This is a genomic window from Acinetobacter sp. CIP 102529, from assembly GCF_000368325.1.
GTDB lineage: Bacteria > Pseudomonadota > Gammaproteobacteria > Pseudomonadales > Moraxellaceae > Acinetobacter > Acinetobacter parvus.
Genome location: NZ_KB849355.1, coordinates 873,912 through 989,254 on the forward strand (window position 1 = coordinate 873,912; position 115,343 = coordinate 989,254).

The 115,343-nt window shown below is 40.9% G+C and carries 92 protein-coding genes, 1 tRNA gene, 1 other RNA gene and 19 pseudogenes (1 of these 113 only partly in view); 48 read left to right on the forward strand and 65 right to left on the reverse strand.

The features are described 5' to 3' along the window. The 3 genes and pseudogenes from F972_RS15885 to F972_RS09425 all read right to left on the reverse strand — a co-directional run. Positions 1-173 (reverse strand): annotated as a pseudogene (locus tag F972_RS15885) (IS4 family transposase); the annotation flags it as partial. A gap of 264 nt (positions 174-437) precedes the next feature. Beyond that, complete coding sequence (locus F972_RS09420; protein ID WP_004682721.1) at positions 438-929, reverse strand: DUF2505 family protein; 492 nt, start codon at positions 927-929, stop codon at positions 438-440. 109 nt (positions 930-1,038) lie between these two features. Next, complete coding sequence (locus F972_RS09425; protein WP_026040014.1) at positions 1,039-1,329, reverse strand: hypothetical protein; 291 nt, start codon at positions 1,327-1,329, stop codon at positions 1,039-1,041. A gap of 180 nt (positions 1,330-1,509) precedes the next feature. Between F972_RS09425 and F972_RS09430 the strand changes: the two genes are divergently transcribed. Then, positions 1,510-1,950: a universal stress protein gene (locus F972_RS09430; protein WP_004676742.1), complete on the forward strand. Its 441-nt coding sequence runs from the start codon at positions 1,510-1,512 to the stop codon at positions 1,948-1,950. Positions 1,951-1,997: 47 nt separating this feature from the next. Here the strand turns inward: F972_RS09430 and F972_RS09435 are convergent, their stop codons facing one another. From F972_RS09435 to F972_RS09445, 3 genes are read right to left on the reverse strand one after another with little or no spacing between them, the layout of a single operon-like run. Continuing rightward, a complete protein-coding gene (locus tag F972_RS09435; RefSeq protein ID WP_004682723.1) occupies positions 1,998-3,161 on the reverse strand; it encodes an alanine racemase in 1,164 nt (387 codons plus the stop codon). 18 nt (positions 3,162-3,179) lie between these two features. After that, a complete protein-coding gene (locus tag F972_RS09440) occupies positions 3,180-4,472 on the reverse strand; it encodes a D-arabinono-1,4-lactone oxidase (RefSeq protein ID WP_004757606.1) in 1,293 nt (430 codons plus the stop codon). Further along, a complete protein-coding gene (locus F972_RS09445) occupies positions 4,469-6,205 on the reverse strand; it encodes a neutral/alkaline non-lysosomal ceramidase N-terminal domain-containing protein (RefSeq protein ID WP_004682725.1) in 1,737 nt (578 codons plus the stop codon). The genes F972_RS09440 and F972_RS09445 overlap by 4 nt, the downstream gene beginning before the upstream one ends. A gap of 68 nt (positions 6,206-6,273) precedes the next feature. Here F972_RS09445 and F972_RS09450 point away from each other — a divergent pair. From F972_RS09450 to F972_RS09500, 11 genes and pseudogenes are all read left to right on the forward strand, one after another. Further along, positions 6,274-6,507: pseudogene (locus F972_RS09450) on the forward strand (AraC family transcriptional regulator); the annotation flags it as partial. Between the two features lie 91 nt (positions 6,508-6,598). Continuing rightward, positions 6,599-7,381: an IS3 family transposase gene (locus F972_RS14775; RefSeq protein ID WP_004769619.1), complete on the forward strand. Its 783-nt coding sequence runs from the start codon at positions 6,599-6,601 to the stop codon at positions 7,379-7,381. A gap of 333 nt (positions 7,382-7,714) precedes the next feature. Next, positions 7,715-8,224: a rhodanese-like domain-containing protein gene (locus F972_RS09460; protein WP_010589149.1), complete on the forward strand. Its 510-nt coding sequence runs from the start codon at positions 7,715-7,717 to the stop codon at positions 8,222-8,224. Positions 8,225-8,265: 41 nt separating this feature from the next. After that, positions 8,266-9,180: pseudogene (gene epsC / locus F972_RS09465) on the forward strand (serine O-acetyltransferase EpsC); the annotation flags it as partial. Continuing rightward, positions 9,164-10,060 (forward strand): family 2A encapsulin nanocompartment shell protein, encoded by an 897-nt coding sequence (locus tag F972_RS09470; RefSeq protein ID WP_034428160.1) that lies wholly within the window; start codon positions 9,164-9,166, stop codon positions 10,058-10,060. The pseudogene epsC and the gene F972_RS09470, both read left to right, overlap by 17 nt. Further along, on the forward strand, positions 10,035-11,978 hold the full coding sequence (locus tag F972_RS09475; RefSeq protein WP_004682732.1) for a family 2A encapsulin nanocompartment cargo protein cysteine desulfurase: 1,944 nt from the start codon (positions 10,035-10,037) through the stop codon (positions 11,976-11,978). Before F972_RS09470 ends, F972_RS09475 begins: the two co-directional genes overlap by 26 nt. 118 nt (positions 11,979-12,096) lie before the next feature. Then, positions 12,097-12,546: pseudogene (locus F972_RS09480) on the forward strand (ABC transporter ATP-binding protein); the annotation flags it as partial. 11 nt (positions 12,547-12,557) lie between these two features. After that, positions 12,558-13,550: a HEAT repeat domain-containing protein gene (locus tag F972_RS09485; RefSeq protein WP_004682733.1), complete on the forward strand. Its 993-nt coding sequence runs from the start codon at positions 12,558-12,560 to the stop codon at positions 13,548-13,550. Further along, entirely contained in the window at positions 13,540-13,824 is a 285-nt protein-coding gene (locus F972_RS09490) for a gamma-butyrobetaine hydroxylase-like domain-containing protein (protein ID WP_004682734.1), read from the forward strand. Before F972_RS09485 ends, F972_RS09490 begins: the two co-directional genes overlap by 11 nt. A 141-nt stretch (positions 13,825-13,965) precedes the next feature. After that, positions 13,966-15,309: a chromate efflux transporter gene (gene chrA, locus F972_RS09495; protein WP_004682735.1), complete on the forward strand. Its 1,344-nt coding sequence runs from the start codon at positions 13,966-13,968 to the stop codon at positions 15,307-15,309. Between the two features lie 73 nt (positions 15,310-15,382). After that, positions 15,383-15,631 (forward strand): annotated as a pseudogene (locus tag F972_RS09500) (transposase domain-containing protein); the annotation flags it as partial. A 31-nt stretch (positions 15,632-15,662) separates the two neighbouring features. On the opposite strand, the pseudogene F972_RS09505 reads toward F972_RS09500, so the two are convergent. From F972_RS09505 to F972_RS09535, 6 genes and pseudogenes are all read right to left on the reverse strand, one after another. Next, positions 15,663-16,094 (reverse strand): annotated as a pseudogene (locus F972_RS09505) (type I restriction endonuclease subunit R, EcoR124 family); the annotation flags it as partial. A 62-nt stretch (positions 16,095-16,156) separates the two neighbouring features. Continuing rightward, a protein-coding gene (locus F972_RS15410) for an IS3-like element ISAba14 family transposase (RefSeq protein WP_100834114.1) occupies positions 16,157-17,301 on the reverse strand; the annotation gives its coding sequence in 2 pieces (ribosomal slippage) (positions 16,157-17,037 and positions 17,037-17,301; 1,146 coding nt in all). Between the two features lie 78 nt (positions 17,302-17,379). After that, positions 17,380-19,986: pseudogene (locus F972_RS09520) on the reverse strand (type I restriction endonuclease subunit R); the annotation flags it as partial. Between the two features lie 137 nt (positions 19,987-20,123). Continuing rightward, positions 20,124-20,498: an endonuclease domain-containing protein gene (locus F972_RS09525; protein WP_004682738.1), complete on the reverse strand. Its 375-nt coding sequence runs from the start codon at positions 20,496-20,498 to the stop codon at positions 20,124-20,126. 216 nt (positions 20,499-20,714) lie between these two features. Then, the gene (locus F972_RS09530; protein ID WP_004682739.1) at positions 20,715-21,923 is read right to left on the reverse strand and encodes a restriction endonuclease subunit S; all 1,209 of its coding nucleotides are present in this window, start codon (positions 21,921-21,923) and stop codon (positions 20,715-20,717) included. Further along, positions 21,923-23,491 carry a type I restriction-modification system subunit M gene (locus F972_RS09535; protein ID WP_004757592.1) on the reverse strand — a complete coding sequence of 523 codons (1,569 nt, stop codon included), beginning with the start codon at positions 23,489-23,491 and terminating at the stop codon, positions 21,923-21,925. Before F972_RS09535 ends, F972_RS09530 begins: the two co-directional genes overlap by 1 nt. 242 nt (positions 23,492-23,733) lie before the next feature. Here F972_RS09535 and F972_RS09540 point away from each other — a divergent pair, with 242 nt between their 5' ends. From F972_RS09540 to F972_RS09550, 3 genes and pseudogenes are all read left to right on the forward strand, one after another. Continuing rightward, the gene (locus F972_RS09540; RefSeq protein ID WP_004682741.1) at positions 23,734-24,117 is read left to right on the forward strand and encodes a hypothetical protein; all 384 of its coding nucleotides are present in this window, start codon (positions 23,734-23,736) and stop codon (positions 24,115-24,117) included. 54 nt (positions 24,118-24,171) lie between these two features. Beyond that, positions 24,172-24,669, forward strand: a pseudogene (locus F972_RS09545) (DUF421 domain-containing protein); the annotation flags it as partial. 803 nt (positions 24,670-25,472) lie between these two features. Further along, entirely contained in the window at positions 25,473-27,551 is a 2,079-nt protein-coding gene (locus F972_RS09550) for a catalase (RefSeq protein WP_004769630.1), read from the forward strand. A gap of 67 nt (positions 27,552-27,618) precedes the next feature. On the opposite strand, the gene F972_RS16035 is transcribed toward F972_RS09550, so the two are convergent. From F972_RS16035 to F972_RS09560, 4 genes and pseudogenes are all read right to left on the reverse strand, one after another. After that, positions 27,619-27,759 carry a hypothetical protein gene (locus F972_RS16035; RefSeq protein WP_004676713.1) on the reverse strand — a complete coding sequence of 47 codons (141 nt, stop codon included), beginning with the start codon at positions 27,757-27,759 and terminating at the stop codon, positions 27,619-27,621. A gap of 141 nt (positions 27,760-27,900) precedes the next feature. Continuing rightward, positions 27,901-28,110: a hypothetical protein gene (locus F972_RS09555; RefSeq protein ID WP_004682744.1), complete on the reverse strand. Its 210-nt coding sequence runs from the start codon at positions 28,108-28,110 to the stop codon at positions 27,901-27,903. A gap of 500 nt (positions 28,111-28,610) precedes the next feature. Further along, entirely contained in the window at positions 28,611-28,844 is a 234-nt protein-coding gene (locus F972_RS16485) for a hypothetical protein (RefSeq protein WP_314371664.1), read from the reverse strand. A gap of 7 nt (positions 28,845-28,851) precedes the next feature. Then, a pseudogene (locus F972_RS09560) lies at positions 28,852-29,049 on the reverse strand (transposase); the annotation flags it as partial. A gap of 96 nt (positions 29,050-29,145) precedes the next feature. Here F972_RS09560 and F972_RS09565 point away from each other — a divergent pair. After that, entirely contained in the window at positions 29,146-30,354 is a 1,209-nt protein-coding gene (locus F972_RS09565) for a site-specific integrase (protein ID WP_004682746.1), read from the forward strand. Between the two features lie 16 nt (positions 30,355-30,370). On the opposite strand, the gene F972_RS09570 is transcribed toward F972_RS09565, so the two are convergent. Continuing rightward, a tRNA-Ser gene (locus F972_RS09570) sits at positions 30,371-30,460 on the reverse strand. 96 nt (positions 30,461-30,556) lie between these two features. After that, a complete protein-coding gene (gene greB / locus F972_RS09575; RefSeq protein WP_004682747.1) occupies positions 30,557-31,045 on the reverse strand; it encodes a transcription elongation factor GreB in 489 nt (162 codons plus the stop codon). A 371-nt stretch (positions 31,046-31,416) separates the two neighbouring features. On the opposite strand from greB, the gene F972_RS09580 reads away from it, so the two are divergent. Further along, positions 31,417-32,526: a transglycosylase SLT domain-containing protein gene (locus F972_RS09580; RefSeq protein ID WP_004757584.1), complete on the forward strand. Its 1,110-nt coding sequence runs from the start codon at positions 31,417-31,419 to the stop codon at positions 32,524-32,526. Positions 32,527-32,583: 57 nt separating this feature from the next. Here F972_RS09580 and F972_RS09585 read toward each other — a convergent pair whose 3' ends face one another. Continuing rightward, entirely contained in the window at positions 32,584-32,967 is a 384-nt protein-coding gene (locus tag F972_RS09585) for an SCP2 sterol-binding domain-containing protein (protein ID WP_004682749.1), read from the reverse strand. 289 nt (positions 32,968-33,256) lie between these two features. Further along, complete coding sequence (ttcA, locus tag F972_RS09590; RefSeq protein WP_004676692.1) at positions 33,257-34,162, reverse strand: tRNA 2-thiocytidine(32) synthetase TtcA; 906 nt, start codon at positions 34,160-34,162, stop codon at positions 33,257-33,259. Between the two features lie 496 nt (positions 34,163-34,658). On the opposite strand from ttcA, the gene F972_RS09595 reads away from it, so the two are divergent. Together F972_RS09595 and htpX are read left to right on the forward strand one after the other, a co-directional pair. Next, entirely contained in the window at positions 34,659-35,540 is an 882-nt protein-coding gene (locus F972_RS09595; protein ID WP_004682750.1) for a lytic transglycosylase domain-containing protein, read from the forward strand. Positions 35,541-35,755: 215 nt separating this feature from the next. Next, positions 35,756-36,661, forward strand: a complete 906-nt coding sequence (htpX, locus tag F972_RS09600; protein WP_004682751.1) for a protease HtpX — start codon at positions 35,756-35,758, stop codon at positions 36,659-36,661. A gap of 59 nt (positions 36,662-36,720) precedes the next feature. Here htpX and F972_RS09605 read toward each other — a convergent pair whose 3' ends face one another. Beyond that, positions 36,721-37,311, reverse strand: a complete 591-nt coding sequence (locus tag F972_RS09605; RefSeq protein ID WP_004682752.1) for a DUF4112 domain-containing protein — start codon at positions 37,309-37,311, stop codon at positions 36,721-36,723. A gap of 155 nt (positions 37,312-37,466) precedes the next feature. Further along, on the reverse strand, positions 37,467-40,574 hold the full coding sequence (locus F972_RS09610) for a multidrug efflux RND transporter permease subunit (protein WP_004682753.1): 3,108 nt from the start codon (positions 40,572-40,574) through the stop codon (positions 37,467-37,469). Positions 40,575-40,899: 325 nt separating this feature from the next. Between F972_RS09610 and F972_RS09620 the strand changes: the two genes are divergently transcribed. After that, positions 40,900-42,513 carry a phosphoethanolamine transferase gene (locus tag F972_RS09620; protein ID WP_004682754.1) on the forward strand — a complete coding sequence of 538 codons (1,614 nt, stop codon included), beginning with the start codon at positions 40,900-40,902 and terminating at the stop codon, positions 42,511-42,513. A 44-nt stretch (positions 42,514-42,557) separates the two neighbouring features. Here F972_RS09620 and F972_RS15420 read toward each other — a convergent pair. Further along, a pseudogene (locus F972_RS15420) lies at positions 42,558-42,750 on the reverse strand (nicotinamide mononucleotide transporter); the annotation flags it as partial. A 120-nt stretch (positions 42,751-42,870) separates the two neighbouring features. Here F972_RS15420 and F972_RS16300 point away from each other — a divergent pair. Together F972_RS16300 and F972_RS09630 are read left to right on the forward strand one after the other, a co-directional pair. Then, positions 42,871-43,026: pseudogene (locus F972_RS16300) on the forward strand (EamA/RhaT family transporter); the annotation flags it as partial. A gap of 125 nt (positions 43,027-43,151) precedes the next feature. Then, positions 43,152-44,747: a CocE/NonD family hydrolase gene (locus F972_RS09630; RefSeq protein ID WP_004769633.1), complete on the forward strand. Its 1,596-nt coding sequence runs from the start codon at positions 43,152-43,154 to the stop codon at positions 44,745-44,747. Positions 44,748-44,785: 38 nt separating this feature from the next. Here the strand turns inward: F972_RS09630 and F972_RS09635 are convergent, their stop codons facing one another. The 6 genes from F972_RS09635 to rlmE all read right to left on the reverse strand — a co-directional run bounded on the left by F972_RS09635 (position 44,786) and on the right by rlmE (position 51,482). Then, complete coding sequence (locus tag F972_RS09635; protein WP_004682756.1) at positions 44,786-45,100, reverse strand: DUF5713 family protein; 315 nt, start codon at positions 45,098-45,100, stop codon at positions 44,786-44,788. Between the two features lie 111 nt (positions 45,101-45,211). Next, positions 45,212-46,834: a vWA domain-containing protein gene (locus tag F972_RS09640; protein ID WP_004769635.1), complete on the reverse strand. Its 1,623-nt coding sequence runs from the start codon at positions 46,832-46,834 to the stop codon at positions 45,212-45,214. A gap of 138 nt (positions 46,835-46,972) precedes the next feature. After that, complete coding sequence (locus tag F972_RS09645) at positions 46,973-47,731, reverse strand: SIMPL domain-containing protein (RefSeq protein ID WP_004682758.1); 759 nt, start codon at positions 47,729-47,731, stop codon at positions 46,973-46,975. Between the two features lie 76 nt (positions 47,732-47,807). Continuing rightward, positions 47,808-48,659 carry a dihydropteroate synthase gene (gene folP / locus F972_RS09650; protein ID WP_004682759.1) on the reverse strand — a complete coding sequence of 284 codons (852 nt, stop codon included), beginning with the start codon at positions 48,657-48,659 and terminating at the stop codon, positions 47,808-47,810. Positions 48,660-48,798: 139 nt separating this feature from the next. Further along, entirely contained in the window at positions 48,799-50,694 is a 1,896-nt protein-coding gene (gene ftsH / locus F972_RS09655) for an ATP-dependent zinc metalloprotease FtsH (protein WP_004682760.1), read from the reverse strand. A 137-nt stretch (positions 50,695-50,831) separates the two neighbouring features. Further along, positions 50,832-51,482: a 23S rRNA (uridine(2552)-2'-O)-methyltransferase RlmE gene (gene rlmE, locus F972_RS09660; protein ID WP_004676658.1), complete on the reverse strand. Its 651-nt coding sequence runs from the start codon at positions 51,480-51,482 to the stop codon at positions 50,832-50,834. A 227-nt stretch (positions 51,483-51,709) separates the two neighbouring features. Here rlmE and yhbY point away from each other — a divergent pair, with 227 nt between their 5' ends. Continuing rightward, positions 51,710-52,036, forward strand: coding sequence for a ribosome assembly RNA-binding protein YhbY (gene yhbY, locus F972_RS09665; RefSeq protein WP_010589156.1), 327 nt, complete (start codon positions 51,710-51,712; stop codon positions 52,034-52,036). Positions 52,037-52,039: 3 nt separating this feature from the next. After that, on the forward strand, positions 52,040-52,576 hold the full coding sequence (locus F972_RS09670; protein ID WP_004682761.1) for a DOMON-like domain-containing protein: 537 nt from the start codon (positions 52,040-52,042) through the stop codon (positions 52,574-52,576). Between the two features lie 71 nt (positions 52,577-52,647). Here F972_RS09670 and F972_RS09675 read toward each other — a convergent pair whose 3' ends face one another. Then, the gene (locus F972_RS09675) at positions 52,648-53,190 is read right to left on the reverse strand and encodes a hypothetical protein (RefSeq protein WP_004682762.1); all 543 of its coding nucleotides are present in this window, start codon (positions 53,188-53,190) and stop codon (positions 52,648-52,650) included. Between the two features lie 360 nt (positions 53,191-53,550). On the opposite strand from F972_RS09675, the gene carA reads away from it, so the two are divergent. The 7 genes and pseudogenes from carA to F972_RS16305 form a co-directional block, all read left to right on the forward strand. Then, positions 53,551-54,705, forward strand: coding sequence for a glutamine-hydrolyzing carbamoyl-phosphate synthase small subunit (gene carA / locus F972_RS09680; protein ID WP_004682763.1), 1,155 nt, complete (start codon positions 53,551-53,553; stop codon positions 54,703-54,705). Between the two features lie 96 nt (positions 54,706-54,801). Next, entirely contained in the window at positions 54,802-58,035 is a 3,234-nt protein-coding gene (gene carB, locus F972_RS09685; RefSeq protein ID WP_004682764.1) for a carbamoyl-phosphate synthase large subunit, read from the forward strand. Positions 58,036-58,126: 91 nt separating this feature from the next. Then, a complete protein-coding gene (gene greA, locus F972_RS09690; RefSeq protein WP_004660795.1) occupies positions 58,127-58,603 on the forward strand; it encodes a transcription elongation factor GreA in 477 nt (158 codons plus the stop codon). Positions 58,604-58,703: 100 nt separating this feature from the next. Further along, positions 58,704-58,919 (forward strand): hypothetical protein, encoded by a 216-nt coding sequence (locus F972_RS09695; RefSeq protein WP_004676644.1) that lies wholly within the window; start codon positions 58,704-58,706, stop codon positions 58,917-58,919. Positions 58,920-58,979: 60 nt separating this feature from the next. Then, positions 58,980-59,603, forward strand: coding sequence for a CatB-related O-acetyltransferase (locus tag F972_RS09700; protein WP_004682765.1), 624 nt, complete (start codon positions 58,980-58,982; stop codon positions 59,601-59,603). Positions 59,604-59,833: 230 nt separating this feature from the next. Beyond that, entirely contained in the window at positions 59,834-60,271 is a 438-nt protein-coding gene (locus F972_RS09705) for a universal stress protein (RefSeq protein WP_004682766.1), read from the forward strand. A 90-nt stretch (positions 60,272-60,361) separates the two neighbouring features. Then, positions 60,362-60,466, forward strand: a pseudogene (locus F972_RS16305) (metalloprotease); the annotation flags it as partial. 132 nt (positions 60,467-60,598) lie between these two features. Here F972_RS16305 and F972_RS16040 read toward each other — a convergent pair. The 6 genes and pseudogenes from F972_RS16040 to F972_RS09725 all read right to left on the reverse strand — a co-directional run bounded on the left by F972_RS16040 (position 60,599) and on the right by F972_RS09725 (position 63,793). Further along, positions 60,599-60,709, reverse strand: coding sequence for a hypothetical protein (locus F972_RS16040; RefSeq protein WP_004799650.1), 111 nt, complete (start codon positions 60,707-60,709; stop codon positions 60,599-60,601). 180 nt (positions 60,710-60,889) lie between these two features. Further along, positions 60,890-61,087: pseudogene (locus F972_RS16310) on the reverse strand (arsenic resistance protein); the annotation flags it as partial. Beyond that, positions 61,084-61,293 (reverse strand): annotated as a pseudogene (locus F972_RS09710) (hypothetical protein); the annotation flags it as partial. The pseudogenes F972_RS09710 and F972_RS16310, both read right to left, overlap by 4 nt. A 6-nt stretch (positions 61,294-61,299) precedes the next feature. After that, complete coding sequence (locus F972_RS09715; protein WP_004682768.1) at positions 61,300-61,620, reverse strand: metalloregulator ArsR/SmtB family transcription factor; 321 nt, start codon at positions 61,618-61,620, stop codon at positions 61,300-61,302. 322 nt (positions 61,621-61,942) lie between these two features. Beyond that, positions 61,943-63,406 (reverse strand): NAD-dependent succinate-semialdehyde dehydrogenase, encoded by a 1,464-nt coding sequence (locus tag F972_RS09720; protein WP_004769640.1) that lies wholly within the window; start codon positions 63,404-63,406, stop codon positions 61,943-61,945. A gap of 63 nt (positions 63,407-63,469) precedes the next feature. Then, the gene (locus F972_RS09725) at positions 63,470-63,793 is read right to left on the reverse strand and encodes a hypothetical protein (RefSeq protein ID WP_004676637.1); all 324 of its coding nucleotides are present in this window, start codon (positions 63,791-63,793) and stop codon (positions 63,470-63,472) included. Here F972_RS09725 and F972_RS15440 point away from each other — a divergent pair. From F972_RS15440 to F972_RS09745, 5 genes and pseudogenes are all read left to right on the forward strand, one after another. After that, positions 63,779-64,095: pseudogene (locus F972_RS15440) on the forward strand (integrase core domain-containing protein); the annotation flags it as partial. The gene F972_RS09725 and the pseudogene F972_RS15440 sit on opposite strands and share 15 nt — an antisense overlap. A gap of 172 nt (positions 64,096-64,267) precedes the next feature. Continuing rightward, positions 64,268-64,627: a transfer-messenger RNA gene (gene ssrA / locus F972_RS15445) on the forward strand. Positions 64,628-64,897: 270 nt separating this feature from the next. Beyond that, complete coding sequence (locus F972_RS09735) at positions 64,898-65,140, forward strand: hypothetical protein (protein WP_004757485.1); 243 nt, start codon at positions 64,898-64,900, stop codon at positions 65,138-65,140. A gap of 366 nt (positions 65,141-65,506) precedes the next feature. Then, the gene (locus F972_RS09740; RefSeq protein WP_004757483.1) at positions 65,507-66,640 is read left to right on the forward strand and encodes a tyrosine-type recombinase/integrase; all 1,134 of its coding nucleotides are present in this window, start codon (positions 65,507-65,509) and stop codon (positions 66,638-66,640) included. 18 nt (positions 66,641-66,658) lie between these two features. After that, positions 66,659-66,928 (forward strand): annotated as a pseudogene (locus tag F972_RS09745) (integrase core domain-containing protein); the annotation flags it as partial. A 79-nt stretch (positions 66,929-67,007) separates the two neighbouring features. Here F972_RS09745 and F972_RS09750 read toward each other — a convergent pair. From F972_RS09750 to phnC, 12 genes and pseudogenes are all read right to left on the reverse strand, one after another. Continuing rightward, entirely contained in the window at positions 67,008-67,514 is a 507-nt protein-coding gene (locus F972_RS09750) for a DUF4411 family protein (protein ID WP_004757481.1), read from the reverse strand. After that, entirely contained in the window at positions 67,507-68,613 is a 1,107-nt protein-coding gene (locus tag F972_RS09755; protein ID WP_004757479.1) for an ImmA/IrrE family metallo-endopeptidase, read from the reverse strand. Before F972_RS09755 ends, F972_RS09750 begins: the two co-directional genes overlap by 8 nt. 147 nt (positions 68,614-68,760) lie before the next feature. Beyond that, on the reverse strand, positions 68,761-71,814 hold the full coding sequence (locus F972_RS09760; protein WP_004757478.1) for a type I restriction endonuclease subunit R: 3,054 nt from the start codon (positions 71,812-71,814) through the stop codon (positions 68,761-68,763). A gap of 33 nt (positions 71,815-71,847) precedes the next feature. Beyond that, positions 71,848-73,155 (reverse strand): restriction endonuclease subunit S, encoded by a 1,308-nt coding sequence (locus tag F972_RS09765; RefSeq protein WP_004757475.1) that lies wholly within the window; start codon positions 73,153-73,155, stop codon positions 71,848-71,850. Further along, positions 73,152-75,389 carry a type I restriction-modification system subunit M gene (locus F972_RS09770; protein ID WP_004757473.1) on the reverse strand — a complete coding sequence of 746 codons (2,238 nt, stop codon included), beginning with the start codon at positions 75,387-75,389 and terminating at the stop codon, positions 73,152-73,154. The genes F972_RS09765 and F972_RS09770 overlap by 4 nt, the downstream gene beginning before the upstream one ends. 27 nt (positions 75,390-75,416) lie before the next feature. Then, positions 75,417-76,010 (reverse strand): restriction endonuclease subunit S, encoded by a 594-nt coding sequence (locus F972_RS09775; protein WP_004769641.1) that lies wholly within the window; start codon positions 76,008-76,010, stop codon positions 75,417-75,419. A 284-nt stretch (positions 76,011-76,294) separates the two neighbouring features. Next, positions 76,295-77,047, reverse strand: a pseudogene (locus F972_RS09780) (HNH endonuclease domain-containing protein); the annotation flags it as partial. 424 nt (positions 77,048-77,471) lie between these two features. Further along, entirely contained in the window at positions 77,472-78,329 is an 858-nt protein-coding gene (locus F972_RS09785; protein WP_004757468.1) for a LysR family transcriptional regulator, read from the reverse strand. Further along, entirely contained in the window at positions 78,326-79,333 is a 1,008-nt protein-coding gene (locus tag F972_RS09790; protein WP_004757466.1) for a phosphonate dehydrogenase, read from the reverse strand. Before F972_RS09790 ends, F972_RS09785 begins: the two co-directional genes overlap by 4 nt. Positions 79,334-79,362: 29 nt before the next feature. Beyond that, positions 79,363-80,160 (reverse strand): phosphonate ABC transporter, permease protein PhnE, encoded by a 798-nt coding sequence (gene phnE, locus F972_RS09795; RefSeq protein ID WP_004757464.1) that lies wholly within the window; start codon positions 80,158-80,160, stop codon positions 79,363-79,365. 18 nt (positions 80,161-80,178) lie between these two features. After that, the gene (gene phnD, locus F972_RS09800; protein WP_004757462.1) at positions 80,179-81,051 is read right to left on the reverse strand and encodes a phosphate/phosphite/phosphonate ABC transporter substrate-binding protein; all 873 of its coding nucleotides are present in this window, start codon (positions 81,049-81,051) and stop codon (positions 80,179-80,181) included. Positions 81,052-81,118: 67 nt separating this feature from the next. Beyond that, a complete protein-coding gene (gene phnC / locus F972_RS09805) occupies positions 81,119-81,850 on the reverse strand; it encodes a phosphonate ABC transporter ATP-binding protein (protein WP_004757460.1) in 732 nt (243 codons plus the stop codon). Between the two features lie 201 nt (positions 81,851-82,051). Between phnC and F972_RS09815 the strand changes: the two genes are divergently transcribed. Then, positions 82,052-83,217 (forward strand): IS3-like element ISAba21 family transposase gene (locus tag F972_RS09815; RefSeq protein WP_089024808.1). Its coding sequence is split into 2 segments (ribosomal slippage): positions 82,052-82,310 and positions 82,310-83,217, totalling 1,167 coding nucleotides; the frame shifts between segments, so codons are not numbered across the junction. 443 nt (positions 83,218-83,660) lie between these two features. On the opposite strand, the gene F972_RS09820 is transcribed toward F972_RS09815, so the two are convergent. Together F972_RS09820 and F972_RS09825 are read right to left on the reverse strand one after the other, a co-directional pair. After that, entirely contained in the window at positions 83,661-84,530 is an 870-nt protein-coding gene (locus tag F972_RS09820; RefSeq protein ID WP_228127556.1) for a hypothetical protein, read from the reverse strand. Between the two features lie 139 nt (positions 84,531-84,669). After that, positions 84,670-85,674 (reverse strand): YagK/YfjJ domain-containing protein, encoded by a 1,005-nt coding sequence (locus F972_RS09825; RefSeq protein WP_004757421.1) that lies wholly within the window; start codon positions 85,672-85,674, stop codon positions 84,670-84,672. 764 nt (positions 85,675-86,438) lie between these two features. Here F972_RS09825 and F972_RS09830 point away from each other — a divergent pair. Then, positions 86,439-87,503, forward strand: a complete 1,065-nt coding sequence (locus tag F972_RS09830; RefSeq protein ID WP_004757419.1) for a hypothetical protein — start codon at positions 86,439-86,441, stop codon at positions 87,501-87,503. A gap of 558 nt (positions 87,504-88,061) precedes the next feature. Here the strand turns inward: F972_RS09830 and F972_RS16045 are convergent. After that, a complete protein-coding gene (locus tag F972_RS16045) occupies positions 88,062-88,574 on the reverse strand; it encodes a hypothetical protein (protein ID WP_004757416.1) in 513 nt (170 codons plus the stop codon). A gap of 492 nt (positions 88,575-89,066) precedes the next feature. On the opposite strand from F972_RS16045, the pseudogene F972_RS09845 reads away from it, so the two are divergent. Next, positions 89,067-89,222 (forward strand): annotated as a pseudogene (locus F972_RS09845) (Arm DNA-binding domain-containing protein); the annotation flags it as partial. Between the two features lie 35 nt (positions 89,223-89,257). On the opposite strand, the gene F972_RS09850 reads toward F972_RS09845, so the two are convergent. Further along, positions 89,258-89,755, reverse strand: a complete 498-nt coding sequence (locus F972_RS09850; protein WP_004676633.1) for a thioesterase family protein — start codon at positions 89,753-89,755, stop codon at positions 89,258-89,260. 171 nt (positions 89,756-89,926) lie between these two features. Between F972_RS09850 and hemB the strand changes: the two genes are divergently transcribed. Together hemB and thiO are read left to right on the forward strand one after the other, a co-directional pair. Beyond that, positions 89,927-90,940 carry a porphobilinogen synthase gene (hemB, locus tag F972_RS09855; protein ID WP_004682770.1) on the forward strand — a complete coding sequence of 338 codons (1,014 nt, stop codon included), beginning with the start codon at positions 89,927-89,929 and terminating at the stop codon, positions 90,938-90,940. Positions 90,941-91,331: 391 nt separating this feature from the next. Beyond that, complete coding sequence (thiO, locus tag F972_RS09860) at positions 91,332-92,453, forward strand: glycine oxidase ThiO (RefSeq protein ID WP_004769642.1); 1,122 nt, start codon at positions 91,332-91,334, stop codon at positions 92,451-92,453. Here the strand turns inward: thiO and F972_RS09865 are convergent. Both F972_RS09865 and F972_RS09870 read right to left on the reverse strand, forming a co-directional pair. Beyond that, on the reverse strand, positions 92,439-93,344 hold the full coding sequence (locus tag F972_RS09865; protein ID WP_004757410.1) for a TIGR01777 family oxidoreductase: 906 nt from the start codon (positions 93,342-93,344) through the stop codon (positions 92,439-92,441). The two genes, thiO and F972_RS09865, sit on opposite strands and share 15 nt — an antisense overlap. 75 nt (positions 93,345-93,419) lie before the next feature. Then, positions 93,420-93,866, reverse strand: coding sequence for an ABZJ_00895 family protein (locus F972_RS09870; RefSeq protein WP_004769643.1), 447 nt, complete (start codon positions 93,864-93,866; stop codon positions 93,420-93,422). A gap of 390 nt (positions 93,867-94,256) precedes the next feature. Here F972_RS09870 and F972_RS09875 point away from each other — a divergent pair, with 390 nt between their 5' ends. Beyond that, positions 94,257-94,910, forward strand: a complete 654-nt coding sequence (locus tag F972_RS09875; protein ID WP_004761774.1) for a hypothetical protein — start codon at positions 94,257-94,259, stop codon at positions 94,908-94,910. 58 nt (positions 94,911-94,968) lie between these two features. Here the strand turns inward: F972_RS09875 and F972_RS09880 are convergent, their stop codons facing one another. The 5 genes from F972_RS09880 to F972_RS09900 are packed head-to-tail and all read right to left on the reverse strand — an operon-like array spanning position 94,969 to position 102,618. After that, entirely contained in the window at positions 94,969-95,751 is a 783-nt protein-coding gene (locus tag F972_RS09880) for a crotonase/enoyl-CoA hydratase family protein (RefSeq protein ID WP_004682775.1), read from the reverse strand. A 12-nt stretch (positions 95,752-95,763) separates the two neighbouring features. After that, a complete protein-coding gene (locus tag F972_RS09885) occupies positions 95,764-96,978 on the reverse strand; it encodes a Wadjet anti-phage system protein JetD domain-containing protein (protein WP_004757407.1) in 1,215 nt (404 codons plus the stop codon). Then, positions 96,971-100,348: an ATP-binding protein gene (locus F972_RS09890; RefSeq protein ID WP_004769645.1), complete on the reverse strand. Its 3,378-nt coding sequence runs from the start codon at positions 100,346-100,348 to the stop codon at positions 96,971-96,973. Before F972_RS09890 ends, F972_RS09885 begins: the two co-directional genes overlap by 8 nt. After that, the gene (locus tag F972_RS09895) at positions 100,348-101,139 is read right to left on the reverse strand and encodes a DUF4194 domain-containing protein (RefSeq protein WP_004769647.1); all 792 of its coding nucleotides are present in this window, start codon (positions 101,137-101,139) and stop codon (positions 100,348-100,350) included. Before F972_RS09895 ends, F972_RS09890 begins: the two co-directional genes overlap by 1 nt. A 12-nt stretch (positions 101,140-101,151) precedes the next feature. Further along, entirely contained in the window at positions 101,152-102,618 is a 1,467-nt protein-coding gene (locus F972_RS09900) for a DUF3375 domain-containing protein (RefSeq protein WP_004769649.1), read from the reverse strand. A gap of 211 nt (positions 102,619-102,829) precedes the next feature. Between F972_RS09900 and F972_RS09905 the strand changes: the two genes are divergently transcribed. The 3 genes from F972_RS09905 (at position 102,830) to F972_RS09915 (ending at position 108,023) form a co-directional block, all read left to right on the forward strand. Further along, positions 102,830-104,080: an exonuclease SbcCD subunit D C-terminal domain-containing protein gene (locus F972_RS09905; RefSeq protein ID WP_004682780.1), complete on the forward strand. Its 1,251-nt coding sequence runs from the start codon at positions 102,830-102,832 to the stop codon at positions 104,078-104,080. A 9-nt stretch (positions 104,081-104,089) separates the two neighbouring features. Continuing rightward, positions 104,090-107,686, forward strand: a complete 3,597-nt coding sequence (locus F972_RS09910) for an SbcC/MukB-like Walker B domain-containing protein (protein ID WP_004769651.1) — start codon at positions 104,090-104,092, stop codon at positions 107,684-107,686. A 127-nt stretch (positions 107,687-107,813) separates the two neighbouring features. Continuing rightward, entirely contained in the window at positions 107,814-108,023 is a 210-nt protein-coding gene (locus F972_RS09915; protein ID WP_004757400.1) for a hypothetical protein, read from the forward strand. On the opposite strand, the gene F972_RS09920 is transcribed toward F972_RS09915, so the two are convergent. Continuing rightward, entirely contained in the window at positions 108,020-108,706 is a 687-nt protein-coding gene (locus F972_RS09920) for a YggS family pyridoxal phosphate-dependent enzyme (protein ID WP_004769652.1), read from the reverse strand. The two genes, F972_RS09915 and F972_RS09920, sit on opposite strands and share 4 nt — an antisense overlap. Positions 108,707-108,832: 126 nt before the next feature. Between F972_RS09920 and F972_RS09925 the strand changes: the two genes are divergently transcribed. Together F972_RS09925 and F972_RS09930 are read left to right on the forward strand one after the other, a co-directional pair. Next, positions 108,833-109,870 carry a type IV pilus twitching motility protein PilT gene (locus F972_RS09925; RefSeq protein WP_004682784.1) on the forward strand — a complete coding sequence of 346 codons (1,038 nt, stop codon included), beginning with the start codon at positions 108,833-108,835 and terminating at the stop codon, positions 109,868-109,870. Between the two features lie 24 nt (positions 109,871-109,894). Next, positions 109,895-111,013, forward strand: coding sequence for a PilT/PilU family type 4a pilus ATPase (locus tag F972_RS09930; protein ID WP_004676610.1), 1,119 nt, complete (start codon positions 109,895-109,897; stop codon positions 111,011-111,013). A 103-nt stretch (positions 111,014-111,116) separates the two neighbouring features. On the opposite strand, the gene fur is transcribed toward F972_RS09930, so the two are convergent. Next, positions 111,117-111,554 carry a ferric iron uptake transcriptional regulator gene (gene fur / locus F972_RS09935; protein ID WP_004682786.1) on the reverse strand — a complete coding sequence of 146 codons (438 nt, stop codon included), beginning with the start codon at positions 111,552-111,554 and terminating at the stop codon, positions 111,117-111,119. Positions 111,555-111,949: 395 nt separating this feature from the next. Here fur and F972_RS09940 point away from each other — a divergent pair, with 395 nt between their 5' ends. Then, positions 111,950-112,348: an outer membrane protein assembly factor BamE gene (locus F972_RS09940; protein WP_004676608.1), complete on the forward strand. Its 399-nt coding sequence runs from the start codon at positions 111,950-111,952 to the stop codon at positions 112,346-112,348. A gap of 325 nt (positions 112,349-112,673) precedes the next feature. Here the strand turns inward: F972_RS09940 and F972_RS09945 are convergent, their stop codons facing one another. The 4 genes and pseudogenes from F972_RS09945 to F972_RS09960 form a co-directional block, all read right to left on the reverse strand. Further along, the gene (locus tag F972_RS09945; protein ID WP_004682787.1) at positions 112,674-112,994 is read right to left on the reverse strand and encodes an RnfH family protein; all 321 of its coding nucleotides are present in this window, start codon (positions 112,992-112,994) and stop codon (positions 112,674-112,676) included. Further along, positions 112,994-114,076 (reverse strand): SLC5/6 family protein, encoded by a 1,083-nt coding sequence (locus F972_RS09950; RefSeq protein WP_004769653.1) that lies wholly within the window; start codon positions 114,074-114,076, stop codon positions 112,994-112,996. The genes F972_RS09945 and F972_RS09950 overlap by 1 nt, the downstream gene beginning before the upstream one ends. 193 nt (positions 114,077-114,269) lie before the next feature. Beyond that, positions 114,270-114,554 (reverse strand): annotated as a pseudogene (locus F972_RS09955) (bacteriohemerythrin); the annotation flags it as partial. Positions 114,555-114,977: 423 nt separating this feature from the next. After that, positions 114,978-115,343, reverse strand: partial view of a class II glutamine amidotransferase gene (locus F972_RS09960; RefSeq protein WP_004682790.1) — the 3' end only. Its footprint extends 483 nt past the window's final position; only the last 366 of its 849 coding nucleotides appear in the window; its start codon lies beyond the right edge, outside the window; it ends in the stop codon at positions 114,978-114,980.

Here is a 115,343-nt window from a genome sequence, read left to right on the forward strand (position 1 = left end):
CGATAAAATGATTGTGGTAAGCACTTGATGGGCAAGGCTTTAGATGCAGAAGAAAGATTGCACGTTTGCTTTAAAATGATCGCAAGCATGATGAGCGAAAAGCACTTTAAATGTGACTTGTTCCATTTTAGAGATTTGTTTAAGATAAGATATAACTCATTGAGATGTGTCATAGTATTCGTCGTTAGAAAACAATTATTGTGACATTATTTCAATGAGTTATCTATTTTTGTCGTGTACAGAGAATTGTTTTGATCAAATCGTAAATAATAGCGTATTGGATATTGAATCGGGTTGCCATAATTTTCATTTAAGAATCTTGTCAAAGTACCGCTTTACTCAGTGTGGTTGGTGTCATTCTTGCGCTTCTGCCCTATTTTCTACGCTTCTAAAAACAAAAAACTCCCCTGACGGAGAGTTCTTTTATCGCATCTAAATTAAAGGTTTTTCTTTAATTCATCTTCAACAATTTCAATCTCAAGTTGGCTAAACTTGCGAATTTCGCCCTCTGCATGCTTTTCAAGCATTCCACCGATCAAAGGTACTTTCACCTTTACCGTCCAGGTCAGAGTAATGTCTACTTGGTTACCGTTACCTGTTACCTTACGCTCAGCTTTCGCTTCCAGTGGCAGGTTTGCGCCCAGCTCAACCGTTGAAGTCAGGTTTTTCAAATTGGTGATGTCTGAACGTTTTAAACGGAACGCATTTTTTAATAATTTTTTCGCAACTTCTGGAATATTTACATCAAGGTTATATTCACGGCGTAGGGTATAAATGTCGCCATTGATGTTGGATTCAATAATTTCCAGATTCTCACCTGGAATACGTTTACACACTGCTTCATGCAATGAGGTGTCGGCAACCAGTCTTGAAAAATCTTCAATTGAAACACCGTGAATTGTTTCGTTAACTGTAAATTGATGTGCCATCTTTAAACTTCCGTTTCATTGTATTTAGGATTTCGGGATTGTACAAAATTATAGCACTGTCTCTTGTAGAACAAAGAATTTTCTTGAAAAAAATGGGTGACTGCACGGATTAGTTATTTTTATTGTAATGATACCGCATACATAGTTTTACCGTTACGTGCTCAATATGGCTGATGTATAGGTAATGGTTGCCGTATTCAATGATGGCATAGAAGTGTTCAGCACCATCATCCAGTCCTGTCGCTGACCATGTGGTGCCCTGTGGAAATTCATCCAGCCATGTGGCTTTATAAAAATCCGAAACGGAGTCAAAAGCCAGATAGCTATCAGGGTCATCCATAATTTTGGCGGCCATCTGATCAAATTTTTGCTGTTTAAATGCTTCCAGACTCAGTAGCACAAATGTTCCCATGATTTTAAATAGTGTTAAATTCAGCATCGTGTCTAAAGTTAATATTTAGCCGAATTACAAAAATACCATGATATTCCTAGCGTTATATTTTGCTAGACCACGTTCAATATGGTATCAACCTATATCGTACTTTTATCTTTTTACAACGATAAATAATAAGGAATAAATATGTCTTATCAAAATATTTTAGTCGCTGTGGATGATTCCCCTATTTCCTATGCAGCAGTTGAACATACACTGTCTTTAGCAAAATTATCAGGGGCAAAAGTAACTGTACTCAGCGTGGTGGCCGTTGATCCATATGTCGGTGTTGATTTTTATCAAGTGGTACCAGCCATTACCGATCATTTTATGCAGGCTGAAGCGCATGCTAAAACCCAACTACAAGATATTTCTCAATCTTTCATTCGCGATGGAATTGAGGTTCAAACCAAAATTCATCATGGCCCAGCCAGTGAGGGTATTATCTTTGTCGCCGATGAAGTGGGAGCCGATCTTATCATTATGGGTTCGCATGGACGTACAGGGGTAAAACGTCTGCTATTGGGTAGCGTTGCGCGTGCCGTTTTAACTGAATCACATATTCCTGTGCTGATTGTAAAGCAATAAGCGCTTATGTGAATGTCTAAAGCCTTGTTATTGTGCAAGGCTTTTTTCTATTCTCGAAAGCTTTGCCATGTTTTAAAGGTATTTCGCTGATATAAATTTAAAGTTGAAAATTGCGGAATAATCGCTTCACTTTGCGTTGGTCTTAAAAATACAAAATCATCGACCTGAATATCACAATCTCTTGGCACATTGACTAACTCCTGATTGCTACTCCGTCCATATAGAAAATGCGGATGTGCTTGTTTCGGATAGACGTAATTGGCCAGCCAATAGCCGCCATAAATAAATAGGGCTTTAGATTTGTGTGGCAGTTTATCCAGTACAGACATGGCGGGAAGTTGGGTATAAGACAATACTTTTAATACTGGCGTAGCAATCCATAAAGCTGGCCGTAAAGCGGCTAAAAACTGACTGTCAAAATCGCTTGGTTTTAATAACATCGAACCAAAAGACAGATCATTGCAAACACTTTCTGTGGTATGAAAACTAAAAGTAGGACTGCCCCCGCCATTGAAACAAAGATTATCATTCCACAACGTAGGAAACTGTTTTTGAATCAGTTTTTGATATTCGGAATAAACCTGTTGTGATTGCTGATACGCCTGTCCTGGCTTTTTAATTAAGGCTGGAATCTTGGTGACATGCGCATCGTAGCCCATTAAACCCGACAGTTTTAAATACTGTGGATATTGCTGAATCAGCTTTAATATTTCAGTGAGTTGCTGGGTTGACTGCACCCCACCACGATGCAAGCCGACATCAATTTCAATATTCATTTGCAAGCAGATTGAATACGCCTGTGCAATCTCTAAATATTGTTTTAAACGCTGCGTGGTATCCACCAGCCATTGAATCTTTGCATCAGACCATTGCGAGTGCTGTTCATAGAAATGATGTACCGCTTGGGCTGGCATCGGCTTGCCCAGCAAAATATCCGCTTCGGCAAAGTTTTCTAATATTGCAATGATATGCGGTTGATGGAATAGCATAAATCGCTGGGTATTGATCTGTTCAGACAGCATTTTTAATAAGTCTAAGCACGCCAGAGATTTTACCACCAGACGTGGTTTTAAGTGTTGGGCATGGGTAAGTCTTACTTGAACATGCTGGATATTTTGTTTTAAGGCAGCCTCGTCCACGATGAGTTGCGGTGTCGCCATCCCCTGCTTTTTTAGATCAAGATTGAGTTGTTTAAAAAAATAATCCAGCATACTGATGTCCTTGTTGTTTTAATCTTTTGCTAAAAATAACTTTTCCAGATATGGATTTAAAAACTTGGCCTGTGGGTCAAGCTGCTGACGCAAGGCCATAAAATCATCCCACTTTGGGTATAATGCCCGAAGCTGTACGGTGCTCATCGTATGCATTTTACCCCAATGTGGGCGTCCCTGATATTTCTGCAAAATTGGCTCAACCACATCAAAGATTAAACGTGGGTCCTGTTTATGATATTGATGTACTGAAATCGAAATTGAATCCTGCTGATAAAACGGACTGAGCCAAATATCATCAGCTTTGACAAAGCGAAATTCCAGTGGAAAAAAGGTGGCAACCTGATGCTTTCTTAAGGCACGCAACACCTCATCCAGACATGCAATGCCCTGATCAACGAGAACATGGTATTCCATTTCATTAAACTTGGTATTACGCGGCGTTGGAAATATCTTACTCGACCAGTCAATATAGGTGGTTGGTTTGACAAAAATACCCAACAATTTCTGTAAATACGGATTCAGTGAGGGAAAGCTTTTGGTCAATTCAGAACACATGGTCAGCAAGGTATCATCCGAGGGGAAATTTTCCTTGCGTGGCAAAATCTCCTCATCGGTTTCATCCAGCGTTTTCAGCATCAGCTGTTTTTCATAGGAAAATACAAAACACTCAATATGCCGATGCTGATGTTTCCATTGCTGGATGTGTTGCATCATGTCCTCAACAGGACACAGCTCAATGTGTTCCCTGAGTTTATAGCGTGGACGATTTTGCATGGTGATCTTGGTCAATATTCCCAGACTTCCTAGGGAAACACGCCCAGCGGCAAAGATTTCAGGGTTTTCAGTTCGACTACATTTTAAAATTTCACCCGAAGCGGTAAGTAATTCAAAGGCTTCCACATAAGCCGAAATACAGTGCAAATCGGCTCCTGTCCCATGTGTTCCCGTTGACACCGCACCTGCCAGACTTTGCTGATCAATATCACCCTGATTCATCAAAGCCTGATTAATGGATTGCTGCTGTAAATACTGATCTAAATCGTATAACCGTGTGCCCGCATAAATATTGCTTTGACAACGTTCTAGATCGAAAGATGCAACACCTGAAATTCGATCTAAAAATACTAAGGTTGCATCGGTACACACTAACGGGGTAAAGGAATGCCCTGCCCCGACCACCCGTATTTTTGCATGATCCCGAACAATAGACTGCAATTCCTGAATATTGGTGGGTTGTAGAATCTGTTGCGGCTTGGCTTTTTGGAAGCCCGACCAGTTCGACCAGATGCCTTGTTTTAAATCACTCATACTGCCTCTCCCTGGCTTGTCGCAGTTTTTAAATTACCATAATTGCTTCGTTTTGCGAGTTCCTGTTCTGGAATCGGTTTTGGTCGTGTGACTTGATCATAATTACGCTGATTTTTATCCAGCAATAATTGTTCAGCCAATAACTTGAATTTGCTTTGGCAAGCTGCCAGTGTCCATTGCCCAAACAGGGTATGTCCACCCTCATAGGCCTGTTCCTGATATTCTTCATAGGTGGTGACATAGCCCATATAATCATTGCAGTAGGAGGCCAACCAAACGCGCTCTATATCAGACTGATCAGCAAATACCTGTTTTACCGTATCCACAACCCGTTGTCCTGCAATGGTGGTGAACTCGCCTGGACAACAGACTATTGCCAAATTCCCCAATCGAATCATCTGTAATGGCACAACGTTTGGCACCAATGGACTCTGCTGAATCGCGCCCGCCTTGACCTGTCGGTTCATCTCTGCAATGAGAGGATCAAGAATACTGGGCGGAAAACCAATCGGCTGACCCAAAATCTTTTTAGAGCCTGCCTCTAATACAATCTGTTTCGGCCCCTGTGAAGCATAGAGTTGTTGATAGTTGACAAAATCTGCTGCCTTGGGATTTTTGCTCTTTTGTTTACGCAATTGGTCTGCCAAAAACTGCATAACTTTAATTAATGGCTTTGGTGCGCCTAATCCATCGACAGGCGTACCAGCAAAAAAAGCGGTGCCATGACAGGGTTGACTGGTTTTTGCGCCAATCTGCCCTTGTGCAAATTCAGGTGGAATCTCAATATTGCTTAAATCCACATAGGAACATATCGCATCAATTTTTCCTTGTATTGGCTTTAAAGATTGCTGGAATGCAGCCAAAGCCAGTTCACTTTGATAGCGTCCATTTTGCTGTGCATATTGGTATTCCTGTTCGCCTTTAATCTTGTTACGAATTTTAAGCTGATCTTTTCCATGAAAATGCGGAGAGACATCGCCTGCAGTGGCTTGAGCAAAAATCGTGACTGGATTTTGAATACCTTGCTCAATTAAAGCCTGCTCAGAAAATGCAGCGGCATAACCTTTATTGTCCCCATCATAAGCCTTTAATTTATTACCAAGACAAGTAGCATGGACACCAAACAATGAAATAAAGGATTGTAACTTTTGTTCCCGATAAAAACCGATCAGTTGCATTTCACGGTTTAAAGCCAAATGTGTTTCACGCTCTGAATATGGCTTCACCTCTGGATTACGGTTATAAGCCTTAATCGAGCGATTCCATGCCACAGGTGTATCTGCGGCAAAATGCTGGGTGCTAAGACAAATCTCAGTGTCTTGTTCAGTATTAATGCAAGTTTGAATACTCAGTACAATGGCATCCACAATTGCATTTAAATGTTCGGGCACAAAACCTGGGGTTGGCATGTTATATAAGGCTTCATGTGCGCAACCACCTGGCCCAGAATGGGTATGGGTTGCCATCAGTACCAATTGATTTTCATCAAACTGGGAACCCAATATTTGCTGTAATCGCTGCATAGATTGACTGCGCATGGCATGGGTAATACAACCTAAATCCAGACAGCAGATAATGAGCCGATGCTGTTGCTGATCAATAATACTAAAGCTACGTGCATATAACGCCGTACGTTTTTCATAGGCACGATGTGACCATTGTCCATAGCCAAACATGGCATAGCCTTTTGGTGTAATTTTAATTTCCTGTTTATCCCAACCAACCTGATACATTGGTATTTTCCTTTTAAGTTCTTTTTCTAGCTGTCTGTTATAAAGCATGTTGAAAGTTAAACAAAATTATACGATATCCAAAAGGGTTAAAAAGAGTTTATTTTGGAGGGCAAAACGGACTTATGCCTAAACGAATCATTCATACAACTGGTGCGCAACAATTTACACCACCGACCATTCTGGCCAGCCTGATCCACTATGCGGAACAACAGCATTGGGATTATCTAACATGGTTTAAAGATTCAGGTCTGGATATAGGGCAAATCCAGCAAACAAATGGTGTCGTTCGTTTTACCCAAATGTATGAAGAGAACCGTACCGAGTCTGTCGGAGAGTCAATATTCTGAGATGAGAAGCATTGCTTCGCAAGACGTAGCGAAGCGTAGGGTCCCGATGACAAAATTAAAATATACCCCTGAAATCAGAGAAAGAGCGGTTCAATTATTGATTGAATCTAAAAAAGATTATCCATCGAACTGGGCAGCAGTTTCTGCAATTGCGCCTAAAATTGGCTGTACTCCTGAAACTCTACATGTTTGGTATCAAAAGCATTTAGATCAGCAAAATCCCATTAAAGTACAACAGATATCTGACCAAGAAAAAATGAAGCAAATGGAACGTGAAATTAAAGAATTAAAGCGTGCCAATGAAATTCTACGTAAAGCAGCCGCTTTTTTCATCCAGGCGGAGCTCGACCGCCCACACAAATGCTGGGTCTATACCGCCTTTATTATTGATGTGTTCTCACGAGCAATTGTTGGATGGAAAGTATCGACACGCATGAATACAGATATGGTGCTCGATGCACTGGAGCAAGCATTGCACGATCGAGGCATGCCAAAGAATGTGATTCATCATTCCGATAGAGGTGTTCAATATCTTTCTATTCGCTATACCCATCGTTTAGAAGCAGCAAATTTACGAGCATCAGTCGGTACAACGGGTGATTCATACGATAATGCTTTGGCTAAAACGGTGAATGGCTTATACAAAACAGAGGTGATTGAATATTTAAAAGCAGATTGGCAAGGTTTAGCAGATGTACAACTTGCGACATTAAATTGGGTAGATTGGTTCAACAAAAAGCGTGTACACAGTGCACTGGGTTATGTATCGCCTTTTGAGTTTGAAGAAATCTACTATGATAAGATTAATCCGTTAGGTCAGTTGGCCTAACTTAAATAAAAAAGTCTCCGACAAACCCGATACGGTTCAGGTTTTACTTGATCCACCTTATATACATTAACCTTGAATTCGATTTAAGGTTAACTTATATAGGTGTGGGTTTGATGTAAATTTAAAATATTTAATTGTGATAAATAAATCTCTAATCATACAATCCACTTAAAATAAGATTTTTAGTTTTAAAATCCATATCCACACTCATTTAATAAAATCCTTCTATTTATCAAAAATAGATATATAAATAAATTTTGATTATTTTCCTGAATATAAAAACAGTCCTAAGATAAAAACATCATCCAGCTGATGTATAAAGGTTATAAAAAAATGAATGCTCAATTTGATTCTACCCAAGCCGTAGAATCCACAACTACAATTCACGGTTTATCTGCAAACCCACAAGAAATATTACAGCGTGCCCACCACTATGCTGATGAAAATGAACTCGATTTTACGGGCAGTGTGCCGCCTGTCGAAGCATGGTGTCTGGTTGAACAGGGTCATGCTGTTTTAGTTGATGTGCGTACCAGTGAGGAACGCAAATTTGTCGGTTATGTACCTGAAAGTATCCATGTTGCATGGGCAACTGGCACCTCATTCAACCGCAATCCGCGCTTCCTGAAAGAACTTGAAAGCAAGGTCGGCAAGGATAAAACCATTCTGTTGCTCTGCCGAAGTGGCAAACGTTCGGCTCTGGCCGCAACTGCTGCATTTAGCGTGGGTTTTGCCCAGGTCTACAATGTGCTTGAGGGTTTTGAGGGTGACCTGAATGAATTGCAGCAACGCAACCAAAGCAATGGCTGGCGTACCCACCAGTTACCGTGGTTACAAGATTGATGCTGTTTTTTCACCCAGCGATTTTCAGATTAATTTAATACTTGGTTTTGCAAGGAATCAGCGTGAGCAAATGGAAAATCCAGCCTGTTGTTGAGGGCTTACAACAAGCACGTCATGAATGGCGTGAACGTCAACATCGCATCAAGGAGTTTGGCGGACGTGAACTGCCTTCCAGGGAATCTCTTAAATCCATACTGGATGACTTGTGTGGCATTTTATTTCCAATGCGACTAGGACCAAGTGACCTGCGTCAGGAAACGGAGGACTATTACATTGCCTATACGCTTGATCGTGTGCTGAATGAGCTGTTCTCACAGGTTAAGCTGGCCTTGAATTACGAGGCCAAAAGTCGGGTAAAGCAAGTTCCTGTCTCCAGTAATGACCATTTGCTCTACGAGCAGCAAATTGCTTTGGCCAAGACCATTGTGCAGGATTTTGCCAATACCCTGCCTGAGATTCGCCGTTTGCTGGATGCTGATGTCTGTGCCGCCTATGAGGGTGATCCAGCAGCACATAGCGTGGATGAGGTGCTGCTATGCTATCCAGGTATTTTTGCCATTATTTATCATCGGGTTGCACACCAGCTTTATCATAGTGTTCCCCTGCTCTCACGCATTATTTCCGAACTGGCCCATTCTGCCACAGGCATTGATATTCATCCTGGCGCACAAATTGGCAAGGGCTTCTTTATCGACCACGGCACAGGTGTGGTGATTGGGGAAACCTCTGTAATTGGGGAATATGTCCGCATTTATCAGGCGGTTACTCTCGGTGCCAAGCGTTTTGAGCTGAATGATGATGGTGCATTGAAAAAAGATTATGCCCGTCACCCAATTGTGGAAGATCATGTGGTGATTTATGCAGGAGCAACCATTCTAGGTCGCATCACTATTGGCCGAGGTTCAATTATTGGCGGAAATGTCTGGTTGACCCACAGCGTTGCGGCAGGCAGCCAGACAGCTTGCGAATGCCACCAAGACTGTTCCACAACTTTCGACCATTACACCACGCTGGCTGACCCATTTACTACAATGGTTACCTGTAGAAGCGGGTATTTATCGCGTTAACCGTGTCAGCAACACTGATGACATTCAAGTTGCTTGCACACAACGTGACGAGGCTACTTTACCCCAAACCTTTGTGGATTATGATGCACAACCGCGCGAATATTTCCTAAATGGAGTATCTACCGTTTTAGATATCCATACCCGTGTTGCCGATCTTTACAGCAGCCCACACGATCAAATTAAAGAACAATTACGCTTAACCATTGAAACCATTAAAGAACGCCAAGAAAGCGAGCTGATCAATAACCCAGAATATGGTTTATTGGCCAGTGTGGCAGACGAGCAGCGTCTCTCAACCCTGAGTGGCCCACCAACTCCAGATGATTTTGACGACCTGTTGCGCAAGGTCTGGAAAGAGCCAGGGTTTTTCCTTGCCCATCCAGATGCGATTGCCGCATTTGGCCGTGAATGTACTCGCCTTGGCGTTCCACCACCAACGGTCAGCCTGTTTGGTTCTCAGTTCATCACATGGCGTGGTGTACCTTTGATTCCATCCAATAAAATCCCTGTGGAAGATGGCAAAACCAAGATCCTGTTACTGCGTGTTGGGGAAAAACGTCAGGGCGTGGTCGGCTTGTTCCAGCCAGGTCTGGCAGGTGAACAATCTCCTGGGCTTTCGGTACGTTTTATGGGCATTAACCGCAATGCCATTGCGTCTTACCTGATCTCACTGTATTGCTCACTCGCGGTTTTAACTGATGATGCCCTTGCGGTACTCGAAGATGTGGAGGTGGACAAGTATCATGACTACCCAGTTAACTACAAATAATCCAAACAGTAGTCCAACGGGTTCTGAAGTGGTCGGTGTTCAGCCACCGTCCAGCTTCCCAGATGAAGCAACACTTTCACGGCTTGCCTCAGAGTTTTTTGCGGCATTGCCCAGTTCTGGGAGTGGTCATCCATCTGGACTGAATCTGGATTTACCCGTTGCTACGCCACCACATCCGCCACAGCCTGCTGAACCATTGGCAGCCCTGAGTGGTCGTGCGCCCAATATTGCCTATGAAAAAAGTTTAAACCCTGAGTATCCTGAGCATATTCCGAACTATCCTGATTATCCTGAACGCCGTGCGGTGGCTTCTGCGCCAGTGGTCGGTGGTGCAAACCTGCCTAAGCCACCCTTTGAGCCGACTTTTCCACAAGCGGTTCATAGTGCGCCCAATGTGGCATTGGTTGAGCCATCACGCCCTTCATCCAGTGATGCTTCACCATTTTATTTTTTAAATGATTTAGCCGCACCCAAAACGTCAAGTGCTGAATTTGACGCTACTCGTTTTGCCACAGCACAATCATTCCAGTTACCTCAAGGTGATGGATTAAAAAGTTTATTGCAGGATGAGCAAAAGCCACAGTCACCAAGTCAGTCATCTTCGGGGTTTTACTTTCTGGATATTCCATCAAGCCATCAGGCCTATGGCAATTATCAACCGTCACAACCGCAGTTTCTTGCCAGCTCGGCACAGCCACTGGATGTACATGCCATACGCCGTGACTTTCCCATCTTGCAAGAACGGGTCAATGGCCGTCCTCTGGTCTGGTTTGACAATGCAGCGACCACACAAAAACCGCAAAGCGTGATTGATCGGATTTCCTATTTCTACCAGCATGAAAATTCCAATATTCATCGTGCAGCGCATGAACTGGCAGCCCGTGCCACCGATGCCTATGAACATGCCCGTAATGTGGTGGCTCGTTTTATTGGAGCAAAATCATCCAAAGAAATCATTTTTGTCCGTGGCACAACTGAGGGTATCAACCTGATTGCCAAGACATGGGGCGAGCAGAATATTGGTGAGGGTGATGAAATCATTGTCTCTCATCTGGAGCATCACGCCAATATTGTGCCGTGGTTCCAGTTGACTAAAAAAGTCGGGGCAAAACTGCGTGTCATTCCTGTGGATGATACGGGACAGATTATCTTGGCTGAATTACCCAAGTTAATTAATGAGCGTACCAAGCTGATTTCCATCACTCAGGTATCCAATGCTTTGGGTACAGTGACACCTGTTCCTGAAGTGATTCAGATTGCCCATGCCAAAGGTATACGAGTACTGGTCGATGGTGCCCAGTCGGTGTCGCATATGCCCACCGATGTACAGGCACTGGATGCTGACTTTTTCGTGTTTTCTGGCCATAAGGTGTTTGGCCCCACAGGCATTGGTGCGGTTTATGCCAAGCCTGAGCTGCTCGAAACCATGCCTGTCTGGGAAGGCGGTGGCAACATGATTGAGGATGTCACCTTTGAGCAGGTGGTTTACCAGCCTGCCCCAAATAAGTTTGAAGCAGGTACAGGCAATATTGCCGATGCGGTGGGTTTAGGGGCTGCACTGGAATATGTGGAACGCATTGGGATTCACAATATTGCCCGTTATGAGCATGACTTGCTGGAATATGGTCAACACGCGCTAAGCAGTGTCAAGGGTTTACGCCCGATTGGCACGGCCAAAAACAAAGCCAGCGTGATGTCCTTTGTGCTTGATGGTTATTCGACTGAGCAAGTCGGTAAGACGCTGAATCAGCATGGCATTGCGGTTCGATCAGGCCATCACTGTGCCCAGCCGATTTTAAGACGTTTCGGTGTGGAACAAACTGTCCGCCCCTCTCTGGCGTTCTATAATACCACTGAGGAAATTGATTTACTGGTATCGGTGTTGCATCAGCTCTCCAGAAATAAACGCACAGTTTAATGTTTCACTATTACAAGGAAGCTGCCAATGGCGGCTTTTTTGTGTTGACAAGAACAATCTATACAAATGCTCTCTTTTAAGGAGATTTTATTTGGTCGAAATTTGAGCTAAGTTTGCGGTCGGGCTGAAAGGCTTTGAACATAAATATCCTGCTGAACTTTCAGGTGGCATGCAGCAACGGGTCGAGATTGCGCGTGTGCTGATTAATCAGCCTCGCGTGTTGCTGATGGATGAACCCTTTGGCGCACTGGATGCCCAGACCCGTTTAAAGATGCAGGAACTATTACTGGAGATTTGGCAGAACATTCAAACCTCAGTGCTATTTATCACCCATGATATTGATGAAGCCTTATTTCTTGCAGATCGAGTACTGATCATGAGCCATCGGCCTGGACGGATCATTGAGGAAATCAAGCTGGATTTTGCCCGTCCTCGTCATGTCGACCTGGTCACCTCACCTGAATTTACCCAGATTAAAAAACATTGCATTCAAGTATTAAAACACGCCACACAAGCTGAACTCAGCCGACTGAATCCGTTGGGTCTGAATCAGAGAATCGCTGTTTAGGAAGATTAAAAATGAGTATAGATTACCCAACACTGCCTGATCTTGATGAAGATTATGCTGATTATATATTGCAGCTTAATCAGGACGATGAAAATATCCGTTTCGTGGCGATTATGAATATTGCCGATGAAGAACAGCCTGAATTATTGGCTTGGCTGCATCATGCGGCAATACATGACCCAGCGTCCAAAGTACGTGAACTGGCAGCCACCCGTTTAGAGGGCTGGGAAGATACCACCTCGCTGCACACCTTAGCCCAAGCCCTCACCGATTCGCATCACAATGTACGCTTGGCTGCGGCACAAAGCCTGAGTGAAATTAAAATAGCTGAATCTGCTGAGCATTTAGCGACTTATTTACAACATCAGGATGATTTTGTGATTGCTTCAATCTTGCGAGCCATCAGGGAATTACGTGCTGAACAGTTATTTACTGATATTTTACAGCATGTTCAGCATGCCAACCCTTTAGTGCGTAAGGAAGCTGTCAGTACCTTAAGCTGGCTGCAAAAACAACAAGGTTTGGTGGCTTTGGCTGAAATTGCTAAAAATGATCATGATGCCGAAATTCGGCGCATTGCCACAGGTGGCTTGGGTGCAAGCCAAAGTTTAAGCCCTGAAATATTAGCCGCTTTAGAAAGTTCATTGACTGCGAAAGAATGGCAATTGCGTGTAGAAGCCGCCTTGACCATTGGCAAGCTGAAAGCGATCGAACTGGAAAATATCCTGTTGCAACAACTGGATGACAGCTATTGGCAAGTGCGAATTGCAGTGACGCGTAGTCTGGGCTTACTGAAAGCCAAATCTGCGATTACAAAATTACAGGAAAATTTCCAGCATGACATCAGCAACTTGCGTAAGGAAGTGGCAATTGCATTAGGTGAAATTGGCGGCGAACAAGCACAGAATATTTTATTACAACACGCCGAAGACCCCGATCCAGAAGTACGTAAATCGATTCGTATTGGACTGGCCTTGATTCAGGAGAAACTTAATGCAGCTTGAACCAACTGAAATCAAGGTCAATGTTGAACAACAACTTTTATTGCTGAGTTGGGCAGATGGTCAGCATAAGAATTTTAGCCATGAGCAATTGAGAGCCAATTGCCCCTGCGGATTTTGCCGTGCCAGTCGTTTACGACAGAAAGAGATTCAGTATCCTGAAAATGTTGCCATTTCAGCGATTTACTCACAAGGCTACGGCATTCAAATCTGCTTTGATGATGGACATGATAAAGGCATATTTCCGTGGGCATTTTTGAAAGAACTTATGGTTTAATAAAAACATTCAAAGTGATGAAAATATCTTTAACAACTCTGCCATTTCATCATTTTGAATGATTCACTCCTTAAAATATCGAGGTTAAATCAGTCCAGCTATTCATCATTCGCCATAAAAACAAATTCTTTGGAAATTTCCATGCAACCATCAGATACCCTACCTCCGATTCAATCTGTCTCCTTCTGGGATGCTTTTCGCTTCTGGCTTAAATTGGGGTTTATCAGCTTTGGCGGGCCTGCTGGCCAAATAGCGGTAATGCATCAGGAACTTGTGGAAAATAAACGCTGGATTTCTGAAAAAAGATTTTTGCACGCACTCAACTATTGCATGTTACTCCCTGGCCCAGAAGCACAACAACTTGCCATTTATATTGGCTGGCTCATGCACCGAACCGCAGGTGGCTTAGTTGCTGGCATTTTGTTTGTTCTGCCATCATTATTTATCCTGATTGCCCTATCATGGATTTATGTTCAGTTTGGTGATGTACCGATTATTGCAGGCCTGTTTTACGGGATTAAACCTGCCGTAACCGCAATTGTATTCCATGCAACTTACCGCATTGGCAGCCGCTCACTAAAAAATGCTTATCTTTGGTTGATTGCGGTGGCTGCGTTTATTGCCATCTTTGTGTTCAACACCCCTTTTCCCTTAATCATTTTAGCGGCTGCGATTGCTGGCTATGTGCTGAGTAAGCAAAAACCAGATTTATTTAACGCTCAGGCTTCCCATCAAAATGATCATAAAAGTTATGGGGCAGCCCTGATAGATGATGATACCCCGACGCCTGCACATGCAGTTTTCCATTGGGCCAGACTCGCCAAAATCCTGAGCATTGCAGCATTACTCTGGTTTGTTCCAATGCTGGTTTTGACTCTGGGACTGGGATGGCAACATGCCTATACCCAAATGGCATGGTTCTTTACCAAAGCTGCCTTGCTGACTTTTGGCGGTGCGTATGCGGTTTTACCCTATGTCTATCAAGGTGCGGTCAATCATTATGCATGGCTGGATCCAACCCAGATGATTGATGGTCTGGCACTGGGTGAAAGTACCCCAGGCCCACTAATCATGGTGGTGGCTTTTGTTGGCTTTCTAGGCGCATATAACCATGCATTATTGGGTGCTGATCATTTATTTTTAGCTGGGACAATTGGAGCAGTTATTGTCACATGGTTTACATTCCTGTTTTCCTTTGTGTTCATTCTCGCAGGTGCTCCGATGATTGAATCCACGCATAATGAACTTAAATTTACTGCGCCACTCACGGCGATTACTGCTGCTGTGGTCGGTGTCATTCTCAATCTTGCCTTGTTCTTTAGTTATCATGTGCTCTGGCCAAACGGCTTTCATCACCCTTTTAATTATGAAGCGGCATTTATTACTTTGGCTGCATGTATTGCACTATTCAAATTTCAGCTCAATGTGGTGTATGTGATTTTTGCTTCGGCCTTTTGTGGTTTAATCCTCTATATGGGTGTTTAAACATGCATACACAACTTAAGCAATTATAAGAGAGGTGGATCAGGAAAAAGACTGACGGTATAGCAGAACAGCGCCGCTTTGTAACAATTGGATAGAGAATCAGATGCGTCCCTGGGGGTTGGGACGCAAGAACTGGTTATTTGCAGGTTCGCTGCGTAGTGGTCAACGAGCGGCCAATATCATGACTTTAATCCAGTCAGCAAAGCTGAATGGGCTGGATCCGTATGCCTATCTCAGTGATGAGCTGAAAAAACTGCCGACGCATAAAGTGACCCAAATAGAAGAATTGCTACCACACCGCTGGAAATCCGACCAAAATTAAAAAATACCATGGGGTTCAGCGGACGCTTACACTACAACCCCACATAAAACTTCTCAATCAATTGACGTGTTTTCACCAATAAATTGGTCAACACGTTATCCCGTTCAAATAACTTGACTTTATAGTTTGGCAGTTCTTTCATCTCCTCTTTGCGTGGAAGACGTTTATTAAACTCATAATTATCTAAAACCTGTTTCATCACATCAGGTTTTAAATTTTCTTGCTCACAGAAATGCTGATAGGCTTGCTCTTTTTCCGCATCCCAGAACTGAGCAAAAGCCACTTGGACGCTTTGCCCGTTGATCATCTTAGGCATATTTTCTTCGATGAACTTTTGAATCAAATCTTGCTTGTCATGCAAGCTAATATCACTACCAATCAGATCATGTACTTGAGCTTCGTATTTCTTACGCTGCTCATCAGTTTCAGCATTCACTGCCATCTGTAGCAGTGTCAGGATATACAGAGGTGGTCCCACTTGTTTGAACAACTAAAAGCGTATTTATAAGTGATATTCCGCTCTAGTTAAGCCACCTTGTTTTGTTGGGGTAGCTGATCATAGTAAAACTCATTTGGTGTCATTTTGTCTAGACTCGAATGAGGTCGTTTCAAATTATAAAACTCAAAATATGCACTTAATTGCTTTTTCGCATCTGTGACACTGCTATAAGCTTTGAGATACACCTCTTCATATTTAACGCTCCGCCATAATCGTTCAACCATCACATTATCTACCCATCGACCTTTACCATCCATACTGATTTGAATGCCATTTGATTTCAATACATCAATAAATGCATCACTGGTGAACTGACTGCCTTGGTCTGTATTCAATATTTCAGGTGATCCATATTTTTCAATCGCTTCATTTAAAACCGAAATACAAAAATCCACCTCCATACTAATCGATACCCTATGCGCAAGTACCTTGCGGCTATGCCAATCAATCACAGCACATAAATAAACAAAGCCTTTTGCCATAGGGATATACGTTATATCCGTAGACCACACTTGATTACTGCGCTGAATAGCCAACCCTTTGAGCAGATATGGATATTTACGGTGAGCTTGATTAGCCTGGCTTAAATTTGGTTTGCAATATAACGCCTGAATACCCATTTTCTTCATTAAAGTACGTGTATGACGTCGTCCTATATGATGCCCTTGACGATTCAACAAATCACGCATCATACGACTGCCTGCAAAAGGATATTGCATATGTAATTCATCAATACATCGCATCAGCTTCAGATCTGATGAGCTAACAGGTTTTGGGCGATAATAATAACAACCACGGGAGACTTTCAGCAGCTTAGCTTGTTTAGATACTGAAATCTGAAGTGAGTCGTCGATTAACTTTTGTGGTTGAAGCGGCCCAGTTTCTTCAACACACCTTCTAAAAAATCAATTTCTAATGCCTGCTCACCGATTTTTGCATGTAACTTTTTAAGATCAATGGGGGGTTCTGATGGAGCTTTTGATTGATCGAAAGCTTGCGAGGAAGCTGAGATCAATTGATTTTTCCAGTCAATAATTTGGTTTTGATGAACATCAAATTCAGCACTCAATTCAGCAAGTGTTTTTTCTGCTTTAATCGCAGCAAGTGCTACCTTAGCTTTAAAATCATTTGAATGATTTCTTCTTGGTCTACGTGCCATAAAATACTCCATATATTGATGTTTATAACATCATTTGAGGAGCAGAATATCACTTATAGGAGTTGTTCAAATTTACGGATCCATCTCTTACCCCACATTAATGCGGTCACTGTGCAGTAGGTCCAATTGGAAATCGACATCATCCAACACAGAGACTTTTTCTTTCTTGGTGGTCTTACGAATTGCTCGACAGAGATCGGCATATTTGGATGCAAAATTCGCAAAGTGCTGCTTATCAAGCTTAGTGTCGTCTTGATCATACTCAATGAAAGTTTGTAGCTGGGCGTTGTAGCGCATCACTTCACGGAATGCCTTGATGAACTCTAGTTGTTGATCTTCTGTGACTAAATCATCTACTGTTTGATAATCAGGCGTAATACTGAGTAGCTTTTCAACCGCTTGCTCATAATCTTGTTTGATTTCATCAAAACTTGGGACAAGTACAGTCTTGCGTGCTTCTTTATTTGAAAATAATGCCAATGCTTGATCGGTGGCACGTTTTAGGTTACGGAAGCTAATAATATTCCCGAATGGTTTTTTATCATTGTAGACACGGTTAGTCCGTGAAAAAGCCTGAATTAGACCATGATATTTAAGGTTCTTATCGACATACAAGGTATTTAACGGCTTTGAGTCAAAGCCCGTGAGGAACATATTTACGACCAGTAAAATATCAATCTGCTTTTTCTTTACCCGATCTGCAATATCACGGTAATAGGCATAGAATCCATCACCAGAGTTATAATTCGTGCCGAACTGAGCATTATAATTGGCAATATAGCGATCCAATTTATCACGACTAGACTGATTTATTTGGTTCGGAGTATCCGTTGATTCTTCTTGAATCAATCCATTTTGGTCGTTGTTCTCAACAGCTTCATTCGCACCGTAGGAGAAAATGGTCGCAATGGTGAGAGGTTTAAATAATCGCCCCTCCGCTTCGTCTTGTTGTTGCTTTTCCGCTTGGACTTTCTCAAATAGGTCGTAATATTGGGTCAAGGTATCAACTGAACTCACACAAAACATTGCGGTAAATTCACGATTCTTGGTTTTGGTGTCATGTGTCTCAACGATATAACGTGCGATCATTTCTAATCGCTGCGGATTGTCATATAGCTCTTGGGTATCAATCCCCTCGACATCTTCGTCAAATTGCTCATGATTTTCTATTAACCCCATCCCGACCTTCCCCTTTAAAAGGGGAAGGGGTAAAGCCTCTCCTTCCTTTGCAGGGAGGGAATTAAGTGTTGGCAAGTTCCCCTGATAAGGGGAATTTAGGGGGTCAAAAACCCCACCCGACCTCGCCTCATCAAACTGGTCATTGCTTGCCATACCCTTAGCAGTATATTTGCCACGGTAATCAATCTGGAACTGCAATACATTGCGGTCTCGAATCGCATCTACAATGACATATTGATGCAAACATTGATTGAATAAATAATCTGTGGTGAGTTTCAAACCTGCTTTAGATTGACTATTTTCCTCAAAGATCGGTGTTCCCGTGAATCCAAACATTTGCGCATTGCTAAAGAATTTTTTGATGTTTTGATGGGTATCACCAAATTGGCTACGATGACATTCATCAAAAATGAATACGACTTTCTTGTCTTTTAGATAATTGATGTGTTCTAAATAGCGGTCTGTGCTAATCGCACGATTTAACTTTTGGATGGTGGTCACAATCAGTTTGTCGTGGCGTTGATCGAGTTGTTTTACCAAAGTATGCGTGCTGTCTGTGCTATCCACACTCTCCGCTTTAAAAGCATTAAACTCACGTGAGGTTTGTGTGTCGAGGTCGTTACGATCCACCACAAACAAGACCTTTTCTACATCAGGCATATTCATGATGATCTGACTGGCTTTAAATGAAGTCAGGGTTTTACCTGAACCTGTAGTGTGCCAGATATAGCCGTTCTGATCGGAGTTTTGCACATGCTCCACAATTTTCTGCACCGCATAAATCTGATAGGGACGCAGCACCATCAGGCTTTTGGTGGTTTCCAGCATTACCATGTATTGAGTCAGCATGTCTGTAAGATGCTGATGATTTAAAAATACTTCGGCAAAGTCGACAATTTCATTGATGTGTTTATTGGCAACATCTGCCCATGGAAAGGCAAACTCAATCCCAGTCGTACCATTTGAGTAATAGCGAGTATTTGCACCATTACTAATGACAAAAAGCTGAATAAAACCAAATAGCCCTTGCCCTGCCCAATATGCTTCACGAATATAGCGTTGCGTTTGATTAAAGGCTTCGGCAATTTCCATGCCTCGTTTTTTCAATTCAATTTGAACTAAAGGCAAACCATTGACCAGTAAAGTCACATCAAAACGGCTGGTTCTGCCATTATAGTCGCGGTGGTCGATGGTGATTTGATTGGTGACTTGGTATACGTTTTTACTTGGATCATCTGATAAAAAGAAGATGTGCTTGCTTGAACCATCATCAAATTTAACAGGAAACTGGTCACGTAAATTTTTAGCCCGTTCAAATACCGTGCCTGTATTTAGAAAGCTAATGACCTGCTTCCATTCAGTTTCTGACAGTGGCGCAAGTCCATTGGCACGTTCAATTTGTGTTTTCAGGTTAGACAGTAGTTGGCGTTCATCCTTGATGGTCACCGCAGCATATCCCAATTGCTTGAGCTGGCTAATCAGTTTATTTTCAAGTTGGTATTCGCTTTGTACTGTCATTTAAAACTCAATTTATCCATGATTAATCGCCCTAATTTTAACCTGCTAAATCTAAACCCCTCTAAATCTCCCCTTATTAAGGGGAGACTTACCACGAATCTTATAAGTCATGGGATTCGTGCTGTTCTCCCCCTATTTTAGGGGGAGTTAGAGGGGGTTTTTACAACCTGCTGTATTAATTGACATATACCATCAATATTCGTCATAACTTCATGGTTGCTAAATCGAATGGTCGTTAAACCCAACTCTAGCATAAATTTATCTCTAATTTTATCATAAGCTTGGGCATCTTCGAAAAAATGGCTTTCACCATCGACCTCAATAATCAATTTTAATTCTGGACAATAAAAATCGACAATATAATGCCCAATACCATGTTGCCTACGGAATTTCACTCCAAACTGGCTATTTCTTAAAATCCCCCATAACCGTTTTTCAGGTTCGGTCATGTTATTGCGTAATGTTTGACGGCGTTGCTTATATTCTATTTTGTTAAATATTTTTTGTGTCATGGTTTTTCTCAATTTATTCTCAACCTAACTTCCCCTTTTGATGGTGAGGGCTGAAAAATTTACCCCCTCCCCACCTACCCCCCTTGTCAGGACATGGTCGTCAAGTGCAACCCCACCTAACTTCCCCTTAATATGGGGAGGAACTCCACGAATCATATTCAGCCTTTAATTTCGTGGAAAGTCCTCCCTTGCAAAGGGGGGATTTAGGGGGGTAAATCAGACAAACATCTGCTGCAACAAGCCTTTTTTCCAAGTTTTTGCTTGTTCTATTTGCTCTGCCACAACTTCAATTTTTTGATCAATGGCAGATAAGAAGTTGGCGATTTTGGTTTGTTCTTCTAGGCAAGGAAATTCAATCTCTGAATCTGCTATTACATTCCAATCAGCTCTTGGCATTTTAGAACCAGATTGAATATTCGTTAGTTCGGTAAATTGCTCACTTTGAACAAACTGGAATAAGTAATCATTCGATATTTTCAAACCTGTTAGTACCCAAATTTCACTAGAGCAAACGCCTTTAAATTTAGGTTTAGCAAATTTTCTTAAATATGGTCGTAGCTTCCCAAACAAAACACTGTTCTTTTCAAACAAATTTTTTGTACTTTGCTGTTCACAACTTTCAATAGTGCCTAATATTTTCCCAGTATTTTGAGATAAATGCTCTAATTCAATACAGGGTAAATTCCCCTCGTTCTGAGGATTAAAATTTTTAGATTTATTTGTGAAAACATCACGAATTATATTTATTTCCCACTCCCCAAATTCACTGCCATCATCCGCTTTAAAACGAATCTGCTGGCTAAACAACTTCTGCATCATGCCTTGTTTATATTGGCTAAGTAGCTCATGTTTTTGAGTCAGTTGGCTAATCTTTTCATCGACTGCGGAAAGGAAAGAGGCAATTTTGGTTTGTTCTGCTTTGGATGGATAAAAAACTTCATATTTAGACAAAATCTTATGAGATGAATGTCGTACTGTTGTTCCAGTTGAAGTCTCTTTAATATGCTTTAAATAGTTTTCAGTTAAAAAGAAATTCAATAAGAATACCTTACCGATTACATCTTGGTTTGGTTCAACTTTTAAAATTCGCTGATTTAATAAAATTTCTTCATTCAGATGCGGCAATAAAATAGGTTTACCTAATAATTCACATGATTGTGTCAAATCAGTAAGTAATATTAATAGATCATTTCCTCGACATACAAATTTCTCATCACAAGATTCAATTGTGAATTTGGTATTTTGTTCAGTAAATAATGCACGCCCATATGTCGTGAAGTTTCTAGGTGTTATAAGTTTTCTACCATTTTCATCAAATTTTTCACTATCAAAAGCATACCCTGAAATAAATTTAGCTATGTTTCCTAATGTCTGAGAACTCCAATCCCCATCAAACTCTTTAAATCTTAACTTTGGCGTAGCCATTACTTCACCTCCGCAAAAGGTGAAACAATACCTAGCTCTTTGCAGAAATCTGCAATGATGGCATCGGTTTTTTGGCTGTCGTGTTCCAAAGCTTGAAGCTGTTTTGCAATCGCATCTAAATCAATCTCGGCTTCCGCTTCAAAGGTATCGACATAACGCGGAATATTCAGGTTGTAATCGTTATCTTTGACTTCTTGCAAGGTCGCGACATGCGCATATTTTTCAATATTTTCACGCTTTTCAAATGCCGCAACAATCTTATCCAAATGCTCAGGCAATAACTTGTTTTGATTCTTCTGCTTTTCAAAATCATTGCTGGCATCAATAAACAGAATATTGCCGCTCTGCTCACGGTTTTTCTTCAACACCAAAATACAGGTTGGAATAGACGTGCCATAGAAAATATTGGCGGGTAGACCAATAATGACATCCACCACGTTCATCTGTTCAATCAAATACTGACGAATCACGCCTTCACTGGAACCACGGAACAAGACGCCATGCGGTAACACCACCGCCATGGTGCCGTTGTCATCCAGTTGATACAGCATGTGCTGTACAAAAGCCATATCGGCTTTGGAGCTTGGCGCCAGTTTGCCATAAGAAGCAAAACGCTCATCTTGTAAAAATAACGGATCGGCAGACCATTTTGCAGAAAATGGCGGATTCGCCACCACCGCATCAAACTTTTTATCTAAATGCTGCGGACGGGTTAAAGTATTTTCCTGCTTGATGTCGAACTTGGCAAAATGCACGTCATGCAGAATCATGTTCATGCGCGCCAAGTTGTAGGTGGTACGGTTCATTTCCTGACCGTAAATCATATCGACATCTTTTACTTCACGTTTTACCCGTAGCAATAACGAACCTGAACCACAAGTCGGGTCATAGACTGAACGTAAACGCTCTTTGCCTTGGGTGACAATCTTCGCCAGTAAAGTCGATACCGTTTGCGGGGTATAGAATTCCCCCGCTTTTTTGCCCGCACCTGAGGCAAATTCGCCAATCAGGTATTCATAGGCATCCCCCAGTACATCGGCTTCGGTATTGGAAATATCAAAATCAATATCATCTAAATGACTCAGGACTTTCGCCACCAGTGCATTACGGTCACTGGCATTATTGCCGAGCTTGGTCGAGTTTAAATCCAAATCTTCAAACAGGTTGGCAAAGTCATCGGCAGAGTCGGTGCCTAACGTGCTTTGTTCAATCGATTTTAAGGTCGCAGTTAAATCATCCAGAATGAATTCGCCCTGACGACCACGCTCGGCTAAGGTATGGAATAGCTGTTTGGGTGTGAGCGCATAACCGACTTCGGCAATGGCATTCTTTTTAATTTCTTCGATGTAGGGCACATGCTCAGCATTATTTTCATCTAATTCTAAAAAGCTGAGGTCTTCGCCATCGAGCAATTCATTGGCAAAGTTCACCGCTTTTTCTGATAAATATTTAAAGAAAATAAAACCCAGAATGTAATCACGGAATTCATCGGCGCCCATAGTGCCACGCAAAGTATTGGCAATATTCCAAAGTTGTTTTTGTAATTGTTGCAGTTGTACGTGGGTCATTGTTATAGAAGTCCGATGAAATGAATAAAACATGACTAGTGTACCGAAAATTAAAGTTTTTTCAGCAGCCTTTGAACAGAAATATATTAAAAGTTTAGAGGGGCTGGTTGTCCACGATACTGTCTAGGATCAGAAATCATTTCTGCATGGTTGAGTAAAGTATCAATAAAATCAGAGTGATCAAGTATTCCATGTTTTCTGTAGTAGAGGTAGGATATTCCGAAGAGGTTTGGAGAATCTAAATGAATGTAGAGCGTGTATATACAGATGAAGAAGCTGTAGAGCTCCGTACAGCCCATATGTTAGCAAAAAGTATCATGGGTCACTCTTACCCTCAAAATGTCATAGAGGCTGCAGAAAAGCGATCTGAGGAAGACTTTGAGAGAATCGTTAGTGGAGAGGTCACACGAGCAGAAGTGGAAGCTGAGTTATTACTTCAATGGAACAAAAAAATGGCACTTCAACAGAGAATTAGTGAACTAGAAAAAGAACTCAAAGTTGGTCAAGAAATTCTTAATAACTGGAAAAATACAGAAGATCCATTGTTTGAGCGGCATAAAAGCTGTGTAGAGGGAATATTATCTAGACTTGTAAATATTAAGTGTCAATTAATAGAGGAAAGGTAATCTTACTGAAAATACTTTGAAGTTTTACTAAAAAGAAAATTAAATAGGTGTAAAATGGACTTTATAAAAATACTATTAGCTGATACTACATTTACTTTTGCAGCAGAAATTGTACTTCGTAGTGTCTTGATGTACTTCCTGATTATCTTAGTTTTAAGATTTTCTGGTAAACGTGGTGTTAGGCAACTTTCCATCTTTGAAATCGCAATTATTCTTAGTTTAGGATCTGCTGCTGGCGATTCTATGTTCTATGAAGAAGTTCCGATCATTCATGCTGTCATCGTTTTTGCAGTAATTATGGCTTTATATCGCTTAACAACTTATTTAATGATGAAATCCGATGCTATTGAGACCGTATTGGAAGGTCGACCAATATACATCGTCAAAAATGGTTTACTGATTGTTGAGGATATTAACCGAGAAAAGTATTCATATGATGAGTTCTTTGCTGAAATGCGCCAAAAGAAAATAGAGCACCTTGGACAAGTTAAAATGGCACTGCTTGAGACTGATGGCTGCCTAAGCGTGATCCCATATTCTAAAGAAAATTTGACATCCTCCCCGACCTAAAGGACGGGGATTCCTACTGCTAGATGGCAATGTCCTGCCACGAAACAGATACTATAGTTCTCTGCTTCTTATTCCAATGTAGTCCTACCTTTCGGATTGCAAAGAGTGCACGGATTACAATGGGGAAAACTGTTTTTTTCGTGTTGTATCAGTCTGCTGACTAAAAATATACAACGTAATTATCATAGCACATGGATTACTAGATTCAAATGTTTTTAGCAATCCTAGCTAATCCCCACAAGGGGGACTAGCGGATTGCAGCCTTATATCCTCGGGCTAAACCCCGAGGTTTTACGGCTATTCGGATAAAATGGGGTCTTCCTTTGTTTCCCGATGAATACCAAATCGCAAATCATCACAATGTAGATCACTTTTATTCTTGTATGTTATGTGGCCAAACCCAACTTTTAAATCATTTAAAAGAAGAATGCCCTCGCTGTCAAAATACAAAATGGGCTAAATCCTGTTTGTATTGCGAGGAATATCAAAATTAATAAGCTTTTGTTTTGACTTAGATTAATTCAATATTATTTAAAATGAATAGTTTAAGCGAACAAAAAATACACATTTCTTTACCTTACTCAAAGCATAAATACTTAAAGTTTATATGGGTATCTTTGATCCAAAAAAGAGTTTTCTTGCAAGTAACTCATATTCGATTGTAGATAACCTAATTAAATTGTATAAGCACACAATATCCGTCAACAAACAAGCCATTAACTTAAGTGAAAACAAATACTTAATTTCACAAAACGTTATAAAGCAAATGTATAAGAGAATGTGATATGAAAGAACCAAATACACCAAAAATCGACCAACTTTCTGAGGAAGCATACGTGGATCCTATAGGTAAAACCCTTACCTCTTCTTTAGGTGTTCCCGTAGCTGATAATCAAAATAGTCTAAAAATTAATGAGAAAGGCCCTACTCTTCTCGAGGACTTTCTTCTAAGGGATAAACTTATTCATTTTGATCGTGAGCGTATTCCAGAACGTGTTGTACATGCTCGAGGGGTCGGTGCTCATGGTTACTTTCAAGCTTATGCAGGTAATGAAAAATGGACTAAAGCTAAGTTCCTAACGGACACAAATAATCGAACTCCTATCTTTGTCCGTATTTCTACAGTTCAAGGTGGGCGAGGTTCGGCTGATGTCGTTCGAGATGTACGAGGTTTTTCTATAAAATTTTATACTGAAGAAGGAAATTATGATTTGGTGGGGAATAATATCCCTGTCTTCTTCATTCAGGATGCTATTAAATTTCCGGACTTTGTTCATGCAGTAAAACCAGAAGATGCCAATGAAGTTCCAACTGGTCAATCTGCCCATGATACTTTCTGGGATTTTATTTCTTTAAACACCGAAGCATCACATATGACTACTTGGATAATGTCTGATAGAGCAATTCCAAGAAATCTACGCTCTATACAAGGTTTTGGTGTTCATACATTTAGATTGATTAATAAGAATAATGAAGCATTCTTAGTGAAATTCCATTGGACTCCAAAGCAAGGGGTAGCTCAAGTCGTCTGGGATGAAGCTCTAAAAATTAATGGCAAAGATCCCGATTTTCACAGACGTGATCTGTGGGATGCTATTGAGCGTGGCAATTACCCGGAATGGGAATTAGGCGCACAAATTTTCTCTGAAGAAGATGCAAAACAATGGGACTTTGATGTCTTAGATGCTACAAAATTAATCCCAGAAGAACTTGTACCAGTTACTCCACTAGGTAAATTTGTTTTAAACAAAAATACAGATGATTTTTTCGCAGAAACAGAACAAGTTGCTTTTAGTCCTGCAAATATTGTCTCAGGTATAGATTTTAGTAACGATCCCCTTTTACAAGGACGGCTATTTAGCTATACGGATACTCACTTACACAGACTAGGTACGGTAAATTTTAATCAAATTCCAATTAACAAACCCGTTTGTCCTTTTCATACGAATAGACGAGGTGGTTATGCTAATCACGAAGTTTATAAAGGAAAGGCAAATTATGAACCTAATTCTGTTGATGAAAATTGGCCAAGAGAATCACCTAATGACAGTGGTGCTTTCAAGACACATCCTGAAGAAGTACAAGGCAGCAAACTAAGAGTTCGACCAGAAAGTTTCGCTGATCATTTCTCGCAAGCCACAATGCACTACCATAGTTTGGAAAAATATGAACAACAGCATATTAAGGATGCATATTCTTTTGAATTATCTAAGGTTAAATCGGAAGATATCCGCAGACGCGTAGTTTACGCTGTCTTAGCTAATATTGACTTGGACTTAGCTGAATATGTTGCGAAAGAGTTAGGTATTAAAACTCCCCCTAAACAGCAAGATAGTCTGCACCAACCCGTAATTGCATCTTCGAAAAGATTAAGTACCTCATCTTTTCCTGCATCTGATATTAAACAGCGAAAAATTGCCTTGCTCGTTCATGACGGTGTAAATGCGTCATCAATAGATGATATTAAAATATGGGCTGACGCAGAAAAAGCTATTGTGGAAACTTTAGCACCGAACGCAGCCCCTGTTAAATCTAGTGATGGCAATGAAATACCAGTAGATGGAAGACAAAATGGCGAGCCTTCAGTGACTTATGATGCCGTAATCGTGATTGATGGGAATAATTTAGAAGTATTTAAGGCTGATGGAGTTTCTAAACATTATGTATTAGAGACATATAAACATCTCAAGCCCATTGTTTTCCTGGGTGATAAATGCGCTTTAATAGATGAGTTTCAGCTCACTAAGGATGCAGCTCTATTCTCTACTCAAAATTTTAAAGAGATCCAAGATCAATTCAAACAAGCTATTCAAAATCACCGTTTGTGGGATAGAGAAAAAGTTGTCGCAGCTATTCCAGCATGACTTTATTTGAGCTTAAAAGTAGTGTAAGCATATGATTTCAAAAAGCCCTCATCGAGGGCTTTTTGATCTACTTTTGCTCTTTAAGTGGATTCTCAGGTTCTTGATTTGGTTTTTTTTGGGGATCTGGATTCTGATAGGTTTTCTGATCACCCTTGTCATCGTTTGATTCTTTTTGAGGTTTTGATTCTGGATTTTGCTTATTGATCATGTCGGTTCCATCACGTGAAATACTATAATAATAGATATGACATCAGGCTCTATCTATCAATAATAGATATGTTACGCAATACTACCCTGTAAAATAATTAGCACTGATCCGTTTTAAAAAAAATAGAGGCTTAGAACTCTCTTAAGATGGATTGCTTAAAAATTTACGCATCTGTCTATGTCTTCTAGTGAGACCTAGTACATCTTTACGCTTAATAATTTCATCTTCAGTAAAAGGCAGATGATTGATAAGCTGCTCAATCACCATAAAACTATTTTCAATTAAGAAACTATCTTGCTCGGTTGTCCAATTTGAGGTTATATGCTCAGATTTTTTAGACTGTCTTTTCATAAAAAGAAATTATACCTAATCATGAGGACTCTTGATTTTCTTCAAGCACTCGCGGCATACACAAATTTCTTTTGGGCATTGGTGTAATCAATCTCTCTAGCACCATGAAGGCCATATATACACATTAATAATCTGATCATCTTATTCCTTCTTTAAGTACTTAAAAGCTATATATCTTAGGCATCTATATTTATATGAATCCCTGTAAGACAGCATTTCGAACAACTTTATCGAAGTTTGAATGAAATAAATTTTCAGTAGTGTGACGCTTTGACAATAAACAGAAACTTGCTACCGTACCTATGCTCACCAATGTTAATAATTTCATCTTTAATTCCATCCATGTATAACTTATGATTCAAACATATCACTGTGATTTGTATTTATCTAACCGCCTTCTGATGAATTACTGTTCATAATGTAATCACATTATTACTTATGTAATTGAATTTGTTAAATAATGAAACAATTCCTATCAAACTACACTGAGTTATTACAACTTATAAATTTAAAGCTTTATGTGCCCATTTCAGAAATTTATCTTTATCGTTGAAATTAGGGACCTTCAATAAATTTATATAGGAAACTTCACCAAAGTTTCCTGAGATTTTATTTGATACAAGAATTGTAAAATCTTCTTCTTGCCCTACATGTACTTCCCGAAAAAATTCCATAACTTTCCGATCAAGGTTTAGTGAGGTAAACGCCTCTCTTTGAACTAAAAAGTCATAGATCTGGCTAACGTTTTAAACGGGCATTTTCAGCATCAAGTTCTTTAAGCCGCGTCATCATTGAAAGATCCATGTCGCCATATTTGGACTTCCATTTGTAGGCAGAGCTCATACCATGTTCGCTGCACAAGTTCGGTATGGGTGTTCCTGCTTCAACTTGCTTCAAAATACTCATGATTAGGCTGTCTGAATACTTAGATGTTTTCATAGAAAATCTCCTTAAATCAAGGTTATTCCATTTTCTACTTTTAAACTCAATTATTTTTTGGGGGGATTACCTATATAGTTTGAAAGGTTATAACGCATGGGTCGAACAAGCAGCTCAGGTCTACCAAAAGGCACAAGAGCAAGATCGGGAAAAATACAGATTAACTTTAAATGGAACGACAAGCGCGAGTGGTTCACCCTCGACCTCATCGATACCCCAGCCAACTTCATTAAGGCGGCTAAGATTAGAGAAGATTTTGTAAACAAGGCTAAATACGGGATATTAAAAATCGAGGATATCGAAGCTGTCACCGCCAAACCCATCAAAAAAGCTGACGCTGCGCAAAAAACATTGCCAGCGTCAAATGCTCCGACATTTGCTCACTATGCCCAAGAATACCTTTATAACCTTTCAGATCATAAGCAAGGCACCAAGAAAAAATATCTATCAATTTTGGAAAGGCTCTGGATGCCATTATTCGAAGATATGCCGATTAATACGATCACCAGTCAAATGTTGCGTACAGCCGTCAATGGACGTGAATGGTCATCGGCTAAAACTCGAAATGATGCTTTGATTCCATTACGTGGCGTATTCGAATTAGCTTGTGATGATGAGGTGATTGATAAGAATCCATGTGACCGATTGAAAAATCAGAAAACTCAGGAGGATGAACCTGATCCATTCAATGAAATGGAAAAGGAAATAATACTGAACTGGTTAAAAGAGAAATATATTGCAGACTACCCAACTGTGTATTGGTATTTTGTGGTGGCATTCTGGACAGGTTGCCGTCCATCAGAAATTATCGCACTCACTTGGCAGGATGTAGATTTTTTAAATAAGCAGATTTACATCAATAAAGGTCGTGTGAACGGCGTTCAGCAAGAAACCACTAAAACAAATAAAGCTAGATTTGTAGATTTAAATGATTTTGCTTTCGAGGCATTTCAACAACTCAGATTACTAACCTACCTCAAATATGAGCACGTATTTATCTGTGATGAGACAGGTAAAGAATTTACTACGCAAAAATCATTGAGCGAAAAGTTTGTAGCCTCACTGAAAGCGAATGGCATACGTTATCGTCCTGCCTATAACACTCGTCATACATATGCGACTGTATGCTTAATGAATGGACTTAATCCAGTTTATGTGGCTTCACAGCTAGGGCATAGTTTAGTGATGCTAACGATGCGTTATGCCAAGTGGATTAATTCAGATAAGAACAAAGAAGAGATTGCTAAAATTTCCAATAGTGCCAAAATTGTGCCAAATAAAAAGGGAATCAAACTATGTGTTTGATTCCCTTTAAGATATTTGGCGGAAGCGGTGAGATTCGAACTCACGGAGGACTCACACCCTCGTCGGTTTTCAAGACCGGTGCATTAAACCGCTCTGCCACGCTTCCAATGGCGGCTATCATATAAATAAAAGCTCAACTTGGCAAATATTTTATTTAAAAGCCCACACTAAATGTTCAAAATAAAAGCAAAATCCTATTATTTTAAGTATTTCCAAGTTTTTCATATCGAATTGAGTTGATATACCAGATTTTTTTACCTAATGGGGTATGCACCTCAACCTCATCATCCACCTGTTTGCTCAACAGTGCCCGTGCCATCGGAGATTCAATTGAGATATGCTGAGGATGATGGTCATAGATTTCATCCACCCCCACAATACGCAAGATTTTCTGTTCACCATCATCATTCTCTATTTCAACCCAGGCCCCAAAATAGACTTTTCCCTCCTGCTCAGGCACAAAGTCAACAATTTTCAACTCCTCTAAACGCTTACCCAAGTAGCGAACACGGCGGTCTATCTTTCTAAGTAATTGTTTATTATATAAATAATCTGCATTTTCTGAACGGTCTCCCAAACTTGCGGCCCAGTTTACCTTTTTGGTAATTTCTGGACGTTCGTCATGCCACAGTTTTTTTAATTCGGCAACCAGCAAGTCATGTCCAGTACGTGTGATCAAGTTCGATTTCATATTTAAAAACGCTACAACAACAATCTATTTACAAGTTTTTGCATTGTATTCCTTATTTCAACACGACTAAAGTGTATAAATTTTATTCTTTTTCAAATCATGTGTTTGTGATGTATTTATCATATTTTTACTGATCAAAATTTGACAAGCTCCTTTTTGACGCTTAATATGCGCCCCTAAGTTGGTTTTTGTTTACTTTTTATACACTTTGTAAATGATGTGAAACATTTTCATCATTTTTCCATTAACCCAATGTCATTTTGAATGACGTTCATGAATTGCCCACCCCGATTTAATTTATCAACTTTTAGAAGTTGTGGTGAAGTTTTGCCTCAATTTTTAGGGCATAAATTACCTGTAGCGGAGACAACATGCACAGTAATTCAAGTTCTGGGTCTAGGCCTGGCCTTAACTCTTTATCTTCCAAGTTACCATTTCAGGCCCTTGCTTTAGGCATCGTCATTATGCCATTCAATAGCTTGAATGCAGAAAAATCACATCAATACAACACGGTTGTCACAACCAATGTTTTAACAGTGGTTGCAGTTGAAAACCCAACTACTGTTTTTAAAGACGGTCAGTTTCTGCATGGTTTCGGCTATGATTTAGCCCGCAACTATGCACAAAGCCTCAACGTAAAACTCGATTTTAAAACGGTTCCAGACAATGCAACTGCATTGAAATGGGTTAGCCAAGGCAAGGCCAACCTAGCCATGACCACAGCAGCGCTTGCCACAATTGAGAGCAAACAACTGGTTTCTTTCTCGGCAAGCTGTGGTGATCAGGCAAGCCTGAGTAAGAACGGGCTAAATCCCCAGCTTAACTGGGTGTTTAAACAAGCTGACGATCCACTGACTTTAACTGCGAGTGGTTTTGTTTGTCAAAGCAAACAGCTTGGTACAACCCAACAACTTGCTTCCTTTTATAATCGCAATGTGGTTAAACCTGAAGCATGGTCTACGATTCAAAAAGACCTGAATCAACGCTTACCGATTTATAAGGCGAGCTTTAAGCAAAGTGCCGCAAAATACAATCTGGATTGGCACCTGTTGGCAGCAATTGGCTATCAGGAGTCTTACCTAAAGCCTAGCTCGGTGTCTCCCACGGGTGTCCGCGGCTTAATGATGCTGACCAACAGCACAGCACAGGCAATGGGTGTCAGTAACCGATCTGATCCAATACAGAGTATTCAGGGTGGCGCGAAATATTATGATCTAATGCTGGATCAATTTGCCAATGTACCCTACCCAGACCGTAACTGGTATGCACTGGTGGCATACAACATGGGACCTGGTGCAGTGAACCAGATTCAGAAACGGATCAAGGCTCAAGGCAAGGACCCAAATCAGTGGGTGAACCTATATGACTATTTACAGCGCAATCAGGCACGCAATGGTCGATATAAGCAAGCGGTTCAATACGTTACCCGTATCCGCACCTATCTAGAACACCTCAAAACCAGCAACCGCATCGATGTCTGAATCCAGACAGGCAAAAAAAAGCTTACCATTGGGTAAGCTTTTTTGTTCAGAAAACAATTAAGTAGTTTGCTCAAGTACTTTCTTGAATAGGTCTTTTTGTTCTTGGCTTGGTTTAGCCGTCTGTAAAGCCATAAGCTGGGACATATCGCCTTGAACCTTGATTTTACCTGTCATGAATGCCTGCATCGCAGCAGCCATGTCAAACTCAAGGAATACTTTACGTAAAGTTTCCGCATCCATGTTCAAAGTGGTTTTAGCGTTTGGAGATAAACCCTTTTGGATTTTACCCGCATCTAAAGCCAACTCTGTATTACCAGCCGCATCTGTAACAACCAAGTTAATCGCTAAATTCGCAAGTGCTGGTGGTAAGTTTAAATCACCTGCTTCCGCAGTAAGTTTTTCAACAGTTGCAAACCAATCATCAGTTAAAAATGCAGCCATGATTCTTCCTCAAATGTATTTGTTCAATTTCTTGTGCCATCTATCCAGACGACATCAAATGAAGCAATTTGCTTGTGCCCTGTTATAGCATGTAATTTTTAGTTTAGGCTATGCTTTTTTGTACATCGAACCGAATTTTTTAGATGCTTATTGCTAGCTTTATCGCTTATTGGTCAAAATTTGAATTGTTTGAGTGCAAATCCATTTCCAATAAAAACATAAAAACCGCAATACAGATATTCATCATATATTGCGGCGGCATTATTTGTCTTAGTTATGAATGGAGGAATTATTCCGCAGCAAAGCTGAGGTTCACCACATCAAGACGCTTCTTCATTTCTTCAGGATCTTTCATGTCAAACTCACGTTGCCCATCCAACGCTTCAAAGTCGAATAGCTCACGGTCAGCCAACTGTGATGGAGAAACGTTCTGTAATGCGCCAAAGATGCTGTGCAGGCGTTTCGGATATTGTCTATCCCACTCACGCAGCATGTCATTGATGATGGCTCGCTGTAAGTTTTCCTGTGAACCACACAGGTTACACGGAATGATGGGAAACTTACGCAATTCTGCATACTTGATAATGTCTTTTTCCTCAACATAGGCCAAAGGACGAATCAGGATATTCTTTTTATCTGAAGACAGTAATTTCGGTGGCATCGCTTTCAAACTACCACCATGAAACAGGTTCAGGAAGAACGTGGCCATGATGTCATCACGATGGTGTCCCAACGCGACCTTGGTCGCACCAATCTCCTGCGCAAAGCCATACAGCGAACCACGGCGCAGGCGTGAACACACGGCACAATAGGTCTTGCCCTCAGGCGTTAAACGCTTGGTGATGGTATAGGTGTCTTTTTCAAGAATGTAGTAGGGAATGTTGTTCTCTTCCATATAACGTGGCAAAACGTCTTCTGGGAAGCCAGGTTGTTTCTGGTCCAGGTTGACCGCAACAATATCAAAATTGATGGGTGCAATACGCTTGAACTGCAACAGGATATCCAGCAAGGTGTAGCTGTCCTTACCGCCCGAAACACAGACCATGACCTTGTCGCCATCCTCGATCATGTTGTAATCACGAATCGCATGTCCAACTTGACGACGCAGCTTTTTCAACAGGCGATAATATGCCGAACTGGTCGGAAGTTCAGGCTTGAAATTAAATCCTTGGTTGGACTCGACTGGCGCGTACATAGACGTGATTTACCCATAAACAAAAATACCGCAAGATTTTATCTGATTCCGAAAAAATCCGCACCTAAAGAATTTTCCAATTTCCCTGAATCGTCATATTAGAGTTTCATACTGATAAAATTCTGGCCCAGATAAGTAAAAATGGGCTGGATTGCTTATATTTCAAACTTCTCCACAGTTTTCCACAAAACCTGTGGATAAAATTGTGGATTTCTACGCTATTGACAAACTGTTTTTATCTTAAAATAAGGCGTTCGATTAGATTGATCATTTTTTAACCAATGTTTTTATTAAAATAAAATCAACATGTTACATAAGTCAATACTTCGATTTTAAAAAAAATATTTTAATTTTTTTTGCTGAACATTCGCACAAAATGACTTGATTTTTGTCAGACACTGAAAAATAAAAAAATTGTAGCCAAAGTATTTTTTATGCTTTTTTTTGTTAAACTACTGTGAAGAACTTAAGCTCATCTTTTGTGAATATTATAACGATGGACAAAACAACTTATTTTTTTGCTCTTTGTTTGGGGTCAATTGGTTTTTTTCATAGCACAGTATCGACCTCGTATGCTGGGCAGACCATTTATCAATTTAAAGATACCAATGGCACCACTCTGCTGACCAACCGCAAGAAAGCAGAATATAATCATTTAAAAGTGGTGAAAGCCACCTATTATCCTGATAGTAACATTCACAGTTATAGTAACTGGGGCGCGAGCGAAGCTTCTGTTCTGCCAAGTTACAGCCGTAATAAAAACGCATTTGACCAACTGATTCGGCAGGCCGCCCAGCATCATGGCGTTTCAGAGGGTTTGGTTAAGGCCATCATGCATACCGAATCTGGCTTTAACATTCATGCACGCTCACCTGTCGGGGCACAGGGCCTGATGCAACTCATGCCTGCAACAGCCCGTCGCTTTAATGTCAGTAATGCCTACGATCCACAGCAGAATATTTTTGGTGGGGTTAAATATCTAAGCTGGCTATTAAAACGTTTTAACGGCGACACCCGTCTTGCGATTGCCGCCTATAATGCGGGTGAAGGCAATGTGGATAAATATGGCGATGTACCACCTTTCCGAGAAACTCGTGATTATGTAAAACGAGTGACCAGTCGCTATCAAAATCTCTATGCATCAGGTCTGGGCACCCCGCTTTCTGAATCAAAAAGCAATACTCCAAGCGGACAAGTGCTGGCGCAATCCACCAATTACTCCCCGAATATCAGCAATAGTACTGAATCCGTACCAACGGCCAAACAGTACAGCCGTCAAATTATCACCTTGTCGGATGGTACTTTCACCGATGCACCAATGGGAACCTATACCACCAGCAATGCCACTGCATCTGCCCGAATCCGCTTGAGTGACTAGCAATTTACTCATCTATTCTCATTTTATGATTTTAGCTGTTTTTTTATAAAAAATTTTCTTTTAAGTCTCTGTTTAAGCGTCAGTTCATCCTTTTATTGATTAAATGTATCCATCCCCATTTTTTTCTTGAATTTTTGGGGTTCACCCTGCATATTAGCATTATGATTTATAATTTATAAATCAGATCACTTTTTCTTTATAAGAGGGTTTTCTCAATGATGCGGATTGGTTTGTTCTTGCTAACCAACCTCGCGGTACTGGTTGTAGCTGGCATTATCCTGTCACTCTTCGGTGTCGGTAGTTACCATGGCGCGGGTGGCTTGAATCTAGGCAACCTGATGGTCATCTGTTTTGTCTTTGGTATGGTGGGTTCTATTATTTCCCTTTTCATGTCGAAGTGGATGGCTAAAAAAACCACTGGGACTGAATTAATCGACCCAAATGCACCTCGTAATCAGGCGGAAGCATGGTTATTGCAGGAAGTCGCGCAATTATCGCAACGTGTAGGCATTAAAATGCCTGAAGTTGGTATTTTCCCATCGTACCAATCCAATGCATTTGCAACAGGTTGGAATAAAAACGATGCGCTGGTTGCCGTTTCCACGGGCTTACTTGAGCGCATGAATAAAGATGAACTTCGTGCCGTACTTGCCCACGAAATCGGACACGTTGCCAATGGTGACATGGTGACACTAGCTTTGATTCAAGGTGTGGTCAACGCTTTCGTGATGTTCTTTGCACGTGTTGCAGGTGACTTTATCGACCGTAACGTGTTTGGTCGTGAAGATGGTGAAGCCCCAGGCCTGGCCTATTTTGCCATTACCATTGTGCTTGACATTCTATTCGGTATTTTGGCCTCTGCCATTGTGATGTGGTTCTCCCGTCAACGTGAATACCGTGCAGATGAGGCTGGTGCACGTTTGGCAGGTAAACAGGCGATGATCTCTGCCCTGCTTCGTTTACAGGCGGAATCTGAAATGCCAGACCAGATGCCGAAAGAAATGAAAGCTTTTGCGATTGCGGAAGGTAAGGAACAAGGCTTTAGCTTGGCGGCTTTATTTCACACTCACCCAACCATTGAACAACGTGTTGCTGCGTTACAGCAATTAAATGTTCAATAATCTAAACCAGATAAACGATAAAGCCTCCAAAATGGAGGCTTTGTTTTTACCTGCTTCATCTAACCAGCCTTGAAAGACTGATACAGTTGCCATAGATAGCTAAAGCCCGCCCACACGGCAATCACCAATAGAATAAGTACCGCAATACCCAGCAGATCAGGAATCCTTAACCAAATCCAGCTGACGATTGGATTACGCCAAAATGCCGAGGTTTTCTGCTTTTGCTCAAGTGATTCATGCAGGAATGGATGCACCACATGGATGTCATTGTATACTTGATATTCCTCACGGATATGCTCATGCACAATGTCCAGTGTCTTGCGGCTCGGACGAATAAACACATCAAACAGGGTACCAACAATCGGCACAAAACCCACCAGCATATCCATAATCGCCAGTCTGACCACACCTTTCAGTTTATATTGTGGAACACCCACTTCCCTTGCCTTTTTAAAGGCGTAGAGCGTCAGGACAAAACCTGCAACATCGCCCGCAAAGGGAATGGTACTGAGCGCAGCATCGGCTCCCAAGCCCTGCTTGGTAAATGGAATTCTGACCAGACTATCCATGGTATTGGCAAATTTTGCCAGATCACGTTCCACCGCAATCGCCTGCTGCTGGGTTAATTTTTTTTGTGTTGGACCAGTCATTCACTCAACCTAAAAACCTTGTTTATGCTTGAGAATAAAGTAGTTTTTAAGCTTTGTCGGTACAATTATTATTACAGTTCAGAATAAAATCGTTGAAGCAATTAATAATTCAGGTCTATGAGCTTAACTCATAGACCTGAATTTTAAAGACTGTCTTATTCAATGGTTTCCAGTTTGTGTTTAGGTTTAAACATATTGGCAACCAGTACAAACATAAATGGAATAAAGATCAGCACCAAGACCGTTCCAAAGACCACTCCACCCAAAACACTGATCCCGATTTCCTGACGGCTGACCGCACCCGCACCAAAAGCAAAAACCAAGGGAATCACCCCCACGCCAAAAGCAAAGGATGTCATCAGAATCGGGCGTAAACGCAAGCCTGCACCCTGTAATGCGGCCTGAATGGCATTTTTCCCTTGTGCCTGTGCCATTGCCGCAAACTCAACAATCAGAATCGCATTTTTACAGGACAGGCCAATGGTGGTCAGCAAGGCTATCTGGAAATACACATCATTCGGCAAACCAAAACTATGCGCAAAGATAATACTGCCTCCAACCCCCAAGGGAATTGCAGTCATCACCGCCATTGGGATACGCAAGCTCTCATATAGGGCGGCCAAGCATAGGAAAATAAATGCAATGGAGATTAAATATAACCAGATGGCCTGATTGGTTGACTGCTTTTCCTGATAGGAAAGTCCTGTCCACAATAATCCCAGTCCCTGTTGCTGGCCCACCAACTGCTCAATATCTTTCATGGCCTGTCCAGACGATTGGCCACTGCCCACATTGGCCTGTAGTTGCAAGGCGCTATAGCCCATATAACGCTGCACAATACTTGGATTCCCTGCCCAGGCAGTATTTGAGAATGAACTGAATGGTACCATCTGGTTTTGACTGTTGCGGACTGACCATTGATATAAATCTTCTGGTTTGGAACGGAATGGCGCATCACCCTGTAGAATCACCTGCTTAATCCGCCCCCGATCAATAAAGTCATTTACATAGGTTCCACCCCATGCCGTTGACAAGGTGCTATTGATATCATTCAGGTTCAGGCCATTTGCCAACGCCTGTTTATGGTCAATCTTCACATTCAGGGTGGCTTTACTGTCGGTTGACTGCTTGTCCAGATTTTCAAAGCTGGAAAATTTCTGACCGAGCAGCTGTAGTTGCTTAAAGCTTTGATCAAGGAATTGGTCGCCCTGACCATTCAGGTCCTGAATCCAGAAATCAAGTCCATCAGTTGAACCCAGACCATTTACCGAAGCAGGTAAGCTCACATTAATCTGGGCATTCGGAAATTGGCTAAAATATTTAAGTGCCCGTTTACGAATGGCTTCGGCAGAGTTTTTCTGTCCCGTGCGTTCATCCCAATGTTTCAGTGCAATAAAACCCTGTCCTAAGTTTTGCCCTGTACCTGAGTTATTGCGTCCATAACGAATCAGTACTAGCTTGACGTTGTGTTGTTCATTCTGGAGAAAATATTGTCGAATCAACTCACCCACTTCCTGACTTTTGGACAACGGTGCGCTATCCACCAGCCTAAATTGCACACTTAAGATTCCCTGATCCTCTTTCGGCAGGAAACTGCTTTGCAAGCCTTTATAAAACAGGGCAAATACCGCAATCAATGCAATAAATATCACCAAAACAGGGGCTTTATAGCGCAATGTGGTCTGGACTAAATTCAGGTATTTGGTTTTTAAGCGTTCAATTCCGTTATTGAAGTGAACTGCCCATTTTTTAGGTTGATGGTTCGGTTTTAGAATCAAGGCACACAATGCAGGCGTCAATACCAATGCCACCAGCAGTGACAATATCATGGCAGCAACCAGAGTAATGGAGAACTGGCGATAGATCACGCCAATTGAACCTGCAAAGAAAGACATTGGAATAAAGACCGCAGTCAGCACCAACGTAATCCCGATCAGTGCCCCGCTGATTTCCTGCATCGACTCAGTGGCGGCCTGCTTGGGAGAGAGATGCTGCTCATGCATTAATCTTTCCACGTTTTCCACCACCACAATGGCATCATCCACCAACAGACCAATGGCAAGGACCAAAGCAAATAAGGTTAAGGTATTGATACTAAACCCAAGCAGCTCCAGCACAGCAAAAGTACCGAGAATCACAATCGGTACAGTAATACTGGGAATCAGCGTGGCACGCCAGCTTTGCAGGAACAGGAACATCACCAGAATCACCAGAGCAATGGCCTCAACCAGTGTCTTGACCACTTCCTTGATGGATTCCTGAACAAAAGGTGTGTTGTCCCGTGGATAAACGATTTTATAGCCAGCAGGCAGTTGGCTGGATAACTCATCCAGCGTCTGGTGAATCAGTTTAGAGGTCTGGATGGCATTGGCGCCCGAAGAAAGCGAAATTCCCAAACCTGCCGCTGGATAGCCATTGATGGTGTTAAAAGACTGGTAGTTTTCCGCACCCAACTCAATACGCGCAATATCCTTGAGTAAAACAAAGCTGCCCGAGACATTGGATTTAACCACGATTTGCTCGAAGTCCTGAATGGTTTTTAATCGGGAACCTGAAGTCACCTTTGCATTGAGATATTGTCCATCCACCACAGGCAAGTCACCAATTGCACCCGCGGCAACCTGCGTATTTTGGGTGCTAATCGCTGCAACAATGTCATTGGGGATGAGGTGGTACTGGATCAGTTTATTGGGATCCAGCCAAATTCGCATGGCATACTGTGAACCAAACACATCGGTTTCACCCACCCCATCAATACGATTTAAATTATCCAGTACATGGGTTGAAAGATAATCAGATAAGGTGATGTTGGTTGATTTTCCTGTACTGTCATATAACCCCACCACCATGAAAGTATCGCCAAGTGATTTGCTGACATTGACACCCTGACGCTGTACGGCATCGGGTAAACGTCGAATCACACCACTGATTTTATTTTGTACCTGAACCTGTGCGGTATCTGGATTGGTGCCATTTTCAAAACTGATGGTAATACGGCTACGGCCTGAGGCATCACTGGTTGAACTAAAATACAGTAAATGGTCAAGCCCCTGGATTTGCTGTTCCAACACCTGAGTGACGCTCTGCTCAACAGTTTTGGCATCTGCGCCACTATAGTTTGTTGAGACGGTAATTTTGGGAGGTGCAATATCAGGATAACGTTCCACAGGTAAGTTGAGAATCGCGAGTATCCCTAAAGCCATGACGATAATGGCAAGTACACCTGCAAAAATGGGTCGCTCAATAAAAAACTTAGATAGCACGGCTGTTCATTCCATGGTTGAAACAGTCAATTTTTCAAAAACATAAACAAATATGGTGACTTTCAGCCTATGATCGTTACCGAGCTTTCCAGCAAACACCATCTCTATTAACATATCATTGCAAAAAAAAGGAAATTGCGGAGAAATAATGGATTTTGGAGACTTAAGGGAAATAATTTTAATGTTCATTCCCATTAGAAATTAAGCTGGGCTAATCAATTTAATTTGCTGTGCAATCAAACACTTCCCAATTTTGAATTGACACATCCTCCACTTAAACCGATATTAGCACGCTTGTTACTCTCTCCCACTGCATTAGAACCATATGAAAGCCAGCTTAAAAAATTTTAAGATTTTGCTGCTTATTGTGCTGCCTGCATTAATCACGGGTGGCCTGTTGAGTTTTGCTGGAAATTTAACCGATGGTTTACGACTGGGCTTCCTATCCTTGCTTGGTGTTGTTTTCACGTATCTTGCGATTACGCGTCATAAAAATTACTGGTATATCCTGTCTATCCTCTGGTGGCTGGTTTCCTGGCTAGACGCCTTGCTACGCTCAAGTACATGGTTTTTATTCAACAGTGATAATGAAGCCTATTTTATTATCGAGGCAGTTGCCAACACCAACAAACATGAAATTCTGGAGTTTTTCCAGCTTCATCTCGCCTTGCTGGCTGCTGTACTGTTCAGTCTTGTGGTGTTGCTTGGCATTTATAGCTATGCTGTTTTTAAATTAGTTAAACCTGTACATTTTAGCCAGCTCTGGAATAGTCGCATCTATCGGATTTGCATCATTTTTCTGATGCTGTTAACTGTAACCAGTTATTTAATGAAGCCCTCGCGCAAAGTTCATCCTGTGGTATTTTGGCAAGACCATCATGCCAAAATCCAGAACTTTAAAAACAGGATCAAGCAACATAAAGCTGTACATCAGCAATGGGATCTCAGCGCAAAACAAAATCTGGTCTTAACTGATCAGGCAAAGGGCAAACAAACCCATGTGCTGGTACTTTCAGAAAGTATCACCAGCCTAAATTATGGTGTATGTGGGTATCCAAGAGATACCACACCAGAACTCAGTAAACGACTGGATCAGCTTAAGGTTTTTTGCAACGCCTTTTCACCTGTTCCTTCCACCATCAATGCCTTACGGGTTTTATTGACGAAAAGTCCCGCATCGGAACATGATAAATATTCCCCTGAAAGTGTGTTGGCCTATGCCCGAGCGGCAGGCTATAAAATTTACTGGATCAGCAATCAGGACGATGTTTATCTCTCCTCCCTTTTTGGTTCCTATACAGATAAAGCCATTTATAAAAACAGGCGTTCAGGGCGTAGCAGCAGTTCTCTTGATGAAAACCTGTTCCCTGATTATCAGCAGGCACTGGCTGATCCTGAACCGAAAAAATTGATTATCCTGCATTTGATTGGTGCCCACCCCAACTATCAGGAACGTTACCCAGCAGTCTTTAACCGCTTTACCAGCGCCAGTAATGATGCGGTGGAAAATGACCTTAAAAACAGGGATATTGACCCGTGGATTCGTTCGCTACGCAACGATTATGACAACGCCGTGTTATATGAAGATTCCTTATTGGCCAAATTTCTGGATGAGTTACAGGCCGATCATGTGCCAGACTTCAGGTCATTCATGGTGGTATCGGATCATGGCAATGAAGTTGGGCATGAAATCGACTATGCAGGCCACAGCCCAAATACCAAGGCAGGTTATCAGGTTCCCGTGATCATGTGGTATGACCATATCCCCTCAACTGGGGTGGATAAAACCAGGACACTGAACACGGCAGAACTGGATAATAACCTGATGCATATCATGGGACTTAAGGAAAAGTCAGCACCCAAACGGACGTACTGGCTGGATGACAATTATCAGTTTAGCCCTGAAGAAAATTGGCCTTATTGGAAACATAAGTCATAACACACTGAATATCCAGTTTGACCATAGGGTAAAACTGGATTTTTTTATAGTGATCCTACCAATTGCTTGCGTTTAACCTGTTGCCATTGCCACCAGTAACACAAAGGCAGCATATAAACCTGCGGTCAGGAACAGTTCCTTGTAGATAAACATACCCACATAGACAATATCCACAAACACCCACAACACCCAAGTCGCAATATGCTTACGGCTGGTCCAGTAGGTTGCCAGCAGGCTAACTGGATGACATCATTATGGAAAGATTCTCATGTTAAGCAATCACAAATTCTTTACGGACCACGCAGGTACAACCGACTGTCGTCCCTGCCCACCCTCGGCTTGCTACAGTCGGTCAATTCGATGCTGATCACGATCCTTACACCTGTATTGGCCACCTTTTGGGGTGTATTTTTTAACCATGAATCTCTTAGCTCACACTTGATTATAGGTTTAATTTTTTTATGCCTAGGCCTGTCTCTATATGCCTATCGCAACAAAGCCCGTGTGTTGTAACGATTAAAACTGATAGGTCAGCCAAAATGATCTATCAGTGGATGGTATCCATTGATGAGCCACGTTAAACTATAGCCACTCACATTGTGAACTCCCAAAGATTTGCTCAAGGATGAAAAAAATCGATGCGTACCTACCTTTTATGGCTATGGTTTGGCTTAGTTCTGGCATTACAAGGTTGTATGCATGCCGCTGTTCAACCTATCCCTACTCAAGTCAAGGCCAGTGAATTAAAACAGCGTTATTATCAGGCAAAAACCATCGCTCCTGATGGCACGGTACTGGCGTTTACTGTTTATCAGCCACATTTAAAGATCGGCCAAACTGCGCCTTTGTTATTGCATACGCATGGTTTTGGCTTGTCCCGTATGAAACGCCCTAGCCTGAGCCTGTATGGTTTTCTGCTACCGACTGGACAAGTGGCAAAAAAAGCCTGGCAAAATGGTTATTGGGTGATTAGTTATGACCAGCGTGGGCATGGCAATAGTCAGGGTAAAATTCGCCTTGCCGATCCTGAAAAGGAAGCTCAGGACGTGATCAGCATTATGAACTGGGCTGAACAGAATCTTCCTCAATTGGCAAAAAATCAGAACGGTGTCCGTGCAGGTATGATTGGTGAGTCCTATGCGGGTGGCATACAGTATTTGGTTTCCGCTTTAGATCCCCGTCTACAGGCGATTGTACCGATCACAACATGGTATGACATTATGAATAGCCTTGCCCCAAATGGCATTCCCAAAACTAACTGGATTACATTCCTGAACCTGATTGGTGACTGGTGGAACTGGAACAAGTTTCATCCTGAACTCAAGCAGGCCTATGTCGATACCCAGCAAGGTCAATTAAAGGATTCTACCTATAACTTCCTTAAAACCCATCAGGCCAGCTGGTTTTGTGAACATGCCCAGGCACCAAAAGCAGATGCCCTGATTATTCAGGGATTTGGGGATGTATTGTTTCCATTTAATGAGGGAGTCAAAGCTGCACAATGTATTCAGCATGCCCAGCATGAGGTACATTTAATCGGTGTTCAAGGTGGTCATTTACAGCCTTTTGCCCAACATTCACCATTGGGCAACACACCATTTTGGTATATTGGCAAGTCAGTCAGTTGTGGCAATAAACAACACTATAATTTACAAGATACGATTATGGCGTGGTTTAACCAGAAGCTTAAAGATCAGACACCCATAACATTGCCTGAATTATGTATTGATCATAGCCCTGTAAATCATCTGAGTGATTTAACGCCTAGCACACACTACAGCATTGCCAAAACGTGGATTGCAGCAACACCAAAACAGGCGGTGTTTATTCCCATTCATAGCGCAACCCAAACCACTTATATGACGGGTTCACCACAGTTGACACTCAACATTGAGTCAAAGTCTGGGCAAATCGCCCCAACCCTGTTTATTTCCGTTGCAGTAAAATCAGCCAGGACGGGCAAATACCAGATTCTAAATGAACAGACTACACCCTTGAATCCAGCAAAAAAACGTCTTTATGATCAGGTGATACAGGGTTCATCACAGCAAGATGGTGAGGGTCAAAATATTGAACTTTCAAGTGTCAATGCAAAATTGCATAAAAATGATACTTTGGGTTTATTGATCAATAGTGAAAGTATCTATTATCAAAAAATCAGACAGCCTAAAATTGAGGCAGAGATTTCAGGGCAAATTGTTTTACCCAAACTTTGGAGTGAAACAGCGCAATAATCACTTTTTAAAGAGAAACTTTAGCTCGGGAGTGTAGCTTACCACTCCCGATTGGCAATCAACTCTTCCATTTCAATCTCCAAATATCCCGCCTCCTGCACAATCATCATCATGGCTTCAGCAATATAATCGGCAGCCGTATCATCCAGGCTTGAATCCAGATCATCAAACTGCGGTTTCATTTCGTTAATTTCAATCAGGGTTTGATGGGCGAAACGATAAATATCCGACTCAGATACGCCTGAACCAGTTACTTTTTTTGAGAATTGCTGAATATGCTGTTTGACTTCGGCCACCAGAATATCGGGATAATATTCATCATCAAACATGGGGAGGAGTAAATCTTCAAACATACACAATAAGATGTCAATAAAACGCCATGCTTATAGCATAATCTGCTGCAAATCACGAGATTTAGGCAATAAAAAAGCGGTTTTTCCGACCGCTTTTCATCAATTTAATCTCTAGTCCTTTTTAGCACTGAGATTTTTTGCGATTTTTGCCAATTCAACAAATTCCTCTCGCATTAAATAAGGATCGGGTTTGGCTGACTGCTGCGCCAGTTGAATAATCTGATCCCAGCCCATTGCACCATTATATTCTCCACCTTTTAACTGCTGGGCATAGGAAGCCACTGCAATCGCAAAACGGGTATCATTACTGGCTTGGGATAAAGATTTACGACCTACTGGCACAGAATGATTCAATAAAATACTTTTATCCTGATTCGGTAATTTATAACGCACATTGACAAAAGCATATTCCGAGGTATTTCCTGCACTGGTTTTTGTCGGGGTTTGGTAGCGTGAATCATTGAGCCAGCCTTGCTGCCCGACTGGAATGATCTCATAAATGGCAGTGACATTATGCCCCGCCCCAATATCACCTGCATCAACCTTGTCGTTATTAAAATCTTCCTGTTTCAGCATCCGATTTTCATAGCCGACCAAACGGTATTCTTTTACAGTCGCTGGATTAAACTCGACCTGAATCTTGACATCCTGCGCTACTGTCGCAAGTGTGGATGAAAGCTGACGCTGCACCACTTTCTTGGCTTCATTCTTATTGTCGATATAACTGTAATTACCATCACCCGCATCGGCAAGCTGCTCCATCAACTGTTCATTATAGTTGCCTGTGCCGAAACCCAACGTGGTGAGTGAAATACCACTTTTGCGCTTTTCCGCCACCATGCCTTTTAGGGTACTAAAATCGGTGATCCCGACATTAAAGTCACCATCCGTTGCCAGCAAAATCCGATTGATGCCATTTTTCAGCATGGCTTTTTCTGCCTGCTGATAAGCCAGTTGAATCGCCTGCTCGCCTGCGGTTGCACCACTCGCCTGCAAAGCATCAATCACACGCAAAATCTTGTCTTTTTGATCGCCCGAAGTAGGTTCCAAAACCAGTTTTTCACCACTGGCATAGGTAATAATCGTGACCTTATCTTGCGGACGTAGTTGCTCAGTCAATAAACGTAGAGTTTGCTTAACCAAGGGCAATTTATCTGGTGCATCCATACTGCCTGAGACATCGACAAGGAAAACCAGATTGGCTGGTGCTAACTGTTTGGTTGCCAAGTCTTTGGCTTGAATCCCGATCTTGATCAGTTTGGCATGTTGTTTCCAGGGTGAATCAACAGTTTCAGTCGTGACCGAGAATGGGTGAATACTATTTGGCTGTGGATATTGATAATCAAAATAATTGATCATTTCCTCAGCACGAACCGCATCGATTGGCGGTAAACGCCCATCATTCAGGAAACGGCGAGTATTGCTATAACTGCCTGTATCAACATCAATGCTAAAGGTTGAAACTGCCTGATCTGCAACCCGATGCACAGGATTCACATCATTTTTCTGATATTTTTCGGTGTTTTGTTGCAAACGCTGGCGTTCCATTGCAGGTGCGGGCATGGCTGCAATTGCCAATACAGGACGTGGTGCAACCATACGTTTCATATTTGCGGCCATCGCGCGATCATGGGCTTCTATTGCAACTTCACGATGCTGTGATTCAACTGATTGACAAGCGGCAATCATGCTGCCAAGTACGGTTAAAGCAAATATTTTTGCAAGATGATGCATTTTTCATTTCCCCAATTTTATTTATCTTTTCAAATGTATGGCTAGATCAAAATCATTGTATGCAAGAAAAGAAAGATACACCGTATTTGAATGTATCCTGATCTTCATAATCGCACTTTGCTGTCTTATTTTGATTGATTATTCAATCGCATAATTAATGGTCACCACCACACGGGCAATTTTATTAATGGTAGCTTTATCATAGGCTCCACCATAATCACTATCTTCATCCGAACCACTTTCAGGCAAAATATAAAATGCACCCTGACTGGCTGAACGCATGCTACCCACTTTCGCACCACCGACCTTGGCAAATTCATTGGCACGGCTATAGGCATTTTTGGTGGCATTGGCAATCAATGACATTTTAATTTCTTCTAAATTAGACACCAGATAATCAGGTTTTTGGGCAATTGCAATGCCTTTTTCATCCAGCAAATACGCATCTTTGGCTGCCTTTTCAATCTTTTGAATATCACGACTGTTGATCACCAAAGACTGCATTGCAATATAGCCTTTAAACTCACGTCGGGTTCGTCCCTCATCCGTCTCCACCTCTTCATAATAAGACTGGGAACTCTTATTACCCAATTGCATATCAGCGGCTTTAAACCCATGCTCAACAAAGAAACCCTGCAAGGTTTTCATTTGCTGATCAAGTAACTGATAGGCCTGTGGAATACTTTCTGAAGTGTGGCTGGTTTGCAGGTTAATTTCCCAACGGGCCGAATCTGCCTGAATCGGTTTTTCTGCCAGTCCCTTGACGGTAATTGAATTACTGCTGTTATTAAACTGCTTCACGGCATAGCCAATCACCGCAGCCGAAACAATAAATCCTAGACTGAGAATGAGTGCAAACACCCACAAGCTTTTATATGTAATTGTTTTATTTTCCATTTTTAAAAATTACTCATCTGATATATTTATGGAGCAAGCCAATAGAATCTTACGGTTGTATCAATACCCTAAACTATTATTGATTGAACATCATTTTCCAGACGTTAATGGCATCACTGGTCGCTTTGACATCGTGCGCACGGACAATACTGGCACCCTGCTGAATACTCATTAGATGTCCTGCAACACTGCCCACTGCACGTTCTTGTGCAGGTATACCATTTAAGGCTTCACCAATAAAACGCTTACGGGACAAACCTGACAAGATCGGATAGCCCATCTGGTTCAGCTTCCAGAATTCATTTAATAATTGAAAATTCTGTTGAGCATTTTTAGCAAAACCAAAACCAGGATCAAGGATGATATTGTATTTTTTGATTCCCATTTCGAGTGCCTGATCCAAGCGTTGCTCTAACTCATACATCACATCTTCTGTGACATTTGTATATTGATCAAGCTGGTTCATATTGGTTGGTTCACCACGCATATGCATCAATATCACAGGAATATTCAACTCAGCAGCCGTTTCCAATGCTTGCGGACGGGTTAAGGCACGAACATCATTCCAGATATGTGCGCCCGCTTTTACAGCAGCACGAATTACTTCTGGCTGGCTGGTATCTATTGAAATAACAACATCATATTTTGCCAATGCTTCCACCACAGGAATCACACGCTGAATTTCTTCCTCAAGCTCAACAGGTGACGCATTGGGGCGCGTGGATTCTCCACCAATATCAATAATGCTTGCACCCTCTTCTATCATCTGTAAAGCACGTTGAACGGCCTGTTCCTTATGATGATGCTGTCCACCATCACTGAAAGAATCAGGGGTGACATTGAGAATACCCATAATCTGTGGCTGGGATAAATCCAGTATAAAACGACCACAGTGTAACTGGCACTGTGGTAATGGCATCAACTGCATTATCAAAAAACTCTTAACACTTTACGAATCACTTTATTTTAACAAGACTGTCCTAAGAACATTGTTGATTTATTTTCAGCTTGGCTAAAATAAGGACAAAAAAAGAGCCGCTTTTAGCGACTCTTCTTGATTTCAACCATTAGCCCATTGCTGGTAATGGTGGTGGTGTAGATGGACCATCTTTCGGTGGTTCAAATGCAGCCACTGGATTTTCAGGAATATAGACCTTAGGTGGTTGTGGTTCACGACCTTCCATAATGTCACGGATTTGATCACGATCAATCGTTTCCCAATCCATCAGTGCTTTCACCATTGCATGCGCGATATCTTTATTATTTTCCAAGATATTACGTGCAACGGTATATTGCTCATCCAAAATACGACGTACTTCTTCATCTACTTTTTGTTGAGTCGCTTCTGAAATGGTACGACTACCAACATTGCCGAAGAAACCACTCTGGTTTTCGTCCTCATACACCATGACACCAAGCGCATCTGACATACCATATTTGGTGACCATTGCACGTGCCATCTTAGTTGCACGTTCAAAGTCATTGGATGCACCCGTTGACATGCGGTTGATGAAGATTTCTTCCGCAATACGACCACCAAACAGGATTGAAAGTTCATTCAACATCTTGTCTTTATAATGGCTGGTCTGGTCTTGTTCGGGAAGCTGCCAAGTCACGCCCAATGCCCAACCACGCGGCATGATCGTGACTTTATGCACAGGATCTGTACCTGGTAGGATTTCAGCAACAATCGCATGTCCAGCTTCATGGTAGGCCGTTGCGCGACGCTCTTCTTCACGGATCACCATCGACTTACGCTCAGGACCCATGTAGATCTTGTCTTTTGCATCTTCAAAGTCATGCATGTCAACCGTATTTTTATTACGGCGGGCAGCAAACAATGCAGCTTCATTCACCAAATTCGCAAGTTGCGCACCAGAGAAACCAGGCGTACCACGGGCAAGAATCTTAACATCCACACCAGTCACTGAAGGAAGTTTCTTCAAGTGAACATTCAGGATTTGCTCACGACCACGGATGTCTGGCAAGCCAACCATCACCTGACGGTCAAAACGACCTGGACGAAGCAAGGCTTTATCAAGCACATCGACACGGTTGGTTGCGGCAATGACGATCACGCCTTCATTACCCTCAAAACCATCCATCTCAACAAGCATCTGGTTCAGGGTTTGTTCACGCTCATCATGACCACCCCCTGTACCTGAACCACGGTGACGACCCACCGCATCAATCTCATCAATAAAGATGATACATGGTGCATGGCGTTTTGCCTGTTCAAACATATCACGGACACGTGATGCACCCACACCAACAAACATCTCAACAAAGTCAGAACCAGAGATACTGAAGAAAGGAACCTTGGCTTCACCAGCAATGGCTTTTGCCAATAATGTTTTACCTGTACCTGGAGGACCCACCATCAATACACCACGAGGAATGGTTGCACCAAGACGCTTAAATTTAGCAGGGTCTTTCAGGAAATCTACAATTTCAACCACTTCCTGTTTTGCTTCGTCACAGCCTGCAACATCACTAAATGTGACCTTGATCTGGTCTTCAGACAGCATTTTTGCCTTTGACTTACCAAAGCTCATCGGACCGTTTTTACCACCAGCACCACCGCCCATATTACGCATGAAGAACATGAACAACAGGATGATCAGCAATACAGGGAAACTCGCAATAAGAAGTTGCATCAAAATGCCCTGGCGTTGTGGTGCTGTGCCCTCAACCACTACATTTTGTTTGTTCAAGCTTGGTAGCAACTCAGTGTCTTCTACTTGTGGGCGAACCGTCTCAAATGAAGAACCATTGGTTTTCTCACCACTGATATTCAATCCATCAATGGTGACCTGTTTAATTTGCCCAGCATTTACCGCTGCAACGAAATCTGAATATTTCATCGCTGCAGGCTTATTGCGGTCACTGACGTTGCTAAAAATCAAAATCAGAACACCGAGTATGATGAGCCACAATACGGCATTCTTGAAGTAATCGCTCAAGGCTTTATTCCCATATCAATCTAATTTGATCATACCTAATCTTGGCTGACCTTCACAAAAACAGCAATGAATTTGCGTTGCAAAAAACTTAAAAGGTACAAAATGCACAATTTTTAACATCTTGGCAAGTACACTTTTTATTGCAATGCCTTTTTACGACCCTGTCCAATCAAAAAAACCTCTTTTGACCGAGCGCGTGACGCCGCAGGTTTGGCTGTTTTTAATACATCAAAACCATCAACCACCTGTTTTCTAAACTCATCAAATCCTGAACCCTGGAACACCTTAACCACAAACTGTCCATTTGGTCCTAAAACTTTCTGAGCAAAATCCAGTGCCAACTCACACAAATAAATTTGGCGTGGCTGGTCGACAGCCCTATTACCTGATGTATTGGGGGCCATATCAGAAATTACAATATCTACCTGACGACCATTTAAAATATTTAACAATTTTTCGAAGACTTCCTCTTCCCTAAAGTCACCCTGTAAAAAGGTCACATCTGGAAGCGCATCCATTGGCAGGATATCCGATGCAATCACCAAACCATTGGCACCGACCAGCTTACCTGCGATCTGTGACCAGCTACCAGGTGCCGCGCCCAGATCGACAACCGTCATACCAGGTTTAATCAGTTTATATTTTTCTTGGATTTCGAGTAACTTATATGCTGCGCGTGCGCGATACCCCTCTTTCTGCGCCTTTTTAACAAAAGGATCATCCAGATGCTCTCTCATCCACGCACGACTGCTTTTCGACAATTTTTGATTGGTAATGCGTGTCGCCATAACTCACTAAATTTCAAAACACTTCTGATTGGTCATTGTACGTGAAAATTACTCTCATTACAGTACGGATGTAGCGTAATCACACGAACTTTTACAGATTTTTTTCGATCAACATCATTGGTTATTTCAACAGTTTTCTGAATATTTATGATCAGTCTGCCTACTGAATCTATCTTAGGTTTGGGATGCAGGCTATACTAGGTCGTTTTTCAAATCAGGTATTTTTAATGGCGGCTTTATCTATCCATGAACGTAAGCGTTTGCGTCAAATTGGTCATGCACTTAACCCAGTTGTAATGGTTGGTAGCCACGGTCTTACAGAAAACGTCATTGAAGAAACGAATCGTGCGCTAAATGACCATGAACTGATTAAGGTGAAAGTTGCGGGTGAAGACCGTGAGGCGCGTGCGGCAGTGATTGATGCCCTTGTTGAGGCGACTGGTGCGGAATCGGTACAGAAAATTGGTAAAATTGTTTTGCTTTATAAAAAGGCAGCCAAACAAAACCAGCATCTTTCCAACCTCGTTCGTTTTGCTCACCTCAGTAATAACTAAGCAATGGCAAGTTATGAATTGTCGGCTTTTGATCGCTTTAACGCCATTACGGTGGTTGGGGCGATTGAGCAGCAAACACCAGCAACTGTGAATGTTGGTTTCTGGGTGCGTGACCCAAATCAGTTTCTGATTTATCCCGATCAGGTTTCGGAACATCCCCGCCTTGACTTTTTATGGGAACAGACTTGTTTTGAGATTTTTATTGGTGTGAAAGATGAAGATTTCTATCGTGAAATCAATCTTTCTCCCTCTCAGGCATGGCAGGCCTATCAATTTGAAGAATATCGCTTTCCAGAAAATATGCCGCCTATAGCTGCCTATGATATTGAGTTGAACCATTTACAACGTACCCACTATGGCTTAAATGTCAGTGTGGATTTATCCCAGTTTATGCAGCAAAATAAATTGAAATGGGCTGACCTGTATCTTGGTTTAACTGCAGTGTTAAATACCACTCAAGGCATGCATTACTTTGCAATGCAGCATAGCAGCCCTCAGGCCGATTTCCATAACAAACGGGATTGGCTGCATAAGTTTTAACTTTTTTTAATAAGTCTAAAAAACAAAAAAGCGAGAACTCAATTCTCGCTTTTTTATTGGCAAGCGATGACTTAGCTTGCACGCACCTTATTCCAGGCTTCAACTGCTTGTTCTTTGGTACGTTTAAAGCTCTCAGTCAAAGTGTCTTTGTGTTTTACTGAAATCTGGCTAATGTCATCTTTCAGTTCTTTGCTGACTTTGCTTAAGTCTTCAACCAAAGCGTTTAACTCAGTTTTCAAGGCATTCTTAAATTCAACCAAGTCTTCTTGAGACAAGTTAAACTGGCCCTTGATCACTTCAATACGCTGTAAAATGTCTTGCTTGATTTGTGCAAACTGATTTTGAACAGCATCATTGAGTTCTTTTGCTTCAGCTTCAATTTTTTCCTGAGTTTCAGCAATGACTTCTTTCGCCTGTTCCTGAGTCTCAGCAATCACTTCTTTCGCCTTTGCGGTTTTTTCAGCAACAACCTCTTTCGCCTTTGCCGTTTTCTCAGCTACAGCTTCTTTGACTTCTGCCGTCTTTTCCGCCACAGCTTCTTTAGCTTTTGCAGTTTTTTCAACAACAACATCTTTCACTTCTTCAGTTGCAGGTGCGGTTTTTGTCTCAGCCATCTTGATTCCCCTCTATATTGATCGTTGATTTTTTGGCTATATATAAGATAAAGCGCTTTCCACCTAAAGCCCTAAAAAATTGTTAGACAATTTGCATAATATCTCATGATATATTTATAAGAATGACTGATTTTGCAATAGACACCTGTCCATTTAAACTTATAAAAGAAAAACACCAATTCCTGAGTTTAATAGACAAAACACATAGACTTTTCACCTACTCATGCGTATAATGCGCTGTTAAGTTACAAGCGAGCAGACTGGAAGGAGGGGCATGTTTTTAAAGACAGCCTGCCTTTTTTTATGTCTTCTCGCTTTTTTACAGCCCTATTTTTGTGGTTTTAGTTCAGGAGCTTTGGTTTGAGCACCCCCGCCATTTTAGCCCTCGCAGATGGAACGATCTTTAAAGGAACGTCTATCGGTGCATCGGGTAGTACGACTGGTGAAGTCGTTTTTAATACAGCCATGACTGGCTACCAGGAAATTTTGACTGACCCAAGTTATGCGCAACAAATTGTGACGCTGACTTATCCCCATATTGGAAATACAGGCTGTAATAGCGAAGACGTTGAATCTGGTCGCATCCATAAAGTATGGGCCAACGGTTTAATTATTCGTGATCTTCCTTTATTACATAGTAATTTCCGTTCAGAACAATCTTTAAGTGAATATCTAGAACAACATAATGTTGTTGCCATCGCTGATATTGACACGCGTAAATTGACACGTATTTTACGTGACAAGGGCGCGCAAAATGGCTGTATCCTTGCTGGCGAAAATATTACAGAAGAAGAAGCCATTGCAAAAGCGCGTGCATTCGGCGGCTTAAATGGCCTGGACCTCGCAAAAGAATGCTGTGATCCTGAAGGTTTTGAATGGACCGAGGGTTCCTGGGCTTTAGGTCAGGGCTTTACCCAACCTGAATTTAAATTTCATGTCGTTGCATACGATTATGGTGTCAAAACCAACATCTTACGTATGCTCGCAGACCGCGGTTGTAAATTAACAGTTGTTCCTGCACAAACTCCTGCTGAAAAAGTGCTTGCCTTGAATCCAGATGGCGTGTTCTTGTCAAATGGTCCTGGTGATCCAGCAGCATGTGACTATGCCATTGAAGCAGTAAAAACGATTGTTGAAACTACGACTTTACCTGTATTTGGTATTTGTTTAGGTCACCAGATTTTGGCGCTCGCTTCTGGCGCGAAAACCATGAAAATGAATCATGGACATCATGGTGCGAACCATCCTGTACAAAATCTTGACCCTCTCAGCGAACATCACGGTACAGTGATGATCACTTCGCAGAACCACGGCTTTGCTGTCGATGAAAGTACTTTACCTGCAAACTTAAAGGTGACACATCGTTCACTGTTTGATGGTACAAACCAAGGTATTCATCGTACTGACAAACCAGCGTTCAGCTTCCAAGGTCACCCTGAAGCAAGCCCTGGTCCGCATGACTGCGCACCATTGTTCGATCATTTTATTCACTTGATTGAGCAGGCTAAAAAATGATGTTTAAGATGAATATTGCGACTACTCGAAGCATAGCTTCTCGTCTTGCGTTCGGACGGAGCTTCGCTCCGCTTTACCCTCACTCAGGAGCGAATAATGCCTAAACGCACGGATATTAAAAGCATCTTAATTATTGGTGCTGGTCCTATTGTTATTGGTCAGGCGTGTGAGTTTGACTACTCAGGTGCACAAGCATGTAAGGCGCTTCGTGAAGAAGGCTACCGTGTTATTTTGGTCAACTCGAATCCAGCGACCATCATGACTGACCCTTCAATGGCAGATGCAACCTATATCGAGCCAATCACCTGGCAGACAGTTGCACAGATCATTGAAAAAGAACGTCCAGATGCAGTCCTCCCAACCATGGGCGGTCAAACTGCATTGAACTGTGCGCTTGCATTAGATGCCAACGGTGTTTTAGAAAAATACAATGTTGAATTAATTGGTGCATCAAAAGAAGCGATTGAAAAAGCAGAAGATCGTAAACTGTTTGACATCGCCATGCGTAAAATCGGCTTGGAATGTCCTCGTGCCGATGTTGCTGAAAGTATGGAACATGCACTGGAAATTCAGTCACGTTTTGGCTTCCCAGTGATCATTCGTCCATCATTTACCATGGGTGGTTCTGGTGGCGGTATCGCATACAATAAAGAAGAATTTATTGAAATCTGTGAACGTGGTTTCGATCTTTCTCCAACTAAACAATTATTGATCGACGAATCTTTAATTGGCTGGAAAGAATACGAAATGGAAGTTGTTCGTGACAAAAACGACAACTGTATTATCGTATGTGCGATTGAAAACTTTGACCCAATGGGCGTACACACTGGTGACTCAATCACTGTTGCCCCTGCGCAAACACTGACAGATAAAGAATATCAAATCATGCGTAATGCATCGGTTGCTGTTCTTCGTGAAATCGGTGTTGAAACAGGTGGTTCAAACGTTCAATTCGGTATTAATCCGAAAGATGGTCGTATGGTTGTGATCGAGATGAACCCTCGTGTTTCTCGTTCATCTGCGCTTGCATCGAAAGCAACAGGTTTCCCGATTGCGAAAATCGCAGCAAAACTTGCAGTTGGCTATACCCTTGATGAATTGAAAAATGACATCACTGGTGGTATCACTCCTGCAAGCTTCGAACCAGCAATTGACTATGTTGTCACCAAGATTCCTCGCTTCAACTTCGAAAAATTCCCACAAGCTGAGCCTGTATTGACAACTCAGATGAAATCTGTGGGCGAAGTGATGGCAATTGGTCGTAACTTCCAAGAATCTGTTCAAAAAGCACTTCGTGGTCTTGAAGTAGGTGTCAGCGGCTTTGATGAAAAAATCGAAGTTGGTACGGCTAATGCCAAAGATATCATCTTAAAAGAACTTAAAGTTCCAGGCCCTGAGCGAATTTGGTATGTAGCTGATGCATTCCGTCATGGTTTCTCATTAGATGACGTATTCGAAGCAACTAAGATCGATCGTTGGTTCTTGATCCAAATTGAAGATATCGTTAAAACTGAAGCTCAAGTAAAAACTTTAGGTTTTGGTGATTTAAACGCTGATAATATTCGTTCATTCAAACGCAAAGGTTTATCTGACCTTCGTATTGCTGACTTAATGGGTATTTCACAAAAACAATTCCGTAAACAACGTTGGAACTTGGGTGTCTATCCAGTTTACAAGCGTGTTGATACTTGTGCTGCCGAGTTTGAATCTGGTACGGCATATATGTACTCAACTTATGATGAGGAATGTGAAGCCAATCCATCGAACCGTGACAAAATCATGGTGATTGGTGGTGGTCCGAACCGTATTGGTCAAGGCATTGAGTTTGATTACTGCTGTGTACACGCTGCGCTTGCAATGCGTGATGACGGTTATGAAACCATCATGGTGAACTGTAACCCTGAAACGGTTTCAACTGACTATGACACATCAGACCGTTTGTACTTCGAACCTGTAACACTGGAAGATGTACTTGAAATCGTACGTACAGAGAAGCCTAAAGGCGTAATCGTACAGTACGGTGGTCAAACACCATTGAAATTGGCGCGTGCTTTAGAAGAAGCAGGTACACCGATTATTGGAACTTCACCTGATGCGATTGACCGTGCAGAAGACCGTGAACGTTTCCAGCAAATGATTCAACGTCTACAGCTTCGCCAACCAAACAACAGCATCGTTAAATCTGCTGAAGAAGGTATTTCAGAAGCGGCTAAAGTCGGTTATCCATTGGTTGTTCGTCCATCTTATGTATTGGGTGGTCGTGCAATGGAAATCGTGTATAACGAAGACGAGTTAAAACGTTATCTTCGTGAAGCGGTTCAGGCATCGAATGAAGCCCCTGTTCTACTTGACCGTTTCCTTGACGATGCAACTGAAGTTGACGTTGACTGCGTATCTGACGGTAAAGATGTTGTGATCGGCGGTATCATGCAGCACATTGAACAAGCAGGGATTCACTCAGGTGACTCAGCATGTTCGATTCCTCCTTACTCGCTTTCACAAGAAGTTCAGGATGAAATGCGTCGCCAAACTGTTGCAATGGCAAAAGAACTTGGCGTAATCGGCTTGATGAACGTTCAGTTTGCAGTAAAGGGTGATGATATTTACATCCTTGAAGTGAACCCACGTGCATCCCGTACTGTTCCATTCGTATCAAAATGTATTGGTGAGTCTTTAGCAAAAGTTGCTGCACGTTGTATGGCGGGTCAATCCCTTGAGTCACAAGGTTTCACCAAGGAAATCATTCCGACCCACTTTGCAGTGAAAGAAGCGGTGTTCCCGTTTGCTAAATTCCAGGGTGTTGACCCAATTCTTGGCCCTGAGATGAAGTCTACAGGCGAAGTGATGGGTGTTGGTACAACATTTGGTGAAGCTTTCTATAAGGCTGTACTTGGCTCAAATGAACGTTTACCAGGTTTGCCGACTGAAGGTGAAGTGAAGCATGCATTCCTGTCAGTTCGTGAATCGGACAAGAAACACATTGCAAACATTGCCAAGCAGTTAATCCAGTATGGCTTTAAACTGGTTGCAACAGGTGGTACCTATCGCGTGCTTAAAGAAGCAGGTTTGGAATGTGAAGCTGTGAATAAAGTCACCGAAGGTCGTCCACATATTGTAGACCGCTTGAAAAATGGTGAAATTCATCTTATTGTCAACACAACTGAAGGCAAACAAGCTCAATATGACTCTGCCATGATTCGTCGTGCTGCCCTACAAGGTAAAGTGTATTACACTACGACCATTAATGGTGCTGAGGCTGTTTGCCAAGCATTTGCTGTGAAATTGCCAATGGATGTATACCGCTTGCAAGATTTACAAACTGTAGGTTAATTCTCTACCGATAAAGTCCCGTCACCTTATCGGTGGCGGGCTTTTTCTTTTTTTAATCCTGTATTTTCCCAACCAATTTAGAGGGACTGAAATGCAACGTTATCCTATGACTCCTGAAGGCAAGGTTGCCTTAGAGAAAGAATTACAACAGCTAAAAACAGTGGATCGCCCACGTATTATCCAAGCGATTGCAGAAGCTCGTGAGCACGGTGATTTAAAGGAAAATGCTGAATATCACGCTGCACGTGAACAGCAAGGTTTTTGTGAAGGCCGTATCCAGGACATCGAAGGCAAACTGGGTGCAGCTCAAGAGATTGATGTCAAAACACTTGAACAAAACGGCCGTGTTGTGTTTGGCGTTACAGTAACTATCGAAAACCTAGACACTGAAGAGCGTAAAACTTATAAAATTGTAGGTGATGATGAGGCAGATTTTAAAATCAATAAAATCTCAGTGAACTCACCGATTGCCCGTGGTCTTTTAGGTAAAAGCGAAGGCGACGAAGCAAAAATTCAAACACCACAAGGTGAAGTTGAATACGAAATCGTCAGTGTGGAATATATCTAATTCATCCACCTGATTAAGTAATTAAAGAACTCTTCATCATTTGAAGAGTTCTTTTGTTTCAGGCATGCTATTTCTAAATACAATAACAATGAGATAAAGAATGCAAGATCGACTCATAAGTGCATTTATGTATGCAATTGCAGGAATTATTCTGGGTATTGGGATTGCCATCACATGGGGGGTTCATGTGAATTCTACGACCAGCTCTGCGCTCATTATTTTTAATACGGCTCTACTTTGTGCAGTTCTCGGCTTTGTATTTCCCAATCAAATTCAACGTTTGTTTACTTGGCTTTGGAAATTTTTCTCCAACTAGCACTCTCTCCTGATATAAAAGCTATAATGTCACGGCTTTCTTTTAATATTTTGTCAAGATATGGATCCATTAATCAACTCACCTGTTAAACACTGGTGCGAGTTCGAATTTATTGCTAAAACAGTAAACAATCCAAATATCCATATCAAAGGTAATTATTCTTATTATTCAGCCTATTGGGATCAAGGTTTTGAACGTTGCGTGGTGCGTTATTTGCATGACAAACCTGCTACACCTGAAAAACCAATTGATCAACTGCATATTGGCAATTTTGTCTGCTTTGGGGCTGAATGCGTGATTATGATGGGTGGCAATCAGTTGCATCGACCAGACTGGATTTCAACCTTTCCCTTTGATACACGTAGTTTTTTGCCTGCTGGAGATACCATCATTGAAGATGGTTGCTGGATTGGCAGTCTCGCCATGATTATGCAGGGAGTAAAACTTGGTGAGGGAGCGGTGGTCGCAACAGGTGCCGTGGTTACCCAGGATGTGCCACCCTATGCGATTGTTGCTGGTGTTCCCGCCAAAGTAATGAAGTACCGCTTTTCTCCACAAGATATAGAAAAACTGCTTGCACTCAAACTTTATGATTTAGATGAAAGGCAAATTTTAAAAATACGTGAACTGTTACAAACAGATAATATTGATCATCTAAAGAGTTTTCTTCAAGAAAACTTATAAATGATGAAGATAACTTATTGATATCCTGCACTTCTTATATTCATAGAAATTTCACATAATTTTATTTTAGCCATTTTCCCTAAATACAGATAAGTAACTTACCTATCCCTATAAAAATACTAGGTTTTATTCTTTCAAGAATAGGGTTACCATAAAAGTATAAATCTTATTTTATACAAATATTTATAAACCTGCTGAATCTTAAAATGGAATTATAAGGAGTAATAAACATGACTTATCAAAAAATCCTCGTTGCGATTGATGACTCAGAAATTTCGGTCAATGTCATTCAGCAAGCAGCTCAACTTGCCAAAGCGCTCAACAGTGAAATTACTGTGGTTGAGGTGATGGCATTGGACCCATATTTAGCCGATACCTATGTTCGATTTGGTCAGAGCAATGATTTAATTGAGCGTGTGCGTGGTTATGTGGAAGAAAATCTGGCAAAAGCCGAGCAGAAATTTGAAGAGCTGGGCTTAACGGTTGCCACCCAGGTTCTGGAGGGTTTTTCTATCCCTCAGGAAATTATTGGGGCTGCACAAAACCTAGGTGCAGACCTGATCATTATGGGTTCACATGGTAGAACAGGTTTCAAGAAATTTATTTTAGGTAGTGTAGCGCAAAAAGTATTGGGTGAAAGCCATATTCCAGTGTTGATTGTTCGTTAAATTCCAGTCAGGTATTGGATCAAAACATTGGTCTAATACCTGTTTGATTCAAATGATTAAATTAAAATCTGCTTAAACCGAATTCACGTTAATAAAATCTTTAGATTCAAGGCTTATCGCCATTATTCCTATCAGAATTTCAGTAAGCGTCGCTGCGATTTGGCCAATTTTCTTAACCAACCTCAACCCATTGTGCAGATCGCATATGGGGTCTATTGCGCTAACTCAACGATAACGATCAGTTCTGTACGATTAAGACTTGACGATTAGCTTGCTAATGCGATTGATCGATCCATAAAGATCAACCTACATAAAGCCTTGCTCTACTTATAAAACATATTCCCAAATGATAAAGCCAAGTCCAAAGCCTAGGAATGCGTAAAGTGTGATAATAAAGAATACAAAAGCGGCATTATTTTTCTTTTTTAAAAAACTCATATTCTGCTCCCAAATCTTGTCTAAGCTAGATTCTGTATGAATATACAAAACAAGAATAGACACAAAATACCTTTAAAAAATATAACAGATCAGTTCAGCCAAACTGATCTGTTATAAAAATTCTGCCTTGGGATAATAAAAAATGATTTTGCCCGATCAGCAGAAATATTATTTTTGAAGTCATATCTCACTCGACTCCTTTGGAAAATACTTCTTTCTTAACCACAGCGAGACGGTCACAAGTGAAATCAATACGGGAACTTCCACCAAAGGTCCGATTACCGTTGTAAACGCAACAGGTGAAGCCAAGCCAAAAGTGGCAATTGCAACCGCCAAAGCCAGCTCGAAATTATTGCCAGCAGCCGTAAAAGAGATTGCTCACAGTCAGCAATGGTTTTGCTCCACAAACCATTGGTCGAAAGGCCCAGATTCTGTAAAGTTTCAATGGTCAATGGATGTACCTGTCCAGAGGGTTTGCTGCCTGCACTGTACGCTTTCCAGCTCTCAGGCGCACGACTGTTAAACAGTACTTCAGACAAAATACTACGACAACTGTTTCCAGTGCATAAAAAGAGAAATTTCATTGGGGATTACTCACAATAATTTGGGGTATGACATGCTGCTAATGTAGAGAGGTTTTTTGATGGATGAGCAACCAAGATCGTTAAAATGTCATGACACCACGCTGGCAACTGTGAATTGATGCTGTAATACACCCATTGGCTTTGTCGCCTATCTTGCAACAATCCTGAAGCACGTAACAACGCAAGATGCCTTGAAATCTTGGGTTGGCTTAACTGTAATTTTTCCGTGAGGTCACAGACACACAGCTCCTTATTTTCAGCAACTAAAGTCACAATGTTAAGACGGGTCTCATCTGACAAGCATTTAAAGAAAGTCACCTGATCCATATTCACTCCCATTTATTTGGATATATAGATAAACATATATGATAAGTAAATTGTTAAAGTCATTCTCTGATCATCATCTTCCGCATGAATAAAAAATCCTTTCATGGATGTTGCTTATATGCATTTATATATGATTTTTCATATATATGCAACTTCATATATCGGATTTATTTTTTTGATCGATTTTATTTGCTGAATAATAGTTTCATCCATATAGTCTGTATAGAAAGTTAGGTCAATTTACTGTTATCTAAAACAATGAAGAATAGCTGAGAGGAAAAATGCAATATCTTTCCTCCCATAAAACTGAACAATACAATAGTTATCTATTGTCTAAACCAGCCAGCAACACATATTTAATTTCCAGATAATCCTCAATGCCATATTTGGAGCCTTCACGTCCCAGACCTGACTGCTTGACCCCACCAAACGGCGCGACCTCATTGGATAAGATTCCTGTATTGAGCGCCACCATGCCGTATTCCAGCGCATCGGAAACTCGCATCGCCCTGCCTAAATCCTGACTGTAGAAATAGGATGCCAAACCAAACTCGGTATCATTGGCATAGCCCACCACCTCGTCCTCAGTTTCAAATTTAAATATAGGTGCCAAAGGTCCAAAGGTTTCTTCTTTGGCCACTTTCATGTCAGCCGTGACATCTTTGACAATGGTTGGTTCAAAGAACAATTGGCCCAAAGGATGGGGTTTTCCACCCAGCACCACCTGAGCGCCCTTGCTGACCGCATCCTCAATATGTTCTTCCACTTTCTGCATGGCTGCACTGTCAATCACTGGGCCAAAGTCTACTCCAGCCTCCAAACCATTGCCGATCTTGAACTGTCTTACTGCCTCAGAGAGTTTTTCTATAAACAGGTCATAAATTCCTGACTGTACATAAATACGGTTGGCACAGACGCAGGTCTGGCCTGCGTTACGGAATTTGCTGGCAATCGCGCCTTTTACCGCAGCATCAAGATCAGCATCATCAAACACCATAAACGGTGCATTGCCACCCAGTTCCATCGACACCTTTTTAACCGTTGAGGCGCATTGGGCAATCAGTTTTTTACCCACCTCGGTTGAACCTGTGAAACTAAACTTCTGCACTCGATCATCGGTGGTCAGCACTTCACCAATTTCAGTGGAACCACCTGTAATGACATTAAATACCCCTGCTGGAATGCCTGCACGCAAGGCTAGCTCTGCAATCGCAAAGGCAGATAATGGCGTTTGCGAGGCTGGACGGACAATGATGGTACAACCTGCCGCCAATGCTGGTGCAACCTTACGGGTGATCATGGCATTCGGGAAATTCCACGGTGTAATTGCAGCACAAACCCCAATGGGTTGCTTATTCACAAGAATCTTTTGATCAGAACCATTTGCGGGAATAATATCGCCATAGACCCGTTTGGCTTCTTCGGCAAACCATTCAATATAGGCTGCACCATAAGCAATCTCGCTTTTGGCTTCACTCAAGGGTTTACCTTGTTCCAAGGTGAGAATATAGGCCAGATCATCCTGATTCTGCATGATCAGGTCAAACCACTGGCGTAAAATCTTACTGCGTTCCTTGGCACTTTTTTTACGCCACAAGGGCAATGCCTGCTCAGCCGCGGCAACCGCATCCAGTGCTTCCTGTTTGCCCATTTTGGGTACAGTACCAATGCTTTCGCCTGTAGCGGGATTGGTCACGCTTAGGGTCTGACCAGAGAGTGCATCTCGCCACCGACCGTTGATCAATGCCTGTGACTTTAATAACCCGTGATCATTCAACTGTGCCATTTTCTTGTTTCCCTATTATCAAACATTGAGCTTTTCTTATTTTTAACAGCAATCCTGACTGATTCAAGTTACCTTTAGTGAAACTTGTTGTCCAAGCATTTGAAACTGATATTGCCCAGCCTTTAAATCCATTGGGCGAATGATTGAACCTGTGAGAATCACCTCACCTGCTTGCAGCTTTTTATGCTGTGCCAATAAAGTTCGAACCAGCCATAAATAATTACGGATGGGTTGATCTGAAGCTGTTAAAGGCTGGTTGCGGTTTAGGCCACTTTTGGAACGGTTGACCTGAATAAAACGGGTATTGCGGCTTTGCCAGAACTGGCAGGTCTGGTCAGAAAGTGAAGACAATGGGGCTTTACGGAACGCGATAAGGTAGAACAACATGACTATGAGTTGTATCTGGCAGTCAATGATATTGATCACACGAAGAGAAAAGCAGCTTCCCCGCAAAAAATGGTATATGTGAGCGTTTCCATAAAACGATTTTGCAGGAGTTCTATCAAATTACGTTTAGAAAGAAGCTTTATAGCTCATTGGAAGAATTACAAGTTGATCTAGACGATTGGCTGAAATCCTATAATACTGAACGGACTCATCAAGGAAAAATGTGTTGGGGTCGTACACCACTTGAAACTTTACTTGATGGAAAACGGATTTGGGCTGAGAAGAATTTAGCTCAAATTTAACCTGACAGGCACAATAAAAAATGGGTAACTGTCAGATCAGTTTTGAGCTAGTACAAGTCTTTTTAATCTTTATCCAGCGACTACACTTGCTTATATTTCAATCATTAACACCCTGATTTATAGATTTAGATGTCAATTTTCAATAAGTATGTTATGATGCTCGTTCATATATGGGGGTGTTATTGGCTTCGACGCTGGTGATGAAGCTCATAGATGCATGCCGAGAGCGCATTTTCTCTCGTAAATAAAATTTGCATTTTAATAGTCGCAAACGACGAAACTTACGCTCTAGCTGCCTAAGGGCAGCTTGTCCGCTTCACTGAATACTTGTGGTCAGTGAACCCGATCGAAGCGCACGCACACAAGTCCGTATAAAGTCAAGCCTCGGGGCTTTATACCAAACTTAGAGGATCGCGCCTTGTACCCTGTTCGTCGGGTCGCTTGGTGTTAAAACAATAGACGATATCTAAGCATGTAGTATTCTCGAGTGTAGTGCTGGCGGACGCGGGTTCAACTCCCGCCACCTCCACCAAATTTCAATACAGAGTCATCTGACACAATACAAAAAAGCCTTTAAACTCAATGTTTAAGGGCTTTTTTTATGGGTTTTGCGTCCAATGCTATCCAGAACAAATTGACCCAAATTTGAATAAATTGGGTCAAAATTGGATCAATTTGACCCACAACTTTTGAGCATCGTTTACCACGAGTAAACACACTCTAAATGCAACTGTCATCAATCTGTAATATGACTTGCTTCTTCCTCATGTGATAATTCAACTTTATTTTTGAGGGTTTGGGAATGTCAGAGAATATTAGCTTAGATGATCTAAATGAGCTCATCCGTAATGCTGAGAAAAAAGGCAAAAAAATCGATAAAATCTTATTGGGCTATAAAGCCTATTATTTTTTCATGTCGGATAGTGAGTTCCATAAGGAAGTAACTAGCTCTGCACTCTCGCCAAGCAAACGTAAATATAAAGGCCACAAAATCAAAGTGACTCAAGATGACTATCAAGTTGAGTTGAAAATTCAAGAAAAATAATCAGAACTACTTTCTTTTGAGTAATACAGGTTCAAATTCATTTTTAGGCTTTGAACCTTTTTTATTGTGCAGCCATACATCATCATAGGGTCAAAACTGGGTCAAAGAAAATCAATCAGTATAATCATCTATTTGATTGGCTTGCCCCTTCATACAGCAACTCAATCTATCCCCTTCACCACCAACATTCAATTCAACGCGATCCAATACGAAATAAAAAACACTAAAATTTATACTTAAAAATGCTTTTTTATAGGCCACATTGTCCGACCTTATCCAAATGCGTTTACCCCCATCTTTGCTATCTGTGGGTCAAAATGACGACAATTTACACCATGATTTTTAATAAGATTATGGGGTAAAACGATGGCTTTAACAGACACAGAATGCAGAAAAGCACAGCCTAAAGATAAGCAATATCGTCTATCCGATATCAATGGCTTATCACTTCGTATAGACCCGAATGGAAAAAAATACTGGTCGCTTCGTTACACCGAAAATTGTCAGCGCAAGTCAAAATCACTCGGTTTATATCCTGAGCTTAGCCTGAAACGAGCCAGGGAGGTTGCGATTGAGTTTACAACAAAAATCAAGCAAAACTCGGAACAAGAACAGCCTTCATTTAGGGAGGTTGCAAATGAATGGTTTAACAATCAAAAGGAAACGTGGTCGCATAAACACATTCTGAACGTACGTGCATCTTTGGATGAACTGTTTATCACTTTAGGGGATTTGCCAATTAATCAAATTCAGCCCCCAGAGATCTTAAAAGTCATTAAAAGGATTGAAGCCAGAGGTTCCATTGAAATTGCTAAGCGTACGCTCTCACGATGTGGCATGGTTATGAAATACGGCATTGCACATGGCTATAGATATGACAATCCTGCAGGTGATTTGACCTATGCGCTTAAGTCTAAAAAAGTACAAAATTTAGCATCACTGCCTGCTACTGAAATGCCTGAATTTTTAAGAAAAGTTCGTGCCTATCCATGCGATGCTCAGACCAAGCATGCCCTAGTGTTGATTATGCTGACTGGTGTACGTGTCAGCGAACTTCTTCAAGCAAAATGGGATGAGTTTGATTTAGAAAATCGAAAATGGGACATTCCTGAAGAGCGCATGAAAAATCGCTTACCTCACCGTGTACCATTGACCAATATGATGATCGAAGAGCTACAGGCTTTACGTTTAACCCATAATCAGGATTTACTATTTCCGCATCGACTTAATAACAATGTAGCCATGCGCAGTGAAACCATTCTTCAAGTGATCAAACGGTCAGGGTATGCAGGTCGTATGACAACGCACGGTTTTAGATCTTTATTCAGCACTGTGGTCAATGAGTCTAATTTGTTTAACGTAGATGCAATTGAAAGACAGCTTGCACACGTACCACAAAACCGAATTCGTTCTGCTTATAACCGTGCACAATACTGGGATGAGAGGGTGAAAATTATGAATTGGTATGAAAATTTAGTAAGGGATTGGTTGAAGGGGTGAAATTAAAACGATCTCGATGAATCAAATAATTTACGAGCTTCAGTCGGTACAAAGGGTGACTCATACGATAATGCTTTGGCTGAAACGGTGAATGGCTTATACAAAACAGAGGTGATTGAATATTTAAAAGCAGATTGGCGTGGTTTAGCAGATGTACAACTTGCGACATTAAACTGGGTATATTGGTTCAATAAAGTGCGTGTACATAGTGCACTGGGTTATGTGTCACCTTTTGATTTTGAAGCAATGTACTATGATAAAATTAATCCGTTAGGTCAGGTAGCCTAACTTAAATAAAAAGTCTCCGACAAACCCGGTACGGTTCAGGGTCTAATTAACTTATAAATATATTATAGAAATATTATTTCTAAATTTTTAAGCCAATCTCTTGAAAAAAAGTATTCATATTGATACAGCGAATACCAAGATCATTAGCAATATCAGGAACTTTTGGGCTTTGTGAAGGTTGATTTTTATTTAAGCTAATGTTTTTCGTTTCACTTGTTACAATCACTAAATTATCTTTCTTTGCAATTGCGATCAACCATCCATCTGCTATTTTTTCATGTGTCCAACTTTTGTCATTTGTTAAGGCTTTCTCACTATAACAGTCATGAGTTGCAATATGTTGGATAACTTCAGCCCATAAATCAGCATAATCTTTGTATTTACAAGAAGTTCCAGTAAAGTTTTCTTCAAGCCATTCTTTAAAAATTTCATCTTGATAATGTTCATTAACAACAATATCTGGAAGTACTACTTGTGAATTGATGATGACTTTAATTTTCTCCCAAAAACTTGGAAAAAAATCAAATTGATAATATCTTTCATAAAAATTGATATAAATATTAGTGTCCAATAAATACTTAGTCATTGCCACCTCTATTCATCAAAATTTTATATCCTTTAAAACCGACACCTACAATATTAAATGCATCTGTATATGAAATACGATCATGATTTACTGCATTCATTACATATTTAAAAAATCTATTATCAACTCTAAATCTAATATTATTAATATAACTTCCACCATTAGATTCATTTGGTAAAAAACGTTCAAGGTTTTCCTTTAGGTCTCTAGTACGATTCAGGTATTCTTCACGTGTAATCTTATTTAAGTCTAATAGTCTTCTTACAATTACAAATTCACTGACTTTAAATTTTCTAGCTAAAAAATTACTATCGGTTGAATTAAGCTGTAAGAAAATCTCTTGAGGAACTAAAATTTCTGCTGTTACTTTATTTATAAATGCTTCAGTTCGATCAAATTGGTAATCGCCAGCATCTACAATGTTAAATATTTCTTCAGTACCTACGAAAATATGCACTAACTCATGTACTAATGTAAAGAGTTGACCGTTCTTAGTATCTTTCTGATTAATAAAAATTATAGGTGCTTTATGGTCAAGTAATACGAACCCTCGAAATTCTTTCACACTTAGAGGACGATGTGTATTGTCTTTCACTTTACCATTAAAAAAAACAAATACGCCTATACCATTAATCTTATCGCGTAGATAATTTAATGAATTATCAGCTTGATTCTGGAAAAACAAAGGAATCTCCAGTTTATTACGTATTTTTTTAGCTACTTCTAGAACGTTGGAATCAATAGAAAATTGACCCACAAAATCTAAATTTTCAGTAATTTCATTCTTCAAAAATTCCTGTTTGACCTCCATTTCTGCAATGGTATCTCTTAATTCTTCACTTGCTTCATCGATTGAATCTGACTCAAGTGTCCTGAAGTCCAGTCGCTTAATGTCAATATCAATAGTTTTATTCAGTAATAAGAGACCTGTCGGTACATTAATTTTTTTTGCTATTTCAGATAACTGATTAAAAGTTGGCTGTTTTTCCCCACTTAAAAATTGATCTAAATTATTAATTTTTGTTCTTAAAACACTCAACGAAATTTGGGCATTTTGAACATAATAATTCAATGTGTTAGTGTCGATACGCATTGACATCACATTTCCTCCTCTATGCCCATCTGACCTTGTCTTATGCTAACATAAATTAACTGTGCAATACTGTCTATAAAAATTAACTGTGCAATACTGTCTATAAACATTCATAACAGCACGGCACAATTTGACGTGAAATTTTAAAAAGAGCTATTTTGAAGCGTTCTTTTTTGTCCGTGTATAAATATGCTTCGCCAATCGCTTAGCAACTTTTTTACGCAACTCATCTGTACTCATAACCTTATTACAGACTTCCTCATTTCCTGCAAGTCGAACAAGAAACAGATCAATCAACTTTCCAGATAAGTACTCTGTAAAACTGTCTAGAGAATTTGCGTTCACTGCCTGTACAATTTCTTCATTTTCAATAGCTGCTTGCTCAACCTGATCAAAGAACAATTGATCAGCTACTGTAAAATCAGTACCAAATGCCTCATTCAATTCATCAATCAGATGCGATACATTATCTGTAGATTCTGCTTGCCCTGTTCCCACATCTGTTGAACCTTTTAAATCATTCGCTTCGCCATGCCCTAAATCAATACTATTTTCACTTAACTTCTGTAGGCGATAAAATTGAAGTTCCACAATTTTCGATAAATCAACTTCATTTTCTTTAGAGCCTTTAGGCAACTTTTGTAGTAAAGCTTTTAAATACGCATATCGTTGCTCATGCTCTGAATCTGTAAAGTCCATGATTTGCGAGACAAAGAGATATAAATTTAAATAGCTTTGTAATTGGCTTTTAAATAGTTTTTGTTGCTCTTGTTGATGTACAAGATCATCAGGATGAATTTTCTTATATTTATCAACAGCACGGTCAATAATACTATTCAACTGCTTATGTTCATGCCCTGTTAGCTTACTTCTATCCTTAAACCAAATATTTGCAAACTCAATTAAATCAGCCTCAAAGTAAAACTTCCATTGATCCAATGTATGACCAAGCTCATTCAATTTTTGCTCATTTGGAATATCGCCAAGTTTAGTCCGCTCGTAAAATGGCTTAAATGCTTTATAAATGTCTTCATGTGTATTCACAAAGTCCAATACAAAAGTATCTTCTTTACCATAAGCACAACGGTTCAAACGCGATAAGGTTTGTACCGCTTGAATTCCTGATAGCTTCTTATCTACAAACATGGTGTGTAGCAAAGGTTGGTCAAATCCTATTTGATATTTTTCAGCGACTAAAAGTACTTGATAGTCATCTGTATCGAATTGATCAGGTAATTCAGTTTCTTTAAAACCATTCATTTTAGGTTCTGTATATTCAGTACCATCAACCTCTAGTTTCCCTGAAAAAGCGACTAAGGACTTAATCCCTGTATATCTTTTTTCTTTAATATACTCATCAAAAGCAAGCTTGTAGCGTACTGCTTGTTCACGAGAATTCGTTACAACCATTGCTTTGGCACGACCACCAATTCTATGCATCGTCACTGTTCTAAAATGCTCGACAATGATTTCTACTTTCTGAGCGATCACACTTGGATGCATAGAAACAAAACGAGCCATTAAAGCTTTGGTTTTATTCTTTGCGAGTTCTGGATCATTGTCAGCAATTTTGATTAATTTATAGTACTGCCCATAAGTCGTATAGTTTGCCAATACATCTAAAATAAAGCCTTCCTGAATTGCCTGTTTCATACTGTAATGATGAAATGGAGCTTCTCCGTTATCACCTGCTTCATCAAAGCAAGCAAGTGTTTTCCATTTTGGTGTAGCAGTAAAGGCAAAGAAACTTAAATTAGGTTGGCGACTACGCTTTGATGCTTCTGCAAATAAATGCTTTTTCACGTCATCAGTAAGTTCACTTTCATCCTCATCACCATCATCTAAGAACTCTTGAGCAATTGCAGACTCAATCCCATCTTTATTTAGAATTTTGCGTAGCTCCATTGCTGTTTCACCACTTTGGGAACTATGAGCTTCATCGACAATAACAGCGAAACGCTTTCCTTCTGTACTCAAATCAACCTTGATACCCTTTTTCGCTTGGGTACGAATAGACTGCATGATGTACGGGAATTTTTGAATTGTGGTAATAATGATAGGTACATTCGAAGCTAAAGCATTGGTGAGCTGTAAGGTATTTTCATCAATTTTTTGCACCACACCATCTTTATGCTCAAACTGTGCAATTGTTTCTTGTAACTGACGATCAAGTACAATACGGTCAGTAATCACAATAATTGAATTAAAAATTTTCTGATCATCTGCATTATGCATGGATGCCAATTGATGTGCGAGCCAAGCAATGGTATTTGATTTGCCCGAACCTGCTGAATGCTGAATTAAGTAGTTATGACCTGAACCATTGGCTTTACTGTGTTTTGTGAGTTTACGCACAGCATCTAATTGATGGTAGCGTGGGAAAATCACGGTTTCTTTTTCTATATATCGAAAACCTGTCTCAGTTCTAATTTTTTTTGTTTCTACACTCAAATGCATAAAACGAGCGAAGATTTCCATAAAGCTATGACGAGCTAAAGTTTCTGTCCACAGGTAATGTGTGCGTACATCACCTTCTACAGGTGGATTACCTTTTCCGTTTAAATAACCTTTGTTGAAGGGTAGAAAAAATGTATTTTCTCCATCCAACTTGGTCGTCATATAGACTTCACACGTATCTACCGCAAAATGCACCAAGGTACGTTTTTTAAACTCAAATAAACGTCCTTTTGCATTACGCTCTTTTTTATATTGGATTTTGGCATCTTCAACATTCCAACCCGATGCTGAAAACTCATTTTTAAGCTCAAGCGTAATCAGTGGAATACCATTGAGTGAAAGCACCATATCTGGGATTTCATTAAATTCTGTATGAAGCTGACGTGTACATTTAAGTACGTTGGCATCGTATTGTTCTTGGGTGGTTTTATTGATGCTGGTATTGGGTGCAAAGTAAGCCATTTTGATTTTTTTACCAAAGCATTTAAAACCTTGGCGTAAAACTGATAATGCACCTTCGGTATCTAATGCATGTGCTAAATCATTGACAATACGAGCTTCTGTTTCATCTTTACATGAGTTATGAATTTTTTCCCAAGTTTTTGTTTGAGTTTCCTGAATAAAGGCAACGACATCTTTAGGAAATAGAGCAAGTCTTGGGTCATAATCTTTCGGGTTACCTTTTACATACCCGCCAACCGTTGTTAAGCTGTGTTCAATGGCTTGTTCAAAATAATATTCGCTATGCATGGCATTCCCCAAAAAAATATGACCCAATGTTTTTTAGTTTACTTTAAGATTTCTAACGTCGATCTTCCCTGTAACCACTTGCGTGATTAAGGTTGAGCGATATTCATTTAAAAGTTGAACGAGTTTTTGACCTTTACCAATAGCACTATTAAACTTTTCATCTTCATTTTTTAAATACTCAATTAATTGCTTTTGCTCTTCCAAGGGAGGAATAGCTAAAGGTAAATCATTATACTTTTCAGCACTTACATTCTGAATCGTAGCTTGGATATTTATAGAACTAATCCAATCCCAATATTGTTTAGATTGAAGAAAATAATTAACAAATTCAGGATTATAATTTTCTTGATCTAACCTAGCACGAATTAGATAACCTGCATAACAGGCAATACCTACTGATTCAGCTTTGTAAAGATAACTTTTACCAACAGTTGCCCCACTTCTTGCTAGTAAAATATCTAAGTCATCCAATAGATATTCTTGTGCTTTTTCTGACTCTAAAGATTTAAATGTTTCATCCTTCAAATTTCCAGAATCATCAATATCAGTGATTCGTATATATCGTGGATTTTCTTTATCCTCTGATTCAGCTGATTCATTTGCTCCATACTTCAATTTTTCAGATAATAGAAATTTAAGCCGTTTAACATTCCATGTATTTGGAATATTACCCAAAAGTACAACGTCACTCTCTTTCATCTCCACATCAGGATTTAAACCTTTAGTCACTGCATGAGAAATCAAAGCCACGCGTTGTTCAGCCAATTTTTCCAATAAAGTTTCTTGCTTGGCAATTAAAGCATCAACTTGGGCAAGGCGTTTATCTAAAAAATCTGCAATGGTTTTTTGTTCATCTAAACTTGGATAAACCATTCTAAATGAAGAAATATCATCCCAACTTGCACGAGGCATTTTTGAACCGAAAGTTGTTCCATTAACTTCATTAATGAAATCTTGCGATAAGCAGTAATAACTTAAAAACTTCGGATCAATTACCTCAGAAGATCTAAACACCAAAGCTTCGGTAGAAGATAAACCTTCTTCTTGAGCTAAAAAAACTTTAGCTAAATAGGGTCTTAACTTACCGAATAAAACATCATCCTTTTGGAATCTATGACCTATCCCCTCACTTTCAAGCTCTACTGAATCAAGTAATTTTCCTGTAAATGATTCAATATTTTCTAGACCAAAATATCTGAGATCAGATTCTTTAGCATCAATTTTATCCCCGACATTAGCGACTACAAATTTCATGCGTTTAACATCCCAATGGCTAGGGATTTCCCCTAACCATTGCACGCCACTATCCTTATAACTTTCGTAACGTGATAATTGGCTCATGCAGACAAACCTCCTAACATCTGCATAATCTCATGCTCAAGCTGAACAATCTCAGCCTTAATATCTTCCAATGGACGTGGTGGCTCATAGACATAAAAATGACGGTTAATTGGAATCTCATAACCCACTTTGGTTTTACTATAATCAATCCACGCATCAGCCACATGCGGTAAAACTTCCGCTTTTAAATAAGCTTCGCAATGCGCTGTAACCAATGGTAATAACTTAGATAAATCAGGCTCTTTGTCATAATTCACAGGTAAAGGTAATGTCAAATGATCAGGGAATGAAACAAGCTCGGTATCACGTAATTGCGTGTCTGGCTCAATATTCCCTTTACTGTCTTTGCAGACATCCGCAGTTTGATCACGCTCAGACAAAGCTTCCAAAATCGCTTTCTTCACAGGAGCTCCCAATTTAAAAGTTAATCCTTTTAAAATTGGATCAAGTACTTTTAAAAATTCATCACGATTTTTCCAAACCTGATCAGAGATTTTTGCTGTAAGTAAATTTTTAATCGCTTCCTGTTGTAAACGACCTGCTTGCTCTTCCTTCGAAATTTCAGCAGTATCTTTGACTTTCTTACTCTTCGCTAAACTTGCAAAAGCAGATTGATCATCCAACAAGGCAATACGTTCAGCAGAAATTGTGAAGTTCAAACGTAAAGGACGTTCTACGGTAAGTTTCAAATAACCAAAATCTTGATTATTAAAAATCTTAGAACACACCTTCGCCTCACCAGTTTTGTTTTGAATCATTGCACTGGTGTCTTGATCTTTAAATTTTGAATAAAACTTAGTCAGCTCAGCAATATGCTCTTTAGACAATTCATGACGTTTATTGCCCAAGCTTTTCGCCATTTTCTGATAATGTGCCGTACCATCAATGAGTTGAACTTTACCCTTACGCTGTTCAGATTTTTTGTTCGAAATAATCCAAACATAAGTATAAATACCTGTGTTATAGAACATCTGATCAGGCAATGCGATAATCGCTTCTAGCCAATCATTTTCGATGATCCAACGACGAATATTACTTTCACCACTACCTGCATCACCTGTAAATAATGGCGAACCATTAAATACCACAGCAATACGTGAACCTTCACCACCATTTTCAGGCGAAGCTTTCATTTTAGAAATCATGTGTTGAGCGAACAATAATGATCCATCATTGATTCGTGGTAAGCCTGCACCAAAGCGACCAGAAAAGCCTTGCTTCTCTTCATCATCAATAAAATCTTTTTGGTTTTTCCATTCCACACCAAAAGGAGGATTTGAGAACATATAGTGAAAGTCTTTGTCTGCATGACCATCACGAGGAACATAACCATCTTTTTCCTTGGCATTTTTCACACCAAGCGTATCACCATAAACAATGTTTTCCGCAGGTTCATCTTTAATCAACAAGTCAGAACAACAAATCGCATATGACTCAGGATTATATTCCTGTCCATACATATCAAGGCTAATCTTGTCATTATATTTCTTAAGAAATTTCTCTGCCTCAGACAGCATCCCGCCTGTACCCGCCGTTGGATCGTAAATACTACGGTGTACCCCTGCCTTAACAAGCTCGTCCTGATCTTCTTCAAAGATCAAATTCACCATCAGCTCAATCACTTCACGCGGGGTAAAGTGATCCCCAGCTTCCTCATTTGCCTGTTCATTAAACTTGCGAACTAACTCTTCAAATAGATAACCCATTTGTAAGTTACTCACGCTACTTGGAGCAAGGCTTAAACCTGATTCAGCCAAACCATTACGAAACTCTTGAAAAACCTTATATAAACGGTTTGCATCATCAAGTTTTTCAATTTCTTTAGCAAATTCAAACTTCGCAAAAATATCCTTTGCCTTAGGTGAAAAACCATCAATGTATTTTGTTAAATTTGCCGTAAATTGATCAGGATCATCCAGCAGTTTTTGCAGATTAAAACCACTAATATTATAAAGATTTTGTTTACGGTCTTTATCCGCAATTTGGCTCAGCTGCTTTTGCAAAAAGACATTAGGAGTTTTGTCTTCTAAATTCACTACAGCCTTTTCGTAGCATGCTTTCATTTCTTCTGCGTAAGGTGCAAGAATTGCATCAAAACGTCCTAATACAATTAATGGCAGCATCACACGACGATACTGCGGTGGACGATAAGGTCCACGAATAATATTGGCAATACTCCAAACTAACCCTACAATTTTGCCGTGTTGTGCGTGTTGATTTACTTCATTTGTCATTTCATTTCTCCAATTCAAAAATTCTGTTTACTGCGCCACTTTGGCTTGCACTAAAATTTGTTCACTTTTCGCTTGATTGTATTCAGCACGTAATGCGCTTAACTGCTGAAATACCATTGCTTCTTTATTTGCGTCATCGACAAGCTGCAGAATCTCTTCTTGCTGTTGTAATGATGGAATCACAATAGATGCTTCTTTTAAGGTTGAGATATTCAACATCATTAATTGTGATCCACGACTATTCATCTCGAAATAGGAACGCATGGCTTGCGAATGATTGAAGTACCACGCAAGAAATTCAGGCTTCAAATCTTCAGTTTGTAAATTCACTACAATAAATTGATTACTGACTACAACTTGATCTGCTTGATTACCTTTGAACACATAAGCGTTTGGTTCACCGCGAGCAACAACAATGATTGAATTGTGCTTTAAATATTGAGGTTTTGAGTCATAAGCCCATTCAAATTCAGACCATTGATCTTGTTTAATAACCACTTGTTCTTTGGTTAAATCTTTAATTTGAATTGCTTTTACATCAAAAGTATTTACTGATTTTTCAGGGGGCCGTTGCGTAAACCCTGTATATATCTCAGCAATATTTTTTAATTTTGTCTCCATAGTCCTTCCTTTAATAAACTTGGAGTACTTTGTTATTTTTCAGATATAATCTGCTTAACAAAGTCTCCTGTGATTAGTGAGTTTTGTTTTGAAAAATTACTGGTTTGGCGATTAGCTAATTTTTCAAATTCATGCAGTAGAGCTTCTACTGAAGTTTTCTACTGCATGAAATCACTATACGATATTACTTTTATTAATGCAAATTTATTTTGCACTTTTCCTCGTACTGCAAAATTTATTAATTAAAATGAATATAAAATTCATAGATTTAATAAAATTTTATATCAACCCCAAAATACATAATTATTCTCTTTCCCCTGCGCATACGCCCACTCTGCCACCTTATGTGACCGCTCTTTGTCTGTTAGAAAGCCGAGTACAGATATCCGATCTACAATTTTCAAGTCCTGTTCTTCATTCCGCTCCTGCCATTTATGCAGGAACTCATCTGAAGCCAGCAAATTACTCTTTTTAGAATTACAACTTGAGTCAGCTAGCACAAAGTTATGCCCAGTATCTGATGGGTACATCGACCAAGGGATAAAATGGTCGACAGCCCAATTATTTCTTTTGATTTCTTTATTACAGTAAAAGCACTTACATTCCTGTAGTTCTACCAATACATTAGCAACAGCATTCAGCTGATTACGACTCGGCTCAAACATAAACTGTTCAAGGTTTGGCAGCTTATTCAAGATAGCTGCATTACTGCTATTCTTACGAATGTAATCAATCCACCGCTTCTGACAAAGTTCTTCAATAATTTCACTAAATTGTCTTAAACAATACATGACTTGTGGTAAAAGGTTTAATTGCTTATTTGAATATTCGAGTCGATATAAAAACTCAAAATTTTTACCATTGATGTTTTGTAAATATCGTACAGGCATTTCTTTTACTGTTTTTGCCACCTCTTTCAGTAGCTTTAACCAAACAGAGGTATCCCGACGTAATAAACCAAGTGATGAATAACTTTGTCTCAGTAAAATAATTCGATTTACAATCGCTGCCTGCTTACCATTATTCTGATTGACCACAGTGATGATCAGGCGACCAAAGCAGGTTGGATACAGGCGAGTCTTGAGAAGATTAAGAGTACGCCTTTTGCGCTAGAGCCTAAGCACCTGACACACTAGATGTACCCGAAAAGGGGCTAGTGAGACTAACGGACACGTTAGCTGGTGGATATGCGATGCAATTGATCTAAATTAATTTCAAAGCACCAGAACCGGCTCAGTTGTGCCCAAAGCGGATGTTCGCAAAAAATAATCTTCTCTTGATACCGCAGATTAAAGTGGATGTTCGATATGGCCTTTTAAAGGTAGAAAACTTAGTATTTAGACGCCTACCTTCTAGAGAAATAACGCAAATGAATAAAATGCTACCATCAACTTAAAATCATGATATGTCACGGCAAACTTCACACTTTCTAACTGTTGGCATAAACAACATACCATCCATCTACTGAAGTAGAAATTTTTTGAAATGTGCCGATGGTGTATTTTCAAGCATATTGCCACGACAAATAACGTAAAGATTTTTGTAGGGGGTGATCCCTTCAATTTTAACGCTTCTTAGTCGACCACTCTCGCACTCATCGACCACAGACGAAGAGATCACCAATGAAATACCCAAGCCTGCCTGTACTGCCCGTTTAACCGCCTCTGTGCTTCCAAGCTGCATAGATACACCAATAGAATCTGCCACGCTTCCGAAAAAATGCTGTAACAGACGCCCTGTGCCGCTACTTGTTTCTCCCCCCAGCAATTTCTCTCCCTTCAGCCAATCTAATGGAATACTCGCCAATTTGGCCCACGGATGCTCCACCGGCACAATCACAGCTAGTGCTTCACTTCGCCAAACGCATGCATCAAATCCCTCTCGTTGATCCCACCATTCCATAATGGCCACATCGACTTCAAAGTTTTCCAGTTTTTTCACAATGGTAAGATTATCGCCAATGACTACATCAAAATTGCAAGTTGCTGTTTTCTTGAACCGCCTCAAGTGCGGTGGCAATACATAGATGCCGATATTCGAGCTCGCGCCTATTACAAGACGATTTGTGTCGAATAATGCGCACGCTCTGGATCCGGTGCGCACTAGGTTTTCCGCATAAGGCAAAAACACTTTGCCTTCCTCTGTGAGCGTACAACCTGCGTTGTTTCGCACAATCAGATTGACACTCAGCGACTCTTCTAGGCGCCTAACATGCTGAGTCACAGCTGACTGTGAGAGCCCTGTGTGCTTGGCTGCTTCACGAAAGCCACCCCGATTCACGACAGCCAGAAAAGTAACTACGCGTTCAAGATTGATCAATTAACGCCTTCCAAAATTGGATTATTGATAGCATCGGATGGCCTTTGGCCGGTCAGTGCCTGTAAGATATTATTGGCTGCTAGTTTCTCGATTTCGAAACGCACGTCGTCGACCGCAGACCCCAAATGTGGGGTGAAAAATGTTTGCGCTGTATTGGTCAGTAACTCCTGCGGAATAGCTGTTGGCCTATCAACACGGATCCACTCTTCCAATTCGAAAACATCTGCCGCATAACCCGCCAATTTTCCAGATTCAAGTGCTTCGGCAACAGCTAATTCATCGACAACTGAACCACGACACGCATTGATCAAGTAGCTTCCTGTGCGCATTGTGCCAATTGTTTCTGCATTCAATAAGTGCAAAGTTTGCGGCGTCATTGGCAGCATAGGTACAACAAAGTCACTGCTACTTAATAATTCATCGAGACTCACCTGTCGTGCATTCCAGGCCTTTTCCTGCTCTTGATTCAAGGCGATGTCATCGCAATAAAGCACCCGCATATCAAAACTCGATAAGCGCTTCGCAATCGCTCGCCCGACCGCACCCATACCGATGATTCCGAGTGTGCGTCCTGTTAAACCCGTTCCGTATAGTTCCGGTCTCCACCCGTTAAATCCGTGAGTTCGGATACGGCGATCCCCCTCGGCCAGATGGCGAGTCAGGCCAAGAAGCAATCCAATTGTCAGCTCCGCCGTTGGGATGGTCAGAAGGTCCGGCACGATGCTGAACCAAATACCACGGCGGGTACAAGCATCGACATCAAAGTTGTCATAGCCTTTGAGTGCTGCACCTACAATCTTCAATTTAGGGCAGGACGCAAGAAAATCATCATCGATACTGTCAGGCATGAATACCATCAGTGCGTCAGCATCCTTTGCTCTCTCCAGCAATTCTGCGCGCGACATAGTATCGCGGGTCATGTTGGGAACGACATCCGCAACAGATTGTAAATAATCGATAATTTCAGGATGAACCCAGTGGGTAAGAACTATTTTTTGTTTCATGTGTATACCAGATTTTTTATATGGGTTAGCTACTTGAACTTGCGACGCAAGAATGAACTGAATGTATCAACTAGCGTCACCATCCCAAGAATGACCAGCAATATCGCGGATACTTCTTGGTATTGCATAAGACGCAGCGATCCTATCAACTCGAAACCTATACCGCCGGCACCGACCATTCCCATCACCGTTGAGGCGCGAAAATTGTATTCCCACCGATAAATCGCGGTGTCGGCCATTTGCGGTAATACTTGCGGAAAAATGCCATGAAATATCACTTGTAGCGGGCTGCAACCTGCGGCCTGCGCAGCTTCAACTGGTGCTTGATCTGTATGCTCAATCGCTTCCGCAAAAAACTTAGCGATCATGCCGATTGAGTGCAGGCCTAATGCCAACACACCCGGCAGTGCACCAAAGCCGACAGCTGCCACGAAAACTATACCCATAATAAGCTCAGGAACAGATCTCAACACATTTAACAGAGCACGCGCAGCCTGATAGACCGCTGGATGTGGACTGGTATTGCGTGCAGCCAAAATACCCAAGGGCACGGACAAAAGCACAGCGATGGCGGTTCCAGCAATACTCATGGCTAAGGTATCGAGCACTGGCTTGACCCATGCTCTCCACTCACTAAAGTTGGGAGGGAACATCTCACCAATGAGACTAACAAGACTTGGCACGCCTTCGCCTAAACGCTCACCATCAAATAGACCAACGTAATACCAACATCCGACGACAATAGCTAAAATCAATATCACATACCTAACTACTCGATTCCAGCTTTGGCGCTGCTCTGACAATATGGCTTCGAAGTTCGTATTCATTGTAGAGACCTCAAAAAATTAGAACTTGGAAAAATCTAGCTTTAGCAAACTACCTAAATCACGCACGACATCGTAATCCTTATCTGTTACAGGCCCGAATCCTTCAGCCTTGAATGGTTTCAACACGTTCGGATCTTTCAAATCGAGGAAGGCAGCACGAATTTTTTCTTTAAGCTCTGGTTTTAAGTTAGAGCGCATAGTCCATGGGTACTGAGGAAACGGTTTTGACTCCACTAAGACCTTCACTTTGTTTAGATCGATCAAGCCGCTCAGAACGAGCGATTCGAAAATGGGCTTGCTCAGACCACCGGCCTGCGCGTGTCCATTCTGAACTGCCATCGCCACTGCATCGTGAGCGCCTACGAAATGCTCCTTGTAATCCGTTTTGGCAAATAATCCTTTATCAGCAAGCATTGATTTGGGGATCAGGTGGCTGGATGTAGAGGCCTTGTCACCCCAGGCAACGGTTTTTTTCTTGATATCTGTGATGTTGTTGATGCCCGCCGCCTTATTCACAATTAGCACTGACTGATAAGTTGTTGTGCCTTTTTGTTGCATTGCTGCAAATGGTTCAATCTTACTTTTCTGTTTGGCCAATACATAAGACAAGGGCCCAAAATATGCAAGATCAATACGACCGAACCGCATTCCTTCAATCATTGATGAATAGTCAGTGGTAACAATAAGCTCAATCTTTTTGCCCAGAGCTTTTTCAAGATACATCTCTAGAGGCTTATTATTTTTAATGACGGTTGATGCATTTTCATCAGGCAAGAGAGCAACTTTTAATGTGCCGGGGTCAGGATTAGGTGCGGCATATGTGACACTACCTAAGAGGCTAAACGATATTAGAGCCAGTACAGCGAATAGCTTTTCGAATAGCTTTTTCATGGTTATTTCTCCTCAGTTCTTAAGTTAAACAATGGTTATGAGTAATATTTGGAATGTTTGAATTCAATTACGCTTTTTGTTCATAGAGTTCAGTTACATGCGTTTGTGTCAGAGCCGCTGGTATTGCATCGAACACAACCTTGCCATGAGCCAGACCGACGATTCGGTCAGCATAGCGTTTAGCGAGATCGACTTGATGTAGGCTGACTACAGCGGTTATGCCGTCTTCTTTGCATATCTGGTGTAAGAGCGCCAAGACTTTGTTGGCGGTTGCTGGATCAAGGCTTGCCACAGGCTCGTCTGCCAAAACAAGTGCCGGTCGCTGCGCTAATGCCCGAGCTATACCCACGCGTTGTTGCTGACCGCCACTTAACTCATCCACTCGTGAGAGTGCTTTGTGAAGTAGCCCAACGCGGTCAAGGCTGTGTAATCCAATAGATTGATCCTCCTTCGATAGAGGAAAAAGAGTACGAAGCGTCGAGTGATAACCTAGTCTACCCATTAGCACATTTTGCAAAACAGAAAGTCGACCAATTAATTGATGCTGCTGGAATATCATGCCAGTACGCCGACGATGCTCTTGCAATATTTTTTTGTCCAACAATGAACCTAACATTGTAATGTTTATATTGCCGCTAGTGGGTTTTTGCATCAGGTTAAGACAACGGAGCATTGTTGATTTGCCTGCACCAGAGGCACCGAGCAACACTGAAAACTGTCCCTCTTGAAACGTGAGTGAAGTTGGATGCAACGCAATCATTTGTCCGTACTGGACGGTAATATTTTGAAGTTGAATCATTGCTGCCAGACCCTCGTTGTTGTAATCAATCTTTATTTTTGATTACGAAATCAGATAATGAGGTGAGCATAACGACTCAATGTTACAGTTTTATTGCGAGCAATTAGCAATCGCACTCAAACGCTTTGTTCATAGTGATGTGTGCTGAGAAAACAGGAGGTTTTAACTTGGTAAACTATAGACACTCATCAGGAGTTTACCATGAGCAAGAAACAGAAGACTTACACCGCAGAATTTAAAGTTGAAGCAATAAAATTGATTGAAGCCAATCAAGGCAATGTATCGGAAACAGCCAGACAACTTGGCATTTCAATGCAAACTCTTTCAAATTGGAATAATAAAGCAAAGACTGGCACCTTAGCAGGCACTAAACAATATTCACCTGATCTAAATGCCTTACTCGAAGAAAATAAAAAGCTCAAACAACAGCTCAAAACAGCTGAAATGGAACGTGAATTTCTAAAAAAGGCAGCAGCGTACTTTGCGAAAGAAAGTCAGTAAGGTACGCCTATATGAAACAGCAAAGATATTTATTCCCGATTAGCTTTATGGCTAGATTACTTCACGTTTCAGTGTCACGATTTTATGATTGGCTAAAACGAGGCATGAATAAAAGATTGGTTCAGCGAAATCAACAGACAATTTTGGTCAAAATAGCTCATGAGGAAACTAAACAAAGCTATGGCTATATTCGATTAACTAAGCATTTACAAGCGCAAGGTATCAAAATCAGTACGTATGCTGTACGTCAAATAAAAAAGCTCAACCAGCTGTATTGTAAGCGTCATAAGCGTTTCAAAAGAACTACGAAGAGTGATCATAATCGAGCGATCTACGCAAATTTACTAGAGCAACAGTTTTCAATGACTAAGCCCAATCTTGCATGGTCAAGCGATATTACATACATTTGGACTGCTGAAGGTTGGTTATACTTGGCAGCAGTAAAAGACCTGTACACGAAACAAGTGGTTGGCTATAGCTTAAATGAGCGTATGACCGCACAACTTGTTTGCAATGCACTGACTATGGCGATTCGTAATCAAAAACCAACGAAAGGCTTAATTGTTCATTCGGACAGAGGCAGCCAATATTGCAGCCATGAATATCGAAAGATACTGGAAAAATGTGATTTTCAAGGTTCAATGAGCAAACGTGGGGACTGTTACGATAATGCACCGATTGAAAGTTTCTGGGGCATACTCAAGAATGAATTAGTGCATCATTGCAACTATAAAACCAGAGATGAAGCTAAAGCAGATATTACAAAATACATTGTGTTATTTTATAATCAGCGAAGAATTCAAAAGAGTTTGGATTTTAAAACGCCAAATCAAATAGCAGAGAACTTTTATCGGTTAGCTGCCTAGCATATCCCAAGTGAAAGTCTCCTGCTAATTCAGCACATATCATAGTTCGGGTGATGAAAGATAAAGTTATGCAAGAAATTCAGTAAACACATGGCTCACTCCTTTGTTTTAAAGAGTTCTACCAGATCACTGTCAATTGATGGCGGCAGAACGAAAGAGGGTTGACAGACTGGTAACAAAGAAACCAGCACGCGCAAGCGCGTCCCCCTTCCGCCCTACCATAGAGAAAAGGGGGACGAACGGGTTTCCAATGTGTAAAACAGAGTTTACACATTGTCTTTGTTATTGGGTCTGTCAAAACCCACTGGCAATGTAGGCCAGCAAAAAAAGGATAATCTGCGCACTGAATAGTGTCAACTTCAAAACATATAAAAAATAATGGTTTATTGGTTGTAGCCACTTCTGTTAAGCAAATGCATGCTACATATCCAATGCCCCCTTACTTATTCAATTTTTTTTTTAATCACACTCATGTTTTTGAATCCAAGGTAAGTTACACACAAAGCCTTCTTCTCATCATTCACAATACTTCCGCCCTGTGGTAATTCCAGAAGATGATTCAGCAAACAAAACTCAGCACCTGCTGTTTCAAGGCTATTCGTTTCACTCGCTTGCAATGGCAGTGCCTGAATGGGATGGTGCATCAGCAAATCAGGTTTATCCAACGAAATTCCTTTCTGTTCAGTGACGTCGCGCCAAAGCCTTGCTAGATCCAACTCGATTTGATCCACTCTAATCTGTTCAAAATAATGATGATCAAAACTCAGACATAATGTAACCACGTAACGCGGTATCCGCTCTTCACGATGTATATAACGCAATGCAAAGCAAACTTTGTAACGATACCACTCCAGGTGATCTAATCGTTTTTCAAACTGTTTTACCATCTTGCTTAATGTCTCAAGGCAAAGATACGGATTAACCACACTCTGAAAACCAAAATTAAAGCAGACATCCCTTGGATTTATGCAAATCTCATTCATGGCTTGGTATAAACGCTCAACTTTGTCTATGTTTTTGCGCTGACGTTCATTGACATGATTCATCCAATTTACAAATGTAGCTGTGTTAAAGCTGCAAAGTAATTCTTTAACAACAAGGGACAACCGTTTTGAGTCCAGTCGATCATCTTGGTAATAGTGCCACTCGTTTTTATTAAACACTGTTAAATAAGCTTGTTTAAAGCACGTTAACCAAAAAGACAGTTCAACATTACAATCCAAATGCATCAATCGCTGGCAAGCATCGCTGTATGCCAGTAACTTTTCTGTGAATTTCTGAATACATAGCTGCTCACCATCTTGTCCACGCAAATTACGAGCTTCAATATAAAGGTTATAGATATCCGCCTCTAAACGCGGGGCAATGGCTAATTCGAGATGTATCGTCATGCTAACAGTCCTGATTCACTAGATTTCATAGAACTGTCAGCACCATATTTTTTTACTCGCTTTATAAGTCTATAAGGTCTCTATCAAACGCTGTCCATGCACCGATTGGCGCTGGATCAGACTGATCTGCCTGCTGCTCCTGAACTTGGGTTTTAGCCAGAACCCACCGTGGTTCAAGCTCACCTTTGGTAAAAGTTCGCATTTTAGGAGTTCTAATCAGCAATCGTTGAGACCATTTATCATCATGATTCAAATACTCTGCAACCGTCGACGTATTCTTACGCATATTTTGATCAGCAGAAAATATCTCACCAATTCCCAAAGTCCCCATCATTTGATACTTTTCCTTATTCTCCTTACTGTTGACGTTATAGCCCATACCAATCCCTTGAGTAATACCCTGCCAAAGCTCGATCAATTTATACCCGTAATATTCATCCCGCTGAACTTTATGTGCGTTGAAAATCAGATATAGATGAATATGAAAGCCTTTTCTGTCGCCCTGCTCTAAAGCCATCCCATAGCCCAATAGGTGCTCTACAAGCCCCTGTCTGTACTGCAGATATTTCCGTAAACTTTCTACATCCTGGCTAAAGCGATCCAAAGTAACTTGAGGCTGACTTTCTTGCAGATAACTCAAATCGACCCGAATGACCAATCCGCGGCTGTAGTTAGCGAAAATTGCATTGATGTAAGAGTCAAACGCCTCACGATTATGCCGCTTTTTTTCAGTATAGCGTTTCATTTCAACCGCCAAATCTTTCTCACAATGCCGCAACTGGTCTCTGAACCGATATACTTCTGCTTTGCTTAAACTATTGAAGTAGGTCTCATAATCACGTTTATGGCGCTTACGGTCGATATCCTCCACCAAACGAAGAAATGCTTGGATGTAGGTCGAGTAGACTACGCCCTCTTGTATGAAGACGTTAAATGCAGGGATCAGCTCTTTGAGCTCTGATATAAACTGATCAGGTGGTACACCTAAATTATTACAGCGAAACACAAAGTCATCGACAGCCTTCAACACAGAAGACTGGTTATCTAAACAAAAGGGATTAAACATTTGTAATCCTTAGCTATGAATGAACACATAGCTAAAGACCTAAATATAATTTTTTACTCAGTCTGACTGCTGCTGTGCTTTGCTCTGAGAAGCAAGCACAAGCATAAAACGATACGCTTAGTTGTTGGATCAGTAGAATAGGTAAACTGACAATCAGTCTGTTTTGAGCAGACTGATTGCCATATCTCGTTCATGAGTTCTCTACATCACCACATATAATTACTTTGATCTAGTACTGGTATTTGATCTCATCAGTAATACCTAAAACTTCTTAATCTCAATTGTGTAGTAATTAGTAATATTAGTAATAATATAAATACCTGCTTTACACCTAATCCCCAATCCTCGGTTCTGCAATAGCACGGCATACAAACATGCAAGCAAATGCGTGCGTTTCTTCGCACGCGAGTTGGCGGGAGTTATCCGCCAAAAGCTAAAAATCAAAAAAATAAATCTTCTTTCTTTTTGCACCAAAAAATTTGATCCAACATAAAACAATTTTACCTTAAACTACAATAAAATTTTGCATCAAGTAAAATATTAATAAAAACTTTTAAAAAAAATACAACCTATTGATTTTTAGTTTTTTATTAAAATTATATCTACTGTAATTCTACACAAATTCTACCAAAAAAAACTCTTTAAAATATAAAAAAACCTTATTAATTACTTTTTGAATTCCACTAAAAATCACTCAAAATTTATTCAAAAGAATGGTGAATTCTTTTATACTTATCATAAGTGATCTATAGAAAGGGTATAAAATGGATTTAGATTTATTTTATAAAAATTATGAGAATTATTTTAAAGATTTTGGGAATAGAGAATACGTTCTTGCTTGGTATATCTATTGTGTACATTACAAAGACGAATATTTGCCATCACAGTTCTTGATCATACCAACTAATGAAAAGATTAAAGAAGAACTTTTTAAGGCTCTTGTAAGTGAAGGACCAAATACGGCAGCATTCGTAGAGTTGCTTCACCTATATATCAAAGATACAATCATCCCTGATGAGGAACTTGAATTTATAGAAAAAAACAATAACAGATTGATTATCTGGCTACACGAGGAACTCAGCTTACAACTGCAATCCCCCATCTATAGACCATCACACTTCTTGAGAGTCAATCATCCACGAGTTTATCCAAATTTTTTAAAATACAAACAACTAAAAACTCATTATATCACCTCACCTCTACTCCCCAAATTCATTACAAACAACCCCAACAATCCTGATGAGTTTTCGATAAATTGGAACAATGGAAAACACTTTAATCTTTTTTTTGATGGGGACTTTTACGAACAGCTAATTACTAGATATGATGTCTTAGATACAAATTTTCAGGATAAACTCTCAAAATTAAAACATGCTAATGAAGGATTTAATTATTTCAGCGTTCCAGATAAAGAAATCTCATGGATCAGTCCAGATGATGAACTTCAATTAAAATGGGCTAAAGAGTATTTATCCAAAATTTTTCAAAACCCTTCGCTCAATTACATGCCACCCTCAAGGAAAGTGAATCTGAATCAACTCAGCTTATACGATCAGATTCTTATAGACTTAGATCGTTACGCTTACTCAAATCCTGCTGTAAGAACAATATTGATCGAAAAGATGAAAAAGTCATGGTCACAAAAAAAATATCGCCAATCAGACAAAGTAAAGAAAAATTACCACCTTCCGCTTACTAAAGACTGCAAGGACAAATTAAGTAAACTTAGTGCACTTATGAACTTAAGTGAAAACAAGGTAATCGAAAAATTAATCAATGAAAGATATGAGCTTGATTTTCTGGATGAAAAAGGTAGATCGAAGTATTAAGTTACACACTCAGGACTGTTATAAGTTTTATGTAAGTACCTATTTTCTACATGCTCCAAGTCAGCCACTTTTAGCTGACTTGGAAAATAATATCAATTTATTCTTTATAATTTTGCATCCTTTAAAACCCAATTCAAAAGCATTGTGGAAATTTACTGCTTTCTGCATAAGCTAAAAACATCCAAGCGTTACCACCTTCTAACCAGCCTTGACATGCAGGAGTAAACTCACCATTACAGCCACCTGCGACCCGAACTTTATTAATGATCTAGATATACAGGTATTCAAATTATGTATATCAGAACATATAAAAATATTCTTAAAAACAAAAAATCTGGGGTAAGAAAAACTTTATTACAGCCATCCAGACTGATTAAATACTCCCCACAACACACTTCAGAACGGGCAACAGATTTACTTTAATATTAGGCTACCTCAAACTTGCAAATAAATTTTTTCTATAAAAAATACAGCTTTTAAAATAACTAGAGTGTTAGTGCAAAATCAATAAGTATTTGGACACCCATTCTTCTTTAACTTGGACATTTTAATAAATCGTTAATTTTTACAGTGTTCCGTAGTTGGCAATGTGAATACCATGCCACTCACCAACGAGCTAATACGATTACTTTCAGCCCTACGTTGCTTGGTATTCACCGTTAGGGCATGAATCATGATTGTGTCCTGATACATTTTTTCAGGCTCAACTTTTTCATCAATTTCCGAAGCACAAACCATTTTCATACTAGCTTCATGTGCTGCTCTACGATATGTTTCACGATCTTCACTAGCCAAAGTCAACTTTTTTCGCAATTCTTTCGCATACTGCATATACACGCTAATAGCCTCAGGGTTATTAGCATATTTGAGCTTAATGTATCCCTCAATATCATCACGCACACCATTATTATTTGCATCAATCCCACCGATGGTTTTTGTTTTATCTTCATTTTTTAGGAATTTGGATGCTCTCACTTCTTTTAGTGAATTGTGAATAGTTGGATTAAGAAGCGAGGAACAGCCTGTCATAAATATACTTAAGCAACTCAGTGCAATAACTGCTTTTTTCATAGGACTTATTTCACTTTTTCATTTAAATTTCGTTTTAGGTACAAAGAGTATCTGAAAATCAGAGTATCCAATTAAAAGAAGAATCTATGTCCAGTACGATATACTATTAAGTGTCCAATTGGACAAGAATATGCTGTTAGTAATGATAATGCTATCATCCGTACACGAATTCAAATCCATGACGAGGATTTGAACGAAACGTACCAAAAAAATCCTATTGGGGTCAAAATTGGGTCAAAGATACAAAAAATTTACAACTACCCAAAACAAATCAACAACTTAAATCTTAAGTTCATCTGACGCCACCTCCACCAAATTCCGAAAAATGTATCAAGATTTATCACGATACATAAGACTGAAAGCCTTAGCCAGAAATGGTTAGGGCTTTTTTAATCCCTAAACATAACCAAATATAACCAGCTATAGTGTACATGCACCGTGTACACTGCCTTGTACATTGCAAGATTTATTGAATCCGCTGGTGTACAAGCCATGAAAAGAACAGAAATTAAACGCAGGCCATTATCAGATACTGCTCTTGCGAACCTTGAACCTGAATCAAAAGAATATAGAGAGCTTGACGGTAAAGGCTTATATTTTCGTGTCAAACCTGATGGTAAGAAAGCATGGTTATTCAGATATAAAAAAGCGTCCAATGACGCTTTAAATGTTTGCTCAATGCCCTAGTACGCATAAGAGGCAATTGCGGTTGCGATTGGTTTATCTTCATCATTGACCATGGTCATACGCATGGTGCAGCCCTTACGGCCTAAACGTAATGTTTCAGCACGCGCAATAAAGAACTGGCCACGCCCTGGTGCCAGATAATCAACACGCATATCGACTGTTGCCAAACGGGAAACTTTTTTGATGGTATCAGGCAAATTCTCAGGGGTTGAATGACGGTAAAGCTGCTCCATCGCGACAATTCCACCAATACTATCCAGTATGGTTGCAGCCACGCCGCCATGCAGGATTTGAAAGGCCAGATTCCCCACCAGTTCAGGCTTCATTTCCACATAGGCTTCAATCTGGTCATCGACCACACGCATCTCCATACCACTGTATTTAAAGAATGGACAGGCATTAAAGGATTTACAAAGTTGCTTTAACACCACAGCATGATCTACTTCCACACCCAACTGAATATTACCCGTCCAGTTTTTCTTTACATCATTCATACGCTGCCAACATCCAAAGGAACGATAAACATCCCACTATTTTGTACAAATCTAAAATTATGGGGCTACAATAGCGAGGTTCTTTCATTGGTTCAGGCTGCCAAGCTCTCCCCAGCATGCCTTAAATGAGCCAATTATTTCTATAGTGTAATACTGAACATCGAGATTGTTATGACTTATACGTTCAATCGTCCAGCTTTCCCTGCGACTCGCATGCGCCGTATCCGTAAAAATGACCAGCTCCGTGCCATGGTCAGCGAAACACAACTCACAGCTAATCACTTGATTTATCCAGTATTTGTACTACCGGGCCAACAACAAAGCCAGGATATTCCAAGCATGCCAAATGTGCAGCGCCTGTCTGCCGATTTATTGCTCAAAAAGGCGGAAAGCCTGCTGGAACTTGGCGTATCAAAACTTGCCCTATTCCCCGTAACACCACAACAAGATAAAAGTTTAATGGCGGAAGCGGCCTGGCATGAAGATGGTCTGGTTCAAAACACCTGCCGCCTGCTTAAAAAAGAATTGCCTGAAATGGTGCTGATCACCGATGGCGCACTTGATCCATACACCACACATGGTCAGGACGGTATTATTGATAATACAGGCTATGTACTGAATGATGAAACGGTGGAATGCCTAATCAAACAGGCATTGAGCCATGCCGCAGCAGGCGCAGATGTGGTCGCGCCAAGTGACATGATGGATGGCCGTATTGGTGCGATTCGTCAGGCACTTGAGCAAAATGGTTTTATTTATACCAATATCATGGCGTATTCAGCCAAATATGCATCCAGCTTTTATGGCCCATTCCGTGATGCAGTCGGTTCAGCCAGCAACCTCAAAGGGGGCAATAAATATAACTACCAGATGGATATAGGCAACCGTGCAGAAGCCCTGCATGAAATCGCCCTTGATATTCAGGAGGGTGCGGACATGGTGATTGTAAAGCCTGGTATGCCATATCTGGATATTGTGCGTGAAGTCAAAGATACCTTTGGTGTCCCAACCTTTATCTATCAAGTCAGTGGTGAATATGCGATGCTTGCTGGCGCAATTCAAAATGGCTGGTTATCGGACAGTGTGATTTTAGAGTCCTTAATGTGCTGCCGTCGTGCAGGTGCCGATGGGATCTGGACGTATTTTGCTGAAGAAGCAGCACGTAAACTGAAAGAGATGAAATAATTATTGCTAGTTCAATATAAGAACTTATGTTGAAACTGGATACACGGAAACGTCATCCACAATTGTTCGAGACAGGACGACACTAAAAGAATGCCGTTTCTGCGACCCATTCAACAAGCTGATGGTAGTCAACGAGTTTTGTGGTGAGCTGCGATTATAGCAGCGCAAGATGCCTTTCTTGCGAAGCGTTGCTTCTCATTTGGGCGAAACCAAAGTAAGTCCAGCCTGAGCAAGCCAAAGCGACTAAAGCTTTGGTGAAGCGCAAGACGAAGTGGCTTATCCTGAAATATAATGAGAACTCGGCAAGACTCCGCCATGCATATCATTACTAGTAATTCTAAAATAGTTTAAATTAAGCTGAAATTAAACTATGACTTTGGTTTAGATTTTTATGCATATTGCCATCATTGGTGCAGGCATTAGTGGCTTAATGACTGCACTGGAGCTTGCTGAACAAGGCTGCTCAGTTGATATTTTTGATCAGCAACACGCTGGTCAGGCTGCTTCGTGGGCGGGTGGCGGTATCCTCTCCCCCATGTATCCGTGGCGATATGCGCCCGAGGTCAACCAACTCGCGCAATATGGCAAATCGCTGTATCAAATGTGGAATGAAAAACTGCTGCCGATCACAGGCATTGATTTTCAAATCCACGATACAGGCATGCTGATTTTTGACCGAGAAGATTTCGACATAGGGTTAAGTTACGCAGCCCAATTCAATGAACCGATGCAGCAATGCGACCTGCTCAATCGCAAGCAACTTGAACGGGTTAATCCGCATATTTCAGCACAATTCCAGCAAGCGATTTATTTTCCACAGCTCTCCAATGTACGTAATCCCCGTCTATTACAATCGCTGATTGGCTATTTAAAACAGCATTCTTCAGTGCGTTTTTTTGAACATTGCCCGATTGAACAACTGATCATTCAAAATAAAAAGGTACAAGGTGTACACACCGAAGATGGCAGAAACTTTAGTGCAGATCATGTTGTGATGAGTTGTGGTGCCTGGAGCCAGCATTGGTCGGAACAGGTTCAACGAAAAATCTCGGTGCATCCTGTACAAGGTCAAATGCTACTGTTTAAAACGCCTGAAAACTGGTTGCCCACCATGTGTATGAATCGGGTGATGTATCTGATTCCACGTCAAGATGGTCACATTGTTTGCGGTTCAAGCATGGCAGATTGTGGCTTTAGCACCAAAGTGGATGAACAAACACAACAAGATATTTTAACAGCCTGTCTGGAAATGGTGCCTAAGCTGGAACAGTTCCCAATTGTGCAACGCTGGGCTGGGCTACGTCCTAGCTCTCCTCATGGCATTCCGTATATTGGCGCAATGCCTGAAATAGAAAACCTATGGGCCAATTTTGGACATTTCCGTAACGGACTGTGTATGGGAGCAGGTTCAGCACGTTTACTTCGCCAGTTAATGCTAGGACAAGAAACCCTTGTTTCGCCAATCGCCTATTCACCAGAACGCTTAAAAAAACAGGATTTAATCTCTTCCTAAAATTTCGCTCAAGGCCGATTTCAGGTCGGGATACTGAAACTGGAAACCTTGGTCCAGCAATGCTTTCGGTTTTACATACTGACCATTTAAAATCAACTGGGATTGCTCACCCAAAGCCAGTTCAAAGACACATTTCGGCATTCGAATAAAAGGCCTACGTTTTAAAACCTGCCCTGCGACCTGAACAAATTTTTGCTGATTGGATTGCTCAGGCGCAACCAGATTATAAACCTGTTGCTTATTGTTCGATTGCAGCAGAAAAACCATTGCATTAAGTACATCCTGAATATGAATCCAGACAATTGGCTGCCGTCCTGAACCAATCTTGCCTACCGCATTTAAGCGAATGGGGAACAGCATTTGCGGTAAAATACCCCCATTTCCAAACACAACGCCTAACCGAATAATTTTGGTATTTTGCTGACTAAATTCCAGTGCAGTTTGTTCCCAAGCCTGACAAAGCTCAGACATAAAAATGGTTTGTGGTGGTGTGTTTTCATCACAGATGGTCGTCCACTGTTCCTGCGGATCAATGCCATAATAGCCAATCGCTGAACCTGAAAGAATGCATTGTGGGAAAATCTGCTTTTGTTCTAACCATTCATACAGTCTTTGGGTCATAGAGACACGACTTTCAATGAGTTGTTGCTTCCTCTGTTCCGTCCAGCGTTTTTGCCCAATATTTTCTCCAGCTAGATTGATCACATAATCAATCTTTTGGGAGCTCATCTGTTCAAAGTCATTTACCCAAGTTAAATCTGGATGATCAGAAACTTTATTCTTTTGCCGAGTGAGCGCAATGACCTTGTATTGCCTTTCCAATAAAAATGGCAATAGATGGGAACCTATAAAACCACTGGCGCCCGTGACCAGGACGGTTAATTTTTGCATCACACAACCTTTATAAAATGATATGCATCCTAGTCTTGGCAAAATTGGCATGAATTACAAGTGAAGTTTTTTATCCTAATTAACCATCTTGTTTGCCATTCTTTGTGCTTGTGGTCCATAAAACCAGTAAGTAATTAAAAATAAGGGTAAGGCAATCACCAACCACATGGCTAAAACAGCAAGTAAAAATTGCGGCTGCTTTAAATAGAGTAAGAAATTCTGCCAGATTTCAGGGTCTTTACGCGCAAACATAAATAAACCAAGTAATAAACCACAAATGTTATATCCCCAAAAAATCAGGGTAAATCCCAAAGTCAGGCGTTTCTTTTCCTGCGCAGTTGGGGCGCGGCGCTGTTGCTTTAAAAACCTGAATAAGACAAAAATAATCGCGATTAAATAAGGAACAGCGGTAAGCACACCACCAATACTATTGGGTAGAATTGCTGCCAATACCCCAGCAATCAAAGTTGAAACCAGACAAATAATAAAAAACCAAATATAGTACAAACGCAATGAAATCATTAACATAAACCTAGCTAGAGCGGTTTCGAGAAATAATTATAATTTTTTTTCACTTTTTTTTCATTTTTATGTCAACCAATCCTCAACTATCACCGTTATATAGGGTATTAGGTCGCAGCAACCGATTGGACATTGCACGGCATCCGCAACGTTTTCGGTGACCTTTCATTATGACTCTCCAATCTTTGTCTGTGCTTTTGTTAGCAGCCAAAATGCAGATTAAGATTTTGACCGACGATTCCTCATCACTCGAATCGTCGGTTTTATTTTTTTAGATAGCCTTAAAATATTTAAGATCATCATTTCATTAATATTTAAGAAATGAATATGAATGTAAAATGTCAGTGTTATACTAAAATTTCATAAAATTAAAATAGTTAAGTTTTAAAAATGAAATGTCCAAACTGTCAAACAGAAGTGGCAAACGACAATATCAATATTCAAAGTGATATGGGAAAATGCCAGGCATGCAATCACCTGTTTCGTGTTTCAGAACATTTCGACATGCCTGCATTTGCATTTGACCTGAACCAGCCTCCTAAAGGGGCCTGGTATAAAAACAATATGCAGGAAATTAGGCTTGGGGCAACGCTAAGAAGTCCAATCGCGTTCTTTCTTGTGCCATTTATGCTGATTTGGTCAGGTGGGTCATTGGGTGGTATTTATGGTACTCAAATCGCAAAGCAGCAGTTCAGCCTTTTACAAAGCCTATTTGGGATTCCATTTCTGCTTGGCACATTATTTTTTGGATTCATTACCCTGATGATGACATTCGGCAAAGTGGAACTAAGCATTGACCGTCAAGGAGGACGTGTTTTTACAGGCATTGGAAAAATAGGAAAATCCAAATCTTTCCAATGGCATGAAGTGACCAGAATCCGTGAGAATTATGTCGCCAACTCATCCAATAAACAACAAGCTCAAATTGTCATTGAGGCAAATCAGCCTATCACATTTGGTCTTGGACTCGCTCCAGAAAGACACCACTACTTATTTCATGCATTGAAAAGAATACAATCACAATATAAACCTGAGCGAAGATAAACCGATTTAAAATTATTCACCGACACTCCCTCATGGCATGAATTGTCAATTCTGGTTTTTATTGCCCTTTAAACTGTGGCAAACGTCTCTCCAGCATGGCACGTACTCCCTCTTGTGCATCTTCTGATACAAACAGTGGTTTGAGATAACTGTCCATGTTCTGGAATGCAAAAGTCTGCCCCTGTGTCACCGCATCGGTTGCCGAAGCCAATAAGGCCTGTACAGCAAGCGGTGCAGCAATACAAATTTCTTTGGCAATTTCGATGGCACGTTGCAATTGTTTACCATTTTCAACAATCTCAGACACAAGATTCAGTTGATCAGCCGTTTTGCTATTAAAGGTCTTACCTGTTAACAAATACGGCATGGCCTTTTGCCAACCTGCCGCTTGTACAAAACGTACGGTTGCGCCTCCAAAAGGCATAATTCCGCGTAGCACTTCAAGCTGACCAAATACCGTATTTTCACTGGCAATCACCACATCAGCATTCAGCATCAACTCCACCCCAGCGGTATAACAAATCCCTTGTACTGCGACAACGACAGGCTTTGTTCTGTGCCGCCCACCAACACCCCAGGGATTAATTTGGCTTTCCCCAAAATTAAAAATGCCCTGTGGAATTTTGGGTTGTAATTCCACCAAGTCCAGACCTGCCGTGAAATGATCACCATGTGCAAAAATCACGGCGCAACGTAATTCAGGATTGTTCTCATATTCGGTTAAAGCCAGAGATAAATCCTCAATCATATGACTATCAAAGGCATTTCGTTTTGCGACCCGATCCAAACCAATCAACATCATGCGATCAATAATTTCGCGGCTTACTTTTCCTGAACTCATTTTTGTATTTCCTCATTTTTTTAATAACTTCGATTCTACTGTCAAATATAAATTTATCCAGTCATTGCTGATTCGTTCCTGTTCCAGTCGCTTATTTTTATAGCAATTCTTTCTTAAAGCATGAAACAAACTCAACTCTTCTGCTGTTAAATATTGCGGTTCGCTAAAGACAGAATCAGGTTCATCGACCATTTTATCCTGAAATTGCAGTACTGTGGCTTCATCCATCATTAAAGGAATAACATCCGGAATTTTTTGGCGTACCATGCTCAGGATATTTAAACCCTCTGAATCCAGATCACCCCAGTAATAAACTTTTTTATGTTGTAGCCAAGCCGCATCCAGCCATTTGATATTTTTACCGCCGCCACAGACCACGATACTGTTTTCCAACATAGGTAAGGCTAAACCTGACTGAATATTTTCAACCACAATAATATGTTGGGCAGGCAATTCAAATTCTGTCAATACATCAGTCGAAAGCTGAAAGACTGGAAATCCACCCAATGATTGTTGCACTTTGGCACATAAGGGTTTGATCATTAGCCAGCCTTTAGGATGATCCAGACAATTAAGCCAACTGAGTAATCCCCCTGTTGCTTGTATTTCGCCTTGATGCAAGACATCACAAATAGCTTCCACAAAAATCAGATTTTTTTCTAAAAATTTGGTATCGACATGCTGTAAAGGCAATGCTCTTAAATAATGCCCTGCGCCCATATTTGCTTTAAGCTGGGCAATCAAGTGGATCAGTAATTGCCAATCATGTTCAGGGTATTGTTCAATCTGTTCTAAATATTCAATTAATGTAGAAAATAGTGCATATTCTATATGTGGCTCTACAAATAGCTGTTGCAACAGAAAGGAAATTTTGTCTGAAATTTTTTTAAATCGCTGTTGCTGTCCTAACAACTCCACCATGACATCCAATGTAGGAATGACCAGTTTGACAGGGACATGCTGTGTTGCCAACTGTTTAAATTGACGTTGTTGCCATTCCACCAGATCAGGATAGGCAAAATTTTTCCATGTCTTAAAAAATGTATGGAAATGATCCATATCTGCAAATGCCTGCTGACCTGTCGGGGCTTTGAGTGAAAGTACAATCGGGAATGGACGTTGATGGCGCAAACGTTGTTTTAAATGCCGTGGATGATCCCATTCTTTCTTGCGTAACTGAGCGATGGCATCATCAGGCAAAATTCCCCATGCTACTGTTTTAGCCATGAAGCTCAATTCCAAGTTGCTGCGCCTCGATGGCTATGGTCTGTTTGCGTTGCTGCATCCGTTCATCAATCTCTTGCCATGTGACTTCACATAAATGGCTTTCATGTTGGTCAATATCACGTTCAGCAATCAGTAATGATCGGGCAGATTCACGTGCCAGATTCAGGTTTTTATAGGGTGTAATCAGATTGATATGTATTTTGAGTGCCTTAAATACTTTTAGCACACGGCGACTGACGGCTTCGGCGGTATTGGAAAAAGCTTCATCTAAAAATACAGTGCTATAAATCGGGTAATCATAACCATCAGGTGTCAATACATAAGCTAAACTTGCTGCGACAATCGTACCTGCAAAGGATTCTTTTTCACCGCCTGATTTTCCACTAGAGGATTCCAACACATCCCTTATTTCACTTGTTTGCGCATCCACTTCTTCGGCATGGAATGACATTTGATAACGAGGATCAAGCAAACGTAAACTTTCCTGATTATTGGCAGTTGCCGAGCTACTGGCTCTGTCCAAAATCGCCATTAACTCCGCCAAGTGTTTAAAACGACGTTCATATTCTTCACTATTCACGCCAGATAAAACCTGTTTTAAACGTTGTTCGAAATCGTGTACATGTGGATATTTTTCTTTCTTATAGCCCAGTCTTAAATAGCTGCCGAGCTTAAATTCCGTGCGTTGTAATACCTGATTAATCATGTCAATTCGGTCAATGATTTCTTCCCGATTTGCATTCAATTTATCCTGAATCACACTTAAAGACTGAGCGGTGTGTTTATGCAAACGTTGCTGGAATTGCTCAACCAGATTCGGCAAACCCTCCTGCTGTAATTCCTGCAAATAGGCAACATAATCCTCTAAAGCAGCCAGCCCTGTCGCCCATTCTCGTTGTAAGGGAATATGTGCCCATTTATCTTTACTACGGAATGACACCATAATGCCATTGGCGGTATTGCTAACTGTAGTTTTTTGGTCATTTGCCTGACCAATTAAACGCTCAAGTTTTCGTTCGACTTCTGCCTGCAACGCATCATCTAGTTGTTTAATTTCACCAATCCGTTGTTTCAATAACTGTCGGGCATCATCACTGATTCCCTGCTCGGCTGCTTGTTGTGCTTTTTGCTGTTTTAACTGGGTATCACCATGTTGCTGTTCTAACTGACCTCGGATTTTTTGTAATTCGCCTTTTTGTAGGCCAATCTGTTTGAGTTCATTTTTTGCATCTTCCCAACGCTGGCGAGCCTGTTCAGCATCAGAATCTGCCTGCTGTAAACGCTGCAAGTCCTGTTGGGTTTGTTGCTGACGTTGTTGCCAATACGGTAAATTAATAGTATCCCATTGATAACGCTGCAATCTTTCCCACATGCCTTTTTGCTGATTCACATTATTAAGTAACTGCCGAGCCTGTTCAATCTGTTGGTATAGCTGTTTAAGCTGTTGTTCTAACTGACTATATTCATGTTTAAGCAAGCTCAGACGAGAGGTATTGGAAAAGCCCAGACACCATGCTTTACGATCATCAACACGTTGTTGGTCTTTTTTCTCAAAGCGTCCTCGTTCTAAATGAATTAAGCCCTGTTGAGTCATGGAAAATGGCATATGATCCAGTATTTGGGTATTACTCACGCAATTTAAATCAAAACGCTGTAAATGCTGTTTTAACCAGTCACGATAGGCGTGTTCTCGCCAAAGCAATTTACCGAGAAAACCATTGTCTTTAAAGTGGACATGCTCCACCTGTTTTAGATTGACCACCTGTAAACGCACATGGGTTTTATTATTGCGTGCATTGACCCATTTGGTCACCATGGAATAACGATCCTGTGGCACAAGTAATGTGGTTTTGAGTCCACCTAATGCTCGCTCAATCGCGCCTTGCCATGCTTTTTCGTGCTCTTTAACATCAATTAATTCCCCAATAAACATCAGTTCATGTTCATCAAAAGATAAATGCTGTTTTAATTCATCACGTAAACGCAATAAATGCACATCATGAATATTACTATCGGGTCTGGCTTCAATTTCCTGAATATCTTCCTGAATATCTTTGAGCTGTTGTTGGGTTTGTGCGTATTTTCCACTGATTTCAGCAAATTCATCCTGACGTTGCTTGGTATCCTGTTCAGTATTGACCAATTTTTCAGTCGCAATACCCTGATTTTCCAGCAAAGCATGCTCGGTTAAATCATCCGCAAGTTGTAACTGTCGGGCATCGTCCTGATAACGAGATGCTTCTATAACCAGACTTTTGAGTTTATCTGTAATAAAACCCAGTTCTTTGTGCAGATTTTCAATCTGATGACCACCCAACTGTAAATATTCCTCATGACGACGTTCCTGCCGTGTCTCTGCATCCTGTTCCAGTTGTTCAATCTGCTGAAATTGTTGTTTGAGTTGTAGCAATTCCTGTTCAAGCTGCTGTAACTTTTCAGTCCATAATGCGGCAAATAATTCACCAAAATAAGCAGCAATCGATTGTTTTTCCAAATGAAGCTGCGCTAAACGCTGCGTCAATTCGGCAATTTGTTCAGCACATTGTGGCAAACGCTCTAAATGCTCCACCTGTTCACGCGTATCCACCAGATGCTTATAATTGGCTTCTAAATCAGCAAATTCATTCACCGCCGTTTGTGCAGTTTCTCGTAAATTACTCGGCTCTAACACCAATTCCCGAATCAGCTTGGTTAAATCATCAATTTTCTTTAAACCCAATGCTCGGGAAAGTAATGCAGGTGCATTCTGATTGTCCATAAATAAATATTTACGGTACATATCCTGATAGCTTTTAAAATCACTTTCAAAATAATGAATACGCTGATCTGTCTTGGGATTAAAATGCTGTTTCAGTTGGCGTGTATTACCATCGGCAAAAATCTCTAATACTTCAGTCAGTAACACATTGCGACTGGCTATCATATATAAACGATTGACATCACTGAGTGAATTTTTGCCTTGTCCAAGCCAAAACAAGCCAATCAGGGTAATCTGAGAACCATCCTCTGCAATATACAAGGCTCGTAGTGCCGTGGTTACAGCTTTTTCTCGTTTACTTTTGACTTTGGTAGTGGAACCATCATGTTCAGAGCCGTAACTGCCACGCATATAGGTCACTAAAGAACGATCTGAACGGTCACCCTGTGCGGCTGCTACGTTAAAACTGGCTTTGCTGGCAGGTTGTAACAATGCCATCAGTCCATCAATAAAGGTAGATTTACCAGCACCATTGTCACCTGTAATCAACGTCCCTTCAGGATCAATTCGGGCTGTATGTAAATTATGGAATGAGCCCCAGTTAAACACGGAAATCTCAGCCAGACGAATTTGTCCCTGAGCAAATAAAGTATCCAAAGTCATTTCTTGCATTATACCTTTCCTTTATTCTGCTCGCATTGATGCATAGCTGCTTTATCTGCCAGTTGCTCATATTCGGTCAATAAACTTTGTAGAAATTCAGCATTGACCACATAACGGATAATCGGTGTAATTTCATAACGCCCATCCTCACCTCGTATTACACTGAGAATTTTCTTTTCACTGAATTTATCTAGTGTGCCACTTAGTTTTTTACGGTCTTTACTGTCATGATTGGTAATCGGAATAAAAGGGGTCAAACTTGCCTGAATTCGTTCCAGATCAATAATAATTTTTTGCTCACCTGCGGTTTCCCGCTCCTGATAATATTTCCGTAAAATGAGTAATACCAAAGTGTCATATAAGGTTAAGGTACGCTTTCGAATCAGCGTAGGGAAATCATCCGATAATGCTGTATCGTCATTTTCATCATTGATGTTTTCAGTATTAATAATATACGCCACGCCCTGTTTGGCATCCAAAACCAGTTGAATATATACTTCGGCAAGATGCTGGCGAATCACTGTTTCATAACGACATAACACATCAAACAGTTTTAGATTTTCAGCTGCCAGAATCGTTCCCTGTCGCATCAAATAGACCAAAACCCGTCTGGCTTCATGCGGCATACTAGATAGTTCATCACTTAGCTGTAAATCGTTCTCCATCTCTTGATCTGCTTCAACTTCTATCAGTTCATCTTCGACTTCGACTTCGGCGATGCGCTGCGGTTGAATATCATGATTTTCGTCTGATGTTGGGCGACGCACCCTATCAAAAAAACTGCTCTCTTGTGGTTGCATGTCTGTACACTCTTATAATGCCAATTCATCTAAATTTTCAGGGAATAATTCTGCACTTAAATAATAGGTCGGGATACGGGCTTGTAGATTCACGCCATGTTGATCCTGAAATTGAATCTGCTCATTTTGTTCTGTTAATTGCGGCGCTTTAATGGCTTTGGCAATTCGTAAGTATGCCACCAATTCCTCCAGACCTGCCTGTAATGGATGTTCTTGGGTTAAATGTGCAATACTCATAACCCCTTTTTTCAGCAATGTATGGCGTGCTTTCTCAGCAACCTCTCGTACCTGTACACTGTCCAGATAGTGCAGCATTTGATTACTCGGTTCTTTACGATTTTGTTGTTGCTGTACGCCACGTGTATCCATGTGTTCATTCGGACTTTTCAAAGCAAAATTTTCAGGTGAGCTGATCTGAACCGAACCGACTGCCAAATACACCTGCATTTCGGTTTTTAAATCGCACTGCTGTTCCAGTGTTAAATTCACTGCCTGTTTTTCCAGTTGCGATAGCAAACGCTCGATCATACGATTTTCCAGTGCAGCTCCACTTTCAATATATGCCCGCAATCCCTCTTCAGTACGGCGACGCACCTGAAATACCCGACCACTTTCCCGCGCCAGTTCACGCATGAGCTGTCCTAGATATTTCTTTTGTGCTTCACTAAGTTGCTGTGCTACAGGGTGATTGAGAATACTGCGTAGTTGTTCCCGAAACTCAGTGGAACGATCCTGATCCTGTAATAATTGACAGAAACCATCAAAAGCACTGCCAGCATCGCTCTTGGCAAGTAATTGCTCTTTTTGCATCAATGCCAGTAACACTTCACCTCGTGAAGCGTTGCGCTCAATCATATCAATTCTTAACTCTTTATCTAACTGACGAATTTCATCTTCAACTCGCCTAAAATCACCTGTTAAAATAGAAGCCAGTTGATAAATTTCCCGAATCCGTTCCCGTTGTTCCGCTTCATTGAGCTGCGTCACCACCCCTGCATGCAAGTCATCAATTTCTTGTTGAATCTGGGCTTTCTTTTGTTCTAATAAGTTGACACGATCATCAATACTGTCGCTAATGGCAACCACGAAATCCCGTACTGCATCCTGTACAATTCTCAAATGTGAGGCAGTAGTACTGCTATGACGCTCGTCTAGATTGCGACAAAAACGCAATACTGTTTCACTGGCATCAGTCTTGCTGAGCATGTCATCCATTTCACGCAACCAGCCTGCCTTAATCCAGCTATTTAAATAATAGGCTGCATTATTTTCGGTTTGCCACAATCCCTGTTCGCGACTATATTTAATAAATTCATCCAGTAAGCTTCGGGCACGACCATAGGGAACTTCGGTTTCTTCGACAAATAAATCGGCAATAAATGCTAAAATGTGTGGCGCATTTTCTGCTCTTAATAATTTCCAGACTGGACTTTCATGATATAAACGGCGGTAAGTTGCCTGTATCCCCTGAATATTCATATTTTCTCATACATCATGAATATAAAAACTTATCATATCAATAATTCAGTCAACTCTATAGTTAACTGAATAAACTCAACGACTCAAGATGTCGTAGTTATAAAAAATACATTTTTAAGCATCACTTTTATCTTTAACCATTCTTTTGCAAATTGTCATGTACAATTTTATGCTACCTTATTCCCATACAAAAATAGGGATTTTCTATTTCATGACCGTGCGTTTTTTTCATACGTCTGACTGGCATTTGGGGCAATTCTTTTATAATCATTCCCGCCATTATGAACATGAACAATTTCTGACATGGTTACTTGAACAAATCAAACAGAAACAACCGCATGCCTTGCTGATTGCAGGCGATATTTTTGATGTGATCAATCCAAGTTCTCAGGCACAAAAACAACTGTATCAATTCCTCGCCGATGCGCATGAACGCGCACCGCACATGCAAACACTGATGATCGCAGGCAATCACGATTCAGGCTATCGAATTGAACAGGTTGAGCCATTATTAGCGAAATATAATGCCAAAACGGTTGGGGTGATTCGCCCGAATAAAGAAAATAATTTAGATTTAGATCGTTTAATTTTGCCAATCTACGATGAACAAAAAGAGGTTGTCGCGTGGTGTATTGCCCTGCCTTTCTTACGCTCTGCAGAGATAACAGGCTTTAATGAACATACCACTAATAGTCAAAATGCCATTGCCTACTTACATCAACAACTCATTGCCGAAGCCAAATGCCGCAAAACAGATGATCAGGCCCTAATCCTGATGTCACATGCCCATATGCAAGGGGGGGAAACTTCAGATTCAGAACGGCCAATTATTATTGGCAATGAAGAGGCACTTTCGACCAGCCTGTTTGATGACAGCATTGATTATGTGGCGCTGGGACATCTACATAAACCGCAGAAAGTTGGGCAAGATCATATTCGGTATAGCGGTTCCCCAATTCCCTTGTCCTTTAGTGAAATCAACTATAAGCACCAAGTGGTTGAAGTCACGATTGACTCGACCAAACCAGAAAATAAGCTGGATTTTGAAGCATTGGCCATCCCACGAAGTATTCAACTGCATAAAATTAAAGATGAACTCACAGCGGTTATGCAGCAGCTTAAAAACCTACCCAGTGGCCCTATCGAAAATATTGACCATCGAGAATATGTCGATATCGAATATCATACGGCGATTCCTCCACAGCCGAATTTGCGCCAACAATTTGAAGATGCCTTGCCAAAGGATCGCTACCGTCTGGTGCGTATTTCCAGACAATATTTATCGAATGAAAATAATGCTGAAAACAAGCAGAGCATTAGCCTAGAGCCACCCACACCAGAAAAATTATTCCAGCAGATCTGGGAGAAAAAGGGCTATCACGCCGATGATGAAGTCACCAAAGATTTCTTAAGTCTAGTCAATGAAGCACAAAAAAAACTTGAAGATGATCAAAGTTCTTAAGGACATGCCATGAAAATTTTATCGATTCGACTAAAAAATCTGGCATCTCTTGCAGGTGAGCATTTTATTGATTTTGAATGTGATCCTTTAGCCAATGCAGGCTTGATCGCGATTATCGGCAAAACTGGTGCAGGCAAATCCACCATTTTAGATGCCATGTGTCTGGCCCTGTTTAATAAAATTCCTCGCCTTAAAGAAAGTGACGGCAAGCTTCTGGACGTGGATGGTTCTGAACTGCTGACCAACTCTCCCCTGACCGTTTTACGTCGCGGTACAGGACACGGCTTTGCTGAACTGTGTTTTGTGGCACAAGACCAAAAACATTATCAGGCGCGTTGGGAAATTAAGCGTGCCCGTGAAAATGCCAGTGGTAAATTGCAAAGTGTACAGCGCTCGCTCAAATGTCTGACCGATGGTGTGGTGGTTGCAGATAAAAGTAAAGCCGTTGAAAGCCATATCCAGCAAATTACCCAACTCAGTTTTGAACAATTCACTCGTGCCGTTTTACTGGCACAATCGGAAGTGACCGCATTTTTAAAGGCGCGTGATACTGAACGAGGCGAATTGCTGGAATACCTGACCAACTCAAGTATCTTTGCCAAAATTGGACAACTGGCGTTTGAAAAAACCCGTGAAATGACCAACCAGCGCAAACAACTGGAAAATGTTTTAGGTCATATTGAAATCCGTTCCGAGGAAGAAATTGCAGCCATACAAGTGCAATTCCAACAGACACAACAACAGGTCCAGCAGCTTGAAACCGAGCGGACTCAACTCAAGCAACAACAGCAATGGTTTGAACAACAACAAAAGCTAGAAAGTGAAATCACCATCAAACAGCGGCAGCATGAAACGCAACTCAATGCCCATACTGCCCTCGCAACAGATCGCCAGTTGCTTGAACAATTGGACATCTTTTCTGACATTCGCCCTGTTGTGTTTCAACAGCAGAAAATCCAAAAAACACTGCAACAACTTGAGCCGCAGCTTCAACAAAAACAGCAACATTTTAGTCGTTTAACCACAGAATTTGAGCAGGAAAAAGTCTGCTATATGCAAGCGGAAACGGCGCTGCAACAATTTCAAAATTTTGAGCTACAACATCAAGATGAGTTGAGTCAGCTACGTAAATACGTTCAGGAACGTGACTATATTGCCGAAGATTATAAAAAAACCAAAAGCAGACTGACGCACATCGAAACCCAGCAACAACCTTTGCTACAACAGCAGCAACAGCTTGAGCAGAACCTCCAGAATATAGGCACACAACAGACCTGCTGCCTTGAGCAATTACAGCAAAGTGCCCACTTCTCAACTTTGGATAAGGGCCTGCATGCCCATGTGCAACAATTAGAGCAGTTTATTCAGCATTATCAAAAAGTTGAAAATACGCTGGGAAATATTCAACAGGCCCAAAGCAAACTTGAGCAAGATAAAAGCCAACTTGATCAATTAATCTCGCAATTTGGTACAACACAGCAGATTGATCGCACCCTTGAGCAGAAACAGACACAGAAAGAGCAAGTGTTGATTCAGCTAAATCAACTGGATGTGATTCAACAAAAACTACAACATCATTTTCAATTAAAAAATGAAGTCTCAGAGCTGCAACACAAATTAAACACCATACAAGTCCAGTATCAACAGCTCGAGCAAAATACTCAAAAAGCAGAAAGTGAATTTCAGGCAGCAAAAACCGAGCGGGAAAAATTACAGCACATCTTGCAACAGCAACGCTTACTCCATGCCGAGAATATTGAACATTTACGTGCTGAACTGAAACAAGGTGAAGCTTGTCTGGTCTGTGGCAGTACTGAACACCCCTATCGTGAGGATGAAAGTCCTGTTTCGAAAGCCTTATATGCATTACAGCAACAGCAGGAACAACAGGCATTACGGCAAGAGCAACAATGCTTCCAGCTTTGGCAGACTACACAGCAACAATTCACCCAGCTTCAATCTGAGCAAAAACAGCGCCAAACCACCTTGCAACAAACTCAGGAAAAATTAAATACTCAACAGCAAGAGTTACAGCAATATTTGACTCAAACGCATATTCAACTCGATTTTAATTTAGCGCAACACGAGCTTGAGACAGAATTACATCACTTAAGCGCTCAATCTACACAAGCGAAACAACAAATTGATCAGGAATTACAACAGCTCAGCCATGCCAGCAAACAGCAGCTTCATTTAAACCAGTCTATCCAGAACACGGCCTATCAACTGGAAACAGTACAGCAGTTACAACAACAGATTCAGCATATTGTGGATTGCCTGGATTCACATGAGAAAACACTTTGGCTGGAACAACCATTAGTACAATCAAAACAGATTGTGCAGCGTTTAAAGCAACGCCTACAACAGCTTGATCATGCGGACGGACTAGGTAAACAGCAACAGCACAGCACACAACAACTCAATTTATTAATATCAAATCTCAATGCTTTGAGCACGCAACATACTGAGCTAAATCAGCAGTTGCAGGACATTGCGAAAAAGGGTCAACAAAATAGTGAGGATGCCAATCAACTCATTCTGGCCATGGCAGGTTCAACAGAACTCAAAGCCAATGAATGGTTGCATCAACATGATCAACAACGCCAGCAACTGCAGCATCAATATCAGCAGCTAAAACAGAATTTCGAACAGGCACGACAAAGCTTTGAGCAACACAAAAATGAACTAGAGCAACTCAAAGCACAGCACCAGCACAACCAACAAACATTCACGCAATGCACAACAGAAATCGGTGCATGGTTGACGCAGCACAGAGATTTTGAAGAGCAGCAACTCAGTCAATTGCTAGTCATTTCTTCAACGCAGGAACAGCAAATCCGCTTAACGCTACAAGATGCGGATCGTGTCTTGAGTGAAGCCGCCTATGCGCTTAAAACCGCGCAACAGCTATTCAATGAACACCAGCAACAGCAACCTGAGATCCAACATGAACAACTGACCGAAATGATTCAATTAAATCAGGACAAACTGCAACAGCAGCTTGAACAACGAGATCAATATAAAGTTCAGCTTGAATTGCATCAGCAAAACCTTGCCAAGCAAAAACAGTTTGCAGATCAAATTCAACAGATACAACAGCAGGAATACCGCTGGAATAAAATTTCCAGTTTGATTGGCGATTCTAAGGGCAAAGATTTCCGTGATTTAGCCCAGCAATATAATCTGGATATTTTGCTGGAATATGCCAATCAGCAATTGGCGATGCTGTCACAGCGTTATACGCTCAAACGTCTGGACAATTCACTCAGTCTTGCCATTATTGACCATGATATGGATGGCGAAACCCGTTCAGTTGCTTCTCTTTCTGGTGGGGAATCTTTCCTCACTGCCCTTGCAATTTCACTGGCAATTGCCAATATGGCCTCAGGTTCCATGAAAATCGAATCACTATTTATTGATGAGGGTTTTGGGACGCTGGATGCATCTTCGTTGCATATGGTGATGAATGCGCTGGATCAATTACAAAGCCAAGGGCGTAAAGTCATTTTAATTTCACATATTCAGGAAATGCATGAACGGATTCCTGTGCAGATTCAGGTGCAGCCGATGGGTTCTGGTTCAAGTCGGATTGAAGTAGTGGGTTAATATGCAGTAACCCAACGCTTCATTTAAAAACTGGCAAACCCAACTTGGCATTTTGTTTGCTTAGCTTAAGTTGTTACGATTCGTTCATTACCTTAGAATTTCACCATGTCAAATCGTGTTTGGCTATATGCCTTTTTACAAGGCGCTACCTGATTTCCATGCCATTTTTGAAGTTTATCTGGGTCAACAATGGATACTGTTTGATGCAACGAATATGGGAGCGATTGATGAGTTTGTAAGGGTTGGTACAGGTTTGGATGCTAAAGATGTGCCCTTTGCCTCTTTATTTGGAACAGCCGAACTGATCAAAATCAAACCCCAAATTACCAAGCTCTAATGATGATAGTCCCGTGCACCAAACAGCGCTGTCCCCACTCTGACCATGGTTGAACCTGCCGCAATAGCAGCGTCCAGATCACCTGACATTCCCATACTCAAGGTATCCCAATCTTGAGGCCGTGCATGTAGTGATTTTACTTGCTCAAACAAGGTTTTTGCATCGGCAAATGCGACACTATTTTCTGGCGCTGGAATCACCATTAGCCCACGTAAACGTATGTTTGGAAGTTGGCTAATCTGTTTAACGAGTTCAGCAACCTCATCAGGCTGGCAGCCATCCTTGCTGTCTTGCCCATCAATATTCACCTGAATACAGATATTTAAAGGCTTTCGACTGTCCATACGCTGACTGGATAATCGCTCAGCAATAATCAGGCGATCTACGCCATGCACCCAATCAAACTTTTCCGCCAAATGTTTGGTTTTATTGCGCTGTACATGACCAATAAAATGCCATTCAATCTCTAAATCCTGTAGTTCATCAATTTTTGTCAACGCTTCCTGCAAATAGTTTTCCCCAAAGCCACACTGTCCAGCCTGATACATTTCCCGCAGACTTTGGCTGGGATGGGTCTTTGAAACAGCCAGCAATTGCACGGATGCAGGATCACGCTGAACACGCTCACACGCCAGTTGAATCTGATCTAATACGGATTGACGGGATTGTTGCGATTGATTCATTGACACAGTTCTCACTTGTAAAATCTTTTTTTACATTGATAGGACTCAGGGTGTTGGTAAGCCTGAATGAAAGCCGTATATTATTCTACAAAATAATGAGACATTTTGGTTTGTTTCGGGGAAATTATGGATATTACAGAACTACTCGCCTTTTCAGTCAAAAACGGTGCTTCGGATTTACACCTTTCATCAGGTATGCCTCCTATGATTCGTGTGGATGGTGAAGTTCGCCGAATCAACTTGCCAGCACTTGAGCATAAAGATGTACACCGTCTGGTGTATGACATCATGAACGATAAACAACGTCGTGACTATGAAGAAAAGCTGGAAACAGACTTTTCATTTGAAGTGCCCAACATTGCCCGTTTCCGTGTGAACGCGTTTAACCAGAACCGCGGTGCGGGTGCGGTGTTCCGTACCATTCCATCAAAGGTTTTAAGTATGGAAGATCTGGGGCTGGGTTCAATCTTCAAGGAAATCTGTGATTATCCACGCGGGATTGTACTGGTGACAGGACCGACAGGTTCTGGTAAGTCAACCACACTTGCGGCGATGATCGACTATATCAACGAAAACCGCTATGACCACATTTTAACGGTCGAAGACCCAATCGAATTTGTACACCAGTCTAAAAAATGCCTGATCAACCAGCGTGAAGTGCACCGTGATACACATGGCTTCAATGAAGCACTGCGTTCAGCACTGCGTGAAGACCCTGACATTATCCTGGTTGGTGAAATGCGTGACCTGGAAACCATTCGTCTGGCATTGACTGCTGCGGAAACGGGTCACTTGGTGTTTGGTACACTACATACCACCTCTGCGGCAAAAACCATTGACCGTGTGATTGACGTATTCCCTGCTGAAGAAAAAGACATGGTACGTGCCATGCTTTCAGAATCACTGCAAGCGGTGATTTCCCAAACCCTCTTGAAAAAGAATGGTGGTGGTCGTGTTGCAGCACACGAGATCATGATTGGTATTCCAGCAATTCGTAACCTTGTCCGTGAGAACAAGGTTGCCCAAATGTACTCTGCGATTCAAACAGGTGCAAACTACGGTATGACCACACTGGATCAGAGTCTGAAAACACTTGTATCCAAGGGAATCATCAATACTCAAACTGCTCGTAGCGCAGCCAAACAGCCAGAATCATTCCTATAAAAATAAATGAATTAGAGAAATAATATGGATTTTAATGATTTACTTAATCTGATGATTCAACAAAGTGCATCTGATTTATTTGTCACTGCAGATGTTGAACCTTCAATGAAGATCAACGGTCAAATTGTGCCTGTTTCAAAATCTAAACTCTCAGGTGAAGTCGTTGGTCAGTTACTTCATTCAATTATGTCAGATAAGCAGCGTAAAGAATTCGCTGAAACAAGAGAGTGTAATTTTGCAATCGTCAATCGTGAGAAAACAGCTCGTTTCCGTGTAAGCGCCTTTCAACAGCGTGATATGCCTGGAATGGTTTTACGTCGTATTGAAACTGTTATTCCAACCATGGATGAACTCAAGCTCCCTAGTGTGCTGAAAGAACTCGCCATGACCAAACGTGGTATTATTATCTTTGTAGGCGCAACAGGTACAGGTAAATCAACCTCATTAGCTTCGATGATTGGTTACCGTAACCAAAATTCAAAGGGTCATATTATTACCATTGAGGACCCAATTGAATTTGTACATCAACATGCGGGTTGTATTGTCACTCAACGTGAAGTGGGTATTGATACTGACTCATTTGAGATTGCATTGAAGAATACCTTACGTCAGGCACCTGATGTGATCCTGATTGGTGAGATCCGTTCCCGTGAAACCATGGACTATGCCATTGCCTTTGCGGAAACAGGCCACTTGGTATTAGCCACCCTACATGCCAACAACGCCAACCAGGCGCTGGATCGTATCATTCACTTCTTTGAAGCAGATCGCCATAGCCAACTTTATATGGACTTGTCGCTCAATATGAGAGCAATGGTCGCACAACAGCTGATTCCAACCCCTGACGGTAATTCACGCCGTGCTGCCATTGAAATTTTGATCAATACACCATTATTGGCAGATTATATCCGTAAGGGTGAAATCCATGAGATTAAAGATGTCATGAAGCGTTCACGTGAACTTGGTATGCAGACCTTTGACCAAGCCTTATTTGACCTTTATAAGGCAGGTGAAATCACCTACAAAGATGCACTTAAACATGCAGACTCGCCAAACGATTTACGTCTCACCATCAAACTTTCAGAAGAAGGTGCAGATCAACTACTCAGTGCCAGCAAAAATATTACCTTTGATGGTCAATAAGCGATTTTTTTTAATCCATTAAAAAAGAGAAAGTTGTGAGCAACTTTCTCTTTTTTATTGGTTTAATTTTGGTCAATTAAACAAACTTTACGAGCTTGAATACTTATTTCTTACGAAAAGCTTCCTGACATTCAGCATCACTACAATAACCATACAAATTCAGCGAATGGCCAGTTAAGGCAAAACCATGCTGATCTGCAACTGAATGTTGCTCCTTTTCAATCACATCATTTGTAAATTCAACAACTTTGTTGCAATTCAGGCATACGAGGTGGTCGTGGTGATCTTCCTGCATAATTTCAAAAACAGAGTGGTTGTTTTCAAAATGATGACGCTGAATGATTCCAGCAGCCTCAAATTGTGTTAACACACGGTAAACTGTTGCCAAGCCAACATCTTCACCTTGCTCTAGCAGTGTTTTATAAATATCTTCCGCACTTAAATGGTGTTGCTTTGAATTTTCTAATAATTCCAAAATCTTAATACGAGGAAGGGTGACTTTAAGTCCAGCTTTACGTAAGTCTTGGTTGGAAATAGGCATGAAAAAAGGTCTCTCAACAAATCTTAAGTTGGAATAGGCAAGTAGGGTCTGCTGACATTTCACCTTGCGAGCTTTCAGCTCTCATTGCGACAGAGGGCATTTTTTAGACGATACAAGGCATAACTTACGAAATTTAGCAATTCTAAATAAGTAAGATATAACGCAGTAGCGGCAAAAAATGCCCCTGTCCCACAGGGTTATGGTTAAAACTTCCCCAAACTTCGTTATGAAACTTGACAAGGGAGTCGCCATTGCCTGCGTTTCATGCCTCGTTTATGTCGTTCTAACCGATAACGCAAGGCATGGCTGAAATGGCAGCAGACCCTAGTATTTAAATGCAGTATGATCTATCCTTGAATCAAATGCATCATCATTTATCAGGATAGTGTAGCAAAATGCAAAAAATCATGCTGGCGTTGTTCGTCACTTCAGTACTTAGCGGTTGTTCAGTCTTTGGTGTTTATAAAGTTGATATTCCACAGGGAACACCCTTAACCAAAGCACAGGCCTCTCAAGTACAGGTCGGCATGAGCTTTCAGCAAGTCCGTTTCTTGCTGGGTAGTCCAACTGTGACAGATCCTTTAAATCCACAGCGCTGGGACTACATCTACAACTATATACCAGGCACCTATGCAAAAAAAGCAAAAATACCAGCAGCCCATGGCCAACATTTAAAAGTTTACTTTGACGAAAATGGTAATGTACAACGTATTGAGGGCCTGGATACCATCCCTGAATCACAGCCTGGTTTACCAGCATCAAAAGAAGCCATCTTGACTGCGCCCCCACTATAACCACTTTCCCATAAATAAAGCCCCTCATCGAAGCATTCGTGAGGGGTTTTATTCTGAGGGGCTGCTAATATTTCACAGATGCTTGCGACAGAGGACATTTTTTAGACGATACAAGGCATGACTTATGAGATTTAGCTATTCTAAATGAATAAGGCATAACGCAGTAGCGGCAAAAAATGTCCCTGTCCCGCAGGGTTATGGCTAAAACTGCCCCAAACTTCGTTATGAAACTTGACAAGGGTATCGCCATTGCCTGCGTTTCATGCCTTGTTTGTATGGTTTTAGCCTATAACGCAAGGCATGGCTGAAATATCAGCAGCCCCTCTTATTGTGATGGCCTAAAGCGATTACCCTTTACAAATCGACCAACTGGATTCTTTGCAGCTCGCTTACGTCGAATATCTTTGGGATTAATGGTTAAAGCGCGATAGACCTCAACACGGTCCCCAGCCTGCAATATTGTTTCAGCCTCAATTCTTGAACCAAAAACGCCCAACTGCAAAGGTTCAGGTAAACTGACCTGATCAGCCAAGCCACTGTTCTGGATTGCCTGCAATGCAGTCATGCCCTCAATAAAGGCAACGGCGATATGAAATTGATGCTCAGGGCTGGCAAAGGCAACCCAGACTTGTTTGCCCTGTTCCATTATAGACTTTGTCCAATAACGGCCACCATCGCAACAATAATGGAAAGTGGCAACACCAGACGCACGGCAATACGCCACAGGTTATAAAACAGTTCATTGCTAAAATTCATGGCTTTACGCAGATGGCTAATCTTCATGATCCAGCCTGCAAAAATGGCATAGATCAGGCAAATTACCAGTCCCCATAACATCAGTAAAACATTAAAGATTTGCTCAACCTGAGGTATGATCCAAACTGCAATGGCAGCAACAATAATCACCCACTGCACAATGACTGCAAGTTGACGTTGTGCCAACTGTTCTTTCGCCAATTGAATCAATAACGCGGCTGACATGATTGCAGCAAACACCCAGGCTAGAGCTGGAAGCTGGGCCTGAATTGAAAAGAATCCAAAAGCAATCACGGCAAATAACTGGGCTATCCAGATCGGTAATGTGGCTGAAGTTGCATTTTCCTGCTTTTTAATTGTAGACAAGCTGCTCTGCCAATATAGACCCAAGCCTAAACCACTGGCCACCAGAGCCAAAACGGTGGCATTGCCCCATTCCCTAAACTCCACTCCTGTCCAGTGCCATGCCTGTAGCTGGGTTCCCATTACATTGGCAAGGATAAATGCGCTAATCACACCAATTGCTGTCAGTGCAATTAAAAATAAACGTGGAATAAAGGACAGGCCAACAGCGATGATTGCCAAAACCGCCAAAATAATTTGGCTAGACATATCTGCTGCAAGTTGCAGAGCGACCACATGCGTTGCTGTGGTTAAAACACTCCCTGTAAAAAAGGCAACAAAAATCACAGCTAACCAGCCAACCAGACGCCATCTAGGTGAGGCATCCGCATCACGTGTTAAGCTGGAAAGTGCCTGTAATGCTGTGGTCTGTGAACGCTTTGCTAAAGCAATTTCAAGATAGCCAATGGGTAATGCCAACACAAACATAGTACCCAACCACAACAGCCAGAAGTCAAATTGACGATCAATCTGGATACCAACGGTAGGGGCCAATGTTGTGATCATGACAAAAGATAAGCAAAATGCCATCACTGGAGCCAGCCAGCGTGACAGAGCGGTGTCCTGCATAATGCATTCCTTGAAAAAATTCTTGAACTCATTGCACTTCTTTATGGAGCTTACAATGAAATATTCAATCTATTTTGCCTTTCTCAAGCTTGAAAATCAAAACAAAAGATGCCGAAAGAAAAAAGCAAATCACCCATTCAGATGATTTGCCGCGCATCATTTATTATTTTACTCGTTCGATCCCTTATTTATCATGCCCCCACTCAAAACGCTCTCGATAGGACTCTATTTTCTTGATAAATAAGTCATGTACGCGCTTGTGTGGTATACGGTATTTATAGTTTGCCTCTTCCTGCAAGCTTTCCTCGAAGATAAAATGTGACTGGGTATAATCAATAATATTATCCAGAATCCCTTTCATCTTTACCCGATCACTGGCATATTTTAAATCAGCAATTTCATTAATATAATCCAGAATACGACGATGCTGATCATCAATGACGTCTATTCCTGTATTATATTCGACAGACCACTTCATCCCGACACACCACCTTAAAACCAATGTTATTTAGTGAATAAAAGCATCATATCGACAAATTTTTTAAATAAAAACACAGCGTTTTTGTCAGATTTTAAAAATTTTCACTTAAAAACAACTAACCTATTGTTTTCTATTTAATTTAATATTATGACCGATCAAAACACTCAAGTATTTTTTAACCAATGATAAAATTAACCGCATTATTTTATTGAAATAAAATAATTTTTATTATTTTAAATTATACTTTGGTATTAAAACCTATTATTCAGATTTTAAAGATAAGGCTCTATCACTTTAAATCAGGAATATATGTTTCACACCCATAACCTGCTTTAAAACCAGCAAGTGTTTTTAAATCTATAAAATGAATAGCCTCTACAATATCTGAATGAGATAATAGCCACTCTGTTGTTCTCTTCTCTAATATTGGTCTGCCCTGGTTATGCGCTTTAATGCTGGATTTTCAGCTTCCCGCATAAGACGCTCGACCCGCGTTAAAGCATGTTTAGTCGGTTGACCATGTTCAAACAAGATCATTTCTCCAGGCTGATACGCTTTCCACGCTTCATTATGCGTTAAAGGTTCAGTGGTAATCACAGCCACACGATCTTCTGGGGTGGTCACCTCACTAAAGTCAACCTCGACATCCAGATCAATCAGGTGGGCATGCTGAAATGGGTATTCACGTACCAGCCAGTGCAGCTTGGTGGTTGCATAGCTAAACAGTGCCTTGCCATTGGACAGGCAGAAATTGAACGTGCCGAATTCAGCAATCTGTGGCGCAAT

What these genes read in the sequence shown, in the direction of transcription:
- folP (WP_004682759.1), bottom strand. Translation starts at nt 48,659, where the DNA reads ATGCAGTTGATGCCATTACCACAGTGCCAGTTACACTGTGGTCGTTTT.
- F972_RS09930 (WP_004676610.1), top strand. Translation starts at nt 109,895, where the DNA reads ATGGATTTTAATGATTTACTTAATCTGATGATTCAACAAAGTGCATCT.
- rlmE (WP_004676658.1), bottom strand. Translation starts at nt 51,482, where the DNA reads ATGGCGACACGCATTACCAATCAAAAATTGTCGAAAAGCAGTCGTGCG.
- F972_RS16040 (WP_004799650.1), bottom strand. Translation starts at nt 60,709, where the DNA reads ATGAGTTTTTTAAAAAAGAAAAATAATGCCGCTTTTGTATTCTTTATT.
- F972_RS09755 (WP_004757479.1), bottom strand. Translation starts at nt 68,613, where the DNA reads ATGTCAATGCGTATCGACACTAACACATTGAATTATTATGTTCAAAAT.
- F972_RS09765 (WP_004757475.1), bottom strand. Translation starts at nt 73,155, where the DNA reads ATGAGCCAATTATCACGTTACGAAAGTTATAAGGATAGTGGCGTGCAA.
- F972_RS09875 (WP_004761774.1), top strand. Translation starts at nt 94,257, where the DNA reads ATGAAATGTCCAAACTGTCAAACAGAAGTGGCAAACGACAATATCAAT.
- F972_RS09620 (WP_004682754.1), top strand. Translation starts at nt 40,900, where the DNA reads ATGAAAGCCAGCTTAAAAAATTTTAAGATTTTGCTGCTTATTGTGCTG.
- F972_RS09640 (WP_004769635.1), bottom strand. Translation starts at nt 46,834, where the DNA reads ATGCATCATCTTGCAAAAATATTTGCTTTAACCGTACTTGGCAGCATG.
- hemB (WP_004682770.1), top strand. Translation starts at nt 89,927, where the DNA reads ATGACTTATACGTTCAATCGTCCAGCTTTCCCTGCGACTCGCATGCGC.
- phnE (WP_004757464.1), bottom strand. Translation starts at nt 80,160, where the DNA reads ATGAATACGAACTTCGAAGCCATATTGTCAGAGCAGCGCCAAAGCTGG.
- F972_RS09580 (WP_004757584.1), top strand. Translation starts at nt 31,417, where the DNA reads ATGCACAGTAATTCAAGTTCTGGGTCTAGGCCTGGCCTTAACTCTTTA.
- F972_RS09715 (WP_004682768.1), bottom strand. Translation starts at nt 61,620, where the DNA reads ATGGATCAGGTGACTTTCTTTAAATGCTTGTCAGATGAGACCCGTCTT.
- F972_RS09760 (WP_004757478.1), bottom strand. Translation starts at nt 71,814, where the DNA reads ATGCATAGCGAATATTATTTTGAACAAGCCATTGAACACAGCTTAACA.
- F972_RS09885 (WP_004757407.1), bottom strand. Translation starts at nt 96,978, where the DNA reads ATGGCTAAAACAGTAGCATGGGGAATTTTGCCTGATGATGCCATCGCT.
- F972_RS09435 (WP_004682723.1), bottom strand. Translation starts at nt 3,161, where the DNA reads ATGCTGGATTATTTTTTTAAACAACTCAATCTTGATCTAAAAAAGCAG.
- F972_RS09720 (WP_004769640.1), bottom strand. Translation starts at nt 63,406, where the DNA reads ATGGCACAGTTGAATGATCACGGGTTATTAAAGTCACAGGCATTGATC.
- F972_RS09940 (WP_004676608.1), top strand. Translation starts at nt 111,950, where the DNA reads ATGCAAAAAATCATGCTGGCGTTGTTCGTCACTTCAGTACTTAGCGGT.
- F972_RS09825 (WP_004757421.1), bottom strand. Translation starts at nt 85,674, where the DNA reads ATGTTTAATCCCTTTTGTTTAGATAACCAGTCTTCTGTGTTGAAGGCT.
- F972_RS09870 (WP_004769643.1), bottom strand. Translation starts at nt 93,866, where the DNA reads ATGATTTCATTGCGTTTGTACTATATTTGGTTTTTTATTATTTGTCTG.
- F972_RS09915 (WP_004757400.1), top strand. Translation starts at nt 107,814, where the DNA reads ATGCCTTTTTACAAGGCGCTACCTGATTTCCATGCCATTTTTGAAGTT.
- F972_RS09595 (WP_004682750.1), top strand. Translation starts at nt 34,659, where the DNA reads ATGGACAAAACAACTTATTTTTTTGCTCTTTGTTTGGGGTCAATTGGT.
- greB (WP_004682747.1), bottom strand. Translation starts at nt 31,045, where the DNA reads ATGAAATCGAACTTGATCACACGTACTGGACATGACTTGCTGGTTGCC.
- F972_RS09850 (WP_004676633.1), bottom strand. Translation starts at nt 89,755, where the DNA reads ATGAATGATGTAAAGAAAAACTGGACGGGTAATATTCAGTTGGGTGTG.
- F972_RS09740 (WP_004757483.1), top strand. Translation starts at nt 65,507, where the DNA reads ATGGCTTTAACAGACACAGAATGCAGAAAAGCACAGCCTAAAGATAAG.
- phnC (WP_004757460.1), bottom strand. Translation starts at nt 81,850, where the DNA reads ATGATTCAACTTCAAAATATTACCGTCCAGTACGGACAAATGATTGCG.
- phnD (WP_004757462.1), bottom strand. Translation starts at nt 81,051, where the DNA reads ATGAAAAAGCTATTCGAAAAGCTATTCGCTGTACTGGCTCTAATATCG.
- F972_RS09525 (WP_004682738.1), bottom strand. Translation starts at nt 20,498, where the DNA reads ATGACACAAAAAATATTTAACAAAATAGAATATAAGCAACGCCGTCAA.
- F972_RS09895 (WP_004769647.1), bottom strand. Translation starts at nt 101,139, where the DNA reads ATGCAACCACAAGAGAGCAGTTTTTTTGATAGGGTGCGTCGCCCAACA.
- F972_RS09675 (WP_004682762.1), bottom strand. Translation starts at nt 53,190, where the DNA reads ATGGCTGAGACAAAAACCGCACCTGCAACTGAAGAAGTGAAAGATGTT.
- htpX (WP_004682751.1), top strand. Translation starts at nt 35,756, where the DNA reads ATGATGCGGATTGGTTTGTTCTTGCTAACCAACCTCGCGGTACTGGTT.
- F972_RS09445 (WP_004682725.1), bottom strand. Translation starts at nt 6,205, where the DNA reads ATGTATCAGGTTGGTTGGGATAAACAGGAAATTAAAATTACACCAAAA.
- thiO (WP_004769642.1), top strand. Translation starts at nt 91,332, where the DNA reads ATGCATATTGCCATCATTGGTGCAGGCATTAGTGGCTTAATGACTGCA.
- F972_RS09585 (WP_004682749.1), bottom strand. Translation starts at nt 32,967, where the DNA reads ATGGCTGCATTTTTAACTGATGATTGGTTTGCAACTGTTGAAAAACTT.
- F972_RS09550 (WP_004769630.1), top strand. Translation starts at nt 25,473, where the DNA reads ATGAAAGAACCAAATACACCAAAAATCGACCAACTTTCTGAGGAAGCA.
- F972_RS09705 (WP_004682766.1), top strand. Translation starts at nt 59,834, where the DNA reads ATGACTTATCAAAAAATCCTCGTTGCGATTGATGACTCAGAAATTTCG.
- F972_RS09830 (WP_004757419.1), top strand. Translation starts at nt 86,439, where the DNA reads ATGGATTTAGATTTATTTTATAAAAATTATGAGAATTATTTTAAAGAT.
- F972_RS09670 (WP_004682761.1), top strand. Translation starts at nt 52,040, where the DNA reads ATGGCAAGTTATGAATTGTCGGCTTTTGATCGCTTTAACGCCATTACG.
- F972_RS09540 (WP_004682741.1), top strand. Translation starts at nt 23,734, where the DNA reads ATGAATGTAGAGCGTGTATATACAGATGAAGAAGCTGTAGAGCTCCGT.
- F972_RS09490 (WP_004682734.1), top strand. Translation starts at nt 13,540, where the DNA reads ATGCAGCTTGAACCAACTGAAATCAAGGTCAATGTTGAACAACAACTT.
- F972_RS09905 (WP_004682780.1), top strand. Translation starts at nt 102,830, where the DNA reads ATGACCGTGCGTTTTTTTCATACGTCTGACTGGCATTTGGGGCAATTC.
- carB (WP_004682764.1), top strand. Translation starts at nt 54,802, where the DNA reads ATGCCTAAACGCACGGATATTAAAAGCATCTTAATTATTGGTGCTGGT.
- F972_RS09695 (WP_004676644.1), top strand. Translation starts at nt 58,704, where the DNA reads ATGCAAGATCGACTCATAAGTGCATTTATGTATGCAATTGCAGGAATT.
- F972_RS09880 (WP_004682775.1), bottom strand. Translation starts at nt 95,751, where the DNA reads ATGAGTTCAGGAAAAGTAAGCCGCGAAATTATTGATCGCATGATGTTG.
- greA (WP_004660795.1), top strand. Translation starts at nt 58,127, where the DNA reads ATGCAACGTTATCCTATGACTCCTGAAGGCAAGGTTGCCTTAGAGAAA.
- F972_RS09605 (WP_004682752.1), bottom strand. Translation starts at nt 37,311, where the DNA reads ATGACTGGTCCAACACAAAAAAAATTAACCCAGCAGCAGGCGATTGCG.
- F972_RS09770 (WP_004757473.1), bottom strand. Translation starts at nt 75,389, where the DNA reads ATGACAAATGAAGTAAATCAACACGCACAACACGGCAAAATTGTAGGG.
- F972_RS09950 (WP_004769653.1), bottom strand. Translation starts at nt 114,076, where the DNA reads ATGCAGGACACCGCTCTGTCACGCTGGCTGGCTCCAGTGATGGCATTT.
- F972_RS09920 (WP_004769652.1), bottom strand. Translation starts at nt 108,706, where the DNA reads ATGAATCAATCGCAACAATCCCGTCAATCCGTATTAGATCAGATTCAA.
- F972_RS09725 (WP_004676637.1), bottom strand. Translation starts at nt 63,793, where the DNA reads ATGTTGTTCTACCTTATCGCGTTCCGTAAAGCCCCATTGTCTTCACTT.
- F972_RS09555 (WP_004682744.1), bottom strand. Translation starts at nt 28,110, where the DNA reads ATGAAAAGACAGTCTAAAAAATCTGAGCATATAACCTCAAATTGGACA.
- F972_RS09945 (WP_004682787.1), bottom strand. Translation starts at nt 112,994, where the DNA reads ATGGAACAGGGCAAACAAGTCTGGGTTGCCTTTGCCAGCCCTGAGCAT.
- F972_RS09635 (WP_004682756.1), bottom strand. Translation starts at nt 45,100, where the DNA reads ATGTTTGAAGATTTACTCCTCCCCATGTTTGATGATGAATATTATCCC.
- F972_RS09420 (WP_004682721.1), bottom strand. Translation starts at nt 929, where the DNA reads ATGGCACATCAATTTACAGTTAACGAAACAATTCACGGTGTTTCAATT.
- F972_RS09750 (WP_004757481.1), bottom strand. Translation starts at nt 67,514, where the DNA reads ATGACTAAGTATTTATTGGACACTAATATTTATATCAATTTTTATGAA.
- fur (WP_004682786.1), bottom strand. Translation starts at nt 111,554, where the DNA reads ATGCCTATTTCCAACCAAGACTTACGTAAAGCTGGACTTAAAGTCACC.
- F972_RS09485 (WP_004682733.1), top strand. Translation starts at nt 12,558, where the DNA reads ATGAGTATAGATTACCCAACACTGCCTGATCTTGATGAAGATTATGCT.
- F972_RS09460 (WP_010589149.1), top strand. Translation starts at nt 7,715, where the DNA reads ATGAATGCTCAATTTGATTCTACCCAAGCCGTAGAATCCACAACTACA.
- F972_RS09790 (WP_004757466.1), bottom strand. Translation starts at nt 79,333, where the DNA reads ATGAAACAAAAAATAGTTCTTACCCACTGGGTTCATCCTGAAATTATC.
- F972_RS09440 (WP_004757606.1), bottom strand. Translation starts at nt 4,472, where the DNA reads ATGAGTGATTTAAAACAAGGCATCTGGTCGAACTGGTCGGGCTTCCAA.
- F972_RS09775 (WP_004769641.1), bottom strand. Translation starts at nt 76,010, where the DNA reads ATGGAGACAAAATTAAAAAATATTGCTGAGATATATACAGGGTTTACG.
- F972_RS09530 (WP_004682739.1), bottom strand. Translation starts at nt 21,923, where the DNA reads ATGGCTACGCCAAAGTTAAGATTTAAAGAGTTTGATGGGGATTGGAGT.
- F972_RS09475 (WP_004682732.1), top strand. Translation starts at nt 10,035, where the DNA reads ATGACTACCCAGTTAACTACAAATAATCCAAACAGTAGTCCAACGGGT.
- F972_RS09700 (WP_004682765.1), top strand. Translation starts at nt 58,980, where the DNA reads ATGGATCCATTAATCAACTCACCTGTTAAACACTGGTGCGAGTTCGAA.
- F972_RS09890 (WP_004769645.1), bottom strand. Translation starts at nt 100,348, where the DNA reads ATGCAAGAAATGACTTTGGATACTTTATTTGCTCAGGGACAAATTCGT.
- ttcA (WP_004676692.1), bottom strand. Translation starts at nt 34,162, where the DNA reads ATGTACGCGCCAGTCGAGTCCAACCAAGGATTTAATTTCAAGCCTGAA.
- yhbY (WP_010589156.1), top strand. Translation starts at nt 51,710, where the DNA reads ATGGCGGCTTTATCTATCCATGAACGTAAGCGTTTGCGTCAAATTGGT.
- F972_RS09910 (WP_004769651.1), top strand. Translation starts at nt 104,090, where the DNA reads ATGAAAATTTTATCGATTCGACTAAAAAATCTGGCATCTCTTGCAGGT.
- F972_RS09735 (WP_004757485.1), top strand. Translation starts at nt 64,898, where the DNA reads ATGTCAGAGAATATTAGCTTAGATGATCTAAATGAGCTCATCCGTAAT.
- F972_RS09430 (WP_004676742.1), top strand. Translation starts at nt 1,510, where the DNA reads ATGTCTTATCAAAATATTTTAGTCGCTGTGGATGATTCCCCTATTTCC.
- F972_RS09630 (WP_004769633.1), top strand. Translation starts at nt 43,152, where the DNA reads ATGCGTACCTACCTTTTATGGCTATGGTTTGGCTTAGTTCTGGCATTA.
- F972_RS09900 (WP_004769649.1), bottom strand. Translation starts at nt 102,618, where the DNA reads ATGAATATTCAGGGGATACAGGCAACTTACCGCCGTTTATATCATGAA.
- F972_RS16035 (WP_004676713.1), bottom strand. Translation starts at nt 27,759, where the DNA reads ATGATCAATAAGCAAAATCCAGAATCAAAACCTCAAAAAGAATCAAAC.
- F972_RS09925 (WP_004682784.1), top strand. Translation starts at nt 108,833, where the DNA reads ATGGATATTACAGAACTACTCGCCTTTTCAGTCAAAAACGGTGCTTCG.
- F972_RS14775 (WP_004769619.1), top strand. Translation starts at nt 6,599, where the DNA reads ATGACAAAATTAAAATATACCCCTGAAATCAGAGAAAGAGCGGTTCAA.
- F972_RS09535 (WP_004757592.1), bottom strand. Translation starts at nt 23,491, where the DNA reads ATGACCCACGTACAACTGCAACAATTACAAAAACAACTTTGGAATATT.
- F972_RS16045 (WP_004757416.1), bottom strand. Translation starts at nt 88,574, where the DNA reads ATGAAAAAAGCAGTTATTGCACTGAGTTGCTTAAGTATATTTATGACA.
- F972_RS09565 (WP_004682746.1), top strand. Translation starts at nt 29,146, where the DNA reads ATGGGTCGAACAAGCAGCTCAGGTCTACCAAAAGGCACAAGAGCAAGA.
- F972_RS09865 (WP_004757410.1), bottom strand. Translation starts at nt 93,344, where the DNA reads ATGCAAAAATTAACCGTCCTGGTCACGGGCGCCAGTGGTTTTATAGGT.
- F972_RS09645 (WP_004682758.1), bottom strand. Translation starts at nt 47,731, where the DNA reads ATGGAAAATAAAACAATTACATATAAAAGCTTGTGGGTGTTTGCACTC.
- chrA (WP_004682735.1), top strand. Translation starts at nt 13,966, where the DNA reads ATGCAACCATCAGATACCCTACCTCCGATTCAATCTGTCTCCTTCTGG.